This window comes from Rhodopseudomonas palustris (assembly GCF_034479375.1).
Taxonomy (GTDB): domain Bacteria; phylum Pseudomonadota; class Alphaproteobacteria; order Rhizobiales; family Xanthobacteraceae; genus Rhodopseudomonas; species Rhodopseudomonas palustris_M.
Genome location: NZ_CP140155.1, coordinates 2,348,584 through 2,460,378, shown reverse-complemented (window position 1 = coordinate 2,460,378; position 111,795 = coordinate 2,348,584). Strand labels below are relative to the sequence as shown.

Genomic DNA, 111,795 nt, shown 5'->3' with positions numbered 1-111,795 from the left:
AAGTCGTCATGCGCGACGTGCTTCGTCGCCTTGCGGGACGCCAGATGCCAGGACGGGCCGAACTCGCCGCCACCGCGTATATTGGCGAGCGCATAGACATGACCTCGCTCGAGCCACAGCTTGCCGACGATGCTCATGTAAGACGGCGTCAGCGACACCTCGAAGCCGCCGTAGCCGTAGAGAATCGTCGGCCGCGGCGGGCCGCCGACGGACAAGTCCCTGCCGATCAGGAAATACGGAATCCGGGTCCCGTCGGCCGCGAGAGCGTGGCGCTGTTCGACCTCGATCCGGGTTGCGTCGAACGAGTCCGGCGCGCGCTTCAGCAATTCCGGGGCGCCTTCGCCGGTCCACAGCGCCGTCGTGGTCGGCTGGTCGAAGCCGGTTGCCGTCAGCACCAGTTCGCGGCCCAGTTCGGGCTCGTCCTCGCCGCCGAAATTCTCCGCATAGATCGAGGCGTTGTCCGGCAAGTCGGGCAGGGCGCGGCTGCTCCAGCCGCTTTCTCCGCGGCTGGCGAGCTCGATGCGGCCGCGGACGTCGTCGAGGATCTGCAACATCACGCCGTGGCGTGTTTCCAGCCAGGACTGCAGCGACCGGGTCGGGGTCGGCGCGAATATGATCTCGAAATCGCGCGCGCCCGCAAGGAAACGATCGAGCCCGATCACCGCCAACGCTCCAGCGGCGATGGTCTGGTCGCCGACGCGCCAGTCCTCTTTCGGACTGAACAACAGGTCGTCGGCATTGAGCGAGATCGATACCTGCTCCGGCAGGTCGAGCCGAAGCCGCTGGCCGGCGAAAGCGCCGTGTTGCGGCTCGACGAAGATCTGCGCGCGGGTGAAATCCACCGCCCGCCAATAGGCCACCGCCTCGTGGGTCGGCCGGCGATTGACGCTGAACCAGGCAGCGACGTCCTCCTTCTCGACCTCGAACACGATCTCGGCGGCGTCGAGCGGGGTGCCGCGGCGCCATTTGCGCACCAGCCGGCCGTAGCCGGCCGCCGTGCTGTCTTCGGCTCCGAGCGCACTGCCGAACAGGATGGTGTCCTGATCGAGCCAGTCGGCGCGGGTCTTGGCCTGCGGGATTGCAAATCCGCAATCGACGAAGCGCTTCGTTGCGAGATCGAATTCGCGGAGTTCGACTGCGTCGGTGCCGTTGAACGAAAGGCTGACCAGCGCCCGCGTTTTGTCCGGCGAGCGCACCGCGCCGGCGAACGCCCAGGACACGCCCTCGGCGGCATTCAGCGCATCGATGTCGAGCAGCAGTTCCCAATCCGGCGTGACGCTGCGATAGCTCGCGAGGGTGGTGCGGCGCCAGAGCCCGCGCGGATGCGCCTTGTCCTTCCAGAAATTATAGAGGTGGTCGCCGGATTTGTGCACGAACGGGATGCGGTCATCGGCATTCAGGATGTCGAGCACGGCGTCGAAATCGGCGATGTAAGCGGCATCGCAGAATTGCGCTCTGGTAAGCGCATTCTGCGCCTCGACCCAGCCCACGGCCCGGTCGCCTTCGATTTCCTCCAGCCACAGCAGATCGTCGTCGGCACCGTCGGCCGGATTGCCCGATGAGGTCATTGCACACCTGTCCCAAACAAAAGCCCGGGCGCGGGTCCCGGGCTTTCAGATCATGGAGTTCGATCGCCCGCGCCTGTCGCGCGAGCCCGCGCTCAGGCCGCCTTGGTCTCGCTCATCGCCTTGTGCAGGTTCTGCGCGACCTTGTCGAGGAAGCCCTCGGTCGACAGCCAGCGCTGGTCGGCGCCGACCAGCAGCGCGAGGTCCTTGGTCATGGCGCCGGCTTCGACGGTCTCGACGCAGACCTTCTCCAGCGTGTCGGCGAACTTCGCCAGCTCTTCGTTGCTGTCGAGCTTGGCGCGATGGGCCAGGCCGCGGGTCCAGGCGAAGATCGAGGCGATCGAATTGGTCGAGGTCGCCTTGCCCTTCTGGTGCTCGCGATAGTGCCGGGTGACGGTGCCGTGGGCGGCTTCGGCCTCGACCGTCTTGCCGTCCGGGGTCATCAGCACCGAGGTCATCAGGCCGAGCGAGCCGTAGCCCTGCGCCACGGTGTCGGACTGCACGTCGCCGTCGTAGTTCTTACAGGCCCAGACGTAGCCGCCGGACCATTTCAGCGCCGAGGCGACCATGTCGTCGATCAGCCGGTGCTCGTAGGTCAGACCCTTGGCGTCGTATTCTTTCTTGAACTCGGCCTGGAATATCTCTTCGAAGATGTCCTTGAAGCGCCCATCATAGACTTTCATGATGGTGTTCTTGGTCGACAGATACACCGGATAGTTGCGGATCAGGCCGTAGTTCAGCGAGGCGCGGGCGAAGTCCTTGATCGACTCGTCGAGGTTGTACATCGACATCGCGACGCCGGCGCCGGGCGCCTTGAACACTTCGCGCTCGATCACCTGGCCGTCGTCGCCGACGAACTTCATCGTCAGCGTGCCGGGACCGGGGAACTTGATGTCGGTCGCGCGGTACTGGTCGCCATAGGCGTGGCGGCCGATCACGATCGGCTTGGTCCAGCCCGGCACCAGCCGCGGCACGTTCTTGCAGATGATCGGCTCGCGGAAGATCACGCCGCCGAGGATGTTGCGGATCGTGCCGTTCGGCGACTTCCACATGCTCTTGAGGCCGAATTCCTTCACCCGCGCTTCGTCCGGGGTGATGGTGGCGCATTTGACGCCGACGCCGACCTGCTTGATGGCGTTCGCCGCATCGATGGTGACCTGGTCGTCGGTCGCGTCGCGGTGCTCCATCCCGAGGTCGAAATACATCAGCTCGACATCGAGGAACGGGGTGATGAGCTTGTCCTTGATCATCTGCCAGATGATGCGGGTCATTTCATCACCGTCGAGTTCGACGACGGGGTTCTTCACCTTGATTTTCGCCATGCGGGATCGGGCCTTCTTTGCGACAGCTTGGGGCGGGATTGGGCGTGAGCCGCGCCCGCTATAGCACCGGCCTGCGCCAGCCGAAAGGTGAATGGACGGGCAAAACGGCAGGTTTTGCAGCGTTCCAGAGCGCGGCACGGCGGCGCGCGGCGGGCGTTGCGCGGCCGGCCCCGGCAGACCGCAGCTCATGTGACAGGCGAAGCCCGGCTTCAGGTTCTTAACGAATCGTCAAAGTTCACGGTAAACGCATTATTTCGCTTGAGAAATCGCGCCAGACTTGGCACCCAAAGCGCGCGGAAGAGGCCGCTCGCGGTGGCCCGGCTCAAGCTCCGCTATAATCTCAACACGCATACGCTGCGCGCCCTCGGTCGACCCCGAGGCGGATCTTTGAAAGCTCGTTTGATGGCCGGTTCCGGCACCGATAAATCCAGGCCCGAGTCCGACTTGGCAGGCCCCGTTGTGATTCTGGTAGAACCTCAACTGGGCGAAAATATCGGGATGTGCGCCCGCGCCATGGGTAATTTCGGCCTGAAACGTTTACGTCTGGTGAAGCCGCGCGACGGCTGGCCCAATGTCCATGCCCGCCGCTCGGCTTCCGGCGCCGATCACATCCTGGACGCGGTCGAGCTGTTCGAGACGGTGGGCGAGGCGGTGGCCGACTGCACGCTGCTGTTCGCCACCACCGCGCGCGCCCACGACCAGGCCAAGCCGGTGCGCGGGCCGGAGGCGGCGGCGCAGGAGATGATCACCGCGGCCGCGAGCGGCGGCACCGCCGGCATCCTGTTCGGCCGCGAGCGCTACGGCCTGCAGAACGAGGAGGTCGCGCTCGCCAACCGCATCGTCACCTTCCCGGTCAATCCCGCCTTCGCCTCGCTGAACCTCGCCCAGGCCGTGCTGCTGATGGGCTACGAATGGTTCAAGCACGCCACCGGCGGCGCGCTGCCCTATGCGATGCCGGAGCGCTCCGAGCCGGCCTCGCAGCACCAGATGACGGCGTTCTTCGATAACCTCGTCGCCGAGCTCGACCGCGTCGAGTTTCTGCGCCCGCCGGAGAAGCGCGACACCATGCTGGTCAATCTGCGCAACATCTTCACCCGGATGGACCCGACCAGGCAGGACATCCACACGCTGCACGGCGCGGTGATGGCGATCGCCGAGGGCCGCAAGGGCCCGGCCAAAGGCGGCGTGCTCGACGGCACCCAGGCGACCAAGCTGCGCGCGCTCTTGGCCGAGCGCGCCGCCGCCGGCCACGGCGACGACGCCGGCTCGATGCGCGGGCTGGCGCGAATGCTCCGCCGCAACCCGACCGACGCCGAGCGGCTCTTGTGGGAGCACCTGCGCAAGGACCGCCGCTTCGCAGGCCAATTCAAGCGCCAGACCCCGGTCGGCCGCCACATCCCGGATTTCGTCTCGTTCCCGAACCGCATCGCGATCGAACTGGTCAACCCGGACGAGAGCGACGCGATCGCGACCGACCGCGCTGCCCGCAAGGACTGGCTGGAGGCGCGCGACTATCGCGTGGTGCTGATCGAGGCGGCGATGGTCGAGAGGGGTATCGCCGAGGTGCTGGGGCGGCTGGAGGCGGTGGTGAAGGGGTAGGGCGTCATCCGGGCGGTCTTGTGAGGGCCGGCGCGATGGCATATGTTATTGGCATATGCCATGGAGGTCAGCATGCCGGTCCACCGACACGTCCGGTTGTTTCGCAACGGCAGGAACCAGGCGGTCCGCATTCCGGTGGAATTCGAATTGCCCGGAGATGAAGCCATCATGCATCGGGACGGTGACCGTCTGGTGATCGAGCCGGTGCGTAAACGCGGTCTGATCGCCTTGTTGGCATCGATGACCCCGCTCGACGAGGCGTTTCCGGAGATTGACGATCCGGCGCCGGCGCCGGAGAAAATCCTGTGACGCGCTACCTGCTGGACACCAACATCCTTTCCGATCTGATCCGGAATCCGCAGGGCGCGGCCGCGCGCCGCATCGCCAAGGTCGGCGAAGCCGGCGTCTGCACCAGCATCATCGTTGCGTCCGAGCTGCGCTATGGCTGCGCCAAGAGTGGGTCGTCCAAGCTGAGCAAGGCCGTCGGCGATCTGCTCGGCGAGATCGACGTGATGCCGTTCGAGGCGCCGGCCGACGCCGAATATGGTGCGATCCGTTCGGCACTGGAGTCCGCCGGGACGCCAATCGGCGGCAACGATCTGCTGATCGCCGCCCACGCGAAATCGCTGGGCGCGATCATGGTCACGGCCAATACGCAGGAATTCAAGCGCGTCCGGGGATTGAAGGTCGAGAACTGGCTGGCCTGATACAGAACGGCCGACGACGGGATCCGTCGCGCTGTGCGTTCGGCTCCGATCAGCTTCGTAGCAGTACGGGTCGCGATCCGATTGACTTGCGCCCCGCCGCGCGATTGGCTGATCGCAAGCGGCGATGCGCCGCGTGAATGACGATCGGGAGGGGACATGCGAACGACATCAGCTCGCGTTGGTTCAGGGATGGTCGCCGGCCTGGCGCTGCTGGCAGTCGCCGCGATGACGGCCGCGACCGCCGGCGCGGCCCGCGCCGACGACGTCGCCGGCACCTGGCTGCGCGATACCGGCCTGTCCAAGGTGAAGTTCGCGCCCTGCGGCGGCGCCGTCTGCGGCACGCTGGTCTGGCTGAAGCCGGGCGTCGAGACCCCTGCCAAGGTCGGCCAGAAGGTGTTCTTCGACATGAAGCCGTCCGGGCCGAACGCCTGGGCCGGAAGCGCCTTCAATCCCGAAGACGGCAAGACCTACACCGGCAAGATGAGTCTCGCCGGCGGCACCCTGACCACCCAGGGCTGCGCGATGGGCGGCATGATCTGCAAATCCTCGACCTGGACTCGGGCGAACTGAGCGCAGAGCCGGGCGAAATAACCCGTCGGCAGCGGTCAAATCTGACCAGCGGGCCTTCCTCATCGGCGACACGCTTGGCGCGACGATGCACTTCATGGAAACCGGCCTTTGACGGGACGACCGCAATTCGCGTGCCCGCGATCATTGCCGAACTTCTCGCTGCCCGGGGAGTGAGGTGGTGATCAGGAGTCTCGGGCAGTCGCATGCCCGAGACTCCTGACACGGCGGTCGCGTTGGCCGCGATCCGGCGTGTCGTCTCGATCTCGGCAGCGTGAGGACGAGGAGTTCGATGAATCATCGCAGATGGCCGAGGTCTTCTCCGCGTGGTCCGATGTCGTCCTGGTCGACCGCCCCGGCCGCGAGCGAACCGCCCGCTCGCCCCGCGGCCGTCGCTTTCGTCGGCCGGGCGGGAACCTCGTCGGTCTCCGTCCATGATTGAGCGCCTGACCTATCTCCAGTCCGTCGCCGATCGCTGCCGGGCGGTTGCCGCCGCTGCGGCGCCGAATCCGGCCGAAAGACTGATCCTGCTGGCGATCAAGCTCGAAGCGATGAAGCGCGACCAGAGCGCGCCGCAGCCGCCGCACGGTAAATAATCCTACTTCCCACTGCTCCAGGCCGGAATCCGCGCGGGATCGTCGACCCGCCGCGGGCGTTCGAACCAACGCGCCAGCGCGGCGTTGCTCGAACTGGCCGAGCCGCGATAGGTTCGGCCATTCCCTCTTACGGAGAGTCCGATTGAGCGTCGCCTTCACCAAGGAAGAAAGTGCCGAAACCGCGTCGGAGACAATGCTGCCGGATCGGCCGATTTCGGAGCATCCCAATCTCGTCACCGCGGCGGGGCTGAAGGCGATGGAAGCGCAGCTCGCCGAGGCGCGCGCCGGCGTCGAGGCCGCAGCCGAGATCGAGGACGTCAACGAACGCCGCCGCGCCGAGGCGATCCCCGCGCGCGACCTGCGCTATTTCGACATCCGCGTCCGCAGCGCGCAACTGATGCCCGAGCCGGAGTCGAGCGACGTCGTCGAGTTCGGCTCCACCGTCACCTTCCGCCGCCCCGACGGCCGCGTCCAGACCTACCGCATCGTCGGCGAGGACGAAGCCGACCCGAAGCAGGGCACGATCTCGTTCGCGGCGCCGGTAGCAAGGCTGCTGATGGGCAAGGCGGTCGGCGACGTCGCGGGGAAGGGCGAGCAGGAGCTGGAGGTGGTGGGGATCGGGTAGGGGAGGGTGTTTCTCCCCGCCTCCTGATGAGGTTCGCTGAACTTCCTCATTGGTTGGGCGCGTGCCATCGTGGACGCTCTAAATCAGCCCCTGAGAACATCTTCTGAAGAACCTCGATCTGTTGGCCAACGAATTGTCTGATGGTCTCTTGATCTTCTTTGGTTGCTTTGCGGCCTTCGATTTCAGTTGCAATTGTCTCTAGAAATAGCCTCACACCGTTCAACGTCCAACTTGTTGCGGCGAGATATCGTGCCGTGGAGCGGCTGCCTTGGTCGTTGAGTTCAAAGATCGGAAATCGATTTATTTCATTTGCCACAGTGGTCATGCTCAATGCGGCTTGGCGAAGTGACAAAGGAAACGGCAGAAAATGGGCTGATGTACGATGATAGCTCTCTAGGACTTCATAGCCATGCGAAAGAAGCCTCACAGCCGCATTTTTCAGTTGCCGCTTCCGTCGCCAAGTTGGCGCAAAGGCCGTGAAGTACGTAATTGCAATGGCAATCATGGTGCCGAAAAATTGAGCCCAACCTGCGAGTTTGTCGTGGCGTTCGAGCCATGAAATTAAGTCGAAAGTCCAGCTGTTGATTTCGTTCATTGTCTTTCCATGCGGTGTTTTTCTGGCTTAGACTAGCGCGTATCGCGCAGTGCGCTGCCGATCGCTGCGGATGGTGGATTGTGTTTCGTGCCTGTCTAGCCAAGGCGCAGTGAAATTATCGAAGCTCATTGAGCTTCTTTACTATGTCAAAAACAAACAGGATTCTCGGAAGCTAATGCCATTGTGCGAACTCCGCCGCAACAACTCGATGCAGCAGCGTAGCCCGGGTAAGCGCAGCGACACCCGGGGTTGATCAATTTTCATCCTGCATGTCGCTTCGCTCATGCAGGCTACAGCTGAACTCAACGCATGTCGCGTCGGACATGTGGGTAACACGGCGCCTGGAGCGTAGGGCGCAATAGCGAAGCGTATTGCGCCGCCTAACCGCCGTAGATGACGGAATACGTTCCGCTAATCCGTCCTGCCGACTGTCAGGAGCTGCTTCGGTTCGTCTGTTGCTGCTTGTAGCGATTTTGCACGTTGGGGTCGGACATCTTGCCCAAGACGACGTTCGTGTCGTCGGCGTCACCGGCCAGGCCCGGTGTCTGCATGATCGAATCCCCCAAGCGTTCATAGGCGATCGGATCGCGGATGAGAGGCTGGAGATATCGATCGAGAATGCTCTTGCCGGGAGTTTCCAGTTCTTCGGTGAGAGCATCGAGATAGCTGGATTTGTCGGTCTTGGCCCAATCGATGCTGAATCCGGCCCGCTGCGCCAGAACCGAATGGACCACCATGATGGTTCGGCCGTTGCCGTCGAGGAAGGGATGGCCATAGGCCAGATAGCCCATGATTTCGCCGGGTTTCGAGGCCATGAAGGACGTATCCTGTCCATGCGTCAACGCGTACTCCACGGCCGCGCGGATATCGTTTGGATGGGCGAAGAGGACGCGGCCCTTGCTGACGGCAATGTCCGGGGCCGTCTCCGTTCGATCTTGCCCGGCCCACGGGTAGAGCGCTTCGAACAGGATGCGATGGACGTCGAGTACGTGCTCGTAGCAAATGGCTTCGTAGCGGGCGAGCGTGGCAAACGCCTCCGACAGTCCGGTCGCAAACGAGGCGTGTTCGAGCCTGCGGACGATCGCGAGATCCTTCTCCTTCTCGAAGTTGCGCAAGTAACCTTGCGTGTCCAGATCGCCGAAGGGATCGAATGTCACGGCTTGGCTTCGCGCAGATAGCGCGCTTGCAGGTGGACGAGGTCTCTGCGGCTCAAATGCCCGGCGCGCTGCAGAGCGAGAAGGGTCTGTTCGACCTCGTCGAAAACGACGTTGTCGCCGGCCAGCCGCGTGATGTGATGGGCCAAGTCGTCGGACGCCGTTCCGACGTACTGCACCTGATGTTGCCGCGCCATCTCGCTGATCAGGCCGGCAGTGGCACTTCGACGGCTGGACATGGTTCGCCTCCTCGCCCACGAAATTAGCCGTTAAGCGGCTGTCAATCCACTCGAATCGAACTTCAGACAAGCACGGTTGGAGGGGCGGCTCGACGGTGTTACGCGTTGTTCCGCCCGCAGGGCGCATGAGCAAAGCGTCGTGCGTCGCCTGTCGCTGCCGAAGCCATTTTGGTCATCCGCTGCCGGCGGCGTGGTGAACCCATCCTTCCATGACATCCCCGTCCTTCGCCAGGACGTTTCAACGTGCTGCAACCTCGCGATGATAGCTTTGCGCCATTCTTGTCGGAGGATGTGTCATGTTACCAATGAAGTATTGTTTGCTCGCCGCAGCCGCGTCCGTGTTGCTGGTCGGTCCCGTCGCCGCGCAGACGGCGCCGGCTGCGGCCGAGGGGCAGAGCACGCCGGTCCGGATCCAGACCAATCTCACCTTCTTCCTGCCCGGCGCCGTGTCCGGGGAGGAACTGCCTCAGAAGATCGATCAGGCGCGCAAGATCGTCTATCAACTGGCGATGCGGGAGTGCGAGGCGCTGCGCAGCACGATCGCCAGGGACTGCAAGCTGGAATCCGTCAACAGCAACATCCGGCAGTCCGAAGCCCGGCCGCAGCAGTTGCAGCAGTCCCCAGGCTATCACGTCAGCGGATCGATCCAGTCGGTGATCAATCTGAAGTCGCAGCCTTAGCCGCTCCGCGGGCCGGCGCTTCGAGCCGTCTGCGTTAACCTTTCGCCCGCCGCCGCGTCGGCTGGGCGCTGTCCGCGCCCAGAGCTTGTGGGCGTCGGCGCCTGCGCGCGCCAGATGCGGGCTGTCCCGCTTCGATCGTCGTGATTCGCGGTGATTCGTCGCCGCTTTGTTCCGCCGGCGTTCCGAACGTTAAGGCGAGCAGGGTGGGCTGTCGCAAGGTGGGACAGTTCGGCTCGCCGGGATCGCTCGACCGAGGCGGGCGTCGTGCTACCCTTGCGCAAAACCAACAGGGAGCCCGCCGATGCCCGTCCCCACCGCCGCCAAGCGCGCCGCGTTCCGCAAGCTGCATGATTCCGGCTGCTTCGTGCTGCCGAACCCGTGGGATGTCGGCTCGGCGCGGCTGCTGCAGCAGCTCGGCTTCCAGGCGCTGGCGTCGACCAGTTCGGGCTATGCGTGGTCGACCGGCCGCGCCGACAATCGCGTCACTTGCGACGACGTGCTGGCGCATCTGACGACGCTGAGCGCGGCGGTCGATCTGCCGGTCAACGCCGATTTCGAGGGCGGCTTCGCCGACGCGCCCGAAGGCGTCGCCGCCAATGTCACCCGCGCGGTGGCGACCGGGATCGCCGGGCTGTCGATCGAGAATTCCACCGGCGATGCGGCGCGGCCGCTGTACGATGACGCGCTCGGCGTCGACCGCATCAAGGCGGCGCGCGCGGCGATCGATGCAACGGGCGAGGACGTGCTGCTGGTCGCGCGCTGCGAGGGCTTTCTGTGCGGCGAGCGCGATCTCGGCAAGACCGCGGCGCGGCTGGTCGCGTTCGCCGAGGCCGGCGCGGACTGCCTGTATGCGCCGGGGGTGTCGACCGAAGCCGAGATCACCACGCTGGTGCAGGCGATCGCGCCGAAGCCTCTCAACGTGCTGATCGTGCAGCCGACCATGACGGTCGCCGCACTCGCCGACCTCGGCGTCCGCCGCATCAGCGTCGGCGGCGCCCTGGCGCGCACGGCCTGGGCGGGGTTTCTGAATGCGGCGCGCGAGATCGCCGAGGAGGGCACTTTCACGGCCTTCGCCGGGGCGGCGAAGGGGGCGGAGTTGAACGGGGTGTTCGGGGGGAGGTAGCGGCTGTCGTCTTGTTACGGAACAGTTGGTGCACCAGCGTAGCCGTCAGGATAGCTTCTTCTGTGGCTTGTTGCCCGCAGGGCCTGGCTTCGACAATCGCGCCTGTTGCTCGAGTTCGGTCAGTTCGCTGATCGCCTCCGCCTCGGCGGCGTCAGTCTCGGCGGCGCGACGGCGTTTGTCGAACGTCTCGAAGCGCTCGGCCACGACCTGCTCCATGCTCGCATGGGAGACGCGGCCGGCGCCCTGCAGCACGCCGCGTTCGTTGAAGGCGACGAAGCGATCGGTCTGCGCCATCCATTCGGCCATGGTGGTCGGCTGGCGGTTGCGGGCGCGCAATTCGGCGAAATCGAGGAAGGCAGTGGTCAGCAGGTTGAGATCGCTGATCTCGTCGGCGGTGAGATAGTTCTTCGAGATGGTGACGTCGCCCTTGCGGACGCGGTCGCCCTTCCAGCTGGTCAGCGCCATGTTCGGCCGCGCGGGATCGGCCCTCGCGACGATTAATTCGGCGGCGGTCTTGCCGGTTATGGCGAACACCAGCTTGTTCTGGATCGAGGCGAAGAAGGTTTTGGCCGTCTCGGCCTTAGGGTCGTAATCGGCGCTGGTTGCGGCGAACAGGTCGCGGACTTTCTGGTAGAACCGCTTCTCCGACGCCCGGATGTCGCGGATGCGTTCGAGCAGTTCGTCGAAATAGTCGAAGCCGGCGGGGTCCTTCAGGCGCTCGTCGTTCATGACGAAGCCCTTGACCAGATAGTCGTTCAAGACCTCGGTGGCCCAGCGCCGGAACTGGACGCCGCGGGCGCTGCGGACCCGGTAGCCGACCGCCAGAATGACATTGAGATTGTAGAGGTTCGTGCTCCGCCGGACCCGACGTTCGCCTTCCAGCCGAACTTGTAAGGATTGCTTACAAGTTGCCTCCGGCGTCAGTTCGCCCTGTTCGAAGATGGCGCGCAGATGCTGCGTGATATTCTGCGGCGTTGTCTCGAACAGCAGCGCGATCTCGGCCTGGGTCAGCCAGACCGTGCCGTCCACCAGCCGCAGCTGCACCGCGTCCCGGCCGTCCTCGGTGCGGTAGAGGATCAGCTCGCCTTCGCCCTTGCTGTCCTCGAGTGTCATGCCGCCCCACCGACGCTGTCCCGGCCTCGGAGATGCCGTAGCATCTTGAATCGTGTCGCGCGTGTTTGTGGCCAAAGGGCCGCGAACTTCAAGCTCCGATTTCGGATGCGCGGTTGGATGGGATCAGGTGGAGCGGTCGCCGCTGCGTCCGCCGTCCGGGCCGAAGCTTTGCGAAGTCGGGCAGGGGACAACGGTCGCTGCGACTCGCGGCATCCCCCACCCCGCCCGGCTTCGCTGCGCTTCGCCGGGCGACCCTCCCCGCAAGGGGGAGGGTGATCCTGCGGCGGCCGCAAACGTTCACAACGCGGACTACGCGAGACCTACCTCCTCCGTCTCGGCCCCCGCGGCGGTCCGCGTTCCGGCGGGGTATGCGCATCTTCCAGCAGCACCATCGCCGCTTCGGGGATGCGGTCGAGCTTGACGCCGCCGTAGCGTAGCTGGATCAGCGTCTTGCGCAGCGCGGCGTCGCGGTCGAGCCACTGCTGGCCGGTGCGCGCCGGGCCGGGGTCGCGGGGCGGGCCGCGGCGGCCTTTCAGCGTGAGCCGTGCCATGTTCAGCACCTGCATCGCCTCGATCAGCCGGTCGAGATCGACCGAGGGGGCCTGCCACAGCTCGTCGACGCAGCGCTCGGCGAGCTGATGCAGCTTCACCCCGAGCATTCGCAGCTTGAGCCTGCGGCCGGCGCGCGCGGTCGGCACCGTGTCGCTGGCCTTCGGCGCCAGCGGGTGACGCGTCCAGCCGCCGTCTCGGGCCCAGCGCCCGACGGTGCCCTGGCTGACGCCGGTCTTCGCCTCGATCTGCTTGTAGGTCAGCGAGGTGTCTTCGATCAGCCGGCGGACATGCGCGACCGTGGCATTGGTGTGCAATCGCTTGCAGCCCTTCGGGCGGCCGCCCGGGACCGGCGGCGGCCCGCCATCCAGCGCAGCCAGCGCCGGCCGTTCCGAGGAATCGATGACGCGAATCGGGGAGCGAAACAGAGGGACGAGCATGCCGGCACCCATACGCCGAGGAGGATCGGTGTAGGAATATATGCCGATATCGCGGTTTATGACAAGAGTCGGTCGGGCGGGCCAGCCCTTGCCGGCGGACCCGCCGATCCGCCCCCGCCAACAAAAATGCCCGGGACCAGCCCGGGCATTTTCAGCATTTGCAACCAAACAACGAGGTGCGCGCGGCCCTGCGGCCGCGGCTCGTCAGCCTACTTGCCGGCCTTGATCTCGATCGCCGCCTGGGCGAGGAATTCGCCCATCTTCAGCCGCAGTTCCTGCTCGGACACCGTGATGCCCTTGTCGGTCAGGTCCTTGGTGACCTTGCGGATCACGTCGGCGTCGCCGGCCTCTTCCAGGTCCGAGATCACCACCTCTTTGGCATAGGCCGCGGCGGCGTCGCCGGACAGGCCGAGCTTTTCGGCGACCCACAGGCCGAGCAGCTTGGAGCGGCGCGCCTCGGCCTTGAATTTCTGCTCTTCGTCGAGCGCGAACTTCCTCTCGAAGCCTTCTTCGCGCTTGTCGAAACTGGTCATGTGCGAATTCCGATCTCTCTGCGGGGGACGGGGCCCCGCCGGTTTGCGGTGGGCGGTTCGGATGCCTAGATATCCAGCAGGAACCACAATGACAACCGCCCACAACAGCGCAGGCGGCGGGTAAAACTTCGGTGCGACCGGCCTGATCGATTGTGCCGGGGCCCCCAATCAGCTAGGTTGCGGCAAGGCTAGGTTCTTGTTCTGTTTCCTGTTCCGGCCTTCACGGCAGCTCCGCCGTGGGTCCCCATCGTCAGACGGAGCCACCCATCCATGGATTTCAACAAAACACGGTACATCCCCATGAGCCGGCGACGTCGCATTTATGAAGGCAAGGCCAAGGTGCTGTATGAAGGTCCCGAACCGGGAACCCTGATTCAGCACTTCAAGGACGACGCTACCGCGTTCAACGCCAAGAAGCATCAGGTGATCGAGGGCAAGGGCGTCCTCAACAACCGGATCTCGGAGTACCTGTTTCAGCACCTCAACGACATCGGGGTGCCGACGCATTTCATCCGCCGGCTGAACATGCGCGAGCAACTGATCCGCGAAGTCGAGATCGTGCCGCTCGAAGTGGTGGTGCGCAACGTCGCCGCGGGCTCCTTGTCGCAGCGTCTCGGGATCGAGGAAGGCACCCAATTGCCGCGCTCGATCATCGAGTTCTACTACAAGAACGACCAGCTCAACGACCCGATGGTCTCGGAAGAGCACATCACCGCGTTCGGCTGGGCGACCCCGCAGGAGATCGACGACATCATGGCGCTGGCGATCCGCGTCAATGATTTCCTCACCGGGCTGTTCCTCGGCATCGGCATCCGCCTGGTCGACTTCAAGATGGAATGCGGCCGGCTGTTCGAGAACGACATGATGCGGATCATCGTCGCCGACGAGATCTCGCCGGATTCGTGCCGGCTGTGGGACATCAAGTCGAACGAGAAGCTCGACAAGGACCGCTTCCGCCGCGACCTCGGCGGCCTGCTCGAGGCCTATACCGAAGTCGCGAAAAGGCTCGGCATCCTGATGGAAAACGAGCGCCCGGCCGGCTCCGGCCCGGTGCTGGTGAAGGGCTGAGCGCGCTGCGCGCGTTCACAAGCGAGGTCATTCCGGGGCGCCGCGCAGCGGCGAACCCGGAATCCAGAGGTTATTGAACGATCGAGATTCCGGGTTCGCTCGCTGCGCGAGCGCCCCGGAATGACGGATAGGGCAGAGGCTCTATCCGACACGACGAGGGGACCATGAAAGCGCGAGTGACGGTGACGTTGAAGAACGGGATCCTCGATCCCCAGGGCAAGGCGATCGAGGGTGCGCTGAAATCGCTCGGCGTCGGCGGCATCGCCAGCGTGCGGCAGGGCAAGGTGTTCGACATCGAACTCGCTGGCGCCACCGACAAGGCCGCGGCCGAAGCCGCGCTGAAAGACGCCGCCGACAAGCTGCTCGCCAACACCGTGATCGAGAATTATCGCGTCGAGGTGCTGTAGCTAGCGGCGAGGGTGCGATGGCCGAGGTGACCAACGAGCAGATCTACGAACTGGCGTTGAGCATTGTGGGCGATCTCGGCAAGCTCGAAGCTAAACTCGACGATATGTCGCGCGACTGTCGAGAGCTTAATCGCGAATTGTCCGAACCATTCCTCGACGTGCTTCCGTTCGTCGAAGACGGCGGCCGAATGCAATGAGCGATCTTTCCCTCTCCCCTTGTGGGAGAGGGTGGCGAGCGAAGCGAGCCGGGTGAGGGGCCGGCGCTTCGCAGGACGCAAACCCCTCACCCGGTCCTCATGTCGCAGGCGACATTCGGACCACCCTCTCCCGCAAGGGGAGAGGGAAGAAGCAGGACCTTGGCACGATGAAATCCGCCGTTCTCGTCTTCCCCGGTATCAATCGCGAGCGCGACATGGCGCGCGCGCTCAAGCTCGTCTCCGGCCATGATGCCGCGATGGTCTGGCACGCCGATACCGAACTGCCGAACGGCACCGACCTCGTGGTGGTGCCGGGCGGCTTCTCCTATGGCGACTATCTGCGCTGCGGCGCGATCGCGGCGCGGGCGCCGGTGATGGACGCGGTACGCAAATTCGCCGCCGACGGCGGCCTGGTACTCGGCGTCTGCAACGGCTTCCAGATCCTGTGCGAGTCCGGCCTCTTGCCCGGCGTTTTGATGCGCAACGCGCGGCTGAAATTCATCTGCCGCGACGTGCATCTGCGGGTCGAGCGCAACGACAGTCCGTTCACCCGCGGCTATCAGGCCGGGCAGGTGATCAAGGTTCCGGTCGCGCACGGCGAGGGCAATTACGAAGCCGACGAGGAGACCGTGAAGCGCCTCGAAGGCGACGGCCGCGTGCTGTATCGCTACTGCTCGCCCGAGGGCGAAATCGGCGAGAGCTACAACATCAACGGCGCCGCCGCCTCGATCGCCGGAATCGTCAACGAGCGCGGCAACGTGCTCGGCATGATGCCGCATCCCGAGAACCACGTCGAAGACATCATGGGCTGCACCGACGGCCGCGGCCTGTTCGCGGGGCTGGTGGAGCATCTGAAGAAGGCGGCGTAGTTAGTCGTCGTCATTGCCGGGCTCGACCCGGCAATCCATCCTCTTCGTGATCAACTTTGTAGCGCGCTCCGCGCGATGGATGCGCGGGCCTTCGCCGCGACGAAGGGGCTTCGGCCCCGCAGGCGGGTCAAGCCCGCGCATGACAAACCTCTCGTTCGTCATTCCGGGGCGCTCACGCAGTGAGCGAGCCCGGAATCCATACCCCCCGCGCTTGCGTTCGGGACCGCGGGTAGCAGCGCGGTGCGCTGATCGCAGAGTCCAGGGGCTATGGATTCCGGACTTGCGCGCGATGCGCGCAATCCGGAATGACGAACGAAAGGGTTGTTGTTCGTCACTTCGAGATTCCGGGTTCGCCGCTGCGCGGCGCCCCGGAATGACTCGCTAATGACTATCCGCAACCTCGGTGGCCGGCACCTTCCGCCGCACCCGCTTGATCGTGCCGGAGAACGTGAACAGCGGCCGCTCGCCGCTTTTCAGCATGCCGCGGACGAAGATCAGCGACTTGCCGGCGCGGGTGACTTCGCCGAAAGCTTCGATCAGTTCGCCTTCGAAGGCCGCGTCGAGGAATTCGGCGCCGAACGCCACCGTCACGCCCGGTCCGTCCAGCTCCTTGGTGGCGATCGCGAACAGGCAGTAGTCGGCGAAGGTCATGAAGCAGCCGCCGTGCACCGCCTTCATGCCGTTGAGGTGCTTCTTCTCGACCCGGAAGGCGCAGCGCACGCGGCCGTCGTCGTCGAGGCGGTGCCAGAACGGGCCGTTGTGGGATTCGAAGGTGTCGCGCGTCCAGGTGCGCCAGCCGGCGAATTCGCCCTCGGTGGCGATCGTGAGGTCGGGGCGGTGGGAGTGGGTGGTGTCGGCTGTCTGCTGCACGGCGGAATTATCCTTTGGTCGAGTCCCTTCCATAAAACCGATGATGCGCTGCAATGCAAATCGCAGCCTTGTGCGGCCGGCGTGATTCAATTGACACGGCGCAATTGGCAGGCCGCCGCGCGCTGTAATACCCTTGCGGCCGCACCTGGAGCATGATCCCGAAAAGTGGATACCGGTTTTCGGAGAAGACCATGCTCAAACAAGAATCTGGAGCAGGATGACGAGTCATCCTGCTCCAGGGGCCGCCTGAGGGAGAACAGAATGAGCGACCAGATCAAGTACGTCCTGGACGAGGAGAACATCCCGAAGTCCTGGTACAATCTCAATGCCGATTTTCCGACGCCGGTGCCCGACGTGCTGCATCCGGGCACGCATCAGCCGGTCGGCCCGTCCGATCTGGAGCCGCTGTTTCCGATGGAGCTGATCCTCCAGGAGGTCGCCACCGATCGCTACATCGACATTCCCGCGCCGGTGCGCGACGTGTTCCGGATGTGGCGGCCGTCGCCGCTGGTGCGTGCGCGCCGCCTCGAGCAGGCGCTCGGCACGCCGGCGAAGATCTACTACAAATACGAAGGCGTCTCGCCGGCCGGCTCGCACAAGCCGAACACCGCGGTGCCGCAGGCCTGGTACAACAAACAGGCCGGCATCAAGAAGCTGTCGACCGAGACCGGCGCCGGGCAGTGGGGCTCGTCGCTGGCCTTCGCGGGCTCGCTGTTCGGGCTCGACGTGTTGGTGTTCCAGGTCCGCGTCTCGTTCGATCAGAAGCCGTATCGCCGCGCGCTGATGGAGACCTACGGCGCGCGCTGCATCGCTTCGCCGTCGACGGAGACCGAGTCCGGCCGCGCCATCCTGGCGCAGAATCCCGACAGCCCCGGCTCGCTCGGCATCGCGATCTCCGAAGCGGTCGAAGTCGCTGCGAAGAATCCGGACATCAAATACGCGCTCGGCTCGGTGCTCAATCACGTCATGCTGCACCAGACCATCATCGGCCAGGAAGCGATCAAGCAGTGCGAAATGGCGGGCGACGATCCCGACGTGATCATCGGCTGCGCCGGCGGCGGCTCGAACTTCGCCGGCCTCGCGTTCCCGTTCCTCGGCCTGCAGCTGCGCGGCGGCCGTTCGCGGCGGATCATCGCGGTCGAGCCGGCGGCGTGCCCGACGCTGACGCGCGGCACCTACGCCTATGATTTCGGCGACACCGCGCATCTGACGCCCTTGGTGAAGATGCACACGCTCGGCTCCACCTTCATCCCGCCGGGCTTCCACGCCGGCGGCCTGCGCTATCACGGCATGAGCGGGATGGTGTCGCACGCCTATGAGCTCGGCCTGATCGAGGCGCGCGCCTACAAGCAGGTCGGCTGTTTCGAGGCCGGCGTGCTGTTCGCCCGCAACGAGGGCATCGTGCCTGCGCCGGAATCGACCCACGCGGTGCGCTGCGCGATCGACGAGGCGCTGCGCTGCAAGGAGGAGGGCAAGTCGGAAACGATCCTGTTCAACCTCTCCGGCCACGGCCATTTCGACATGCAGGCCTACATCAATTACTACGAAGGCAAGCTGGTCGACGTCGACTACAACGAAGCCGACCTCGCGACCGCGCTGGCGGGTCTGCCGGCGGTGGCGGCCTGAGGCGCTCTTAACCTCTCCCCGCCCTTTTGCGGGGAGAGGTCGGCACGCATCGCAGATGCGTGACGGGCCGGGCACTGCCGTCAATCCGAACTCGGCCTCTCAGGCCGGCATGGCGCCGGCCGCTCGCGGCATCCCTGCCAGCCCCGCTAGTGTGGCCGACCTCAATGCCACGCCCCTCGTCCCATCCTTCTCCCCGCGCAGAGCGGGGAGAAGGAGCAGGTCGCGGCTTGGGCGGCTCGGTGCCCCCATCGTCGCCACCATCGTCATGGCCGGGCTCGTCCCGGCCATCCACGTTTTCAGGCATGGAGCTCGTGGCCGTGGATGGCCGGGTCAAGCCCGGCCATGACGGTGAGAGGCAAAATCGCTGCCGGATCAGACGTTTCGTCTGGCGAACAGGCCTGTTGTCCACCCACAGCCGCGCAGAAAACCCTTTCCCCCTTGGGCCGATCTTTCTACATAACAGCCAGCCGCGCCGGCCCCTCCGGCGCGCCGAGGAATGCTGCCCTATGTCCGCTCCCGAGCCGAAGATCACCCCGGAACTGATTGCCAGCCATGGCCTCAAGCCGGACGAATATCAGCGGATTCTCGACCTGATCGGGCGCGAGCCGAGTTTCACCGAGCTCGGCATCTTCTCGGCGATGTGGAACGAGCATTGCTCGTACAAATCCTCCCGAATCCATCTCAAGGGGCTGCCCACCAAGGCGCCGTGGGTGCTGCAGGGGCCGGGCGAGAACGCCGGCGTGATCGACATCGGCGACAACCAGGCCGTGGTCTTCAAGATGGAGAGCCACAACCACCCGAGCTATATCGAGCCGTATCAGGGCGCCACCACCGGCGTCGGCGGCATCCTGCGCGACGTCTTCACCATGGGGGCGCGGCCGATCGCCTGCCTTAATGCTCTGTCGTTCGGCGCGCCGGAACACCCCAAGACGCGGCACCTCGTCGGCGGCGTCGTCGCCGGCGTCGGCGGCTACGGCAATTCGTTCGGCGTGCCCACGGTCGGCGGCCAGACCCGGTTCCACACCCGCTATGACGGCAACATCCTGGTCAACGCGATGGCGGTCGGCCTTGCGGATTCCGACAAGATCTTCCTCGCGGCCGCCTCGGGCGTCGGCATGCCGATCGTCTATCTCGGCTCGAAAACGGGCCGCGACGGCATGGGCGGCGCCACCATGGCGTCGGCCGAGTTCGACGAGGGCTCCGAGGAAAAGCGCCCGACCGTGCAGGTCGGCGACCCCTTCGCCGAGAAGCTGCTGCTCGAAGCCTGTCTGGAGATCATGGCCAAGGATTGCGTGATCGCGATCCAGGACATGGGCGCTGCCGGGCTGACCTGTTCGGCGGTGGAGATGGGCGCCAAGGGCGACCTCGGCGTCGATCTCGATCTCGACGCGGTGCCGACCCGCGAGACCGGCATGACCGCCTACGAGATGATGCTCTCGGAAAGCCAGGAGCGCATGCTCATGGTGCTGAAGCCGGAGAAGGAAAAGGAAGCCGAAGAGATCTTCAGGAAGTGGGGCCTCGACTTCGCGATCGTCGGCTATACCACGCCGACCAAGCGTTTCGTCGTCAAGCACGGCGGCGAAGTGAAAGCCGATCTGCCGATCAAGGAGCTCGGCGACGAGGCGCCGCTGTACGACCGGCCGCACGTGCCGTCGCCGAAACTGCCGGTGATCCACGCTCGCGAGGTCAACGCGCCGATGCCGGTGCCCGACGCGCTGGAAAAGCTGCTGGCGACGCCGGATCTGTGCAGCAAGCGCTGGGTCTGGGAGCAGTACGATCACGTCATCGGCGGCAACACGCTGCAACGCCCGGGCGGCGACGCCGCGGTGGTGCGCGTCGAGGACGGCCCGAAGGGCCTCGCACTCACCGTCGACGTCACGCCGCGTTATTGCGAGGCCGATCCTTACGAGGGCGGCAAGCAGGCGGTGGCCGAAGCCTATCGGAATATCACCGCGGTCGGCGGCAAGCCGCTGGCGATCACCGACAACCTCAATTTCGGCAATCCGGAGCGGCCCGAGATCATGGGCCAGCTGGTTGGCTGCCTGAAGGGCATCGCCGAGGCCTGCATCGCGCTGGATTCGCCGATCGTGTCCGGCAACGTCTCGCTCTACAACGAAACCTCCGGCCGCGGCATCCTGCCGACGCCATCGATCGGCGGCGTCGGCCTGCTCGACGATTTCACCAAATCGGCGACGCTCGCCTTCAAGGCCGAAGGCGAGGCGATCCTGCTGATCGGCGAGACCCATGGCTGGCTCGGCCAATCCGTGTACTTGCGCGACGTCTGCGGCCGCGAAGAGGGCGCGCCGCCGCCGGTCGATCTCGCCTGCGAGAAGCGCCACGGCGACGTCGTCCGCGGCATGATCCACGCCGGCACCGCGACCGCGGTGCACGACCTGTCCGACGGCGGGTTGCTGGTCGCGCTCGCCGAAATGGCGATCAGCGGCGGCATCGGCGCTTCGCTCGACGCGCCGCCGGACGCCACCGTCGCGCATGCCTGGTGGTTTGGTGAGGACCAGGCCCGCTATCTCGTCACCGTGAAGGAAGACGATCTGCTGACGGTGCTGTCGAAGCTGAAGAGCGTCGGCGTCCCCTGCACTCAGATCGGCACCACTGGCGGGCACACGCTGAAGATCGAAGGCGAACGCGCCGTCGACCTCAAGGCGCTGCGCCATGCGCACGAGCACTGGCTGCCGGACTACATGGCGGGGAAGGCGTAAGTCAGTTCAGGTCTCCACTTCGTCATTGCGAGGAGCGCAGCGACGAAGCAATCCAGAAGCCGACTGCTCGGCGCTTCTGGATTGCTTCGCTGCGCTCGCAATGACGAGATTCTTCAGGGACGCCATTTCGGGGCGCTCGCGCAGCGAGCCTCGCAGCCTGCTCCAACGTCGTCATCCTGAGGCGCGAGCGCAGCGAGCCTCGAAGGATGCGCAGACGCGTCGCAGCGCCGGCGATCGCGGCCCATCCTTCGAGGCGCGCAACAGCGCGCACCTCAGGATGACGCAGAGTGCGTCGGTCGCTCCGCCCGCACCACCTCTCGTTCGTCATTCCGGGGCGCGAGCGTAGCTCGCGAACCCGGAATCTCGGCCACGCATCCCAACCTCTCCATCGTCATTCCGGGATGCGCGCTGTTGCGCGCAGGCCCGGAATCCATAGTCCCTGGCCTTGCGGCAAGGCACGACGTGGCCGATGCCGCGCGCAAGTAACAAGCCTCGGGGGGTATGGATTCCGGGTTCGCGCCCCAAGAGGGGCGCGCCCCGGAATGACGAACGAGAGTGTGCGCGCGGCTGAGCGCGCGCACGTTGTTACTTCCCGCCTGCGCCTTCACGTTTCCCGCCCGTCCCCGCGCGCTTCCAGCTCGTCAGCACCGCGTCGATGACCATGCCGATCATCGGTTCGGTCTTGGTCCAGTCCATCGTTCGCGTCGCGTGGGGAAACCAGATCATGCCGTGGACCGCGGCCAGCAGGCAGTCCACCGCGGCTTTGCAACCGATGTCGGGCGTCGCGTGCTCCTGCAGAAACGCACCGACGGCGCGCTCGAACACCGCATAAGCGCGCTCGACGACCGCCGAACGGCCGAACGCGACGCCGTCGCCGCTGCGCACGATCTGCATCGACGGCGCCAGCGCGAACAGCGTCTCGAAATGGTCGAAGTGATCGAGCCAATAGCGCATCGCGCCGAGCAGCAGCTTTCGCACGCGCGTCTCGGTGTCGGGCTCGGCCTCGGCGATCCGCTCCAGCTCGATCGTCGCTTCGAGCATGTCCTGCTCGCGGATCGCGAACAGCAGATCGCGTTGATCCGAGAAGTACTGATAGATCGTGCCCGGCGAGTAGCCGGCCGCCGCCGCGACGGCGCGCAGCGAGTAACCTTCGGAATTCTTGGTCGCGAGCAGCCTTCGGCCGGCCGCGACGAACGCCGCGCGGACCTGGGCCTTGGCCTCGGGGGACATGGCGCGGCTGCGGACTGATCTGCGGCCGGCGGGCGGGGGCGTCTTTCTGAGCATGCGCGATCCTAGCGTTTCGGCCCGACGAAATCTCGCCTTCAAGTGAAACGCACTTGCATAATTGAACGCGTTTAATTATCGTTTGCCCAAGTCCGAAAACGGACAGATGCGCTCAGCATCGACATCAGGGAGGCTCGTTCGATGGTGCTCACCTTCGATTTTGCCCGGCGACATGGCTGTCGTCGGGACGCGCGCTCGCGCGCTCGATCAATCGCGGCCTCTGCTCACGCGAGCGTGTTCATGGGAGGGCCCCAGCGATGAGCCGCAAGCCGACACGCCGCGAATTCAGCGTCACCGCGCTCGCCACCGCACTGACCGCGACCCTGCCGGCGCCGTTCGTATGGGCCGCCAACAAGACCTACGATCCGGGGGCGAGCGACACCGAAATCAAGCTCGGCCAGACCGTGCCGCATTCCGGGCCCGGCTCGCTCTACGGCGTGCTCGGCCGCGTCGGCGAGGCGTATTTCCAGATGCTCAACGAGAAGGGCGGCATCAACGGACGCAAGATCAAGTTCCTGAGCGTCGACGATTCCTACAGCGCGCCGAAATGCGTCGAGGCGACGCGGCGGCTGGTGGAGCAGGAGGAGGTGCTGGCGCTGTTCGGTTCGCTCGGCACCGCGCCGCAGACCGCCGTGCACAAGTATCTCAATTCCAAAGGCGTGCCGCAATTGCTGCTGAACAGTGGCGCGTCGAAATGGAACGACCCGAAGAAGTTCAAATGGACCATGGCGGGGCTGCCGCTGTACCCGACCGAGGCGCGGATTCTCGCCAGGCACGTCCTGAAGACCAGGCCGAATGCGAAGATCGGCATCCTCTATCAGAACGACGATTTCGGCCGCGATTTTCTCGGCCCGTTCAAGAAGGTGCTGCAGGAGGCGGGCGGCACCGCGCAGGTGATCATGGAGCAGAGCTACGACCTCACCGAGCCGACGGTGGATTCGCAGCTGATCAATCTGTCCAAATCAGGCGCCGACGTGTTCTTCAACGTCTCGACCGGCAAGGCGGCGTCGCAGTCGATCCGCAAGGTCGCCGAGCTCGGCTGGAAGCCACTGCACCTGCTGTTTTCGAGTTCGACCGGACGCTCGATCCTGAGCGCCGCGGGCCTCGCCAACGCGACCGGCATCGTCGCCGTGCGCTACGCCAAGGAGGTCGGCGGACCGCTGTGGGCGAACGACCCGGACGTGCTGGCGTTCGAGGATCTGCGCAAGACATATCTGCCCAACGTCGATCCCGGCAACACCATCGCCTTTGCCGGCTACGGCCAGGCCGTGACGATGGCGGAAGTGCTGCGCCGCTGCGGCGACGACCTCCGCCGCGCGAATGTGTTGAAGCAGGCGATCGGGCTCGCGGGCTTCCGGCCGCCGTATTTTCTCGAAGGCATCAGTCACAGCTTTTCGGCGGACGACTACACGCCGATGAAGACGCTGTTCATCTCGCAATTCAACGGCAAGGACTGGGACGTCTCCGACAAGCCGGTCGCCGAGTAACGGGCCGTCGCGTTCACGCGCGAGCACCGCGCTGCATTGGACGAACCTTGGAGCCTATCAGGAAATGCAATTCTGAAAATCAGGCACTTTCGTTTCCACGCGTCATGGCCGGCCTTGTGCCGGACATCCACGCCTTCTGACGGAAATGCAGGAAAGGCGTGGATGGCCGGGACAAGCCCGGCCATGACGAAGTTTGTGAGCAAACTAAGCGATATGCGAAATGGCTGCGAACTCGATTCAGATTTCAGTTAGGCATGGAAGGAGACGGCGATGAGCGCTGCGGCGATTGCGATGACCGAATTCCCGACGGCATCGGCCGGCATCCTGCCCGGCGACGGTCCGTTCTGGGAACGGCTGCCGCCGCGCGATGCGCGCGCGATGCGGCTGCCGGACGGCCTCTTGCTGCAGGATCAGGAGGATGTCCGCACTGCCTTCCGCGACAAGCGCCTCGTCAATCTCGCATTGGCGATGCTGCGATCCGACCCGACGGTCGATCCGGCCTTCATCGAGCGCCGCACCAAGCAGTTGCTCAGCATGGAGGGGCCCGATCATCTGCGGCTGCGCCAATTGACCATGACGGCGATGTCGCCCCGCGCCGTCGAAGGCTATCGCATGCGGATGCGCACGATCATGGAAAATCTCGTCACCCCGGTGCTGCAGCAGGGCCGATGCGAAGCGGTCGAGTCGCTGTTGCGGCCGTATCCGATCCCGGTGGTCTGTGCGCTGATGGGCATCCCCGATCAGGATATCGATTTCTTCTCGCGGGTCTCCGCCGACTGGGTCGCGTTCATGCATCTGGGCACGGGCGCCGCGGCCGTGTCCTATGCGGCGCATCTCGACATGGACGCTTATCTTCTTCCGGTGATCGAAAGACGCGAGACGCGGCTCGGCGACGATATGCTCAGCCATCTGCTGCGCGCCGAAGAGGACGGCGACCGGCTGTCGCGACACGAAATCGTCAACATGATCGGCGGCTTCCTCGCCGCCGGCACCGACACGACGCGCTATGTGCTGGGCAGCGGGCTGTATCTGTTCGCGCAAAACCCCGACCAGTGGCAGAAGCTGCGCGAGCGCCCGGAGCTGGTCGGCCGCGCGGTCGACGAGGTGCTGCGTTGTGCGCCGGCGGGGGGCTTCATTTCGCGCTACGCGTCGACGGATGTCGACATCAACGGTCTCGCCATCCCGAAGGGAACGTCGCTCGCTCTGTCGCTGCTGGCGCTGAACTACGATCCGAACATCTTCGAAGAGCCACAGCGCTTCGACATCGAACGCCCAATGGTGCGGGCGCCGCATCTGACCTTCGGCTTCGGTCCGCACACCTGCCTCGGCCTGCATCTGGCGAAGGCCGAACTCGAGGAGGCGCTGCTGGTGCTGTCGCGCGCCTTCGTCACGCTCGAACTCGACGGGCCCTGCGAATGGCGGCCGCCGCACGGCCTACAGGGCCCGACCTCGCTGCCGATCGCGTTTACGGCTGCGGCCAATGTCGCCGGGGCGCGTGAAGTCGCCTGAGAGGGAAATTCGTCCTTGCGAGGAGCACCCGGGCGCTTCGCGACGTCCGAGTACAGGCTCCGCGACGAAGCAATCCAGCGGCTCAGTGCCCGGCGCCTCTGGATTGTTTCGCTTCGCTCGCAATGACGTGGATTGGACGCTTCCGCCGTCATTCCGGGATGCGCGCTGTTGCGCGCAGGCCCGGAATCCATAGTCCCTGGACTGGCGGTGGCGCACGGCGTGGGGCTGTCCTGCTTGAGTAACAACTCCCAGGGATTATGGATTCCGGGTTCGCGCTGCGCGCGCCCCGGAATGACGTTGAGAGGTGGTGCTTTCGCGAATAATCACAGCACCCGATACGCCCCCGGTATCTTCCGCAGCCCCGCGGTCGTCGCCCAGCTCAGCAGCAGCCCCAGCGTGAACACGATCGCGGCCTTGGCGATCGCCGGGAGGTCGACGTTGAACAGCGCGTATTGCAGCCACAGCATCCAGGCGTAGTGCACCAGGAAGATGCCGTAGGCGTCGTGCTGCAGCGGGTCGAGGATGCTCCAGCCGGCGCGCTTGAAGCGCAGGAAGTAGGCCAGGATCGCGAAGATCACGGTGACGCTGAAGGCCGTGAAGGCGAGGCCGTAGCCGGCCTCGTACCACGCCGGCAGATCCGGCGGATTGTCGAGAATGCCGCGCTTGATGCCGATGAAGCCCCACATCGCCGCATAGGGAACGAGCGCGAGCAGCGCCCAGATATGCCATTGCTGCGCCAGTCTGCCGCCGGCGCTGAGCACGCCGCGCTCCGGATGACATGCGCCGATTCCGGCGCCGATGAAGAAATACGCGGCATAGAGCAGCACGCGGCTGGCCTGCACCGAGAACGGCCCGAATTCGAACCACTGGTTCGGTCCGAAATACACTCGCGCCGGTACGTAGAGCACGGCGGTGATCGCGAACACTGCGACGATGTAGAGCCCCGGCCGCGCGAAGCCGAGCGCGGCGAGACGATTGAGCGGATCGAGCGTCCGCCGCGAAATTCGGTAGGCGGTGCCGCCGACCACGCTGAAGATCAGCAGCACCCACAGAAACCACAGCGGCCCGCTCGGCCACGGCCCGACCGTGATCATGTTCCACCAGAATTCGGTGAAGCGCGTGTCGGGGTTCTGCTGCAGCGCCAGCGCGTAGTAGGCGATCGGAATCACCGTGACGGCGGCGATCGCGAAAGGAATCCCGAGCCGGATCAGCCGGTCGCGCGCGAACGTCCCCATCTTCGGCCGGTGGTCGAGGCTCGGCCACAGGAACAGCCCCGACAGCATGAAGAACATCGCCATGAAGAAGCTGTCGGTGGCGAGCACGACGCAGTCGAATCCGATCCAGGACTTTTCGTCGGTGTGGCCGAAATGGGTGTAGGGGATCACCGAATGGTGAATCAGCACCAGGATGGTGAGGAAGGTCCGCGCACGATCCAGCGACAGGTCGCGCACATGCGCCGTACTCGCGGCTGCGGGCGCGGCGAGGGCACCGGCCGTCGGATAGGTTGTCGTCACATCGTCTCTCCGTCGATCCGCGGCGGGACAATGTCCGCGAAATGCCGGTCCGGCAAGTTTGAAGACTTACGAGGGGAAAGGCCCGCTTGTTACGCCGGTAATTCCTCGATCTTGACCTTGTCCGGATAGAACGCGAGGTAGCCGGCGATCTCCACCATCGCCGGAAACGGCGCCTCGTAGCTCCAGATCGCATTCGCCAGGGTCCGGCCGCCGGCTTCGATGCTGAAATAGCTGGCGTCGCCCTTGTAGGGGCAATGGGTGCTGCGGTCGGTCGCGGCGAGCAGCGTCATCTCGGCGTCGGCGCGCGGAATATAGTGCACCGGCGGATAGTTCGATTCCTGCAGGGTCAGCGCGCGCGTGGTGTCGGCGATCACCGTGTCGCCGGCGGTGACGCGCACCCGCTTCGGATTCGGCGTGATCGTGATCGGATGGTCGGGGCCGGGGATCTTCATGGATGGTCCTCGCGATAGGCGGTCGGCCGCGGCCCTGGAACAGCCGCGGGAGCCGAGCGGCGCTGGGCTAGATGTGCCCAGACTGCGGGCTTTGAAAGGGGCGCGCGGCAATATAGTATTGCACAAATCGACGACGGTCTGCGGCCGCGACCGGCCGGACCGGATCAAATTCTGGAGGACACGGAATGCCGATGGATGCCCGCGACATCGAGGCCATGATCAAGGCCGCGATTCCCGACGCGGAGGTGACGATTCGCGACCTCGCCGGCGACGGCGACCATTACGCGGCGACGGTGGTGTCCGAATCGTTCCGCGGTAAGTCGCGGGTGCAGCAACACCAGATCGTCTACGCCTCGCTGCAGGGGCAGATGGGCGGCGTCCTGCACGCGCTCGCGCTGCAGACCGGGGTGCCGGAAGCCTGACGGTGCGGCGAGGCGCCGCGCGGTGACGACGGAGGCATCGAACGCCGCCAATCTGCTCCGCGTGCGAAGACCGCACGAACACAGCCGCGTCACCTATGTCGAATTGTTCTTCGACCTGGTGTTCGTGTTCGCCGTCACCCAGGTGTCGCATTTCCTGCTGGGGCATTTCACGCCGGTCGGCGCGCTGCAGGCGCTGATCCTGATGTCGGCGATCTGGTGGGTGTGGGTCTACACTTCCTGGATCACCAACTGGCTCGATCCCGAACTCACCCGCGTCCGATTGATGCTGTTCGCGCTGATGAGCGCCGGGTTGCTGCTGTCGACCTCGATCCCGCGCGCCTTCGAGAGCCGCGGCCTCGCTTTCGCGCTGGCCTTCGTGGCGATGCAGGTCGGACGCAGTGCTTTCGCCTTTCTCTCGACGCCGAAAGCCGAGCCGCTACGGATCAATTTCTTCCGGATCACGAGCTGGCTGTGCGTCAGCGGGCTGTTCTGGATCGCTGGCGGCCTGCTCGACGGATATGCGCGGATCGCGCTGTGGATGATCGCGCTGGCGATCGAATATGCCGGGCCCGTGGCGGGCTTCTACGTGCCGTGGATCGGCGCCTCGACGACGCGGGACTGGAGCGTCGAGGGCGGCCACATGGCCGAGCGTTGCGCGCTGTTCATAATCATCGCGCTCGGCGAATCGATCGTGGTGACGGGCGCCACCTTCGCCGGCCTCGAATGGACCGCGACGACCTTCACCGCCTTCGCCTCGACGCTGATCGGGGCGATCGCGATGTGGTGGATCTATTTCCACATCGGCGTGCATCTCGGCGCGGACCGGATCTCGCACTCGAACGATCCCGGCCGGCTGGCGCGGCTGGCCTACACCTACATCCATCTGCCGATCGTCGCCGGCATCGTCGTCACCGCGGTCAGCGACGAGCAGGTGCTGGCGCATCCCAGCGGCCACGCCGACATCAAGGTGACGATCACCACGGTCGGCGGCCCAATGCTGTTCCTGATCGGGGTGCTGCTGTTCAAGCGCGCGGTGCGCGGCCATCTGCAGCCGTCGCACATGGCCGGCATCGCCGCGCTACTGGCGCTGATCCCGTTCGCGCCGCTGGTCCCGCCGCTGGCGCTGTCGATGGCGACCACCGCCATCCTGCTCGCGGTCGGCTATTGGGAAGCCGTCTCGCTCGGCGCCGCCGCGCGCTCGCCGGTGGAATAGGCCATCGTGCAGCCCTCCTGCGCGGGCCTTCAGCCTTAACCGAAGCTTTACGACGGCGCGGCACCGTTCGGGCTGGACCGGGGGCGACGAATTTGTCGAAGTGGCGGGAGGAAAAGGCGAAGGCTAACGCGCAGGCGCTTGCGCGGCTGACCAAGCGTTTGCCGCTCGCCTTTCCGCAGGCCGTGCTGGTGCGCGCGAAAAGCTGCGCCTACGCGCCGGCAACTCTGCGCGTCGCGATCGACGGCTATTGGCGCGCGCATCCGCTGCGCGCCGATAGGCTGGCGCGGACTCTTGCGGCTCGCAGCGGTGCGCCCGAGGGATGGCGATGGCAGGTCGGTGATCCGGAGGCCGGGCTGCCGGCGACGTTCCGCACGCCGCCTGCGCCGTATCGCGAAACGGCGTTCGCGAAGGGACCGGGCTTCTGCTGCGTCTGCGGCCAGCCGGTCTATCGCTTCGGCTGGCACGCCGATCTGTGGAACGCCGGCGCGAACAGGAATGCGACGTGGCACAGCGCCTGCGTCACGGCGTGGCAATTCTGGAACGCGCCGAGCGGCCAGACCAAGCTCCTGCGCCGGCTGCAGGGCCGGCGCTGCCGCGAAACCAACCGGCGGCTGCTGAAGACCGCCGAGGTCGATCACCGCGTGCCGCTGTTTCAGGTCTGGCGCCAGCACCGCGATGCGCCATGGCCGGCGCTGCTCGGCTATTGGGGACTACCGAACCTTCAGGTGATCAACCGCGAGGTCCACGTCGAGAAATGCGCGGTGGAAGCGAAGGGCCGACGCGTGGTGCGGGTCGTGGCGGCCGAGCTCGAGACGACGAGCTAACGTCTTCGTGAGATACCCGTCGCGCCCGTTGGCCGATGATAGTCACAAACTATCAACGTCGTCATGGCCGGGCTTGTCCCGGCCATCCACGTCTTGGTGCTGCAGGTGCCGTAATATGTGATGCCCGGCACAAGGCCGGGCATCACGGAGTCAAGGGTTGGCGGTTGATTGAAAGGCTGAAATCAGCCCTCCGCCTCCAGCGCGTGCACCGAGAACAATCCGTCCGCGTCGGTCCAGCTTTGCTTCAGCGTCCAACCCGAGTCCTGCGCCAGCGCGCGGAAACGCGCGAGGCTGTATTTGTAGCTGTTCTCGGTGTGGATGGTTTCGCCGGCGCGGAACGCGATCGGCTCGCCGAGAATGCGCACGGTCTGGTCGCGCAGGCTGACCAGATGCATCTCGATCCGGTGCAGATCGCGGTTGTAGATCGCGCGATGCGCGAACGCCGGCAGTTCGACGTCGCCGTCGAGCTCGCGGTTGATCCGCTCCAGCACGTTGAGATTGAACTTCGCGGTGACGCCGGCGGCATCGTCATAGGCCGGCACCAAGAGCCGCTCGTCCTTCTCCAGATCGACGCCGATGATCAGCCGCGCCCCGTCGCCGAGAATGTCGCGGGCGCTGTTCAGAAAGTGCGCGGCGTCCTGCGGTTCGAAATTGCCGAGCGTCGAGCCCGGGAAGAAACCGACCTTGGGCAGATCGCGCACCGCCTCGGGCAGCGCGAACGGCTCGGTGAAGTCGGCCGCGACCGGATACACCGCGAGGTCGGGGAAGTCGCGGCGCAGCTCCGCGGCCTGCGCGGTGATGAAGTCGCCGGAAATATCGACCGGCACGTAGGCGGCGACCTCGTGGGCCGCGAGCAGCAGGCGGATCTTGGTGGTGGCGCCGGCACCGAATTCGACGATCGCGGCGTTCGGCGGAATCAGCGCGGCGATCTCGCCGGCGCGGTCGCGCAGGATGCCGAGCTCGGTGCGGGTCGGGTAGTATTCCGGCAGCTTGGTGATTTCGACGAACAGCTCGGAGCCGGCGTCGTCGTAGAAGTATTTCGGCGACAGCGATTTCTGCGGCTGCGACAGGCCGTCCAGCACGTCGGCCGCGAAAGTCTGCGTCTGCGGATCGAGCTGGTGCGCTCGCGCGTGCACGGCGACGTGCATATTCATGGGCGGTCTCCCGGATGCGCGCGCGGCGCAGTTATTTGGATAGTCAGACGTCGTAGTCGGCGAGCCGGAGTCCGGTGAACTGCCAGCGGTGGTACGGATAGAAGAAGTTGCGATAAGTGATACGGCTGTGACCGGCCGGCGTTACGCAGGACGAGCCGCGCAGCACCAGTTGATTGACCATGAACTTGCCGTTGTATTCGCCGAGCGCGCCTTCGATGGCGCGATAGCCCGGGTAGGGCGCGTAGGCGCTGCGGGTCCACTGCCAGACCAGCCCGAAGGCGTCGTTGAGCTGGCCGGCGCGGGCCGCGACTTCCCATTCCATCTCGGTCGGCAGATGCTTGCCGGCCCAGCGCGCATAGGCGTCGGCCTCGTAATAGCTGATGTGGCAGACCGGCGCGTCGGGATCGATCGGCTGCAGGCCGCCGAGCGTCATGATGGTCCACTCGCCGTCGATCTGGCGCCAGTGGCCCGGCGCTTCCCAGCCCTCGCGTTCGGCCGCGGCGAAGCCGTCCATCAGCCACAGCGTCGCGCTGCGATAGCCGCCGTCGGCCATGAACTGCAGCCATTCGCCATTGGTGACGAGATGGCGCGACAGCTTCACCGGCCCGACCAGCGCGCGATGGACCGGCTTCTCGTTGTCGAAATGGAAGCTGTCGCCGGCGTGGCCGATCGCATGGATGCCTTCGGGCAGATCGACCCAGCCGTCGCCGCTGCGGTCGGCGGCGGAGAGCTTCCAGGCCGGATCGTACGCCGGCGGAATCGGATTCTGCGCGAAGGCGTGCAGAATGTCTGTCAGCAGCAATTCCTGATGCTGCTGTTCGTGGTTCAGCCCGACCTCGACCAGCGGCGCCAGCGTCGCCGCGTCGGCCTCGGCGAACAGCGCCAGCATCGCTTCGTCGACAGCGCGCCGATAGGCGGTGACGTCGTCGGCGCCCGGCCTCGTCAGCAGCCCGCGCGCCGCCCGGGTGTGCCGCGGGCCGGCGGAGACGTAATAGGAATTGAACAGATAAGCGTAGTCGGGGTGGAAGACCTGGTAGCCGGGCTTGTGTGGTCCGAGCAGGAACTGCTCGAAAAACCATGTCGTATGCGCGCGGTGCCATTTCGCCGGGCTGGCGTCCGGCATCGACTGCACCACCTGATCTTCAGGGCCGAGCGGAGCCGCGCGGCGCTCGGTCTCGTCGCGGACGGCGCGGTAGGCCTCGGCGAGGCCGCCGGCCGGAGCGGGGGCCGTCAAGTCGGAAGAAGGGGAAGAAACGACCACAGAAGCTGCGGCAGAGGACATGTTCGGCACGAGCGACTCCGGTTTGAAGCAAAACGCCGCTGTCCGGCAGCGGTTCCATGCTCCCGGACATAGGCGTTCGTTTCATGGATGTAAGGCCGCGACCGTACAATCCGCGCCGCGGCGCCGGCGCGGCAGCCGGGCGAAATGCCGCGCCAAAGAACGCCGATTCTTGAGCCAAATCAGAACCTCAGCCGGCATGTCGGGCATTTTACTTGGGCTGCAACGCGTTTTCGGGATACATATATCCCCACTCGACCCGGCCGCTGGTGGTCAGCCGGCCGCGCCGCAAAAGGATCCGTCATGAGCATCGAGCAATTCATCGACAATGAAGTGAAGGCCAACGACGTCGTGCTGTTCATGAAGGGCACGCCGCAGTTTCCGCAGTGCGGCTTCTCGGGTCAGGTGGTGCAGATCCTCGATCACATCGGCGTCGCCTATAAGGGCCACAACGTGCTGGAATCGGCCGAGCTGCGCGACGGCATCAAGCAGTTCTCGAACTGGCCGACGATTCCGCAGCTCTACGTGAAGGGCGAGTTCGTCGGCGGTTGCGATATCATCCGCGAGATGTTCCAGGCCGGCGAACTGCAGAAGCTGTTCACCGACAAGGGCATCAAGGCCGCCGCCTGAGCACCTTCGCACGCCGGATCGGCGCGGCGACCCTGGAGGTCGTCGTCGCCGACATCACCACGCTTTCGCTCGATGCGATCGTCAACGCCGCCAATGGCTCGCTGCTCGGCGGCGGCGGAGTGGACGGCGCGATTCACCGCGCAGCGGGGCCGCAATTGCTGGCCGCATGCCGCAAGCTCGACGGCTGTTCCACCGGCGATGCCAAGATCACGCGCGGCTACGACCTTCCCGCACGGCATGTGATCCATGCCGTCGGCCCGATCTGGCGCGATGGCGATTCCGGCGAGGACGAAGCGCTCGCCTCCTGCTATCGCCGCGCGCTCGAGCTGTGCCAGCAACACGGCCTCGCCTCGGTTGCGTTTTCGGCGATCTCCACCGGCATTTACGGCTTTCCCCCTGAGCGCGCCGCGCCGATCGCGGTCGCCGCCTGCATCGACGCGCTGCCCGGCGCGCCGTCGGTGACCAAGGTGCTGTTCTGCTGCTTCTCCGCGCCGAGCGCCGCCTTGCACCGCGCGGCGCTGACTGGGGCCCTTGATTAGCTGCGCGCGAACGTTACCATCCGTCCCGGTAGCAACCGGGAGGAACCGATGATCTTGCATCGTGCCGCGCGAACGCTGTTTGCTGGAGCGCTGGTCGCGTTCGCCGCCGGACAGGCGTCGGGCCCGGCGGCCGCGGAAGGAACCTTCGACCCGCCGCCCGGCGCGCAATTCTCGCAGGCCAAGCTCGCGCACATCGACGCGTTCTTCGACAAGATCATCGCCGAGGGCAAGATCCCCGGCGCGGTGGTGTATATCGAGCAGCGCGGCAAGCCGGTGTATCAGAAGTATTTTGGCGTGCACGACGTCGCGACGAAAGCGCCGATGACCGACGACACCATCTTCCGGCTGGCCTCGCTGACCAAGCCGTTCACCGCCTTCGCGGTGATGATGCTGGTCGACGACGGCAAGCTGAAGCTCGACGACCCGGTGTCGAAGTACATTCCGGCCTTCGCCGAGACCAAGGTCGGCGTCGAGAAGACGCGCGACAACGGCGAGAAGTATCTCGATTTCGAGACGCTGAAGCGGCCGATCAAAATCAGCGACCTGCTGCTGCACACGTCGGGCATCACCTACGGCTTCTACGGCGACAATCTGGTGCGCAAGGCGATCGCCGCCGCCAAGATCTACGACGGCGACCCCAGCAACGCCGAATTCGCCGACCGCATCGCCAAAGTGCCGCTGCAGGAGCAGCCCGGCACGCTGTGGGACTACGGCAATTCCTACGAGGTGCTCGGCCGCGTCATCGAAGTGGCGTCGGGCAAGCCGTTCTACGAGTATCAGAAAGAGAAGCTGTTCGATCCGCTCGGGATGAAGGACACGCGTTACTATCTGGCGGAGGACGGGCAGAAAGCGCGGATGGCGCAGCCGATGCCCAACGACGCCGATTTCCGCGTCGGCCGCCCGAGCCGGCCGGACATCGTCAAGAAATGGGAATCCGGCGGTGGCGGTCTGACCTCGACGCCGAACGACGTGATCCGGTTCGTGCGGATGCTGCTGCACAAGGGCGAACTCGACGGCAAGCGCTATCTCAGCGAAGCGGCCTTCAAGGAGATGACCACCGATCATATCGGTCCGAATTCCGGCATCGCGCGCGATCACTTCTATTTCCCCGGCGACGGCTTCGGTTACGGCTACGGCCTTGCCGTCCGCACCGACCCCGGCAACGCCAAGCCGCCGCCGCCCGGCTCCATTGGCGAACTGAAATGGGACGGCGCCTCGGGCTGTTATTTCGTGGTCGACCCGAAGCAGGAGATGTTCTTCGTGCTGATGGAGCAGACCCCGTCGCAGCGCCAGCCGGTCCAGCGCGAACTCAAGAAGCTGGTTTACGAGGCGCTGGTCGACTGAGCGCGCCTTCGGCGGCTGATCGAGCCTCGCTGCGGTCCACGCAGCGACGTCGAGAGTGCACTGCACGCGCCACGGCAGTTTGCGTTTCGGCCGATCGCGATGAACCGAATGTCCGGTTGGGAATTGACCCTGCGACAATTTGGGCCCACCGTCCCGGCCCCAATGGAAAGGATTCTCATGAGCTACACCCAACCCGGTCGCAAGAGCCTGGTGTCGCGCGTTCTCGCGGCAGCGATTCTCACCAGCATTTATTGCTTCAGCCTGGTCGGCGCCACGGCGCTGATCACGGGTGCATCCACGACGGAGGCATCCGCGCAGCGCGGCGATCGTGGCGATCGCGGTCGGGGCCGTGGTCGCGGTCGCGGTTATGACCGTGGCCGTGGTCGCGGGCGTGGCGATCGTGGTCGCGTTCGCGGCGGCGGCCGTCCGGGCGCCTGTGTCGTCAACGCTGCCGGCGTTCGCATCTGCCTGTGACGTTGCTCACACGCCGCTCTCGGGGCGCGTGTGAAAAACGAAGTATCAACGCGCGCCGCTCACCGAGCGGCGCGCGTTGCGTTTTAGGCCCCGCGCAGAATCTCCCGCACCAGCGCGACCGTCTCGTCGATCATCGCGCGGCCGACATCGAGATGCGTGCAGGCGCGGATCCGGCCGTCCATCATCGCCAGCAGCACGCCGCGCTGCCGCAGCTTGGCCACCATCGCGTTGCCGGCCACACCGGCGCCGTCGGGGCGGAAAAACACCAGATTGGTCTGCGGCTCCTGCACCTCGACGCCGGCGATCTGCGCCAGCGCCGCGGCCAGCGCCCGCGCATTGGCGTGATCCTCCGCCAGGCGCTCGACGTGATGATCGAGTGCGTAGCTGCAGGCGGCCGCGATGATTCCGGACTGCCGCATCGAGCCGCCGAGCCGCTGCTTCCAGCGCCACACTTCGTCGATGAAGGCGCGTGAGCCGGCGAGCGAAGCGCCGACCGGCGCGCCGAGGCCCTTGCTGAAATCGATCCACACCGAGTCCCAGCCGGCGGTCATGTCCTTCGCCGCGATGCCGGTTGCGACCACCGCGTTCATCAGCCGCGCGCCGTCCATATGGGTGGCGAGGCCGGCCGCCTTGCCAGCCGCGGCGACGGCGTCGAGCGTGGCCTGGGGCCAGATCGTGCCGCCGCCGATATTGGCGGTCTGCTCGACGCTGACCATGGTCTGCGGCGGCTCGTAGCGCGAGCGCGGATGCAATGCCGCGCGGAACGCGGCCAGCGAGAACTGCCCGCCGTCGCCGTCGAGCGGCGTGATCTGGAAGCCGCCGAGCGCCGCATGGGCGCCGCCCTCACGCGACAGGATATGCGCGGTGCGATGCGCGACGATCTCGTCGCCGGGCCGGCAGGTCGCCAGCGTTGCGGTGACGTTGCACATCGTGCCGGACGGCAGGAACACCGCGGCTTCCTTGCCGAGCAGGGCGGCGACGCGCTCGTTCAGCGCATTGACGGTCGGGTCGTCGCCGGTCTGTTCGTCGCCGACCGCGGCGCGCGCCATCGCCTCCCGCATCGCCGGCGTCGGCCGGGTCTGGGTGTCGGACAGCAGATTGATGTGCACCGGAGGTGCCTGCGGATCGGGGCGGGGAGGGATGTAGGACATGGCTGGAGGCTAACACGGCGGCGGCGAAGCGGGGAATGGCCGGGATCTCGCAGATGATAATCGATCACGTGCCCCGGACGCTGCACAGCGCGCCGCGCTCACCTCTCCCCGCGCGCGGCCGGGCTACAGCAGGAACTCGACGGTTTCACCGGAGCTCTCTTCACCCTCCCCTGGAGGGGGAGGGTCGGCGGGTAGCGCGCGTAGCGCGGTGCCCGTCGGGGTGGGGTGAGCCGCGGGCACGGCGGATGAACTCTTCGCCACCCCACCCCGCTCGCTGCGCGAGCGACCCTCCCCCTCCAGGGGAGGGTGATCCTCGCAGCGGCCGCGAACAAGAATCCGCCAAACAAAAAGGCCCCGGCGAACCGGGGCCTCGATGCATCGGACTGAGCAGCAATCAGTACGAAGAAAGCAGTCTCGCGCAGCGATCAGCGCGAATAGAATTCGACGATCAGATGCGGCTCCATCTGAACCGCGAAGGGCACGTCGGACAAAGCCGGGATGCGCCCGAACTTGGCGGTCATCTTGCCGTGGTCGACCTCGATGTAGTCCGGCACGTCGCGCTCGGCGAGCTGGCTGGCTTCGAGCACGAAGGCGAGCTGCTTCGAGGCTTCCTTGACCTCGATCAGGTCGCCGACCCGAACCTTGTAGCTCGAGATGTTGACGCGCTTGCCGTTGACCTTGACGTGGCCGTGATTGATGAACTGGCGCGCCGCGAACATCGTCGAGACGAATTTGGCGCGGTACACCACGGTGTCGAGCCGGCGCTCCAAGAGGCCGATCAGGTTCTCGCCCGAATCGCCCTTGAGGCGGGTCGCCTCGACATAGATCGAATGGAACTGGCGCTCGGAAATATTGGCGTAATAGCCCTTGAGCTTCTGCTTGGCGCGGAGCTGCACGCCGAAGTCGGAGAGCTTGCCCTTGCGGCGCTGGCCGTGCTGGCCGGGGCCGTATTCGCGGCGGTTGACCGGGCTCTTCGGGCGGCCCCAGATGTTCTGGCCCATCCGGCGGTCGATTTTATACTTGGCTTCACTGCGCTTTGTCATCGCGTCCTCGGTTGATCATGGATGAGGAGACGCGCCCTCCTGTGCGGCCGGAAAATTCCCGCCGCCGACAGGCCCGGCCCCAAAGCTCGAGAGGGGTGGACCACGGGTCGCGAAACACAACGCGGGCCGAAAGGCCCGCGCTGTTGGCCGCTTTCTAGGGAGAAACCGGGGGGATGTCAATTCGGCCGGGGGCTGGAAAGGCCGCCTTCGGCGCCTATCCCCGCACCACCCGGACCGGCGGCTTGGCCGCCTGGGTGCCGTGCATCGCCTGCAATTCGCCGGCGATGGCGGTGTTCAGCACCTGTTCGAGCCGGGTCATGAACCGGGCGATCGGGGCGGCGTCGATCAGGCGGTGGTCGAATCGGATCACCATGTCGAGGCCGCCGTCGTCGTCGAGCCGGCCGAAGCTCAGCATGTAGGGGCCGGGGCTGATCGGGTAGAGGTCGCCGGCGGCGATCGCCGACACCGAGGACAGCCCGAAGCTGCCGAAATAATTGGCCCGCTGCCGGGCCAGCGACAGCCCGCCCCACCAGATGAACCGCCGCAGCGGCAACGGCAGCGCGCAGATCCGCATCAGCTTGCGGAACATCGGCACCTGGTCGACCGGCGCGGATTGCGCCTCGCGGATCAGGCCATCGACGCAGGCCAGCGACAATTCGTCGGGCGCGACCAGTTTTTGCGCCAGAACGCTGTCCTCGCCGTTGATCTGCCGCGCGATCGCGATCACCGCGACGCTGCGCGGCAGCTCGTAGAAATGCGGCCACGGGAAATCCATCACCAGCGTGCGCAGCACCGGCTGCTCCCGCGCCACCAGCGCGAACGCCTTGGCGATGATCGCGGCGAAGCCCGGCGGCGAGGTCAGCCGCGCGCGCGCCTGGGCCATCGGCCGCAGATCCAGCCGGCGCTGATAGGTGATCAGCGGCACGCCTTGGGAGGCCCACATCAGGTCGGCGACCAGCCGCCGACCCAGCGGTATGCGTCGAATGGTTCCGCGCACGGGCTATGGCGCCGGCGTCGCGAGCGGCTTGGTCTTGTCGACCACCCAGACCGCCATCACCTTGGCGCCCTTGTCGCCGTGGACCCTGGCATCGTGCACGACGCCCGCGGGGATCGCATAGGAATCGCCGGCCTTGAGGTGTTTGTCGGCCTGGCCGTCGATGCTCATCACAGCTTCACCTTCCAGCAGATACCCGGTCTCGATCCCGGGGTGGGTGTGGCGGCCAATGCTGCCGCCCGGCGGAAGTTCCGCAAGACCGCTGATCGTGACGAAACCGTCGGGGAACTCGACCTTTTGCAGCGGCGTCCGCTTGATTCCGCCCGGCTGCTGGGCGAAAGCGGCGCCGGCGAGCGCGACGAAAGCAAGAGCGATCACGGTTCTTGTAGTCATTGCGGCTCCTCCCTGCCTGCGAAACTAGCAGCATGGGCGCACGGCGGAAAGCATTCAGGCTGAAATGTGGCCGCCAAAATACGGCGAAATGGTCGCGGCGATGCGGTGCGGCCGTCCGGACGTGAATACCATCTGGACCCGGGGATCGTCGCCATGGCCGGAACCCGGGCCGAGCAGCGTGGCCACCCGCCGGGCGATCGCCGGCGCCGGGTCGATCCAGTCCACCGGCCACGGCGCCAGCCGCACCAGCCGGTCGAGCAGCAGCGGATAATGCGTGCAGGCGAGCACGATGCTGTCGGTGCGGCCGCCGTCGCCGGCGACGAAGCAGGGCGCGATCTCGGCCCGGATCGCCTCGTCCGGCACGTCCGCGCCGCCGAGCGCGGCTTCGGCCAGCGCGGCCAGATGCACCGAGCCGACCAGATTGACGTCGCAGCCGCCGGCGAAATCGCGGATCAGCGCGCGGGTATATTCCAGCCGCACCGTGCCGCTGGTGCCGAGCACCGACACCCGCTTGGTCTTCGACGCCGCGCAGGCCGGCTTGATCGCCGGCACGGTGCCGACGAACGGCACCCCATAGCGCGCCCGCAGCGGCGCCAGCGTCATGGTCGAGGCGGTGTTGCAGGCGATCACCACGAGGTCCGGCGCGTGCGCGGCGATCAATTCGCCGATCAGCGGCACGACGCGGCCGATCACCGCCTCCTCGCTGCGCTGGCCGTAAGGAAAGAACGCGTCGTCGCCGACATAGACGTAGCGCGCATCCGGCCGCACCTTCACGACCTCGCGCAGCACCGTCAGCCCGCCGAGGCCGGAATCGAAAACCAGAATGTTCGGATGCATGCCCACGACGCGAGCCTAGTCCAGCTTGGTTAGTTTTCGGTAGCTGCGCAACGGGATGGCTGCGCCCCGCAGTTCTCGCCCTTTGCTCGTCATTCCGGGGCGCTCGCGCTAGCGAGCGAACCCGGAAAATCCCGAGGTTGTTGGGACGGGGCGATGAACAGCTCGGGATTCCGGGTTCGCGCTGCGCGCGCCCCGGAATGACGAGCAGAGATACTCAGCTCTCCCCGAACACCCGCCGGAAGATCGTGTCGACGTGCTTGAGGTGATAGCCGAGGTCGAACTGCTCTTCGATCTCGGCATCCGACATGTACTTCTTCATGTCCGGGTCGGCTTTCAGCAGCGTCAGGAAGTCGCCTTCGCCGCGCCACACCGGCATCGCGTTGCGCTGCACCAGCTTGTAGCTCTCCTCGCGCGAGCAGCCCTTCTGGGTCAGCGCGGTCAGCAGCCGCTGCGAATGGATCAGCCCGCCGAGGCGGTCGAGATTCTTCGCCATGTTGTCGGGATACACCACCAGCTTCTCGATCACGCCGGCCAGGCGATTGAGCGCGAAGTCGAGCGTCACGGTGGAGTCCGGCGCGATCATGCGCTCGGCGGAGGAGTGCGAGATGTCGCGCTCGTGCCACAGCACGACGTTCTCCATCGCCGGCATCGCATAGGCGCGCACCATCCGGGCGAGGCCGGTCAGGTTCTCGGTCAGCACCGGGTTGCGCTTGTGCGGCATCGAGGACGAGCCCTTCTGGCCCTCGGAGAAGTACTCCTCGGCCTCGAGCACCTCGGTGCGCTGCAGATGCCGCAGCTCGGTGGCGAGCCGCTCCACCGACGACGCGATCACGCCGAGCGTGGCGAAGTACATCGCGTGGCGGTCGCGCGGAATCACCTGGGTCGACACCGGCTCGACCGCAAGGCCCATGGCTTTGGCGACGTGTTCTTCGACCCGCGGATCGATATGCGCGAAGGTGCCGACCGAGCCCGAGATCGCGCAGGTCGCGACTTCTTTTCGCGCGGCGACGAGGCGGTCGCGGGCGCGGGAGAATTCAGCGTAGGCATAGGCCATCTTCAGGCCGAACGTCACCGGCTCGGCATGGATGCCGTGCGAGCGGCCGATCGACGGCGTCATCTTGTGTTCGAACGCGCGCGCCTTCAGCGCCGCCAGCACGCGGTCGAGATCGGCCAGCAGGATGTCGGAGGCGCGCACCAGTTGCACGTTGAAGCAGGTGTCGAGCACGTCCGACGAGGTCATGCCCTGATGCACGAAGCGCGACAAGGGACCGACGAATTCGGCCAGATGCGTCAGGAACGCGATGACGTCGTGCTTGACCTCGCGCTCGATCTCGTCGATCCGCGCCACGTCGAACGCCGCGTCCTTGCCCTTGGCCCAGATCGTCTCCGCGGCTTCCTTCGGGATCACGCCGAGCGCGGCCTGCGCGTCGGAGGCGTGCGCCTCGATCTCGAACCAGATCTTGAAGCGGGTGAGCGGCTCCCAGATGGCAGCCATTTCCGGACGGGTGTAGCGCGGGATCATCACAGACTCTTCGTGTTGGGGGATTACGCCGCGCTTTAGCAGACGGGGGGCGGGGAGGCCACCGAATTGCCGCGCGTTCAGCGGCGCCCGTGCGCGCCGGCGGCGCCGCGGGCCGCCTCCAGGGCGCCGCGCGCCGCCGCGACGTCGGGCAGGAAGCGGAAGCCGTAGCGCCCGGTGAAGTCGGTGTCGGGCGATGCCGTGGAGGCGCGGGAGGCGAAGCTGAGATGGCCGCCGCGGCCGCGGATGTCGAGCACTTCGAGCTGGTTCATCGCGCCGAAATCGGTGGCCACCGCGCGGTCCCGGCCGAGCCCGGCGCGCAGGATCAGCGCGCGGCGGTCGGTGACGACATAGAGCGTATGCAGGTGGTGCAGCAGGACGACGAACGGCCCCAGCACCAGCGCGACTCCGAGCAGCAGCGGCAAGCCGATCCAGTCGCCGAGCCAGCCGCGCGACAGCCCGAGCAGCGCCAGCGCCAGCCACGGCACGCCGATCCACCACAGCGCCCGCACCATCATCATCGCCGCATAGGCATCGGGCTGCGCCTGCCACAGCACGCGCTCGCCGGGCTGCAGCGCGGCATCGAGCGCGCGCCGCAACGGCGCTTCGAACAGCGTGGAGCGGAACGCGTCGGGGATCGTCGTTTCAGAAGCCATGCCGGTAAGTCATGCGGGCGCGACGGCCGGTTCACCACGTCGCCATTGGCCGCAGCCGCGCCCCGGACCTTTTCGGCCGGCTGCGGGTTGGTCATCTCAACCGACGCAAAGGAGATCGTCATGCCGGCAGGTCAACGCAGTGGAACGGGCGCCATGTCCGAACTCGAAGACGAGAAGGTGCGCAAGAACGATATCCTCAGCAATCGCGACAAGGCCCAGCGCCCACCCGGCCGCGGCCTCGACGGCAAGGGCACCGAGATCGACGAATACAAGGACATCCCGAGCAATCAGCGGGAGAAGTAAATCCGCGGTTGCACGACTCCAGACGAAACGTGTCCCGCACGCGGTGCAGCGCGCAGCGCTGCCCCGCAGATGCGGGACCGCGGTGTCCGGCGTCGCCCGAGGACCGCAGCGATCGGATATGGGTTCCCGCCCGATGTCGATCAGCGGTTTGGCTCTGCCTATCCCCTGTCGTCCCCGCGCAGGCGGGGACCCATACGCCGCAGCATCTCGATTGAATCGCTGCGGCAGAGGTACTTCCTCAACTTGAAAAGCCAGGGATTATGGGTCCCCGCCTGCGCGGGGACGACTCGTGCGACGGCCCTGCATGTCGCGGCGCGGCCGGGGCACGAGACTCTTGACAATAATCCTATTATGATTATAGTCCGCTTCGTCCTGTCCGTGAGGGGCGCTTCGCGAGGCGTCGTACGGGCGGGACAGATCGCGAAGGCCGGGCAACCGGTCCGGACGATAACCCGGCGTGACCAGCCTGGCTGGGAACGTCGGCTGGACGCGGCGTCCTGCGCGCTGTGCCTCGCAAGCACACGTCCGGGAGGCTTCGGGTATCCGTCCGGGCCTACTACGAGGCTCTGCGACTTGTTAGTTCGCTGCACGGGGGCAGGCGAAGGCGGCGTAATCCGCCGGACCGTGGGGTTTCATTACCCTTGCCTGTCAACGGAAGCACGGGCCCGAAGACAGAAAGCGCCGCGGTGGGCGCGCCGACGAGGCGTTGCGCGATCCTTCGCAAGAAGTGATCGCGAGAACCACCACAACCCGCGCCGACCGGCGCGCCCCCACCCCTCGCTGTGACAGCGACGGGTGCACAACTCGGGCTCGGCTGAGCCGCGAGAAGGAATTGCCGTGGCTGTTTGATAATCGAATCCGGACCGTTACCACCCGTGTCCCGGGCGCGATGCGGCATTCTTATGCCGCTTCGCGGAACCGGGACCCCGGTTTGTCTTCGACAGGGCGGCACAGCCGATGATCAGTGGCGAGCAAAAACCGGGACCCCGGATCAGCAGCGCACCACGCCGCCAAGAGCGGCGCGCTGCCCAGCATCCGGCGCACCGCGTTGTTGCAGAGCGCTCGTCTCATTTTCAGCGTCATCGACCGGACGACCCAGTATCCCAGAGCGTCGGTTACTTCGCTGTGCATAGCCACAGGCGCTCTGGAATACTGGATACTCCGCTTTCGCGGAGGATGACGGCAAACTGTGTGGCACCGCGCATCACCGCTCATGCCCGTCATGCGCGGGCTCGACCCGCGCATCCATCGCGCGCGAAGCGCGCCATGAGGAGTCTTTGCGAAGAGGATGGATTGCCGGGTCGAGCCCGGCAATGACGGCGGAGAGCTAAACCACGTCCCCTCTTGCCATCGCCGCCGCATTCCTGATGCCGTCGATATTCGCCTTGTAGCTCTCGACCGTCCCGCCCTTGAACACCGCACTGCCCGCGACGAACGCATTCGCGCCGGCCGCTGCCAATTGCCCCGACACTTTGTCGCTCACCCCGCCGTCGACTTCGATGTCGATCGGCCGGCCTGCGGTCATGGCGCGGATGTCCTGGATCTTGTTGATCGCGGAGGGGATGAAGGCCTGGCCGCCGAAGCCGGGGTTGACGGACATCACCAGCACCAGGTCGATCATGTCGATGACGTATTCCAGCGCGCTCGCCGGCGTTGACGGATTGAGCGAGACGCCGGCCTTCTTGCCGAGCGCGCGGATCGCCTGCAGCGAGCGATGCAGGTGGGGACCGGCTTCGGCGTGGATTGTGATGTGGTCGCAGCCGGCTTTGGCGAAGGCTTCGAGATAGGGATCGCACGGCGCGATCATCAGATGGGCGTCGAAGATCTTGGTGGTGTGCGGGCGCATCGCCTTGATGACGTCGGGGCCGTAGGAAATGTTCGGCACGAAATGCCCGTCCATCACGTCGAGATGGATCCAGTCGGCGCCGGCCTGGTCGACCGCGCGGACCTCTTCGCCGAGCCTGGAGAAATCCGACGCCAGGATCGACGGCGCGATGACGAGGGGGCGGGGCGCGAACTGGGACATGGGCGTTTCCGGCGTGAGAGGGATCAGCCTCGCTATCACGCGGGCCGGCGCCTCGCAATGCGGCCGGGCAAGCCGCCGCAGCGCACGCGGCGCGGTCGGCAGGTTCTGCCGGAGCGGCAGTAATTTCCGCCCGCTTCACGCCGCGTCGCGGCGAAAACCCCAGCAATCCCAAGCCTCCGCGGACTGGCACGGCGATTGCTGAACGAGGGAACAGGATGCGTATGCGTAGTTGCGGCCGCGGTTCGCGGCGTTGAACGGAGTCTCGTCATGTTGCCAGCCCTCGGCGCTCTCGGTGCGCTGTCCGGATTGCTCAATGCGCTGAGCTCGACATCGTCGTCGTCGTCGAGCTCGTCGTCGAAGACCACCAGTTTCAGCAACCCGTTCGAATCCTCGAACTCGAAAAGCAGCAGCTCGTCGCCGTTCGACTCGTCGAGCAGCAGCAGCAGTTCGTTGCCGTCGAGCAGCCTGTCGCCGGAGATGATGCAGGCGCTGCTCGCGGCGCAGCAGCAGGGTCAGACGTCGACCACCGACGCATCGACCACGGCGACCAAGAGCCGCGACGCCGCGCTGAAGGATCTGTTCTCGCAGCTCGACAGCGACGGCGACGGCGCGATCAGCCAGGGCGAATTCCAGGACAAGCTCGGCGCCGGCGGAACCAATGCCGGGAACGCCAGCAAGGTGTTCGCCAAGCTCGACGCCGACAATGACGGCTCGGTGAGCGTCGACGAATTGTCCGCCGCGCTGAAGCGCAAGGGCCAGCAGGCTCAGGCGGGCGGCGGCGGTGGCGGGTCGCAGGAGAGCTCGGGCGCGTCGACCACCAGCGTCACCAATGCGGACGGCTCGGTGACGACCTCGATCACCTATGCGGACGGCTCCAAGGTGTCGACGACCTCGGCCGCGAACGCTAGCAGCGCGCGGGCGTCGTCGTCCTACAATTTCATCGAGCAGATGGTCCAGCGCCAGGCAGCGCAGTTGCAGACCTCGGCGACCTCGTCGGTGTCGCTCAGCGCCTGAACCGGTCGCGCCATGCCGGCTGCGCGTCCTTGAACGGCAGCGCGGTCGCCTCATAGACGCCGCGCGCGATCGCCCGCGCCACCGTGTTGGCGGCGATCGCGCCGAGTTCGGTCAGCCCCGCGAGCGGATCGACCGGCTTCTTGCCGGTCGCGGCCGCGAACACCACGTCGCCGTCGAGCGGCGCATGCACCGGATAGATCGCCCGCGCAAAGCCGGTCTGCGCCATCATCGCCAGCCGCTTCACCTGCGTCTTGGTCAACAACGCGTCGGTGACGATGGTCACCAGCGTGGTGTTCTCCGCGGTCGCGGCGGCGGCGCCCTTGATCTTCACCGCCAGCATCTGTTCGGTGAAATGCTGCGGCATCCCGCAGCCGCCGAACTCGTCGCCGACTTCGTAAGGCGCCGACCAGAACCACGGGCCGTCGCCGATCGTCACGCTGCCGATCGCATTCACCGCCGCGATCGCGCCGACCATGATTCCGGCGGGCGTCTGCGCCGAGGCCGAGCCGAGCCCGCCTTTGTTGTTCGCCGTGGTGGCGCCGAGTCCCGCGCCGACGCTGCCGAGCGCGAAGGCGTCGCTCGCGGCGGCCGCCGCCTGATAGCCGAGGTCGCGATACGGCGAGAAGCGGCCCCACGCCTTGTCGCCGCCATTGAGCATGTCGAAGATCACGCCGCCCGGCACGATCGGGATCGTCGCGGTGCCGATCGGAAAGCCGCGGCCCTGTTCGGCGAGCCAGGCCTGCACGCCGCCGCCGGAATCCAGCCCGAACGCCGAGCCGCCCGACAGCGTGAAGCCGTCGACCTGCTCGACGGTGTTGACCGGCTCCAGCAGCACGCCGTCGCGGATTCCCGGGCCGCCGCCGCGCACGTCGATCGAGGCGGTCGCCGGCGTATCGAACAGAATCGCCGTGACGCCGGAGGCCAGGCGTTCGTCATGGGCGTGGCCGACGCGGACGCCGGCGATGTCGGTGATGAGGTTCTTCAAGGCAGTTCCAGGGGCGAAAATCACGAGGGGAGGGATATTGTCGGCCTAAACACTTCGTCGAAGCAACCCCTCACGCGGCGATCACAAGCTGCGGAAGCTCGCCGCGGCGGGCCTTGCGCGGCTGCGCGGCGCAGGTGCATGTAGCCGCATGATCCACGACGTCTCGATCCCCGCGGCGCTGATCGCCGGCCTGGTCAGCTTCCTGTCGCCCTGCGTGCTGCCGCTGGTGCCGCCATACCTGATCTATCTCACCGGCGCGACCATCGAACACGTCGCGGCAGACGAGTCGGAGCGCACCTCGAAGCGCGCGGTGATGATCTCGGCGCTGGTCTTCGTGCTCGGCTTTTCGACCGTGTTCGTGGCGCTCGGCGCCAGCGCCAGCCTGGTCGGCGGCCTGATCCGCGCCTGGTCGGCGGAACTCGCGATCGTCGCCGGCATCGTCATCATTCTGATGGGGCTGCATTTCCTCGGCCTGACGCGGCTCAACATCCTGATGCGCGAGGGCCGGCTGCCGATTCCAAAACCGGTGGGCCTGTGGGGCGCCTATGTGATGGGGCTGGCTTTCGCGTTCGGCTGGACGCCCTGCATCGGCCCGATCCTCGCCGCGATCCTCTCGGTGGCGGCGGCGGAAGCCACGGTGGCGAAGGGCGCGGGCCTGCTCGCGATCTACTCGCTCGGCCTCGGCGTGCCGTTCCTGCTCGCGGCGCTGATGGTCGAGCAGTTCTCCGGCCTGTTCGCACGAATGAAGAAACATCTGGCGACCGTCGAGCGCGTGATGGGCGCGCTGATGGTGCTGACCGGCATCGCCTTCCTCACCGGCGCCATCACCGACGTCAGCATCTGGCTGCTGAACACGTTCCCGGTGCTGGGGACGATCGGGTGAGGGCCTCCTACGGCCACAACTCGCCGTCTCCATCCCATCCACATGCGTCATTGCCGGGCTTGACCCGGCAATCCATCAGCTTGAATGATGAGGCAGTCCAGCACGGCTCTTAGTGCAAGTCAGCATGTCGTATTGGGTCTACATTCTCGCCAACGCCCCAGGTGGCACGCTGTATGTCGGCGTGACCAACGACCTTGTCCGCCGCACCTACGAACATCGGGAAGGTCAGGTCGAAGGCTTCACCCGCAAATACGGTATCAAGCGGCTCGTGTACTTCGAAGCGCACGACACTGCACTTGCGGCGATCCAACGCGAGAAGAACATCAAGCACTGGCCGCGCGAGTGGAAGATCGACCTGATTGTGCGCAATAATCCCAATTGGGACGATCTTTACGATCAAATCGTTTGTTAGAAGATGGATGCGCGGGTCAAGCCCGCGCATGACGCTGTTGTTGGTGCGAAACCTCAGGGCCTCACATCGCCTTGCCGATTTCGGCGTAGTTGCCCTTGGCGTCCCATTTGTAGACGACGTAGTCGATCGCCTTGATGTCGCCCTTGGCGTCGAACGCCATCTTGCCGAGCACGGTGTCCCATTCGCCGGCCTTGATGGTGTCGATCACCTTCTTCGGATCGGTGGTCTTGGCCTTGGCGACGGCCTGCGACCAGACCTGGAACGCGGCGTAGGTGTAGAGCGTGTAGCCTTCCGGATCGATGCCCTTGGCCTTGAACTTCTCGACGATCGCCTTGGCGGTCGGCTTGTTGCGCGGGTCGGGGCCGAAGGTGAACAGCGTGCCCTCGGCGAGCGGGCCGGTGATCGAGGCGAATTCCTTGTCGTTCATCGCGTCGCCGGCCATCATTGCCGTCTTCAGGCCCTGGTCGCGCATCTGGCGCAGGATCAGACCGGCTTCCTGATGATAGCCGCCGATATAGACCAGATCGATCGAGTCGCGCTTCAGCCGCGAGACGATCGAATTGAAGTCCTTGTCGCCCTTGTTGTAGGACTCGAACATCTTCTCCTGGAAACCGGCCTTGTTCAGCGCCTTCTTGGTCTCGTCGGCGAGGCCCTTGCCGTAGGTGGTCTTGTCGTTGAGGATCGCGACGTTCTTGCCCTTGAAGTTCTGGGTGATGTATTCGGCGGCGATCAGGCCCTGCTGATCGTCACGGCCGCAGACGCGCAGCACGTTCCACAGCTTGCGCTCGGTGAACAGCGGGTTGGTCGAGGCCGGGGTGATCTGCAGCACGTTGCCGTCGGCATAGGCTTCCGATGCCGGGATCGACGACGACGAGCAGAAATGCCCGGCGACGAACGGAATGCCGTCACCCGCGAGTTTCTCGGCGATCGAGCGGGCCTGCTTGGGATCGCAGGCGTCGTCGCCGATTTCCAGCGCGAGCTTCTTGCCGAGCACGCCGCCGCCGGCGTTGAGATCGGCGACCGCCTGGTCGGCGCCGTTCTTCAACTGCCGTCCGAACGCGGATTCGCTCCCGGTCATCGGCCCCGAGACCGCGACCTTGATGTCCTGCGCCAGCGCCGTGGTCGACAGCGCCAGCGACGCGCCGAATGCCAAACCGAGAAGCTTGAGTTTCATGGATCGATCCCTGCGGTAGTGTGCGAACGAACAGTGCGCCCGGGCCAGCCGACGCGCGAAGCCTGGCGGCATTGTTGGCTGATTTTCCGGCCAAGTCATCGACAAAATGCGCGGTTTGCCGCAGCGCTCTGGCACATTCTGCCGCAGCCTGCGGGCGGTGACGTCACACCTTGCGGCCGCCTTCGAGATACGCGGCGCGGACTTCCGGGCGCGCCAGCAGGTCGGCGCCGCTGCCGCTCATGGTGATCAGGCCGTTGACCAGCACGTAGCCGCGATGCGCCAGCCGCAGCGCGTGGTTGGCGTTCTGCTCGACGATCAGCACGGTCAGGCCGTCCTGCCGGTTGAGGGTGCGGATGGCGTCGAAGATCTGCCGGGTGATCAGCGGCGCGAGGCCGAGCGAGGGCTCGTCGAGCAGCAGCAGCCGCGGCCGGCTCATCAGCGCGCGGCCGATCGCCAGCATCTGCTGCTCGCCGCCCGACAGCGTGCCGCCGCGCTGGCCATAGCGTTCGCGCAGCCGCGGGAACAGCGTCAGCACGCGCTCCAGCACCTCGGCGCGCTCGGCCTCGTTGCTGTCGCCGGCATCGGCGCCCATCTGCAGATTCTCGGCGACGCTCATCCGTGGAAAAATCCGCCGGCCCTCCGGCGATTGCGCGATGCTCATCCGCGCGATCTGGTGGGTCGGCGTCTGCGTGATGTCGACGCCGTCGAACACGATGCGCCCGGTCTTGGCGCGCGGCTTTCCGAAGATCGACATCATCAGCGTCGATTTGCCGGCGCCGTTGGCGCCGATCAGCGCCACGATCTCGCCGGGCTTGATATCGAGATCGACGCCCTTCAGCGCCTCGATCTTGCCGTAGGCCGCACGCAGGTTTTCGATACTCAGGAGAGGAGTTGTTGCGGTGGCGGAGGTCATCGCGACGGCGCTCCACCAACACCGTCATGCCCGGGCTTGACCCGGGCATCCACGGACACACGCACCGCCTTGCCCGCGGGCGTGGATGGCCGGGTCAAGCCCGGCCATGACGGAGTGAGTGGGGGGAGGCCAGTCACAGCCCGAGCTCCTGCTCGACGGCTTCGACCTCTTCGTCTTCGACGCCGAGATAGGCGGCGATCACGCGCTGGTCGTCGCGGATCTGCTGCGGCGTGCCCTCGGCGATCTTGACGCCGTAGTCGAGCACGACGACGGCGTCCGAGATCTCCATCACCACGCTCATGTCGTGCTCGATCAACAGGATCGAGGTGCCGTGATCGTCGCGGATCGAGAGCAGCAATTCGCTGAGCGCCGCGCTCTCGCGCGCGTTGAGGCCGGCGGCCGGCTCGTCGAGGCACAGCAGCACGGGTTCGGTGCACATCGCGCGCGCGATCTCCAGCCGCCGCTGGTCGCCGTAGGGCAGATTGCCGGCGGCCTCGTCGGCGCGGTCCAAGAGGCCGATCTGCTTCAGCCAGAAGGTGGCGCGCTCGATCGCCTGCTTTTCCGCCGCGCGCCAGGACGGCGCGCCGAACAGGCCGAGAAAGGTCAGGCCGGATGCGAGCATCAGCTTGTTGTGCTGCGCCACCATCAGGTTTTCCAGCGCGGTCATGCCGGCGAACAGCCGGATGTTCTGGAAGGTGCGGGCGACCTTGGCGATCTTGGTGATGCGGAAGTCGTTGAGCTTGTCGAGCCGGTAGCTGTCGCCGCCGGGATGCTGCAGGCTGATTGCGCCGGCGCTCGGCTTGTAGAAGCCGGTGATGCAGTTGAACACCGTGGTCTTGCCGGCGCCGTTCGGGCCGATCAGCGCGGTGATCTTGCCGCGCTGCGCCGCGAACGACAGATCATTGACCGCGACGATGCCGCCGAACCGCATGGTCAGGCCGTCGACGCGCAGAATCGGGCCGTCGCTCATCCGTGGCCCTCCTTGACGAGGTCGGACGAGATCGCCTGATTGTGCTGCAGATACACGGTCGGCGCGCGATGGCCGATCAGGCCGCGCGGCCGCCACACCATCAGCAGCACCATCGACAGGCCGAACACCAGCATCCGGAACTGATCCAGCCCGCGGAACAGCTCGAAGCCGCCGATCAGCGCCAGCGCCGCCAGCGCGACGCCGAGCTGCGATCCCATGCCGCCGAGCACGACGATCGCCAGCACCAGCGCGGATTCCTGGAAGGTGAACGACTCCGGCGAGATGAAGCCCTGCCGGGTGGCGAAGAACGCGCCGGCGAAGCCGCCGAACATCGCGCCGGTGGCGAACGCCGTCAGCTTGGTCGTGGTGGTGTTGATGCCGAGCGCGCGGCAGGCGACTTCGTCTTCGCGCAGCGCTTCCCAGGCGCGGCCGATCGGCAGGCGCCGCAGCCGGATCGTGGCCCAGTTGGTCAACAGCGCCAGCGCCAGGATGATGTAGAACAGGAAGACGAGCCGATGCGACGGCGAGAACGGAATCCCGAGAAATGCTGCGAGGCCGTTCTCGCCCGGCACCAGCGGGATGCCGAACAGAGTCGGCCGCGGGATGCCGCTGACGCCGTTCGGGCCGCCGGTGAGGCTCTGCCAGTTGATGATGACGAGCCGGATGATTTCGCCGAACGCCAGCGTGACGATGGCGAGATAGTCGCCGCGCAGCCGCAGTACCGGAAAGCCGAGCAGCACGCCCCAGAATCCGGCGAGGATGCCGGCGAGCGGCAGGCAGATCCAGAACGACAGCCCGAAATTGGTCGCGAGCAGCGCGTAGGAATAGGCGCCGACGGCGTAGAACGCGACGTAGCCGAGGTCGAGCAGGCCGGCGAGGCCGACCACGATGTTCAGCCCCCAGCCCAGCATCACATAGGTCAGTACGAGAATGCCGAGGTCGAGGATGTAGCGCTGGTCGTAGAAGATCACCGGCACCAGAATCGTGAAGATCAGCAGCACCGGGGCGACGGCGCGGCCGGCGACACTGAGCGTCTTGCGCGCGCCTTCGGGCATCAGCCTCGGCGTATCGACCGGGCCCCACCAGCGACGCAGCAGCTCGACCACGATCGAGCCGACGAACACCGCCGCGACCATGCCGGCGAGTTCCGGGAAACGGGTCCAGTAGATCAGTTGCCCTTCCGGCCCGGCTTCGGTTCGCACGCCGATCATCAGCGAAAACAGAACCAGCGCCACGAGGGCGCTGATCAGGGCTTTTTTGAAGATGAAGGCGGCGCCGACGCCGGGTTTGGCGGCGGTCGCAGCGGCGGCGGGGGCATGAATGGCCACGCGCGCCGCTCAGACTTTTTCGACTTCCGGCCGGCCCAGCAGGCCGGTCGGCATGAAGATCAGCACGACGATCAGGATCGAGAACGCCGCGACGTCCTTGTACTCGACCGAGAAATAGGCCGACCAGAAGGTCTCGATCAGGCCGATCAGCAGGCCGCCCAGCATCGCGCCCGGCAGCGAGCCGATGCCGCCGAGCACGGCCGCGGTGAACGCCTTGATGCCGGCGACGAAGCCCATGAAGAAGTCGACCAGGCCGTAATACAGCAAATACATCATGCCCGCGACCGAGGCGAGTGCGGCGCCGATCACGAATGTCATCGAGATGGTGCGGTCGACGTCGACCCCGAGCAGCGACGCCATGGTCCGGTCCTGCTCGCAGGCGCGCATGTCGCGGCCGAGCCTGGTCTTCGCCACCAGCCAGGTGAAGATCGCGAGCAGCACGATGGTGGTGATCACCACCACGATCTGGACATTGGAAAGCTGCACGTTGAAGCCGTCGGCGCTCTCGTGCAGCGTGTAGCCGCCGGTGATGATCGGCGGCACCGGCTTGACGCGGGCCCCCTGTGCGACCTGCGCGAAATTCATCAGCACGAACGACATGCCGATCGCCGACAGCATCGGCGCGAGGCGGAACGAATTCCGCAGCGGGCGATAGGCGATGCGCTCGACCGTCCAGCCGTACAGCGCGGTGATCGCCATCGACACCAGCAGCACCACCAGAAGAATCAGCGGCACGAAGGTGAGGCCGAACGACACCAGGATCAGGAAGCTGATCAGGGCGATGAAGCCGCCGATCATGAAGATGTCGCCATGGGCGAAATTGATCATGCCGACGATGCCGTAGACCATCGTGTAGCCGATCGCGATCAGGCCGTAGATCGAGCCGAGGACGAGGCCATTGATGAGCTGCTGGGCGAAATAGTCCATGCGCTGCCGTGGTCTGAGGTCCGAACGGAACGGAGAATCGTGAGCGCAGCGTGCCCGTCTGGTGCACCCGCTCGCGCTGGAGACACGATGCGGCGAGGGCCCCGGCAGCCGGAACGTCGCTTCGCTTTAAGGATTTTGTAACAGTTGGAACCGGTTACGGCAACAGCCGTGCCGATACGACCTTCTTCCCTGTGGACGACGCGGGTTCCGGGACAGCGGATCGGCCGCTTCCGATCGCCCCAAAGTTCTGGCTGCGACGCCGAAACGAGACGCAAGTTTCGTGCCCGCCCGAAGCTCTTTCGGCAGCAGGTCCCCATCATCCACAGGGTTAACGGGCGTTAAGGTTAACAAAGCCTTTCCGTTGTCGCTCGTCGTTAACCGGGTTTAGCTCGGCGGACTCGCCTTCCATGATCGGGGAGGCCGGCAGCGGGAAGCCCACATGAACACGAACTGGCGGATCAGCTCTGTGAACGGCGTGCTGCTCGCGGCCTATTTCGTGCCGACCTGGCTGATGGTCGCGTTCAAGATCGTGGTGTCGCCGATCCACGCCCTGTACGACCGGCCGAACATCTCCGTCGCGATTTTCCTGAGCGATCACTTCCATCTGGCTGCGACCGCCACGGTGCGGACCGCCTGGATGCTCGCACTCGCCAAGTTGACGGTGGCTGCGTTCTTGACGGTATTCGTCGCATTGCTGATGCGGCCATCGATCCGCAAGGCCGGCGGCGGCGACGAGGCGCTGGCGATCGCGCTGACGCTCGGCAGCGTGATCAGTTTCGCCAGCATGATCATGGCGTCTCAGGTCGGCGAATTGGAAGCGATGCGGCTGCACGCCACCGAGCTGCTGCTGCTGCTCGGCACCGCGATCGTGATGCTGGTTGAGCGGCCGAGGGAAGCAGTGACCACGGTTGCGGAGCGGCCTGCGATGATGCCGAACTATCCGCACGCGCCGCAGAATTCGTGATCACTATCCGACGAACACCTCCCGGACGCACCATATCGCAATGCGCAATGCGCAAAGCGCCTATGCGTGGCCCGTCGCGTGTTACGGTGCCGTGCTACTTTTTCTTTTGCGAACGGCGTGCTTAAGTAGCCCGGCAACGCCGCCGACCAAGGCGGCCGTCGATTGCGGGAGGAGAATCCATGGCCATGACGATGAACGGCGAAGTCCAGCTGGGCGCGCCGAAAGATCTGGTGTGGAGCAAGCTGAACGACCCTGAAGTGCTGAAGCAGTGCATCCCCGGCTGCGAAGAGCTGGAGAAGACCGAGGACGACAGCGGCTTCCGCGCGGTGGCCAAGTTGAAGGTCGGCCCGGTGTCGGCGCGCTTCAAGGGCCGCGTGACGCTCAGCGATCTCGATCCGCCGAACGGCTACAAGATCACCGGCGAGGGCGAAGGCGGCGTCGCCGGCTTCGCCAAGGGCGGCGCCGTGGTCGGCCTGTCCGACAAGGACGGCGGCACGCTGCTTTCCTACGACGTCGAGGCGCATATCGGCGGCAAGCTGGCGCAGCTCGGGCAGCGGTTGATCAACGGCTCGGCCAAGAAGCTCGCCGACGAATTCTTCGCCAATTTCTCCAAGGCCGTCGAGGGCAACGGCGGCGCCTGAGTGCGCTGCGGCGGATTCGATCACGCTCCCGTTATCAGGCTCGGGCGCTGTGTCTCGCGCGCTTTCGATATTCGGATCGAGGTTGCCGATCCGGGTGTTGCCCCCTAAGATATCTTCAAGAAACACAACTAAGACGCGAGCTGACTACCGTGCAACGCGGTGGTGTGAAAAGAATGAGAGGGCCGATGGCCAAGATTTCCCTGATCGTGAATGGCAATCCCGTGACCGCGAATGTCGATCCGCGCACGCTGCTGGTGCAGTTTCTGCGCGAACATCTGCGGCTCACCGGCACCCATGTCGGTTGCGACACGTCGCAGTGCGGCGCCTGCGTCGTGCACCTCGACGGCAAGGCGGTGAAGTCCTGCACCACGCTCGCGGTGATGGCGGACGGCCACGAAGTGACGACGATCGAAGGGCTCGCGGCCGATGGCGCGCCGCTGCATCCGATGCAGGAAGCCTTCCGCGAACATCACGGCCTGCAATGCGGCTTCTGCACGCCCGGCATGATCATGACCGCGGTCGATCTGGTGCACCGCAAGGGTCATGAGCTGTCGGACGCCACGATTCGCGAGGAGCTCGAAGGCAATCTGTGCCGCTGCACCGGCTATCAGAACATCGTGCTGTCGATCGCGGCCGGCGCCAAGGCGATGTCGAATTCCGACCTCGCGTAATTCGATTCGGACAACGATCAAAGCGCAGGCCGAGCGGCCCAGGGAAGCTCAATGTACGAATTCAAATACCACCGCCCCGCGACCGTCCGTCAGGCGGCGAATCTGCTGATCAAGAACGAGGACGCCAAGCTGATCGCCGGCGGCCACACGCTGCTGCCGGTGATGAAGCAGCGGCTCGCCGCGCCGCCGCATCTGGTCGACCTGTCGCATATCGAAGGGCTGAGCGGCATCGAGATGAAAGGCCGTTCGCTGGTGATCGGCGCCACCGCCAAACACGCCGAAGTGGCGGCTTCGCCGATCGTCGGCGAGGCGATCCCGGCGCTGGCGGAGCTGGCGTCGCTGATCGGCGATCCGGCGGTGCGCCACAAGGGCACGATCGGCGGCTCGCTCGCCAACAACGATCCGACCGCGGACTATCCGGCCGCGGTGATGGCGCTCGGCGCCACCATCGTCACCAACAAGCGCAAGCTGAAGCCGGAGGAGTTCTTCCAGGGCCTGTTCACCACGGCGCTGGAGCCGGACGAGATCATCACCAAGGTGCAGTTTCCGCTGCCGAAGAAGGCAGCCTACATTAAATTCCGCAACCAGGCCTCGCGCTACGCGCTGGTCGGCGTGTTCGTGGCGCGACGGCCGTCCGACGTCGCTGTCGCGGTGACCGGCGCCGGCTCCGACGGCGTGTTCCGCGTCACCGCTTTCGAGGAGGCGCTGAAGGCGCGGTTCAATTCGAAGTCGCTCGACGGCATCCACGTCCCGCACGACGGCTTGAACAGCGATCTGCACGGCAGTGCGGAATATCGCGCGCATCTGATCGGCGTGCTGGCCAAGCGCGCGGTCGATGCCGCCAACGGCAAGGCGTGACCTTGCGATCGGCCCGCCCATGAGCGTCACCCCATGAGGGTCAATCGATGAGCGTCACGGCGCCCCCCGCTTCGGTCGACGCGACGCTCGACATGCTGACGAGCCGCGGCTATCTCGCCGAGCGGGCGCTGGCGACGGTGGTGTTCCTCGCGCTGCGGATGAACCGGCCGCTGTTCCTCGAAGGCGAGGCCGGCGTCGGCAAGACCGAGATCGCCAAGGTGCTGTCGGCCGCGCTCGGCCGCCGTCTGATCCGGCTGCAGTGCTACGAGGGGCTGGACGTCGCCTCCGCGGTCTACGAGTGGAATTCATCGGCGCAGATGATCGCGATCCGGCTGGCGGAGGCCGCCGGCGACACCGATCGCGCGCAGCTCTCCAGCGACATCTTTTCCGAGCAGTATCTGATCAAGCGGCCGCTGCTGCAGGCGCTGGAGCCGGACATGGCGGGTGCCCCGGTGCTGCTGATCGACGAGCTCGACCGCGCCGACGAAGCGTTCGAGGCGTATCTGCTCGAGGTGCTGAGCGACTATCAGGTGACGATCCCGGAATTCGGCACCATCAAGGCGCCGCAGCCGCCGATCGTCATCGTCACCTCGAACCGCACCCGCGAGATCCACGACGCGCTGAAGCGGCGCTGCCTGTATCACTGGGTCGACTATCCGAACGCGCAGCGCGAGCTGGCGATCGTCAAGTCGCGCGTGCCGGGGATTTCGGCCAAGCTGTCGCAGCAGGTGGTCAACTTCGTGCAGGCGCTGCGCGAGCAGGACTTCTACAAATCGCCCGGCGTCGCCGAAACGCTGGACTGGGCGACGGCACTCACCGAGCTCGACGCCCGCGCGCTGACCGCCGAAGTCGTCGGCGACACGCTCGGCGCGCTGCTGAAGTACCAGGACGACATCACAAGGATGCAGGGCGACGCGCTGCAGAAGCTGGTGAAGGACGCGACCGAAGAGACGTCGTAGTCGGACTCTTTGCATTCGTTGTGTGGCTCCGCCTCCGCCGCATCGGCAGCGCGCCCCCTCTCCCGCTCTTGCGGGGGAGGGTTGGGGTGGGGGAGCAACGGGCACCGTGCTCGCGTCGCCCTCACCCCAGCCCTCTCCCGCAAGCGGGAGAGGGAGCAGACCGTGCGAGCGGCGAGGCAGTGGCACTGACTAAGAGTTCGTCATTCCGGGGCGCGAGCGCAGCTCGCGAACCCGGAATCTGAAACGGGCACGAATGTCGAGATTCCGGGTTCGCGCTGCGCGCGCCCCGGAATGACTGGTTGAAAGGGGAAGCTCGAACGATGCAGCGAAACCCGATGACCGCGATGGATCACCTCAATCCGCCGACCGGCAAGATGGCCGACAATGTCGTCGGCTTTGCGCGGGCGCTGCGCGCCGCCGGTCTGCCGGTCGGGCCGGGCGCGGTGATCGATGCGCTGGAGGCGCTGCAACTGATCGAGATCGGCAACCGCGACGACCTCTACGCCACGCTGGAGGCGATCTTCGTCAAGCGGCACGAGCATCAGTTGATCTTCGCGCAGGCGTTCGCGCTGTTCTTCCGCGCTGCCGAGGAATGGCAGCACATGCTGGATTCGATCCCGCTGCCGGATCACGCCAAGAAGAAGCCGCCGCCGGCCTCGCGCCGGGTGCAGGAAGCGATGGCGCCATCCACGACGCGCGATTTCCCCGCCGCCGAGGAGCAGGAGGTGCGGCTCGCGGTGTCCGACAAGGAAATCCTGCAGAAGAAGGATTTCGCCCAGATGAGCGCGGCGGAGATCGCCGAGGTCACCCGCGCGATCGCGCGGATGCGGCTGCCGCAGGCGGAGCTGCGCACGCGCCGGGTCCGCCCCGACAAGCGCGGCCTCAAGCTCGATCTGCGCCGCACGCTGCGCGCGTCGCTCCGCACCGGCGGCGACATCGTCGACATTCGCAAGCTCGGGCTGATCGACAAGCCGGCGCCGATCGTGGCGCTGCTCGATATCTCCGGCTCGATGAGCGAGTACACGCGACTGTTTCTGCATTTCCTCCACGCCATCACCGACGATCGCAAGCGCGTCTCCACCTTCCTGTTCGGCACCAGGCTGACCAACGTCACGCGGGCGCTGCGGGCACGCGATCCCGACGAGGCGCTGGCGAGCTGCACTTCGTCGGTCGAGGACTGGGCCGGCGGGACGCGGATCGCGACCTCGTTGCACGGCTTCAACAAGCTGTGGGCGCGCCGTGTGCTCGGGCAGGGCGCGATCGTGCTGCTGATCTCCGACGGGCTGGAGCGCGAAGCGGACAGCAAGCTGGCGTTCGAAATGGACCGGCTGCATCGCTCCTGCCGGCGGCTGATCTGGCTCAATCCGCTGCTGCGCTTCGGCGGCTTCGAGCCGCGCGCGCAGGGCATCAAAATGATGCTCCCGCACGTTGACGAATTCCGCCCGGTGCATAACTTGACCTCGATGCAGGGGCTGATCGAGGCGCTGTCGTCGGCGCCGCCGCCGCATCATTTCAGCGCGATCCGCTCGGCCGCGTAACCAAGTCATCGCAGAGGAGACGTCCGATGCTCGATCGCGACGAAGACATTCTCAAAGCGGCGGAAGACTGGAAGAAGGCCGGCCACGGCGTCGCGCTCGCCACCGTGGTCGAGACCTGGGGCTCCGCCCCGCGCCCCGCCGGCTCCAGCCTCGTCATCAACAACGACGGCACCTTCCTGGGCTCGGTCTCCGGCGGCTGCGTCGAGGGCGCGGTGGTCACCGAGGCGCTCGACGTGATCGAGAGCGGCGCGCCGAAGCTGCTGGAATTCGGCGTGGCCGACGAGACCGCCTGGAAGGTCGGGCTGTCCTGCGGCGGCACCATCCGGGTGTTCGTCGAGAAGGTCGGTTAGTCTCAGGGGGCGAGAACGTGACTGAGGAAGTGAGAGTTCCTCCGTCATTGCGAGCGAAGCGAAGCAATCCAGAAGCTCAGTGCACCTAGCTGGATTGCTTCGTCGCGGAGCCTGTCCTCGGACGGCGCTGAGCGCCGATCCGGGGGCTCCTCGCAATGACGGAGTTTCGCTTCCAAGGCCGTTGTCTTCGGCTGGGTTCTGAGGTGCGAGTTAGGCAAGCGGGGCGGTTACTGTGAAACTTGAAACGTTGCAACAACTCAACGCCGAGCGCGCCGCGCGGCGGCCGGTGATCGTCGTCACCGACACCGCGACCGGCGAGCAGCGCCTCATCAAGGCGGCCGAGATAGCCGCCGACCCGCTCGCGGCCGAACTGTCGAAGCAATTGCGGATGGGCAAGAGCGCGACGATCGAGGTCGACGGCCGCAAGCTGTTTCTCAACGTCTATGCGCCGACAGCGAAGCTGGTGATCGTCGGCGCGGTGCATATCAGTCAGGCGCTGGCGCCGTTGGCGCGGTCGCTCGGCTACGACGTCACCGTGGTCGACCCGCGCACCGCGTTTGCGAGCCCGGAGCGGTTTCCGGACGTGCCGCTGATCGCGGAATGGCCCGACGTCGCGCTGCCGCCGCTGAATATCGATCACTACACCGCCTTCGTCGCGCTGACCCACGATCCGAAGATCGACGATCCGGCTCTGCTGCACGCCTTCGCGCGCGACTGCTTCTACATCGGTGCGCTGGGCTCGAAGAAGACCCATGCACGGCGGATCGACCGCCTGAAAGAGCAGGGCGCCTCCGACGCCGACGTCGCGCGCATCCACGCGCCGATCGGGCTCGCCATCGGCGCGGTGTCGCCGTCGGAGATCGCGGTGTCGATCATGGCCGAGATCACCGCGACTCTGCGTCAACCAAAGCCGAGCGCGCCATGAAGTTCGGCCCGCGCCGTCCGGCCGATGCGATCGGCGGCGTCACCGTGCATGCGCTGCGCCGGAATGGCTTGCTGCTGAAGAAGGGCACCGCGATCGGCCCGGCCGAGGTCGAGGCGCTCGAACGTGCCGGCGTAACCGAGATCGTGGTGGTCCAGCTCGAGCCGGGCGACGTCTCGGAAGACGTCGCCGCCGCCGATGTCGCGAAGGCCGTCGCCGGCGATGGCGTCCATGTCGAGCGCGCCTTCACCGGCCGCGCCAATCTGTTCGCGCAACGGCCCGGCGTGCTGGTGATCGATCGCGCCGCGGTCGATCGCGTCAATGCGATCGACGAGGCGATCACCTTCGCGACGCTGCCGGCGTTCAAGCCGGTGGTCGAAGGCGAGATGATCGCGACCGTCAAGCTGATCCCGTTCGGCGTCGAAGGCAAACTGCGTGACGCGGCGGTGGCGGCCGCGCAGGGCTCGGCGCTGCGGGTCGCGCCCTATGTGATCAAGCGTGTCGGCGTGGTCTCGACGCAACTGCCGGGCCTGGCGAGCAAGGTGATCGACAAGACCCTGCGCGTCACCGCCGAGCGGCTGGCGCCGGCGGGGGCCGAGATCATCGCCGAGCGCCGCATCGCTCATGACGAGTCTGCGCTCGCAGCGGCGCTGCAGGAATTGCTCGGCCTCGGCGCGGAGCTGGTGATCGTGTTCGGCGCCTCGGCGATCGCCGATCGCCGCGATGTGATCCCGGCGGCGATCGGCGCCGTTGGCGGCGCGATCGAACATTTCGGAATGCCGGTCGATCCCGGCAATCTGCTGCTGATCGGCCGCGTTTCCGGCGTGCCGGTGCTGGGCGCGCCGGGCTGCGCGCGCTCGCCGGTCGAGAACGGATTCGACTGGGTGCTGATGCGGCTGCTCGCGGGTCTGAACGTGACGCGCGCCGATATCACCGGCATGGGCGTCGGGGGCTTGCTGATGGAGATCGTGACCCGGCCGCAGCCGCGCGTGCCGGTCGCCGAAGGCGGCCGCAACGTCGCGGCGATCGTACTCGCCGCCGGCCGCTCGACCCGGATGGGCGGGCCCAACAAGCTGCTCGCCGAGCTGAACGGCACGCCGCTGGTGCGGATCGTGACAGAGCAGGTGCTGGCGTCGAAAGCGTCGCGCGCGATCGTGGTCACCGGGCATCAGGCCGACAAGGTCGAGGCCGCGCTGTCCGGTCTCGACGTTTCCTTCGTCCACAATCCCGCCTTCGCCGAAGGCCTCGCGTCGTCGGTGAAAGCCGGTGTCGGTGCGGTGCCGGACGATGCCGACGGGGCGGTGGTCTGTCTCGGCGACATGCCGCTGATCGACTCTCACCTGATCGACCGGCTGATCGACGCCTTCGATCCGGATCGCGGCGGGCTGATCGTGGTGCCGGTCGCGGACGGCCGCCGCGGCAATCCGGTGTTGTGGTCGCGGCGCTTCTTCCCCGAGCTGATGACGCTCGACGGCGATATCGGTGCGCGGCATCTGATCGCGAAGCACGGCGAGGCGGTGACCGAAGTGCCGGTCGACGGCCACGCCGCGTTTCTCGACATCGACACGCCTCAGGCGCTCGAGGATGCCCGCCGCGGCTGAGCGTGGCGCGCGACGGATTATTCACCAAGTTGAAAGTCCTCTCGCCCTAGAGTTCCACCGGGTTACTTGGGGAGGGGATGTTGGGGTTGTCTGCTGCTCCGCGCCGTTGCGGCGCGCTTCTTGCTGCCTTGTTGGTGGTCTTGTCGGCCGCGTCCGCGCCGGCTCTCGCCGCCGGTGCTCTCGCCGTCGGCAAATGCGGGGCTTACGGCAAGGCCTTCGACTATGCGGCCGATGCCGCCGCGGTCGCCGCCGCGCGCAAGCAATGCAACGGCGATTGCACCACCATCACGATGCGGCGCGCCTGCGCGGCGCTGGCGATCGATCTGCTGAATCCCTGCGGCGCGCACGGCTATGCGGTCGAGCCGAAGATTTCATCATCGCTGAACGCCGCGACTCGCAAATGCTACGAATATGGCGGCAAGGAATGCGTGATCCGGGCCTGGGCCTGCGACGCCAAGGGCTGACTCTCCGGCCGTCTTCGGCTACGGATTTCGCATGCAGTTCGATACCAAGATCGCGTTGGTGATCCGCTCCGACCTGGAAGCCTGGCAGAAGCTCAACGTCGCCGCCTTTCTGACCTCGGGGATCGCCGCGGCGTTTCCGGAATGCATCGGCGAACCGTATCAGGACGGCAGCGGCACGCCGTATCACGCCTTGATCGGCCAGCCGATCCTGATCTACGGCACCGACCGGGCGGCGCTGTCCCGCGCGCTGGAGCGGGCACTCGCGCGCAACGTGACTGCGGCCGTCTACACCGAGGACATGTTCACGACCACGCACGACGCCGCGAACCGCGAGGCGGTGAGGGCGGTGGCGCGCGCCGATCTCAATCTGGTCGGGCTCGCAGTGCGCGCCGACCGCAAGGTGGTGGACAAGATCCTCGACGGCCTAAAATTTCACGCCTGATCGCGCCGCCGATCCGGCTGGACTATGGCAGCGGGCGCGGCGCGCGCTCTTCGGGCTGCAGCTTGCCGTCTTCCTTACGCTGCGCGGCGCGATAGACGTCCTCGGTCCCGGCTTCGGTCTGCCGCTTCTCCGATGCGGTGCGGCTGCGATTGCGCATCAGCGCGAACGCCATCGCGAGGCCGAGAATGATGATGCCGATGCCCCACATCCATTCGGTCGATGCCATGTCTCTCTCCCTTTGTGATCTCGTGGGACAATCCCGGTTGAGAGCCGTCGTTCCGCAACTTGTCCGGAAGGACCCCGACCCGGTCGAGGCGCCTCCGTCAAGATCCGGTCTTGAATATGACTGACCGGTCAGTCATAAGTTTGGGATGAAGGATTCCACTTCCCGACCGACCAGGCGATCGACCTCCGTCACTCCCGGCCCGGCACCGGCCCCGCGCGGCCGGGCCAAGCCCGCCGATGCGACGAGCGAACCGTCCCGCAACGCCGCCGCCTCGACACGCGCGTTGCGCGCGGCGGAGCGCCGCGCCGCGATCGTCGACGCCGCGCTCGATGAGTTCATTGCCCGCGGGTTCGCGGCGACGCGACTCGAAGACGTGGCGAAGCGCGCCGGCGTCGCCAAGGGCACGATCTATCTGTACTTCGCCGACAAGGAGGCGTTGTTCCAGGAGTTGCTGCGCTCGGCGATGCTGCCGCTGATCGAGAAGCTCGATGCGCCGCCATTGCCGGGGGTATCGGCGCGGGCGACGTTCGAGATGTTCGCGGAGGTCTTCGTTCGGGAAGTGACGCAGACCCGGCGCGCCGATCTGCTGCGGCTGATGATCACCGAGGGGCCGCGGTTTCCGTCACTCGCCGAATTCCACTATCGCGAAGTCGTCGTGCGCGGCCTCGCGGCGATGCGCCGCGTCATTGCCTACGGCATCGAGCGCGGCGAAATCCGCAATGACGCGCTGCTGCAATTTCCGCAACTGATCATGGCGCCGGCGATGCTGACGGTGATCTGGCAGGGACTTTTCGATCGCTATTCGCCGCTGGATTCGCTCGGCCTGCTGCGGAGTCACATCGCCATGATTTTCAACGAAGGGAAAGCGACATGATCGCGCGCCCGATCCACGCCGCTGTTGCCGTCGCCGCGCTGTTGGCGATCGCGGGCTGCACCAACAAAGCTGATCCCGGCTATCAGGGCTGGGTCGAGGCCGACCTGATCTTCGTCAGCCCCGACGAATCCGGCCGCATCACCAGGCTGACGGTCCGCGAGGGCGACGAGGCCCGCAAGGGCGAGCTGATCTATACGCTGGACGACGATCTGCAGCAGGCCGACCTCAACCAGAACAACGCCACGCTCGCCAACGCCAAGCAGAGCTTCGACCGCGCGCAGTCGCTGTCCAAGACCGGCTCCGGCACGCAGGCCAATCTCGATTCCGCGATCTCGGCGCTGCGCGTGGCCGAAGCCCGCGTCGAGACCTCGAAGACCCGGCTGATGCGTCGCCAAATCTACGCGCCGGTCACCGGCAATGTGCAGCAGATCTATTTCCGCGAGGGCGAGATGGTGGCGGCGCAGAAGCCGGTGCTGTCGATCCTGCCGCCCGGCAACATGAAGCTGCGATTCTTCGTGCCCGAGGCGGCGCTGCCGACGCTCGCGATCGGCGACACCATCCGCGTGACCTGCGACAACTGCGCGCCGGATCTCACCGCCAAGATCTACTTCATCGCGACCACGGCGGAATACACGCCGCCGGTGATCTACAGCCAGGACGAGCGCAACAAGCTGGTCTATCTGATCCAGGCGCGGCCGGAGCGGCCGGCCAGCCTGCGCGTCGGCCAGCCGGTCAGCGTTTATTTGACGCCGAAGACGCCGGCACAGACGCCGGCCGCAGCGGGCGGCAAGTCATGACCGCCGCATCGGCCGCTGCCGACATCGCCATCGACGTCAGGGGGCTGAGCAAGTCCTTCAACGGCCGCGAGGTGGTGCACGATCTGTCGATGCAGGTGAAGCGCGGTTCGATCTACGGCTTCCTCGGCCCCAACGGTTCCGGCAAGACCACGACGATCCGGATGCTGTGCGGCCTGCTGACGCCGGACAGCGGCGAGGGCACCTGCCTCGGCTACGACATCAAGCGCGACGCCGACAAGATCAAGCGTCAGGTCGGCTACATGACGCAGCGCTTCAGCCTGTATCAGGACCTCTCCGTTCGCGAAAACCTCGAATTCGTCGCGCGGCTCTACGGCGTGCGCGACGCCCGCGCGGCGGCGCGCGAGATGATCCGGCGGCTCGGCCTGTCGGGCCGCGAGAACCAGCTCGCCGGCGAACTCAGCGGCGGCTGGAAACAGCGGCTCGCGCTCGGCGCCTGCACGCTGCCCAATCCGCAATTGCTGCTGCTCGACGAGCCGACCGCCGGTGTCGACCCGAAGGCACGGCGCGATTTCTGGAACGAGATCCACGGCCTCGCCGCGGAAGGGCTCACCGTGCTGGTGTCGACGCACTACATGGACGAGGCCGAGCGCTGTCACGAGATCGCCTACATCGCCTACGGCAATCTGCTGGCGCACGGCACCGTCGACGAGGTGATCGCGCAGTCCGCGCTGGCGACCTGGGTCGTGACCGGCGAAGGGCTCGGCGCGCTGGCACACGAGCTCGCCGGCAAGCCCGGCGTCGACATGGTCGCGCCGTTCGGCACCAGCCTGCACGCTTCCGGCCGCGATCACGCCGCGCTGGAGGCGACGATTGCGCCCTATCGCAAGTCGGGTCAGCACTGGCAGCACGGCGCGCCGTCGCTCGAGGACGTGTTCATCGAACTGATGAGCCGTACCAAGGACAATTTCCAATGAGCGCCGCCGACGACAGCGCCACCGGCCGCATCCAGCCGATCAAGCCTCCGCGTTTCGGCTTCCTGCGGCGCACCTATGCGATGCTGGTGAAGGAACTGATCCAGCTCCGCCGCGACCGTCTCACCTTCGCGATGATCGTGGTGATTCCGGTGATGCAGCTTCTGCTGTTCGGCTATGCCATCAACACCACGCCGCGGCATCTTCCGACCGCGGTGCTGCTGCAGGAGGATAGTGATCTCGGCCGCTCGATCCTGAAGGCGCTGGAGAACACCGCTTATTTCAACTTCGTTCAGGAGGTGCAGAGCGTCGAGCAGTTCGACAATCTGCTGTTGTCCGGCAAGGTGCTGTTCGGCGTCGAAATCCCGCGCGGCTTCGAACGCGCGGTGCGGCGCGGCGAGAAGCCGGCGCTGCTGGTCGCCGCCGACGCCACCGATCCGGTCGCCGCCGGCTCGGCGCTGTCGGCGCTCGGCCGGATCGTGCAGACCGCGCTGGAGCACGACCGCGTCGCCGGCGAGCCCGGCAACCCGCCGTTCGAGATCCGCGCACACGCCCGCTACAACCCCGCGGCGTCGTCGCGGCTCAATATCGTGCCCGGCCTGGTCGGCACCATCCTGACGATGACGATGCTGATCTTCACCGCGCTGTCGGTGACGCGCGAAATCGAACGCGGCACCATGGAGAACCTGCTGTCGATGCCGATCACGCCGGTCGAGGTGATGCTCGGCAAGATCCTGCCTTATGTCGGCGTCGGCTTCATCCAGGCGTCGCTGATCCTCGGCATCGGCGTGTTCTTGTTCGGGGTGCCGCTGCGCGGCAGCCTGCTGCTGCTGGCGTTGCTGTCGACGCTGTTCATCACCACCAATCTGGCGATCGGCTACACCTTTTCGACGCTGGTGCAGAATCAGTTGCAGGCGATGCAGGCCTCGATGATGTTCTTCCTGCCGTCGATCCTGCTGTCCGGATTCATGTTTCCGTTCGCAGGCATGCCGGCCTGGGCGCGATATCTCGGCGAATGCCTGCCGCTGACGCATTATGTGCGGATCGTCCGGTCGATCATGCTGAAGGGATCGACGCTGGAGAATTTGCGCTACGATACGCTGGCGCTGGCGGCCCTGATGCTGATAGCGATGACCATCGCGGTCACCCGGTTCCGGCGGACGCTGGATTGAGCCGATATCAGGGCTGAAGGAGCGTCCGATGAAAATGCCGTGGCGACGGGCGTCTCAGTTCTCATCGCAGCGCCCGACGCTGACGGATGAGTTTCGCAGCGCGTTGGCGCGCGAGATGCTGCGCACCGAACTGCTGCGGGCGAAGGTGCTCCTGATCACCGTCTCACTGCTGATGGCGATTTTCACGACGTCCTACTGGATCTTCCCGTCGGCCATCGAAAAAATCTGGCGCGGCCAGTTCTCGCTGGCCCCGTTGCTGTTGTCCTATGCTCCCTTGCTGGTATTCGAAGTCAGCATCATCGCGATGCTGCGCCGACGACTGGCCCAGGGGCGCGACGTGCCGCATGCCGGGCGTTACCTCGGTGTGCTGATCGAGACCAGCCTGCCGACGGTCGGACTGTATCTGCAGATGAACAGCATGGGGCCGAACCAGGCGCTCGCCTTCGCCGTGCCGTTCGCCTATTTCATCTTCATCATCCTGTCGACGCTGTGGCTCGACTTCCGGCTGTCGCTGTTCACCGGCTTCGTCGCCGCCGCCGAGCTCTTCGCCATCGCGATGTTGTACCATCCGCCCGGCTTCGACCACGAGCCGCCGCCCGATCTCGCCTTTCACCTGATCCGCAGCCTGGTGCTGCTGACCAGCGGCGTTCTCGCGGGTGGCGTCGGCATGCAACTCCGCCGGCAGTTCGAAACCTCGATCTCGGCCGCGGGCGCGCGCGACCGCATCACCAGCCTGTTCGGCCAGCACGTCTCGCCGCAAGTGGTGGAGCAGCTACTCGCGGCGGGCACGCAGGTGACGGGCGAGACCCGGACGGTGGTGGTGATGTTCGTCGATTTCCGCAATTTCACCGGCGCCGCTCGGTTGCGATCGCCGGAGGAGGTGGTCGCGCGGCTCGACGATGCCTTCGCGGTTCTGGTCGATATCCTCGAGCGCCACGGCGGTATCGTGAACAAGTTTCTCGGCGACGGATTTCTTGCGCTGTTCGGCGCGCCGATCGCGGACCCGCGCGCGGCGTTGTGTGCGGTGGCCGCGGCGCGCGAGATGCTGGCAGCGATGCAGGACAACAATGCCGGGCAGGACTGGCCGCTGCGGATCGGTATCGGCATCCATATCGGCGATGCGGTGGTCGGCACCGTCGGTTCGCCGCGGCGCAAGGAGTACACAGTGATCGGCGACACCGTTAATTTCGCGTCGCGTCTCGAATCGCTCAACAAGGATTTCGACACTCAGTTATTGATCTCGTCGGCGATTCGCGACGAGGTCGGCGCCGACGCCGGCGACGCTCGATTGCTCGGAAGCGTGACGATGCGCGGCTATGCGGAGCCGATGGCGGTGTGGAAGTTGGGCTGAAAAGTCCCTGCGCGAGGCCCGTTTCTCCAAAAAGGGCATCGTCGCAGATCGCGGGGCCGTCGTCGTGAACCAGAAGTATTAGCAAGTATAAAATTCAATAAACTAGAAAATTTGAATGAATTGTTATCCTTAACCAAATATTAATGGGATCGTTTACACAGTGAATACTTTGTTTACCGTCATCCCCGACGAAGGGGAGACGGAAATGTTCTTGATCAATCGGTGCGTCATCGGGGCAATCGTGGCCTTGCTGGCCGGCAGCGCGGTGGCGCAGGCGCAATCCGCATTGCCGGGCGTCAGGCCCGAGGCGGAATTGCTGCAGCCCGGCCCGGCGCAGGCCTGTCCGCCGAGCGAGCCGACCGATCCGGCGATCACCTCGTCGCTGGGGGATCGTTTCATCGCCGGGCAGCATTTCCGCGAGACGAATGCGGTGCGCGGCGACGTGGCGATCGCCTGGCTCGGCACCACGTTCCGGCAGCGCTTCGTGTCCAAGACCGAGAGCAGCGTCGCGCGTACCACGCTGCAGCCGTTCCGCCTGCGCCGTGCGGCACGCGCCAGCGAGATCGTCGCCTGGCTCGGCGATCGCGGCGAGACGACCCTCGGCGAATTGTGGTGTCTGCTGACGCTGCAGCCGAACGGCGAGGCGGGCGCGCTGCTGACCAGCGCGGTGCCGAACCTGTTCTTCGTGCGTGACCGCGACGGCAGGCTGTGGACGGTCGACGTGCTGTGGGGCGGGCCGGGCTGGGAGATCGGCGCCAGCGCGATCGACGGCGATCGCCCATGGGACGCCGGCGCGCAGGCGTTCTCGCGTTGATCCCGCGGTGTGAACTCAGGGGCGTAGTTGCGTCGCCAGCCGCCCGTAGCCGCCGTTCCGTCCGAAACTGTCGCTGACGAGTCCGATCGCCGCCGACCATTCGAAGGCACCGGATTGCAGCCCGGTGAGGTGGATACCGAGACGGGTCTGCCGGCTGAAATCGTCGCGCGATCCGGAGAGTTCGGGGCCGATCCAGAAGGCGTCGATCAACCGCCAGCCGGCGGCGGCGCGGAAGCCGTAGCCGCCGGCGATGGTGGTGGCATAGAACGCGGTCGCGAGCATCATCTCCGGCGTCGGCTGCGCCCATGTCTCCGCGGCGATGCGCAAGCCGGCATGGGGACCGCGCCATCTGGCCCCGAGTTTGTCGGGGGTGAAATTGTGGTTCTCGAAGTCGGGACCGGCGAACAGCCGCAGTTCGAATTCGCCGCGCTTGAAGCGCCAGCCGGGCATCAGCGCCGCGCGAAAGATGGCCGTGGTGTAGGTCCGGCTGGGAGTCCGAAAGCGCTCCAGCGCGTTCGACATCGACAGCCGCAGAATGAAGCCGTCGTCGTCCAGCCCGTTGGCGGCCCAGTGCAGCCCGGCATAGGTGGACGAGCCGTTGCTCCACACATCGTAGCCGCCGAACATGAGGACCTGATCGGCCCTCGAACCGCCGCTGAGCGGATCGGCTGTCGCCAGCTCCGTTATGGTCGGGTCCGTCGTCGGCGATTCAATCGGTGGCATGCGTGCCGTCGCAGACAGGCCCGGCGACGACAGCAGCGCTGCGAGCAGAGCATCGCCGCCGTCCGATGGACCGAGCGGCCCTTGCTCGGCTTGCGACTGGAAATCGTCCTGTTCGAACTCATCCTGTTCGAACTCGTCAGGCTCGAAAGAGTGGGCGTCGAGAACCCGACTGGTGTGGTTCTGAAACGCGTGGTTCTGAATGGTATCGTTCTGACTGTTGTCGTTCGGGCTGAAATCGATCTGCGCAACCGCGCCGAGCGGCCCGGCCATCAGGACCACGGCCACGCCCAACGCGCGCACCCAGCCAACGCAACGCACCGCTACTCATCCCGAACGCAATGACGTGGTCAAATAATCGGGGATTTAAGCAGCGGCCTGACTGGTTGTTCAGTGATCGATATGCAACCAATCGCAGGTTTCAGCGCTCGCCGCCGGCGATGGCGTGTTCCAGGGCGATCGCGATCTTCTTGTCGATATCGGCCATGCCGTCGACATAGGCCTCAGACAGCGACAGGCCTTCAGGCGAGGTCGGGTCGGCGCGGGCGATGGTCTCGAAATGATGGCGCAGCTTGTCCGGCGCGGGATGAGCCTTGATGACGGCATTGGCAAAATTGAGCAGCGCCTTGATCTGGCCGTTCATGAAATCGAGTTTTTCCATCTGCCACCGCCTGTTGTGTTCGTTGGCGTGAATCCTATCAGCCGGCTGCCGCCGGGCGATTGATCCGGCGCAAGCGGGAGGCGAAGGCGACAGCTTGCCGCGGCATCTGGCGCTCGCTCGATCGACGCTGCGTGGCATCGTCGCGTTCGGCGATGATCGCGACGCCGGCGCGAACGCTAGAGCCGTTCTGTCTCCGATGGAATCAGCACTGGCGTTCAGGGATACTCACCACAGGCACAGCCTCATGGTGAGGAGGCGCGAAGCGCCGTCTCGAACCATGCGCCGCCGGCACTGCGTCGCCCCATCCTTCGAGACGCCCGGCTTCGCCGGGCTGCTCAGGATGAGGTTCAGTGCAACTGGCAAGAGCCATATTGCTTCAATCGGTCGATGAAACGCTCTAGCCGAGCAGTTTGATCAACTCCATCGCCGCAGCCGGCGCCCGCACCTTGCCTTCGTGGATGACGTAGGCGAACACGTCGCGCTTTTCCTTTTTCGCCTTGCCGTCGCCGACCTTCGGCAGATCGTCCGGCTCGCCGCCCGCGGCCCAGGTCTCGAACCGCTTCGCCCAGGCCTGCAACGCCTTCGGCGGATAGCCCGTCTCGACGTCGTCCTTGCCCTTCTGCAACCGCGCATAGACGAAGTCGCCGACGACGTCGGCGATCTCCGGATAGGTCGCGTGCTCTGAATACACGACCGGAATGTTGTGCTTTCGTAACAGCGCGATGAAGGCCGGGATGCAGAAGCTGTCGTGGCGGACCTCGACGGCGTGGCGCAGCGTGCGGCCGTCGATCGCGCGCGGCAGCAGTTCCAGGAACGCGCCGAAATCGGCTTCGTCGAACTTCTTGGTGGGCGCGAATTGCCACAGCACCGGGCCGAGCTTGTCGCCGAGTTCGAGCACGCCGGAATCGTAGAACCGCCGGATGCTGTCGCCGGCCTCGGCCAGCACCTTGCGATTGGTCGCGTAGCGCGGCCCCTTCAGCGAGAAGACGAAGTCGTCCGGCACCTCGCTGGCCCATTTGCGGAAACTCTCCGGCTTCTGCGAGCCGTAGAAGGTGCCGTTGATCTCGATCGAAGTGAGCCTGGAGGCCGCGTATTCCAGTTCCCGCCGCTGCGGCAGCTTGTCCGGGTAGAACACCCCGCGCCACGGCTCATAGGTCCAGCCGCCGATACCGATGCGAATGCGGCCCGTCTTGGTTTTCATGCCGGTCTCCTCTTGCGCGACGACATCGGCGCACCTATCTGGGTTACAACGGCGACGCCGATGCTGTTGGCTCATCAGCCACGCACAGGCAGCCGAACGACCACAGAATAGTAGGGAGCGCCGGATGTACGCGCACCTGTTGTTCGTGGTCGTTGACGTTTGGGGGGTGACCTTTGGGTGTGTGGCGTTTGGGTGTGTCCTGTGCGCCTCTCCGCGCTCCCTTTCCCACCCGTTTCCCGCCCTCTGCTACATATTTTGTAACGGAACGCGCCTTGGCAGCGTCCCTGGGCCTCGATATACGCTGGCGCCATGAACCAAGCCAGTCCAGTGGTCGCCGAGACCCGCGCGGAGCCATCGACCGCGCTGCAATTGTCGGTGGTGGTCCCCACCTTCAATGAACGCGACAATGTCGAGTTGCTGTTCCACAAGCTGGAAGCGGCACTCGCCGGCGTGGCCTGGGAAGTCATCTTCGTCGACGACAACTCGCCGGACGGCACCTGGAATGTGGTGCGCGAACTGGCGCTGCGCGAGCCGCGGGTGCGGTGTATCCGGCGGATCGGGCGGCGCGGGCTCTCCGGCGCCTGCATCGAGGGGATTCTCGCCGCCAGCGCGCCGTTCGCCGCGGTGATGGATGCCGACCTGCAGCACGACGAAACCCAGCTCGCCAAGATGCTCGGCCTGCTCGAAAGCGGCTCCGCCGATCTCGTCGTCGGCAGCCGCTACGTTGCGGGCGGCAGCGCCGACAGCTTCGACCGGCAGCGCGCCGGCTTCAGCGCCCTGGCGACCGCGGTGGCGCGCAAGGTCCTGAAGGTCGAGATCGCCGACCCGATGAGCGGCTTCTTCATGATCCGCCGCGATCGCTTCGAAGAGCTGGCGCCGCGGCTCTCGACCCAGGGCTTCAAGATCCTGCTCGACGTCGTCGCCACCGGGCAGGGCAATCTCCGCACCATCGAGGTGCCTTACAGCTTCGGGTCGCGATTGCACGGCGAGAGCAAGCTCGACTCGATGGTGGCGCTGGATTTCCTCGGCCTGGTGCTGGCGAAGTACAGCAACGACATCCTGTCGCTGCGCTTCATCCTGTTCGCGCTGGTCGGCTCGACCGGCGTCGTGGTGCACTTCCTCACGCTGTACCTGGTGCTGATGGTGTTCGATCAGCCGTTCGCCGAAGCGCAGGCGGCGGGAGCCGTGGTGGCGATGACCAGCAACTTCATCCTCAACAACTTCCTGACCTATCGCGATCAGCGGCTGAAGGGTTTTGCGATCCTGCGCGGGCTGCTGTTGTTCTACCTGGTGTGCGGCGTCGGTCTGATCGCCAATGTCGGCGTCGCCTTCGCGGTGTACAATGAGCACATCACCTGGTGGCTGGCGGGCGCCGCCGGCGCGGTGATGGGCGTGGTCTGGAACTACGCGATGTCGGGCCTGTTCGTCTGGCGCAAGCGTTGACGCGGCCATGACGACGGCGCGACGCTACGTCGGCGGCACCGCTCTGGCGATCGCCGCCATGGTGGCGCTGCGTCTGGTCGCCGCGGCGGTCACGCCGCTGACCTTCGACGAAGCCTATTACTGGACCTGGTCGCAGCATCTCGCCGCCTCCTATTTCGATCACCCGCCGATGGTGGCTTGGGTGATCAGGCTCGGCACCCTGATCGCCGGCGACACCGAATTCGGCGTGCGGCTGATCTCGGTGCTGCTGGCGCTGCCGATGAGCTGGGCGACCTGGCGCTCGGCGGAGCTGCTGTTCGGCGGCCAGCGGCTCGCCGCCGGCGCGACGCTGCTGCTCAACGCCACGATGATGGTCTCGGTCGGCACCGTGATCGTGACGCCGGACGCGCCCTTGCTCGTGGCGTCGAGCTTCGTGCTCTATACGCTCGCGCAGGTGCTGTCGTCGGGCAGGGGCGTCTGGTGGCTCGCGGTCGGCGTTGCGGTCGGCGCCGGGCTGCTGTCGAAATACACCGCTCTGTTCTTCGGCCCGGCGATCCTGATCTGGCTGCTGTGGGTGCCGAAGCAGCGGCGCTGGCTGCTGACGCCATGGCCCTATCTCGGCGGGCTGATCGCGTTCGCGATGTTCACGCCGGTGGTGCTGTGGAACGCCGAACACCAGTGGATCTCGTTCGTCAAGCAGCTCGGCCGCGCCAGGGTCGACGGCTTCAATCCGTCCTATCTGCTCGAGCTGGTCCCGACGCAGTTCGTCCTGTCGACGCCGCTGGTCTACATTCTCGGCCTGATGGGGCTTTATAGATTGGCGCGCGGCGCCGGCGCGTCGGGCGCGCGCGTCCTGATCAGCGCGATCGTCTGGACCATCGCGCTGTATTTCGCCTGGCAGGCGACCCACGACCGTGTCGAAGGCAATTGGCTCGGCGCGCTGTACCCCGCATTCGCGGTCGCCGCCGCGGTCGCCGCGACCTTCGTGCAATGGGGGCCGCGGGCGCAGCGCGTCGTCGATGTCTGCAGGCGATGGGCCACGCCGGTCGGCGTACTGATGTTCGTGCTGGTGGTGGTCCAGGCCAACACCGGCGTGCTGACCGGCTATCGCCGCGACGCCAGCGTGCGCGCGGTCGGCGTCGGCTATCCCGCAATCGCCGCCGAGATCGCGGCGGTGCGGGAGCGCACCGGCGCGACCTGCGTGCTCGCCGACGATTACGGCAATACGGCGTGGCTGGCGTTCTATCTGCCCAGGGGCACCTGCGTCGCGCAGCGCAACGAGCGCTATCGCTGGCTCGCGGCGCCGTCGCCGAGCCCGGAGCAGCTCGCGGGCCCGTTGCTGCTGGTCGGCGAGACCAACGCCGCCGCCCATCCGGCGCTGCGGGCGACCTTCGGCCGGATCGAGAAGGTCGGCGCGGTCGAGCGCAAGCGCGGGCCGCTGTTGATCGATACGCTCGAACTGGACATTCTCGGCGACGCGAAGGCCCCGGCGCTCGACAATTCGCCGCCCGTCTATTGAAGCTGGCCGGACGCGGGTACTTTAGTCTAAACAGTTGATCCGGCAAGCTGACCGGCCCGACGTCTTTGTGCTAGAGGCTGCCGCACCCTTCGCCCGCCAGGCGCGCGCCGCGCCGTTTCCAACGCACGAGTGACATGATGAACGACACGGTCTTGATTGTGGGAGCCGGGCACGCCGGATTTCAGGTCGCCGTCTCGCTGCGCCAGGCCAAGTACACCGGTCGCATCGCGCTGATCAACGACGAGAAGCATCTGCCGTATCAGCGGCCGCCGCTGTCGAAGGCCTATCTCAAGAGCGGTGGCGATCCGAACTCGTTGATGTTCCGGCCCGAGAAATTCTTCCAGGATCAGACCATCGAGCTGATCTCCGATCGCGCGGTGTCGATCGATCGCGCCGCGCGCAAGCTGCTGCTGGCCTCCGGCGAAACGATCGAATACGGCCATCTGGTGCTCGCCACCGGCGCGCGCAACCGCCAGCTCGACGTGCCGAACGCCACGCTGCCCGACGTGCTGTATCTGCGCACGCTCGACGAAAGCGAAGTGGTGCGGCAGCGGATGCCGGAGAAGAAGCACGTCGTGGTAATCGGCGCCGGATTTATCGGACTGGAATTCGCCGCCACCGCGCGCGGCAAGGGTCTGGAAGTCGACGTCGTCGAGCTGGCGCCGCGGGTGATGGCGCGCGCGGTGACGCCGGAAATCTCCAGCTACTTCCACGACCGCCACACCGCTTCGGGCATCCGCATCCACTACGGCGTCCGCGCCACCGAGATCGAAAGCGAGAACGGCCGCGTCACCGGGGTTGCGCTCAGCGACGGCCGGACCTTGCCGTGCGATCTGGTCGTGGTCGGCGTCGGCGTGATCCCGAATGTCGAGCTGGCGTCGGCGGCGGGCCTGCCGACCGCGTCCGGCATCATCGTCAACGAACAGCTCCTCACCGAAGACCCGAACATCTCCGTGATCGGCGATTGTTCGCTGTTCAACAGCGTGCGGTTCGGCGAGGTGATGCGTGTCGAGTCGGTGCAGAACGCCACCGATCAGGCGCGCTGCGTCGCGGCGCGGCTCACCGGCTCGCCCGCGACCTATGACGGCTATCCGTGGTTCTGGTCCGACCAGGCCGACGACAAGCTGCAGATCGCCGGCCTCACCGCCGGCTTCGATCAGGTGGTGATCCGCGGCAGCGTCGCCGAGCGCTCGTTCTCGGCGTTCTGCTACAAAGACGGCCAACTGATCGGCGTCGAATCCGTCAACCGCGCCGCCGACCACGTGTTCGGCCGCAAGATCCTGCCGCTCGGCAAGTCGATCACGCCGGAACAGGCGGCGGATGTGTCGTTCGACCTGAAGAAGGCGACGGCGTAGTCCGCCCGGCTACGCCGTCGCCCCGAATTCCCGCTGCACCGCTTGGATGTCGGCGATGGTCGGCAGGCCGGCCTCGTTGCCGAGGCGCTGGATCTTGTAGGTGGAGGCGGCGCGGGCGAATTCGAAATGCTGCTGCCAGCTCTTCTCCGGGCTGGCGAGATACGAGAACACATAGGCGCCGTGAAACACGTCGCCAGCGCCGTTGGTGTCCAGCACGCGTTCGCGCGGGATCGATAGCGCCGGCAGGGTGCGCACGGTGCCGGTCTCGTCGTACCAGATCAGGCCGCGCTCGCCTTGCGTGACGCCGCCGACCCGGCAGCCGCGCGACTTGAGGTAGTCGAGCATCTTCTCCGGCGTCATGTCCATCTGTTCGCACAGCCGCTCGGCGACGATCGCGACGTCGATGAATTCCAGCAGCTCATGGGTGTTGGTGCGCAGGCCGCCGCCGTCGAGCGAGGTCAGGATGCCGCTCTCGCGGCACAGCCTGGCATAGTGGATCGCGGCGTCGGGCTGATGGCCGTCGACATGCAGCGCGCGGCAATTACCGAGGTTGAGCAGCGGGAACGGATGGATGTGTTCGTCGTCGCGGCATCGCACGATCGCCCGCTTGCCGTCCTTCGGCATGATGAAGGACAGCGACGACGAGGCGACCTTGCGGGGATGGATCTCGATCCCGTATTTCGCGCTCATGTCCTGAAACATCCGCCCGAGCCAGTCGTTGGCGATGGTGGCGATCAGGTCGGGCACGATCCCGAGCTTGGCGCAGCAGAACGCCGCGGTCACCGCGTTGCCGCCGAACGACACCGCGTAGTCGGACGCCACGTGTTTCTCGTCGCCTGTCGGCATGTGGTCGGTGATGAAAGTGACGTCGATATAGGTCTGTCCGATAAAAAGTGCGTGCATGAGCGTCCCGTACTGCGAGCCTGACCCGGCATGGCCACAATAGCACTGCTTATCGCAGGGCATTCGCTAAAATAATCCGCAACATCGGAGGGGTTTGAACAGGGCTTTCGCCGAAAATCCGGTCACAACGAGGGACGCCCTGCCTTGTTCCGGTCAGGGCGCCGCAGGGAGGCAAGCGTGGGTTCCGGCCGGTGTTCGACATCGCAGGGTGGCTGTGCGGCGAGAATCTGCTGCGCGCTTTCGGGGAACAAGGCGCGTACACCCAGCGGGATTACCAGGTTCTCGATCGGGTTTTTGAACATAAGATCGTTCCGGCGCGTCGTGATCGAATCGCCCGCGGCGGGGCAGCGATGGCGATCGGTATGGAGAAGCCACGTTCGGCCAAAAGCACCCGAGGGTTGTTTCCATGAACGTCAAAGAGCGTAATCCCGAGGACATGCCGATCGTGCCGGCTGCAGCGCCGGAGGAGCGTTCGGCGATCACCGCGATCGATCACCTCGTCGTTCTGGTCGGTGACCTGCCCGCGGCGGTCGCGACATATCAGACCCTGCTGGCGCGCGCACCCGCCTGGCACGCGACCGGCGACGGCTCGGAAAACGTTCTGTTCACGCTCGACAACATGTCGCTCGAGCTGATGGCTCCGGCCGGCTCCGGCGGCACTGCCGATCGCATCCGCGCCGTCATCAATCTGCAGGGTGAAGGGCTGGCGAGCCTCTGCTTTCGCGTCTCGGATATCGGCCGGATGCACCGCCGGCTCGGTCGTCTCGCGATGCAGCCGGATCCGGTCGCCTCGGTCGAGGGGCGCGATACGCGGACCGGCGCGACCCTGAGCTGGAAGCGCACCCGCGCCGCCACCAGCGTCACCCGCGGCGTGCGGTTGTTCTTTCTCGAGCTCGATGCCGAGCGCCCGCGCTCCGACATTTCGGGGACGGCCCCCGTCACCGGCCTCGATCATATCGTCGTCTCGACCTCCGATCCCGAGCGCGCGGCGGCGCTGTACGGGTCGAGGCTCGGGCTGGACATGGCGCTCGACCGGGCCCAGCAGGAGTTGCGCCGGCTGATGTTCTTCCGCTGCGGGGACGTGAATATCGAGGTTGTGCACCGGCCCGTCGCCGGTTCCGATGCCGAGCACGACAAATTGTGGGGCGTTAGCTGGCGTGTCGAGGATCTCGACGCCGCGCGCGCACGCCTGATCGACGCTGGTCTCACGGTGACGGAGCCGCGCGCCGGCCGCCGCCCCGGCACGCGTGTCGTCACCGTGCGCAGCGGGACCTGCCGGATTCCCACGCTGCTGGTCCAGCCGGAGGCGAAGTAGTCAGCCGCCGAGCCGGCACGGCACGCGCAGATAGCCGCGAAACCGCACCCGTCCGCCGCGCGACGGGATGCCGTCGAGCGCGTAGTTGGGGAAGCGCGCCAGAAATCGCGTCAGCGCGATCACGCCTTCGAGCCGCGCCAGCGCCATGCCGGCGCATTGATGCGGCCCCGTGGCAAAAGCGAGGTGCCGGTTCGGCGTTCGTCCGACATCGAACCGGTCGGGATCGGGAAATTGCGCCGGGTCGCGATTGGCGGCGCCGATGCACAGCGTCAGCGAGGTGTTGGCCGGCATCGCCACGCCGCCGATCTCGACGTCCGCGGTGGTGATGCGGTTGCCGAGCTGGTTCGAGCTCTCGTAGCGCAGGATCTCCTCGACCGCGGTGCGGGCGAGGCCGGGCTGGCCGATCAGCCGCTGCTTCTCCGCAGGATTGTCTGCGAGCGCCACGAGTCCGTTGCCGATCAGATTGGTGGTGGTCTCGTGTCCGGCGTTGAGCAGGAAGATGCAGTTGTGCAGCAGCTCCTTGGCCGACAGTTTCTCGCCGGTGCCGTCGTCGCCCTGGATCAGCCGGGTCAGGACGTCATGCTCCGGATCGCCGGGTTCGGCGCGGCGCCGCGCGATCAGGGTTTCGAGATAAGCGAGGAAGTCGCGAACCGCATCATTGCCGCGCGCAAACGTCTCGGGCCCGATCACCGGCTCCAGCGCGCCGAGAATCGCCAGCGACCAGTCGCGCAACGGGCCGCGTTCGTCGTGCGGCACGCCGAGCAGATTGCCGATCACCTCGATCGGGATCGCGGCGGCGAAATCCTCGATCAGATCGACGCCGTCTTTGACTGCCATCGCGTCGAGCAGGCGGTCGACCAGCGCGATCAGATCCGGCTGCATGCCGGCGATCGCGCGCGGCGACAGCGCGCCCGTGATCAGCCGCCGCACTCGCGTATGCGCCGGCGGGTCGTTGAACACCAGGCTCGTGGTGTGGTGCTCGAACAGCAGCGAGTCGCCGTATTTCGGCGCGAATTCGCGCTTCTTGTCGGAGCTGAACAGCGTGGTGTTCTTGTAGACCGTCACCAGATCGTCATAGCGCGTCAGGATGTACCCGCCGTTGCGCAGCCGCTTGACCGGCTGATGCGTCTGCAGGGCGCGATAGGTGGGGTAGGGATTGTCGTAGAACTCCGGCGTCAGCCGTTCGAGCTCGAACTCCGCCGCCAGTTCGCGTGAGGGCATTTCCATGTCATTCCCGTTTTTCTTGTTTATAGAGCGTTTCCCGGCGAAGCGCATATCGGCTGGCCGGAGGCGGCGGGCACGAGGCTTCGAGGGATACCGCGGGGCGGAATGGCCGACCCGGGCAAATCCCGACCGGGCCTGAAAGACGGGCATCTTAGGCGATTTCCACGCTCACGATTCTGTGCATTGCAGCGAACCCAATTGACAATCCGGCAGGTGAGTGCCTACTCACGAAAATGAACTCATTGCGAATGACGCGTGATTTGCGGCGAGAATTGATTCTTGGCGCCGCAAAGCGATGCTTTGCGCGAAACGGCTTTGCGGGGACCACGACCAAGAGCGTCGCCACGGCGGCGTCGATCTCGGAAGGGTTGCTGTTCAAGCATTTTCCGAGCAAATCAGTGCTGTATGCCGAGATTCTGGCGGAAGAGTGCGAGGCCGACCCCGCGCTGGTCCACCTGCTCGACCTGCCGCCGTCGACCGAAGCGCTGGTCGTCGTCGTTCGCAATATGGTCGCGCATTTCTTGCATGTTTCGGATCAGCCGGACGGCGAGGAGGCGCAGCGTCTACGGCTTCTGGTCACGAGCCAGCTCGACGACGGCGAGTTCGCCAGGCTGGTGTTCGAGAAGATCTCCGGGCTGATCGGACCGAAATTCGCCGCTTCGCTCGATCGCGCGGTAGCGGCCGGAGAGGCGACGCGGATCGGGCAGGAGCCGATGAACCTGTTCTGGTTCGCGTATCATACGCTGGTGACGATGGCGCTCGGACGACTGCCGGCGGTGCCATGCCTCGCTTACGGCGAGGCGGCCGCTCTCGAACGGCAGACCTGTGAATACATTTTGCGTGGGATTGGACTGAACGACGACGTAATTGCCGCCCATCTGGATCGCGAGCTATCGCCCGAGCAGACGAGCGCGGAAACGACAGAGAGTGCATAAATGACGCTTGCGACAGAAACCCCGCCCGCTGCGCGGTCGGCCCCTGAAAAGCCGCGCCCCCGTCCGGTGCGGATGACCCGATGGTTCATCATCATCGGGTTGCTGCTGGCTATTCTGGTGGGCGGGCTGGTCGGCTTCAATGCCTTCCGCAGCCACATGATCGCGCAGTTCTTCGCCAACAACAAACCGCCGCCGATCAACGTCTCGATCGCCGAGGCGAAGTCCGAGGTGGTGCCGAACCTGCTGACCGCGGTCGGCGATCTCGCCGCCGTGCATCAGGTCAACGTCACCTCCGACGTCAACGGACGCATCACCGACATTCTGTTCACGCCAGGTGCCGAGGTCAAAGCGGGCGCAAAACTGCTGCAGCTCTACGACGCGCCGGAGCAGGCCGACCTCGCCAATTACCGGGCGCAGGTCAAGGTCGCCGAGCTCTCGCTCGACCGCGCCAAGCAGCTCGCCGCACGGCAGTTCGGACCGCAGGCGACGGTCGATCAGGCCCAGGCGTCGTTCGACCAGGCCAATGCCGGCATCGCGCGAACCGAAGCGGTGATCTCGCAGAAGCTGGTGCGCGCGCCGTTCGACGGCGTGCTCGGCGTCCGTCGCGTCGAGGTCGGTCAATATCTCACGGCCGGCACCCAGATCGTGACGCTGACCGACCTGTCGCGGGTCTACACCAACTTCACCGTGACCGAGAAGGACAGCGGCACCTTGAAGGTCGGGCAAGCGGTGCGCGTCACGGTCGACGCCTATCCGGGCCGCGTGTTCGAAGGCAAGATCACCACGATCGAGCCGCAGATCAGCGCCGAAACCCGCAACATCCGGGTGCAGGGCACGCTGGACAATCCCGAGCACATCCTGAAGCCGGGCATGTTCGCGACCACCACGGTGGTGCTGCCGGACAAGCCGGCGGTGATCACCGTGCCGGAAACCGCCGTCGACTACACGCTGTACGGCGACTCCGTGTTCCTGATCAAGGAAGAGAAGGCCGACGATGGCAAGACCAGCCTCAGCGCGGTGCGGACCTTCGTGCGCACCGGGGAGCGGATCCACGGCCGCGCCGTGATCCAGAGCGGTCTGAAGGCCGGCGACCGCGTCGTCGCGGTCGGCCAGCTCAAGCTGCAATCCGGCGCCGCGGTGGCGATTTCCAAGGACCCGCCGCCGCCGATTCCGGCAACGCCGCCGCGCTACTGAGCGAGGCGCGGGACGGCGCATCGGCGCGTCCCGCCGACATCGAATCTGTCCGGCCGGCGATCGTCGCCGTCCGGTAGCAACTGAACAATTCGCCGCCTCGCGCCGCTGGATGCGCGAGACGCGGGCGTCACGGAGCGACCGCACTATGGGTGCCCTCACCGATATCTTCATCAAGCGGCCGGTGCTGTCGCTGGTGGTCAGCCTGCTGATCCTGCTGATCGGCTTCAGGGCCGCGACCACGCTGCCGATCCGCCAGTATCCCAAGCTGTCGAACACCGTGATCACCGTCACCACGGTGTATCCCGGCGCCTCGCCGGACCTGATGCAGGGCTTCATCACCACCCCGCTCGAGCAGGCCGTCGCCTCGGCCGAGGGCATCGACTACATCACCTCGTCCTCGACCCAGGGCCAGAGCCTGATCACGGTCTACGTCAAGCTCAATTTCGATCCGAACCAGGCGCTCACCGAGGTTCTGGCGAAGGTCAATTCGGTCAAATATCTGATCCCGCGCGAAGCCAACGATCCGGTCATCGTCAAATCCACCGGCGAGACCACGGCGGTGATGTATATCGGCTTCTCCAGCAACGAGCTGTCCGGCTCGGCGATCTCGGACTATCTGACGCGCGTGGTGCAGCCGGTGCTGTCCACCGTCGAAGGCGTGGCCTCCGCCGACATTCTCGGCGGCCAGACCTTCGCGATGCGGATCTGGCTGGATCCGATACGGATGGCCGGGCGCGGGGTGTCTCCCGACGACGTCGCAGCAGCGATCCGCGCCAACAACTTCCAGGCGGCCGCGGGTCAGACCAAGGGCTATCTCACGGTCTCCAACGTCAGTACCAACGCCGATCTGCAGAACGTCGACCAGTTCAAGCAGATGACGGTGAAGGCCAAGGACGGCGGCTTCATCAGGTTGCAGGACGTCGCCACGGTGGAGCTCGCCGCGCAGAGTACCGATTCCAGCGTGGCGTTCTCCGGCGAGCGCGCGATCTTCATCGGCGTGCAGGCGACGCCGCAGGGCAACCCGCTCAACATCGTCTCGGGTGTGCGCGCGCTGTTCCCGGATATCGAGCGCAATCTGCCGCCGTCGCTGAAGATGAAGGTCGCCTACGATTCGACCAAATTCATCCGCTCGTCTATCGACGAGGTCGAGATGACGCTGATCGAGGCGGTGGGGATCGTCATCGTGGTGATCTTCCTGTTCCTCGCCTCGTTCCGGTCGGTGATCATCCCGGTGGTGACGATTCCGCTGTCGCTGATCGGCGTCTGCACGGCGATGCTGGCGATGGGCTTCAGTATCAATCTGCTGACGCTGCTGGCGATGGTGCTGGCGATCGGCCTCGTGGTCGACGACGCCATCGTCGTGGTCGAGAACATCCATCGACATCTCGAGGAGGGCAAGAGTCCCGTCCAGGCCTCGCTGATCGGGGCCCGCGAGATCGTCGGGCCGGTGATCTCGATGACCATCACGCTGGCCGCGGTGTACGCGCCGATCGGCTTCCTCGGCGGCCTCACCGGCGCGCTGTTCCGCGAATTCGCCTTCACGCTCGCGGGCGCGGTGATCGTATCAGGCATCATCGCGCTGACGCTGTCGCCGATGATGTGCTCGGTGCTGCTGAAGCATCAGGAGAGCCAGGGCTGGTTCGCCCGCAAGGTCGACAACGTGTTCGGCGCCACCACGCGCTGGTATGGACGCCAGCTCGATCGTTCGCTGGACTACCGGCCGATCACCGGGATGTTCGCGCTGGTGATCCTCGGCCTGGTCGGCTTCATGTACATGAATACGGCCAAGGAGCTCGCGCCCGAGGAAGACCAGGGCATCGTGTTCGCGGTGACCAAGGGGCCGAAATACGCCAATATCGACTACTCCAACTACTACGGAGAGAAGCTCGACAAGGCGTTCGCGGGCTTCCCGGAGACCGACCTGCGCTTCATCCTGAACGGCACGTCGGGCCCGAACAACGGCATCGCCGGCATGTTGCTGAAGCCGTGGGACGAGCGCGAGCGGTCGTCGATCAAGCTCAAGCCGCTGGTGCAGAACGAGCTCAGCAAGATCGAGGGCGTCAACGCCTTCGCCTTCAACCTGCCGCCGCTGCCCGGCGGTCCGGGCGGCCTGCCGATCCAGATGGTGATCAACTCCACCACCGGCTTCCGCGCGGTCTACGAGGAGATGGTCAAGCTCAAGGACGCGGCGCGCAAGAGCGGTCTGTTCATCGTCGCCGACAGCGATCTCGATTTCAACCAGCCGGTGGTGCGGGTGAAGATCGACCGCAACAAGGCCAACGATCTCGGCATCACCATGTCGCAGATCGGCGGCACGCTGGCGACGCTGCTCGGCGGCAACTACACCAACCGCTTCAACCTGGAAGGCCGGTCGTATCAGGTCATCCCGCAGGTGCCGCGCGCGGATCGGCTGTCGCCGAATTCGCTCGACGGCTACTATGTGCCGAGCGCCACCGGGCAGCAGGTGCCGCTGTCGACGCTGGTGTCGATCGAGACCGCGACCGACCCGAACGCGCTGACGCATTTCAACCAGCTCAACTCCGCCACCTTCCAGGCGGTGCCGATGCCGGGCGTCACGGTGGGGCAGGCGGTGGACTTCCTCGAGCAGCAGGCGAAAAACCTGCCCTCCGGCTTCAACCACGATTATCTCGCCGACGCGCGGCAATACGTGAAGGAGGGCAATCAGCTCGCCATCACCTTCGGCTTCGCGCTGATCATCATCTTCCTGGTGCTGGCCGCGCAGTTCGAAAGCCTGCGCGATCCGCTGGTGATCATGATCTCGGTGCCGATGGCGATCTCGGGCGCGTTGATCCCGCTGTTCTTCGGCGTGGCGACGATCAACATCTACACCCAGGTCGGGCTGCTGACGCTGGTCGGCCTGATCAGCAAGCACGGCATTCTGATGGTCGAGTTCGCCCGCGAGCTGCAGCTCAAGGAAGGGCTCGACAAGCGTTCCGCGATGGAGATGGCGGCGCGGGTCCGGCTGCGGCCGATCCTGATGACCACCGCCGCGATGGTCACCGGCCTGCTGCCGCTGCTGAGCGCGTCGGGCGCCGGCGCCGCGAGCCGGTTCTCGATCGGCCTCGTGGTGGTGTCCGGCATGTTGATCGGCACGCTGTTCACGCTGTTCGTGCTGCCGGCCGTCTATGTCGCGATCGGCACCGATCACCGTGCGGCGTCGGAGTCCGAGCGCGCCAAGCAGATCGAGGATTACGAGATGGAGCAGGCCTCGCCGTCGCTGAAGCCGACCTGAACCTGCTGCGTCTCGACGCGCGTCGAAACATGGCGGACCGGCAACGGTCCGCCATTTTTCATGGCGGGCGCCGCGCCGATCGCCGTGGCCGTTTGCGGAATCGTCGCGCGGCCCTTACCTGATGATCCATGAAGCAGGACGAGACGGATGTTCTGGTGCTCGGCGCCGGGATCGTGGGCGTCGGCGCCGCGCTGCATCTGCAGCGACGCGGCCGCGACGTCGTGCTGGTCGATCGCAACGCCGCGGCGGGTGACGAGACCAGCTACGGCAATGCCGGGCTGATCGAGGTCGCCTCGGTGCTCCCCTATATGTTCCCGCGGGATCTGGCGCATCTGCTGCGCTACGCCTTCAACGGCTCGGCGGACGTGCACTACCAGTTGTCCGGCCTGCCTGAATTCCTGCCCTGGCTGCTGCGCTATTTTCAGGCCTCGTCGCCGGAAGGCGCGGCGCGCACCGCGCGCGCCGCGCTGCCGCTGATCCGGCAGAGCCTCGCCGAGCATGAACTCCTGATCGCCGAGGCCGGCGTGCCCGAACTGTTGCGCAAGACCGGCTGGATCAAGCTGTTTCGCTCCGAATCCTCCCTGAGCAAAAACGTCGCCGAGCTCGACCGCGTGAAGCAGTTCGGCGTCACCGCCGACGTGCTCGACGACGCCTCGATCGCGGCGCGCGAACCGAACCTGATGGGCAGATTTGCCGGCGCGATCCATTGGCTGGAGCCCGGCTTCGTGCCCGATCCCGGCGCGCTGGTGAAGGCCTATGCGGCGCTGTTCACGCGCAAGGGCGGCCGGTTCGCCCGCGGCGACGCGCGCACGCTGCAGCAGCACGGCGGCGGCTGGCGGATCACCACCGACGATGGCGTGGTCACCGCACGCGAGGTGGTGGTGGCGCTGGGGCCGTGGTCGGATCTGGTGTTCAGGCCGCTCGGCTATCGCATTCCGCTCGGCGTCAAGCGCGGCTATCACCAGCATTTCGCGGCGCGCGGCAACGCGGTGCTGCAGCATCCGATTCTCGATGCCGATCGCGGTTATTTGCTGGCGCCGATGAATCGCGGCATCCGGCTCACCACCGGCGCGGAGTTCGCCCGCCGCGATGCGCCGCCGTCGCATGTGCAGATCGATCGCACCCGCGCAATGGCGCGCGATCTGTTTCCGCTCGGCGATGTGATCGAGCAGCAGCCCTGGATGGGCGCGCGGCCATGCCTGCCGGACATGCTGCCGGTGATCGGCCGGGCGCCGCGTCACCCCGGGCTGTGGTTCGATTTCGGGCATCAGCATCACGGGCTGACGCTCGGTCCGGTCACCGGGCGGCTGTTGGCCGAGATGATGACCGGCGAGGAGCCGTTCGCCGATCCGGCGCCGTTCGCCGCCGAACGTTTCGGTTGAGGCGCACGTGCCACACCTCGGATCGCTTGCATCGCGCTGCGTCTCGCGGCGATACTGGCGGCAGTGTTCAGGATGCTCCGCCGGGCGTTGCTGAGCCGCCCCTTCGCGTGGTGATGTGAATTGGAGACCGGTTCGCATCGACACGACGCACCACTGCAGGAATCCGGAGCCGCCATGAAAGTCAACGTCGAGATCGATTGCACCCCCGAGGAAGCGCGCGCGTTCTTCGGCCTGCCCAACGTGCAGCCGATGCAGACCGCGGTGATGGACAGGCTGCAGCAGCAGATGCTGTCGAACATCGACAAGGTGTCGCCGGAGGCGTTGATGCAGAGCTGGTTCACCTTCGATCCGAAGATCGCCGAGCGCTTCCAGGATATGTTCGTGACCATGGCGGGCCTGGGCGGAAACAAGAAGTAAACCGACAGGAGGTTGGATGGCGGCCGTCGACCGCGCGACCCCTCAGCATCGTCTGCGTCCGCCGAGCCTCGCGCTGCTGCTGGCGGAGGCGCGCAGCCTGCTCGAATTCAACGCCAGCATCCTGCTGTCGCCGCTGCTGCTGCAGGCGCCGAAGGGCGACGGCCATCCGGTGCTGGTGCTGCCGGGGCTGCTCGCCAGCGATCTGTCGACCGCGCCGCTGCGGCGCTATCTGCGCGCGCTCGGCTATCAGCCGTTCGCCTGGGAGCTCGGTCGCAATTTCGGCGGCGTCTACCGGATGCGCGACCGGCTGCGCCGGCGCCTGACCTCGATCCACGAAGCGTCCGGCCGCAAGGTCAGCGTGGTCGGGTGGAGCCTCGGCGGCGTCTATGCCCGCGACCTGGCGCTGCATGCGCCGGAGACGATCCGCGGCATCGTCACGCTCGGCAGCCCGTTCTCCGGCGACATCACCGCCACCAATGCGCGGCGGGTCTACGAGCGGCTGTCGGGCGAGGACCTCGACGAGATCAGGCTCGACGACCTGAAGACGCTCGCGGGCGACATGCCGGTGCCGACGACGTCGATCTATTCGCGCACCGACGGCATCGTGAACTGGCGCACCTCGCTGCTGCGGCCGTCGCCGACCGCCGAGAACATCGAGGTGCTGCTCGCGAGCCATATCGGGCTCACCGTCAATGCCGCGGTGTTGTGGGCGATCGCCGACCGGCTGGCGCAGCCGGAGGGCGCATTCGTGCCGTTCGATCGCTCGGGGCCATTCGCGCTGGCCTATGCGGCGCGATCGCCCGAGGCATGAGGGGGCAAACGTTCGGATGTCCGGATTGATCGGACAGCGCGCGATCGCTATCTGCTCGACGTCCGGGCGAGCGTGGCAGCCCAACGAGGAGAAGACAATGGCCGACAAGGACAACGACCCGGCCGCGGCATGGCAGGCGATGTTCGGCGAGATGAGCAAGGGGTTCACGACGCTCGCCAGTCAGGCGATGGCGTCGCCGGAAATCGCCAAGGCGGTCGGTCAGGTCGGCGGCGCCACGGCGGAGGCGCAGAAACAATTCGGCGAGATGGTGGAAAAATATCTCGCCGGTCTCAACCTGCCGACGCGGGCGCAGATGGACGACTTCGGCGCGCGCTTGTCCGCGATCGAAGCGCGGCTCGATCAGCTCACCACGGCGATCAATCAGGGCCGCAACACCGCTGCCACGCCGAAGCCGCCGCACGCGAAATAGTGCCGATCGGTGTCGGATCGGTCTGCAACTCCAGATCGACGTGGCCTGGAACCGCACGCGTTAATCACGATCAAGGCGAAATTTTCACTAGTAGTTTCAATTACTTAATCGATGTCAGGCTTGTTGCAGTGCAACATTTTGTTGCAACGCAACATAGGTTGTGCCATATTGCGGCTGCCCGGGCCGCAACCGGACGGGCAGGACCATAGCTCAACCACCGAGGATGGAGACACCCGATGACCGACCAGAATTATACCGAGACTCACCAGGCCGCGTTCGACAACGTCAAGCAGGCGTTCGCGCCGGTCGGCGACGCGTTCAAGAATTTCCAGAATCTGGAAGTTCCGGAAGCGACCCGCGACTTCGTCAAGCGCGCGGCCGGCACCGCGAAGGAAAAGGCCGCCGACTTCCAGGCGGGCTCGGAGAAGGTCACCTCCGCGATCGAAGAGGCCGTCAGCCATTCGGTCAGCGAAGCCGCCAAGATCAGCCGCAACATCCAGCAGGCGATCTATGCCGACACCCAGGCGTTCTTCTCCGGCATCGACAAGATGGCGTCGGCGAAGTCGCTGAACGAAGCGGTGCAGATCCAGTCCGATCTCGTCCGCTCGCACGGCGAAGTCCTGATGTCGCGCGCCAAGTCGACCACCGAATATCTCGGCAAGCTCGTGGCCGACAGCACCAAATCGGCGCAGGACAACCTGACCAAGACCTTCAGCAAGCCGCTCTGATCGGGCGATCGATCGAGAGCGCGTTACGACTGCTGACCAATGAATTCTCGGCCCGCGCAAGCGGGCCTTTCTTTTTGGGCGGGACACATCCCGTCGTTCCGGGGCGCGCGCAGCGCGCGCGAACCCGGAACCCCGAGCTGTTCTGCATTCCGGACGTCGAAAATGTGGCGCAGTGACTCGGATGTCGAGGGGGCCTGAACTGCGGGATTCCGGGTTCGCCGCTGCGCGGCGCCCCGGAATGACGGTTGCTAAGCCCGCCGCGCCACTGCCGGGCGCTCGTTCTTCTTGCGCGACGCTGTGCGCTCGGGCTTGGCGCCGTCGTCCGTGATCGCGTCCATCGCCTGTTCGGCGCCGGCGACCATCAGCGTCGTCACCATCTTCGCATAGGTCTCGCGGCTCAGTCCCTTGCCTTCGCGGAACCACAGATAGTGCCAGTTCAGCATCCCGAACAGCGACATCGTCAGCGGCTTCAGCAGATGCGGCGTGGCGGCGACCGCCGGGATCGCCGCGCTGATCGCGTCCGACATCAGGCTGACCAGCTTGCGCTCCAGCGTCTTCAATTGCTCCTGCTGTTCGGGCGGCAGCAACTTCAAACTCGAGATCTGCACCTGATGCTCGGCGTCGGCGCCGCGATAGGCTTCCAGCAGCGCCGCCGAAATCGCAAACAGCCGCTCGCCGGCGTCGCCCTCGGACTGCGCCGCGGCTTCGACCACGCCGACGAGATGCTGCAGATGATCCGCGAGCAGGTCGAACAGAACCGCGTCCTTGGAGCGGTAGTAGTGATACATCAGCGCCTTGGAGACGCCGCAAGCCTCCGCGATCATGGTGATCGAGGTTCCGGTGTAGCCGTGCTCGGCGAACAGTTTTGCGGAACGGCCGAGGATGCCGCGGCGTTTCTGGTCGTAGTCGTTCGCTCGCGTGCGAGCCATGCGATGCAACATCCTGCTTGGCGCGGCACGCCCGACACGAACCGCGGATGACTGGTTCCGACACTTGCATTGACCGTCCAATTGGTCAATTATATTTCCAACAAGGCCGGGCCGCGCGCCCGAGCCTGCGAGGAAACGCCGAGGCCACGCCATGTACACCCAGGCCCTCAACACCACCGAAGCCGACGATCGCAATCTCGAGGACGCCGGCCGCGCCGCGCGGTTCCAGGCGCGGATCGACGCCGAAGAACGGATCGAGCCCAACGACTGGATGCCGGCCGCCTATCGCAAGACGCTGACGCGGCAGATCTCCCAACACGCCCATTCCGAGATCGTCGGCATGCTGCCGGAAGGCAACTGGATCACCCGCGCGCCGACGCTGCGCCGCAAGGCGGCGTTGCTCGCCAAGGTGCAGGACGAATGCGGCCACGGGCTGTATCTCTACGCCGCCGCCGAGACGCTCGGCGCCTCGCGCGAGGAACTGGTCGACCAGATGCTGAGCGGCAAGGCGAAGTACTCGTCGATCTTCAACTACCCGACGCTGACCTGGGCGGATATCGGCGCGATCGGCTGGCTGGTCGACGGCGCCGCGATCATGAACCAGATTCCGCTGTGCCGCTGCTCCTACGGCCCCTATGCGCGCGCGATGATCCGCGTCTGCAAGGAGGAGTCGTTCCACCAGCGCCAGGGCTACGAGATCATGCTGACGCTGGCGAAGGGCTCGGCCGAGCAGAAGGCGATGGCGCAGGACGCACTCGACCGCTGGTGGTGGCCGTGTCTGATGATGTTCGGCCCGCCCGATCAGGCGAGCCAGCACAGCGACACCTCGACCAAGTGGAAAATCAAGCGCTTCTCCAACGACGAGCTGCGCCAGAAATTCGTCGATGCCACCGTGCCGCAGGCGCACTATCTGGGCCTGACGATTCCCGATGCCGATCTGAAGAAGAACGACGAAACCGGTCACTGGGACTACGGCACGATCGACTGGGACGAATTCAAGCAGGTGCTGGCCGGCAACGGCCCGTGCAACCGCGATCGGCTGGCGGCGCGCCGCAAGGCGCATGACGACGGCGCCTGGGTGCGTGAAGCGGCCGTCGCCTTCGCCGAGAAGCGCAAGAAGAAACTGGCGGCGTAGAACGCCGGACTGAGTTGAAACCTCTCCCCGCGCGCGGGGAGAGGTCGGATTGCGCAGCAATCCGGGTGAGGGGGCGTATCGACGCAGCCGAGAAGTCGAGACTCGCGGAGACGCCCCCTCGCACCGACCTCTTCCCGCAGGCGGGGAGAGGGACACGAGGAGGGAACGACATATGACCACGCCGAATACGGCGCTGTGGGAAGTCTTCATCCGCAGCCGCAATGGCCTCGCGCACAAGCATGTCGGTTCGCTGCACGCCGCCGACGCCACGCTGGCGCTGCAAGCCGCCCGCGACGTCTACACCCGCCGCGGCGAGGGCCTGTCGATCTGGGTAGTGCCGTCGAGCGCGATCACGGCGAGCGATCCCGCCGAAGCCGGGATGATGTTCGAGCCGGCCGAGAGCAAGATCTATCGTCATCCGACGTTCTACGAGGTGCCGGACGAAGTCGGGCATATGTAGTTCGCCGCCGTGGCTTTCTGAGACATCGGCGCCGAGCACGAACTAACCTTTCCCCGCGCGCGGGGAGAGGTCGGATTGCGCAGCAATCCGGGTGAGGGGGCGTCTCCCAGCGGCCGAGCCGCTGCGACTCGCGGAGACGCCCCCTCACCCCGACCCTCTCCCCGCACGCGGGGAGAGGGAGACCGCCCGCCGCGCGGCGATGCATCGTTGCGCCAAAAGGACGTTGATCAGACATGCCCGCCGCTTCGATCACCATCACCGACACCCCGCTGTTCACCTACGCGCTGCGCCGCGCCGACGACGCGCTGATCCTCGGGCATCGGCTGTCGGAATGGTGCGGGCACGCGCCGATGCTGGAAGAGGACATGGCGCTGTCGAACGTCGCGCTCGACCTGATCGGCCAGGCGCGCGAACTCTACAGCTATGCCGGAGCCGTCGAGGGCGAGGGCCGCGACGAGGACCAGCTCGCTTATCTGCGCGAGGAACGGCAGTATCAGAACCTGCTGCTGGTCGAGCAGCCGAACGGCGATTTCGCCCGCACCATCGCGCGGCAATTGTTCTATTCGGCGTTTGCCGATCCGTATTGGCGGGCGATGATGGGCTCGCGCGATGCGACGCTCGCGGCGATCGCCGCCAAGTCCGAGAAGGAAAGCGCCTATCACCTCCGCCACGCCGCCGAATGGATGATCCGGATCGGCGACGGCACCGACGAAAGCCATCGCCGCGCGCAGGACGCGATCGACGCGCTGTTGCCGTTCACCGGCGAACTGTTCGACGCCGACGACAGCGAGCGGCGGTTGATCGAGGCCGGCGTCGCGATCGATCCCGCGAGCCTGCGCGACACCTGGCAGGGCACGATCGCCGCCGTGCTGGGCGAAGCGACCTTGACGCTGCCGAGCGGCACGTGGGTGCAGCGCGGCGGTCGCAGCGGCCGGCACAGCGAGCATCTCGGCCATCTGCTCGCCGAACTGCAACACATGCAGCGGACCTATCCGGGCCAGACATGGTGACGCGCGCCACCAGCGATTCCGAGCTGCGCGCCCGCGCCTGGGATGCGGCCGCCACCGTGGTCGACCCGGAGATTCCCGTCCTCACCATCGCCGATCTCGGCGTGCTGCGCGACATCAGCGTCAACGACGGCCGCGTCGAGGTCGCGATCACCCCGACCTATTCGGGCTGCCCGGCGATGAACATGATCACGCTGGAGATCGAACTGGCGCTGGCCCGCGCCGGCATCAGCGATGCCCGCGTCAAGACCGTGCTGGCGCCGGCCTGGACCACCGAGTGGATGAGCGCGGAAGGCCGCGCCAAGCTGAAAGACTACGGCATCGCGCCGCCGCAGGCCGCGACCGGCCGCCGCGCGTTGTTCGGCGCGCCGTCGGAAATCGCCTGTCCGCAATGCGGTTCGATCGACACCGAGCAACTGTCCGAATTCGGCTCGACCTCCTGCAAGGCGCTGTGGCGCTGCAAGAGCTGCCGCGAGCCGTTCGATTACTTCAAGTGCCATTGAGCGCCGCCATGAACATCTCCGCCACCATTCCGCGCTTCCATCCGCTGGTGATCCGCGATCTGCGCCGCGAGGGCCGCGACGCGATCTCGCTGAGCTTCACCGTCCCGCCGGATCTGGCCGACGCGTATCGCTTCGCGCCCGGGCAGTATCTGACGCTGCGCACCACGATGGACGGCGAGGAGGTGCGGCGCTCCTATTCGATCTGTTCCGGCCCCGACGACGGCGAACTCAGGATCGCGGTGAAGAAGATCGACGGCGGCGCGTTCTCGGTGTGGGCGACCGAGGAACTGAAGGCCGGCGACACGCTCGATGTGATGACGCCGACCGGCCGCTTCGGGGTCGCGCATGCGGTCGATGAGGTGCGGACCTATGTCGGCTTCGCCGCAGGCTCCGGCATCACGCCGATCCTGTCGCTCATCAAGGCCGTGCTGGCGCGCGAGCCCGACAGCCGGTTCTTCCTGTTCTACGGCAACCGCAGCACCGATCAGATCCTGTTTCGCGATACGCTGGAGACGCTGAAGGATCGTTACCTGCAGCGCTTCGCGGTGTTCCACGTGCTGTCTCAGGAGGAGCAGGACGTGCCGGTGATGCAGGGCCGGCTCGATCGCGACAAGGTGCGGCTGCTGCTGACCGCGATGCTGCCGGCGGCGTCGGTCGATCACGTCTTCGTCTGCGGTCCGACCGGGATGAGCGACGACGTCGAGGCGGCCTGCCGCGAACTCGGCATCGCCGAGGCGCGCATCCATGTCGAGCGTTTCGTTTCCGGATTGGGCGGCAAGCCGCGACCCAAGGCGGTGGTCGCGCCGGGCGCCCCGCCCAAGGCGATCGCGGCGCTGATCATCGACGGCAAGCGCCGCGAAGTGCCGGTGGCCGAGGGCGAAGCGATCCTCGACGCGGCGCTGCGCGCCGGCGTCGATCTTCCCTTCGCCTGCAAGGGCGGCATGTGCTCCACCTGCCGGGCCAAGCTGGTCGAAGGCGAGGCCCCGATGGAGCTGAACTACTCGCTGGAGCCGTGGGAGCTGCAGGCCGGGTTCATCCTGACGTGCCAGGCCAAGCCGACGTCAGCGCGCGTGGTGGTGGATTACGACCATTTGTAGCGTGGCGTCGCGAGACCGCTCCGTTTCCGCCGTCATTGCGAGCCGAAGGCGACGCGATCCAGAGCACCGCATGCTGCGACCCTGGATTGCTTTGTCGCTTCGCTCCTCGCAACGACGTTGAGAGTTCGTCATTCCGGGGCGCCGCGCAGCGGCGAACCCGGAATCTGAAACCCGCACTGCGGGATTCCGGGTTCGCTCGCTGTGCGAGCGCCCCGGAATGACTGCTCTTTCTTGGCTATGACTTCGGCCGCTTGTCGAACACCCGCCTGGCCTTGCCGAGCGAACGCTCCAGCGTGTCGGGCGGCACGACTTTGATGGTGGTCGAGATCCCGATGGTGTTCTTGATCAGGTGCGCGACGCGTTCGGCGTGCGGCACGAGGCCGGCGCCGTCCCAGCTTTCCGGGCGGGCTTCGGCCAGCACCGTCATCTCGTCCATCCGGCCGTCGCGGGTCAGCTCGATGATGAAGTGGCCGCCGCACCAGTCGGTGCCGAGCAGCACTTCCTCGATCTGGGTCGGAAACACGTTGACGCCGCGCAGGATGATCATGTCGTCGGAGCGGCCGGTGATCTTCTCCATCCGCCGCATCCCGGGCCGCGCGGTGCCCGGCAGCAGCCGCGTCAGATCGCGGGTGCGATAGCGGATCACCGGGAAGGCTTCCTTGGTCAGCGAGGTGAACACCAGCTCGCCCTGTTGGCCGTCGGGCAGCACCGCGCCGGTCGCGGGATCGATCACTTCGGGATAGAAGTGATCCTCCCAGATGTGCAGCCCGTCCTTGGTCTCGACGCATTCCTGCGCGACGCCGGGGCCGATCACTTCGGACAGCCCATAGATGTCGGTCGCGTCCATATCGAACGCCTGCTCGATCTCGGCGCGCATCGCGTTGGTCCAGGGCTCGGCGCCGAACACGCCGTATCTCAGCGACGATCCGCGCGGGTCGAGCCCCTGCCGCTTGAACTCGTCGAGGATCGCCAGCATGTAGCTCGGCGTCACGGTGATGATGTCGGGCTTGAAATCGTTGATCAGTTGCACCTGGCGCTCGGTCATGCCGCCGGAGACCGGGACCACGGTGCAGCCCAGCTTCTCGCCGCCATAATGCGCGCCGAGCCCGCCGGTGAACAGGCCGTAGCCATAGGCATTGTGCAGGATCATGCCGCGCCGCGCGCCGGCGGCGCGCAGCGAGCGCGCCATCACGGTGGCCCAGCTGTCGATGTCCTTCAGCGTGTAGCCGACCACGATCGGCTTGCCGGTGGTGCCCGACGAGGCGTGGACGCGGGCCAATTGTTCACGCGGCACCGCGAACATGCTGAACGGGTAGTTGTCACGCAAATCGGTCTTCGACGTCAGCGGAAATTTCGACAGATCGCCGAGGTCGCGGAAGTCGGACGGGTGCACGCCGGCGCGGTCGAACGCAGTCTTGTAATGCGCGACGTTGTCGTATGCGTGCTTGAGCGTCCAGGCCAGCCGCCTGGTCTGCAATGCCGTGATCTCGTCCCGCGAGGCGCGTTCGGCCTCGTCGAGTTCGGCGCTGTAGCCGGAAGACGCTCTCAACTGATGGATGCTCGCGGCCATCGCTCTATCCTCTCTCAGCGTTGATCGGGGGATTGCGGCGGCACCAGCGTTCCGCCGATGGCGCGCGAATGGCCGCGGAATTCGGCGATCACGGTGCCGGCCGAACTGACGCGCACGTCGTAGATGCCGGAGCGTCCGGCGCGGGTGATTTCGCGCGCGCTCGCGGTCAGCTTCGCGCCGAGCTTGCTCGGCCGGATGAAGCTGATCTGGCCTTGCGCCGCCACGGTGTTCTCGTTGCGCGAGTTGCACGCATAGGCGAAGGCGGAGTCGGCCAGCGTGAAGATGAAGCCGCCATGGGCGATGCCGTGGCCGTTGACCATCTCGGTGGTGATCGTCATCGCCAGCGTCGCGAAGCCCGGGCCGATCTCGACGATCTCCATGCCGAGCGCCTTGCTGGCATGATCGTTGGCCCACATCGCGTCCGCGCAGGCGCGCGCGAGGTCGTCGGGGGACAATTCGGCCGGGGCGGGAGAGGGCGCTGCGGTCACCGCGCGACTCCGCAGCAACCAGCCGGCGCCGCGATGCGCCGCGGCCCGCGACCGCCGATCAGGTCGTCCTTCACGTTTCTCTCCCCAATCTTCTCTCACCGTTCACGGGCTTCGAAAGCCTCTTGAATTGAACGATCGGTCAGTCAATTATTAGCCCAAGCAATCATCGTGTCAACGGCCGCCCTGCGCGTCAAACCGCTCGATCGCGCCGAGGGCCGAACAACAAATCGGGAGGGATCATGACCATCACGCTGCAAAGCCTCGCGCAGGATCGCTGGGTCACGCCGGCCGAAGGCCTGGTCGAGATCGCGAGCGCGATCGACGGCCGCGTGGTGGCGCGCGCCTCCAGCGCCGGGCTCGACTTTGCCGCGATCGTGCGACATGCGCGCGAAGTCGGCGGGCCGGCGCTGCGCAAGCTGAGCTTTCATCGGCGCGCCGACATGTTGAAGGCGCTGGGCGCGTATCTCGGCGAGCGCAAGGAGACGCTGTACGCGCTCGCCGCCGACACCGGCGCCAACCGCCGCGACAATGCGGTCGATATCGACGGCGGGCTGGTCACGCTCGCCGCCTACGCCTCGCGCGGCCGTCGCGAATTGCCGGATACCAGCTTCATCGTCGAGGGCGAGGTCGAGCAGCTCGGCAAGCGCGGCAGCTTCGTCGGCCAGCATCTGCTCTCGCCGCTGCACGGCGTCGCCGTGCATATCAACGCCTTCAACTTCCCGTGCTGGGGCCTGCTGGAAAAGCTCGCGCCGGCGATGCTCGCCGGCGTGCCGGTGATCGCCAAGCCGGCGACGGCGACGGCCTATGTGGCCGAGGCGCTGGTGAAACTGATCCACGAATCCGGCCTGCTGCCGGCCGGCGCGCTGCAACTGATCTGCGGCGGCACCGGCGATCTGCTCGATCATCTGACCGGTCAGGACGTCATCGCCTTCACCGGCTCGATCGAGACCTCGGAGAAGCTGCACGCGCATCCCAATGTCGCGCGTCATGCGATCCGCTTCGTCGCCGAGCGCGACTCGCTCAACGCCGCGCTCCTCGGGTCGGATGCCACCCCGGCCGATCCGGAATTCGATCTGTTCGTTCGCGAGGTGGTGCGCGAGATGACAGCGAAGGCCGGGCAGAAATGCACCGCGATCCGCCGCGTGCTGGTGCCGCGCGCGCAGCAGACCGCGGTGATCGCGGCGTTGAAGGACAAGCTCGCCGAGGTCAGGCTCGGCGATCCGCGCAAGGACGACAAGGCGATGGGGCCGCTGGTCAGCCGCGACCAGCGCGAAGCGGTCCGCGCTGCGATCGCGACGCTGCAGACCGAGGCCGAGATCGTGTCGGGCGATCCGGAGCGCTGCGAGGGCGACGGCATCGACACGACCAAAGGCGCCTACATGGCGCCGATCCTGCTGCGCGCCCGCGATCCGATGTCGGCGCGAAGAGTCCACGACACCGAAGCGTTCGGGCCGGTCGCGACCGTGCTGGCCTATGACGACATCGATCAGGCGATCGAGCTGGTTCGCCGCGGCGAGGGCAGTCTGGTCGCGTCGCTGTTCACTTACGACAATGTCGTGGCGGAGCAGATCGCGCTCGGCATTGCGCCTTGGCACGGGCGGCTGCTGATCGTCGATCGCGATTGCGCCGCGGAGTCGACCGGACACGGCACGCCGTTGCCGGCGCTGCTGCACGGCGGGCCGGGACGGGCCGGCGGCGGCGAGGAACTCGGCGGGATGCGCAGCGTGCATCACTACATGCAGCGCACCGCGATTCAGGCGTCGCCGCGGCGGCTGGCGGCGTTGACCGGCACGTGGAGCCGCGGCGCGCCGTCGCCGGCCGCCACCGTGCATCCGTTCAAGCGGAATTACGACGAGCTGGCGATCGGCGACAGCATCGAGACCGCGAGCCGTCCGATCACGCTCGACGATATCGAGCACTTCGCGCATTTCACCGGCGACACTTTCTACGCCCATATGGACGAGGCCGCGGCCAAGGCCAATCCGTTCTTCCCGGGCCGCGTCGCCCACGGCTATCTGATCCTGGCCTTCGCGGCCGGCCTGTTCGTCGATCCGGCGCCGGGTCCGCTGCTCGCCAATTACGGCCTCGACAATCTGCGCTTCCTCAAGCCGGTGTCCCCCGACGACACCATCAAGGTGAAGCTCACGGTGAAGCAGAAATCCTCGGCGCGCCGTCCGGAATACGGCGAAGTGCGCTGGGACGTCGAGGTGGTCAACCAGTACGACGAGCCGGTCGCCCGCTACGATCTGCTGACGATGAGCGCCCGCCCGCCCGCTTAGCCCGCCCATCCGCTGCGCGCCGCGCTTCACTTCTCGTTCGTCATTCCGGGGCGCGAGCGCACTCGCGAACCCGGAATGACGGAGGCGAGAGACTTTGCGGGGGATCTTCAGTTTCGTGTCCCGCACGCGGTGCAGCGCGCAGCGCTGCTCCGCAGATGCGGGACCCCGGTTTCTTCTCGATAACCAGCAGGTGTTGTGAGCCCGCGAACCGGGGTCCCGGCTCTGCGCAGCGGCACTCCGTGCCGCAGCGCGTCCGAGACACGAGACGGATCGTGCCTTGACAACATTCCTATTATGATTATAGTCCGCACTGTCCTGTCCGTGAGGGGCGCTTCGCGAGGCGTCGTACAAGCGGGACAGATCGACGGGCCGGGCAACCGGTCCGGAACGATGGTTCGATGACGCCGGCGCTGTGCCGGTGGAATCGAACGGACGCGGCGTCCTGCGCGATGCGCCTCGCAAGCGTGTCGTCCGGGAGGCTTCGGGGACCCGTCCGGGCCTACTACGAGGCTCTGCGACTTGTTAGTTCGCTGCACGGGGGCAGGTGAAGGCGGCGTAATCCGCCGGATCCGTGGGGCTTCATTACCCTTGCCTGTCAACGGAAGCACGGGCCCGAAGACAGAAAGCGCCGCAGGTGGGCGCGCCGACGAGGCGTCGCGCGATGACTTCGAAAGAAGCCATCGCGAACTCACCACCTTCGCGCCCCGCGGCGCGCCCCCACCCCTCGCTGCGAAGCGACGGGTGCAAATCTCGGACGCTCCGGCGCCGCGAGACCAAATCGCCGTGGCTGTTTGACAATTGAATCGGAGACCATGGAGAGGCAACGAAGCCGCTCGAGTGCCAACCGTCATCCGCGGGCTTGACCCGCGGATCCATCGCGCGCGCAGCGCGCTGTCGTACAGTTCTTGCGAAGAGGATGGATTGCCGGGTCGAGCCCGGCAATGACAATGCGTTATTGGCGGACCGCGCCTCACTCTCATCGCCCGACTTGATCGGGCGACCCAGTATTCCAGAGTGTTCGTATTGGATCCGCAGCATCCTGACACAAGCGCGTCGCTGCGCAACATGGTCTCCGCTCACTCCGCCGTCCGCGTCACGATCTTCACTTCCGACGTCAGCGTGCGGTGCACCGGGCATTTATCGGCGATCTCGATCAGCCTGGCGCGCTGCTCGGCGTCGAGGTCGCCGTCGATCGCGATCACGCGCTCGATCCTGTCGAGCAGGCCGACCTTGGTCTGGCACTCGGCGCAATCCTCGGCGTGGATCTTGGCATGGTTCAGCGTCACGGTGACGCGATCGAGCGGCAGTTTCTTGCGTTCGGCATAGAGCCGCATCGTCATCGAGGTGCAGGCGCCGAGCGCCGACAGCAGCAGATCGTAGGGACCGAGTCCGGAATCCGCGCCGCCGACCGCGACCGGTTCGTCGGCGAGCAATTGATGCGGGCCGACGCTGATCCGCTGCTGGAATTTGCCTTCGCCGGTTTCCTGCACGATCACGGTGCGCGGCACTTCCGGCGCGCCCGTGGTGGCGGCGGGAGGCGGGGCGTCGAGATAGCGCTCCGCCCAGGCGGCGATCACGTCGGCCGCGTAGTTCGCATCGCGGCGGTTGCTCAGGAGATGATCGGCATGGTCGAGCGAGACGAAGCTCTTGGGATGCCGCGCAGCCAGAAATATCCTCGTGGCGTTGTCGATATTGACGGTGGCGTCCGTCGGCGCGTGCATCACCAGCAGCGCCTTGCGCAGCTTGGTCACCTGCGCCATCAGATTGTGTTCGCCGGCGTCGTCGAGGAATTCGCGCCTGATGGTGAACGGCCGGCCGGCGAGCGAGACCTCGACGCTGCCCTGTTCGCGGATCGCGTCGACATGCTCGGCGAACAGGCCGGCGACATGCGACGGATCCGACGGCGCGGCGATGGTCGCGATCGCCTTCGCTTCGGGGATCTGCGCCGCGGCCGCCAGCACGGCTGCGCCGCCGAGACTGTGGCCGATCAGCAGCGACGGCGCCCGATGAACCTCGCGCAGATGATCGGCGGCGAGAACCAGATCGGCGACGTTGGAGGAGAACGTCGCATTGGCGAAGTCGCCCTCGCTGGCGCCGAGCCCGGTGAAGTCGAACCGCAGCACCGCGATGCCGCGCGCCGCCAGCCCGGCCGCGATCCGCCGCGCGGCGAGATTGTCCTTGCCGCAGGTGAAGCAATGCGCAAACAGCGCGAAGGCGAGCGGCGTCGAGCCCGGCAGTTCGAGCGCCGCCGCGAGCCGATGTCCGCCGCTGCCGGGGAATTCAAAGCGTTCGATCGGCATGGCGTGCTCCCGCTTCGATCGCCGGCGCAACTTGCGCCGACGCCACGGTGTTCTATATCACGCCGATCGGTCCGGTCGACCGAACAGCAGCGGGAGTTGCCGGGGCCCCCGCACCGTCCCCTCCGACCACCGCACCGGCTCGGTCGGATCGAGCGTGAATTCCGGAATCCGCTTCAGCCATTGCTCGATCGCAACCGTCATCTCCATTCGCGCCAGGTTGGAGCCGACGCAGCGATGGATGCCGAGCCCGAACGCGACATGCGGGTTTTCCTTGCGGTCGATCTTGACCCGATCGGCCTCGGGGAAGACGTCGGGATCACGGTTGGCGGCGGGGAACGACAGCAACACCATGTTGCCGGGCTTGACCGGGCAGCCGGCGATCGTGGTCTCCTTCATCACCTCGCGCGCCATCGTCACCGGCGCATAGGCGCGGAGGAATTCCTCGATCGCGGTCGGCATCAGTTCCGGCTCGGCGATCAGCCGCGCGCGATCCTCCGGATGCGCCGCCAGATGCCACAGCGCTGCGCCGATCGCGCTCCAAGTCGTGTCGATGCCGGCGATCAGCAGCAGCCGCAGCGAACCGAGCACATGGATGTCGGACAGCGGCCGACCGTCGGCGTCGCGCGCATTCATCAGCGTGGTGATCAGGTCGTCGCTCGGCTTGTTCTTGCGCGCCGCGATGTGTCCGGCGAAGTACACGCTCATTTCCTGCAGCGCCTTCATCAGCGTCGCGTCGTCGTGGATGCCGAGTTCGAGGATTTCGTGAATCCACTGGATGAACTGGTCGCTGTCGGTCTCCGGAATGCCGAGCATATGGCAGATCGTCTTGACCGGGATGTGCTTGTTGTAGGCCTTCGCGGCGTCGCAGCGGCCATCCGCGATGAAGCCGTCGATCAGTTCGTTGCAGATCGAGCGAACCCGCGGCTCGAGCCTGGCGACCGCGTCGGGCGTGAACGGCGGCAGCAGCAGGCGCTTGGCCGGCTTGTGTTCCGGCGGGTCGGACGTGATCGGCGGTGACGACTGCACCGGCTCGGGCCGGCTGTTGCGGACGATGATGCGGCGCGACGAGAAATGATCGGTGTCGTAGGAGATCTCCTTCACCGCCGCGAAGGTGGTCGGCATATAGACGCCCAGGAAGCGGTCGGTGTGAACGACCGGGCTCGCCGCACGTAGTTCGTCCCAGATCGGATAGGGGTTCTCGGTCCAGCGCGGGTCGGTGTGGTCGAAGTCGCTGGCCCAATCGGTCACAGGCGCTCGCTCGGTCATTGCGCGTTCTCCCTCCGGCTATCGTTGGCGTCACGGTCTGCGCCGCGACTTGAATGAACGAGGTCAGTCTTCTGTGATGTCGATCGCGTTTTCCGGGCAGTTGGACTTGGCGAGCCACGCCTTGTCGATCAGGTCGGCGGGCACGACGCCGTCGCCTTTCTCGTGAGCGTTGCCGTAGTCGTCGAGATCGAACAATTCGGGCGCCAGCGCCTTGCAGCGCGCATGGCCCTGGCACTTGTCCTGATCGACATGGATGGTGAGTATTTCGGACATGCGGCGTTTCCTCGTCGTCCGCCTTGGCGGCGGATCTATGGGTGACGTGACGCGCGAAGACTAGCACAGCGCGTCACGTCCGCCAGTGTCCTGTGGACGGCTCAGAGGCTCGCGGGAGCCGGCCGCGGATCGATCGGCGTGCTGCCGCGCAGGCCGAGAACGTCTTCGAGCACCGCGGCGCCGGCGAGCAAGCCGGCCTCGTTGCGCGGCCGCGCGATCATCTGCAGTCCGACCGGCAGGCCGGTCGACGTGAAGCCGCAGGGCAGCGACAGCGCCGGGCAGCACACCAGCGTGATCGCATAGACGATGCCGAGCCATTCGACGTAGTTGTCGAATTTGTGGCCGTTGCATTCGGCGAGGTAGCGCTGCTCGACCGGGAACGGCGCGGTGATCGTCGCCGGGCACAGCAGCAGATCGTAGGTCTCGAAGAACGCGACGGTGCGCGCCGCCATCGCCACGCGTTGGGCTTCGGCCTTGGCCAGATCGTCGACGCCGAGTGCGAGGCCCTGCTCGATGTTCCAGATTACCTCGGGCTTCAGCAGATCGCGTTTGGTGCGTAGCAACTCGGCCTTGCTGATCGCGAAGTCGAAGGCGCGCAGCACGTGGAAGCACTCGTGCGCCTCGGAGAGATCGGGCTGGGCCTGTTCGACGATCACGCCGGCCTCGGCGAAGCGTTCGGCCGCCTTGCGGGTGATCGCGGCGACTTCCGGATCGACCGGCGTGATGCCGAGATCGGGCGAGAAGGCCACGCGCAGCGGCTTGGCGCGCGACCGCGCCGCGGCGAGGAACGACGAGGCCGGCGCGGGCAGCGACAGCGGATCGGCGGCGTGTTCGCCGCTCATCGCGTCGAGCAGCAGCGCGACGTCCTCGACATTGCGCGCCATCGGGCCCTGTACGCCGAGATTGCGGTCGATCTTCGCCGCCGGCGTATGTGCGACTCGGCCGAAGCTCGGCCGCAGGCCGACCACGCCGCAGAAGCTCGCCGGGTTGCGCAGCGAGCCGCCCATGTCCGAGCCGTGCGCGAGCCACGCGGTGCCGCTCGCGAGCGCAGCGGCTGCGCCGCCGGACGAGCCGGCGGCCGAGCGCGACAGATCCCACGGATTGCGCGTCGCCCCGAACACCTCGTTGAAGGTATTGGCGCCGGCGCCGAATTCCGGCGTGTTGGATTTGGCGTAGACCACGCCGCCACTGGCTTCGAGGTGCTCGACCATCAGGTCGGAGCGGGTCGGAACGTGGTCCTTGAAGATCGGCGACCCCTGGGTCGTCAGCACGCCTTCGACCGCGGTGAGGTCCTTGATCGGCACCGGCAGGCCGGCGAGCACGCCGCGCTCGGATTGCGGCTTCTTCATCAGCTCGGCGGCACGGGCGCGGGCGCGATCGAAGCACAGCGTCGGCAGCGCGTTGACGGCGCCGTCGACCTCGGAGATCCGCTGCTCCAGCGCGTCGAGCAGATCGAGCGGCGTGACCTCGCCGCTTCGGAGCTGGTCGACGATCCTGCAGGCCGTCGCCTGAATCAACTCGTGGTGTGCCGCCATCCTGTTGTCTCTCCTGACTTGATCGGCCGGCCATGCGGGTGCAAGGCAGGGCGGGCGCGTGGCGCCATCCGACTACGACGCATTGGGTAGCCCGGCCTGCTTTTCAAGTCACCGGTTCGGGCCTTATATCGCGCCATGGGTCTCTTCTCACATAACGACTCGAACGGCCACAACCTGTCCGGGTTCTGGCAATTGTCGCACCGGTTCTGGCTCAGCGGCACGCCCCGGGTGACCGGCCTGATCGCCTTGCTGATCACCGTCGTCCTGGCGCAACTGACCATGCAATTCTATCTCAACCTGTGGAATCGGCACTTCTTCGACGCGCTGGAGCGGCGCGACGGGGCCGAGCTCTGGACTCAAACTTTCGTGTTTCTGGCCTTGGCCTGTACCAGCATTTGCCTGGCCGCGACCTCGGTGTGGGCGCGGATGACCGGGCAGCGCCATTGGCGCGAATCCATGACCCGTTCCATCCTGGCAAAATGGTCGCTCAAGCGCCACGACGAGCCGATGAACGGCCATGATCATGGCGCCGAGAATCCCGAATATCGCCTAGCGGAGGACGTCCGCGTCGCCACCGATGCGCCGGTCGACCTGATCCTCGCCTTCCTGTCCTCGGTGCTGACGGCGCTGACGTTCTTCAGCGTGTTGTGGAGCGTCGGCGGCAGCATCGTCGTCAGTCCGTTCGGCTCCCGTCTGGAAATCCCCGGCTATCTGGTGCTCGGCGTGATCGCCTATTCGACACTGATGACCGCGCTGATGCTGTGGTTCGGACGCCGGATGACCAGCATCAGCGAGCAGCGCAACCAGAACGAGGCCGAATTTCGCGCCGCCGCCGAGGTGCTGCGCGGCTGCCAGCCGGCGACCGAGGCGGACGAAGCGGGTTGGATGGAAAGGCTCGAGCGACGCCTCCAGGCGGTGCTGCGGTCGTGGCGCGATCTATGCTGGCAACTGGTCGACATGACGCTGGTGTCGCACGGCAACTTCCTGTTCGCGCCTGTGGTGGCGTATTTCCTGTGCTTTCCGAAGTATCTCAGCGGCGCGATGTCGCTCGGCGAGGTGACGCAGAGCGCGGCCGCTTTCGTCACCGTGCAGGGCGCGGTGAACTGGCTGGTCGACAACTATCAGCGGCTGGCGGACTGGCGCTCGTCGGCCAACCGCGTCGCGGCGCTGCTGGCCGCGATCGACAGAATGCCGGATGATAGCCCCGCGTCGGTGGAAGCAGCCGAGCCGTTGCCGCGCTGACGGCGGCGCTTAAGTTGTCGTTCCGCCGCGGGCCTGGCGAATGACGTCGGCGTACCAGCGGAACGATGATTTCGGAATTCGCCGCTGCGTCGCGTAGTCGATGAAGATCAGGCCGAAGCGAACGCCGTAGCCCGACTCCCATTCGAAATTGTCGAGCAGCGACCAGACGAAATAGCCGCGCACATCGGCGCCCGCTGCGATCGCCGCGTCGAGGCCGGAGATGTAGTCGCGCAGAAAGGCGATGCGGCCGGGATCGATCACCGCGCCTTTATCGTCGGGCTTTTCGATGTTGCTGCCATAGCCGTTCTCGGTGACGTAGACCGGCTTGCCGTAGCGGCGGCTGACTTCGATCAAGGTGTCGCGGAAGGCGTCGGGCTCGATCGTCCAGTCGATCGGCGTGCGCGGGATGTCATCGGGCTTGGCGCCCCAGCCGAGACCGATGATCGCATTGGGATCGGAGTTGATGTAGACCGGGCTGTAATGGTTCAGCCCGAACCAGTCGAGCGGGCGGTGAATCCGCTCCATGTCGCCGGGCCGGACGTGCGGTGCGATGGCGTCGCGGATCAGCGAGGGATATTCGCCGAGATATTGCGGATCGGCGAAGGCCCGGTTCCAGTAATCGCCGATCAGCGCGGCTTCCGCGATGTCCTCGGGCTTGTCGGTCGACGGATAGATCGGCTGATAGTTGGTGACCAGCCCGATCTCGGCGTTCGCGACGGTCTGGCGCAGCACGTCGACTGCCGCACCGTGGGCGAGATTGACGTGGTGGATCCAGCGATGCAGCTTGTCGTCGGCGCTGCGGTCGCGGGCGCCGAAGGAGCGGGCGAACAGGCTGAAGATGCCGGGCTCGTTGAAGGTCACGAACCGCTTGACGCGCCGGCCGTAGCGTTGGCCGATCAGTCGGGCGTAGTCGGCGAACCAGTCGACGATGTCGCGATTGAGCCAGCCGCCGCGATCTTCGAGCGCCTGCGGCAGATCCCAGTGATAGAGGCACAGCCACGGCTCGATTCCGGCGGCCTCGAGTTCGTCGATCAGCCGGTCGTAGAAGGCGAGGCCGGCTTCGTTCACCGCGCCGGTGCCTTGCGGCAGCACGCGTGGCCACGCCACCGAGAAGCGATAGGCCTGCAGGCCGAGCGCCTTCATCAGTGCGACGTCTTCCTTGTAGCGATGATAGTGGTCGCAGGCGACGTCGCCGGTGTCGTTGTTGGCGACCTGTCCGGTGCGGCAATAGGTGTCCCAGACGCTTTGACCGCGTCCATCCTCATTGGCCGCGCCCTCGATCTGAAAGCTCGCCGTCGACGCGCCCCAGATGAAATCGGGGCGGACATGCGATAGCGATGGAAGACCCAGCATCGGCTCGTTGGCGGGCGGTGCGAGCTTGTCCATGGCCTTCGTCTCCAGATTGGCGGCTTTTGTGTTCTGATACGCCGCGCCGTCGGGCGATGCGCTTGCGCTGGATCAAAACGCGACCTTGTGCCGCCGCGGCGATGGCGCTCGCGGCGAGCCGGGGCCCGTTGCAGCAGCACGTTACGACGTGGCCATCGATGGCGTCATGGCTGATCTGCGCAAGCGCCGGGTCAGCGCTCGCAGGGGTGGATGTGTGCGGTGCAGCGTTGATCGCCGGCGGCGTTTGGTCCACATGCTTGTGCTCTGCTCGGCTTTCGAGATCGGCGCACTCACGCGATGGACCAGAACATGAAGAAGAAGGACGAATACCGGATCGCGGTCATCCCCGGCGACGGAATCGGCAAGGAGGTGATGCCGGAAGGGCTGCGTGCGCTCGAAGCCGCCGCGAAGAAGCATCGCGTCAAGCTGAGATTCGATCATTTCGACTTCGCCAGCTACGACTACTACGCCAAGCACGGCCAGATGATGCCGGACGACTGGAAGGACAAGATCGGCAGCCACGATGCGATCTTCTTCGGGGCGGTGGGCTGGCCACAGAAGATCCCGGATCACATCTCGCTGTGGGGATCGCTGATCAAATTCCGCCGCGAGTTCGATCAATACGTCAATCTGCGCCCGGTCCGGCTGATGCCGGGCGTGCCGTCGCCGCTCGCCGGACGCAAGCCGGGCGACATCGATTTCTGGGTGGTGCGCGAGAACACCGAGGGCGAATATTCATCGGTCGGCGGCCGGATGTTTCCGGACACCGAGCGCGAATTCGTCACCCAGCAGACGGTGATGACCCGGACCGGCGTCGACCGCATCCTGAAATTCGCCTTCGAGCTGGCGCAGTCACGGCCGAAGCGGCATTTGACCTCGGCGACCAAGTCGAACGGCATTTCGATCACCATGCCGTATTGGGACGAGCGCGTCGAGGCGATGGCGAAGGCCTATCCCGAGGTGAAGTGGGACAAGTATCACATCGACATCCTCACCGCTCATTTCGTGCTGCATCCGGACTGGTTCGACGTCGTGGTCGGCTCTAATCTGTTCGGCGACATCCTGTCGGACCTCGGCCCGGCCTGCACGGGCACGATCGGCATCGCGCCGTCGGGCAACATCAATCCGGATGGCGATTTTCCCAGCGTGTTCGAGCCGGTGCACGGTTCGGCGCCGGACATTGCGGGGCAGGGCATCGCCAATCCGATCGGGATGATCTGGTCCGGCGCGATGATGCTCGAGCACCTCGGCGAGAAGAACGCGGCCGATGCGATCGTCAAGGCGATCGAGCGCACGCTGGCGGAGGGCACGCTGCGCACCCGCGATCTCGGTGGTCAGGCCGACACGACGGCTTGCGGCAAAGCTGTGGCGGAAATGGTGGAGTAGGGACGTGCGCTGCTAACGCCGGGTGGCGATGACCGGTCTCTGGCTACGTCGGCCGACCGGGGTGGACGGCTTGCAGATCGTCCGGCGACGGAGCAGCGGCCTTGGCCGCTGCGGTTTGCGACGGCGGATCGCGATCGGATGGTCCGGCTTGCGGCTCGGCAGTTGCGGCTGTGGTTGCTTGGACCTGTCGCGCGCAGGACGCTTCGTCCGCTTCGCGTCGGGGCGCCGGCCGATGGGACGCTGCTTCAGCACCACCGGCTTGCGTAGTTCGCGCGGGCGAACGACGAGTACGCGGCTGGTCGCGGCGGGGATGATCGGCGGCGCAACGATCGCGGAAAGGACCGTGGTCGCCGGCGCGGCGAGCGCCGACGTCGGCGGCGCATTGGCTGGGGCGGTCTCGATCAGCGCGCCATGTGCGCCGGCATCGGGAATTCGCACCCCACGGGGTGGTGGTGCCCGGGTTCCGCGCAGGATTTCGGAGACGTAGAACGCGGCGATCAGCAGGGCGGCGCCGTAGACGATGTCCGCCCTGAACATCAATCCCGCGCCGGTCACTGCGAGTGCGACCGTCGCCGCCTTCAGCAGCTTGTCGCCGTCTCCGAACAATGTGTCGAGCCACATCCAGTTGCCGCGTCGCCAAATCGGCGGCAGGAGCTTGATGTCCAGCGCGTTGCGAGCTGCCGCGAAGCCGATGTCGCGTGCCGCGAGGAGATACCAGGCGATCCCGAATGCCAGCAGGAAAGCCAGCGTGCCGCCAAGTCCGGCAGCGGAGCCGACGATGATCACGAGCCCGACGGCGCAAGCGGCAAACCAGTCCTTCATGTGCAAACTCCCTGCTGCTGCAGAAGTGTCGCACGCGGATCGGCGACCCGGCCTTGATCCGGATCACGGCTTTCAATCAGTCGCCCTCCGAGTCCTGGTAACTAATTGCCGTTTGCGCTGGTTAGACGTGGTAGCTAATCCGCTTTCGCGATCCGGCGGCAATGCGCGAGCGACGCGGCGATCAGGTTTTCGCTCGCCTCCGGCGTGCGGAATGCGGAGTGCGCCGACAGCGTCACGTTGGGCAGCGTCGTCAGCGGATGATCGGCGGGTAGCGGTTCGATCTCGAATACGTCGAGCGCGGCGTGGCGCAGATGGCCCGATTGCAGCGCCTCGATCATCGCCGCCTCGTCGGTGAGGCCGGCGCGGGCGGTGTTGACCAGGATCGCACCGGGCCGCATCGCACCGATCCGCTCGCGCGACAGGAACCCGCGAGTCTCGTCGTTGAGCAGCAGGTGTAGCGAGACGACGTGGCTGTCGCGCAGCAGCGTGTCGATGTCGACGAACGTGACGTCGGGCGCTGGCTTGGGCGTGCGATTCCAGGCGATCACATTCATGCCGGAGCCATGTGCGATCCGTGCGACTTCCGCGGCGATGCCGCCGAATCCGACCAGTCCGAGCGTCTTGCCGGTGAGTTGCATGCCGTCCTCGCGCAGCCATTGGCCGGCGCGCATCTCGCGGTCCATCAGGGCGAGGTTGCGCGCCGCCGCCCACATCAGCGCGATCGTGGCTTCGGCGACTGCGGTGTCGCCGTAGCCGCGGATCAGGTGGACCTCGATGCCGAGCTCGGCGAGCTCCTCGATGTTCATGTAGCTGCGTGCGCCCGTGCCGAGAAACACCACGTGTTTCAGGCCGACGCATTGCCGCGCGATCGCGGTCGGCAGATAGGTGTGATCGATGATCGCGATGGCTGCGCCGGCGAGTACGCCTGGCAGTTCCTCCGGCGTCACGTCGGGATCGCGATGGATCACCATCGGCTGATCGTCCGGCAGGGCCTGCGCTTCCATGATCATCGCCAGCGTTTCGCTGGCGTCGACGAACACCGCGTGCATGTGTCTCTCCGATCCGGTCGTCGTGTTACTTCGCGACGCCCGCGAGCGACAGCACCGTGTGCAGCAGCACGTTGGCGCCGGAGGCGCAGTCGGTCTGCGTGGCGTCTTCGAGCTCGTTGTGGCTGACGCCGTCCTTGCAGGGCACGAAGATCATCGCCGTGGGCACCTTGGTGTTGAGGTTGCAGGCATCGTGGCCGGCGCCGGAGGTGATCCGGCGGCTGGCATAGCCGAGCGCGTTCGCCGCGCTCTCGACGGCGCCGACCAGCGTTTTGTCGAAATGCGTCGGCTCCTTGCGCCAGACCAGATCGAGCGTGACCTCGACGTTGCGTTTCGCCGCGATCCCGGCCGCGGCGGCGCGAATGCGTTCGTCGAGTTGCGCGAGGATCGCCGCGTCGGCGCTGCGCGCATCGATCGTGAAGGCGATTTCACCGGGGATGACGTTGCGGGAGGGCGAAGCGATCGCGGCTTCGCCGACGGTGCCGACGGCATTGCCGAGCTCGATCGCCATGGATTCGATCGCCAGCACGATCTCCGACAGCGTCGCCAGCGCGTCGCGGCGGAGATTCATCGGCGTCGATCCGGCATGGCTCTCGAAGCCGGTGATCTTGCCGTCGTACCACAAGGTTCCCTGGCCGTGCTCCACCACGCCGATGGTCTTGCCTTCGGCTTCGAGGATCGGCCCCTGTTCGATGTGCAATTCGAGGAAGCCACTGAACGGCTGCGCGCCGACTGGCCTGTCGCCGCGATAGCCGATGCTGTCGAGCGCTTCCGCAACGCTGATTCCGGCGGCATCCTTGCGGCCGAGGATATCGTCCACGGTGAAGTCGCCGACGAAGGCGGCCGATCCCATCATCGCCGGGGCGTAGCGCGAGCCCTCCTCGTTGGTCCAGTTCGTCACGCAGAGCGGTATCTCGGTTTCGATGCCGGCGTCGTTCAGGGTGCGGATCACTTCGAGCGCGGCGAGCGTGCCGAGGACGCCGTCGAACTTGCCGCCGGTCGGCTGGGTGTCGAGATGCGAGCCGAATCCGAGCGGCGGTTTCGACATGTCGCGTCCCTTGCGCAGCGCGAACATATTGCCGAGCCCGTCGACCTGCACGTCGAGGCCGGCATTTTCGCATGCGGTTCGAAACCAGTCGCGGACCTGCTTGTCCTCCGGCCCGAGCGTCAGCCGTCGCACGCCGCCCTTCGGCGTGGCGCCGAATTGCGCGGTGGTGTGGATGGTCTCCCACAGTCGTGAGGAATCGATCTGTAGGTTCGAGACAGGCTTGGTCATGCGATCTCCGGACAACGTCGCCGAACGGCGCGAGAAAGGACGGAGAGTTCAACGCCGCGCGGCGCGCGTCAACCTGCCACTGGCTCTGCCGCCGGCAGAATGTCTGGGGCCAGATTTGAGACCTCCGGCATGAAGCCGCCGGAGTGGGCGATCTCGGCCGCGAGCTCGGCGACGCGTTCGACCGCCATGGTGTCGGGCGAGGAGAGCCAACTCGCCGAGAACCGCAGCGGCGCGATCCGGAGGTCGGTCTGCAGCAATCGTAACCGGCCGTCGGCGAGTTCGTTCTCGACGATAGCGGTCGGGATCACGGCGACGCCGAGGCCTTCGATCGCCATATGGATGACGGTGCCGAGCGACGCCGAGGCGTGCAGGCGGATCGGCGGCAATTCCGGCTTGTTGAACAGCGAGCGCACGATCTCGTAGGGCTGGGTCTTGCGCGGGAAGGTGATGATCGGAAATCTCGCAAGGTCTTGCACCGTGAGCGGACCGGTGCCGAGCCCGAGCGCGGGGCTCGCCAGGAAGCCGATCGGATAGTCGCACAGCACGCGGCTGCGCACCGTCGATGCCGTCATCGGGCCGAGCAGAAAGGCCAGCTCGATCTCCTGCGCCAGCAGTCGCGCGCGCAGGTTGGGGGTGATATCGACCTCGATCTCCAGCGACAGGTCGGGATAGAGCCGGTTCACCCGTTCGATCAGCCGCGGCAACCACGTGTGCACGATGGTCTCGGCGACGCCGAGCCGCAGCACGCCGCGCATGCTCGATTGATCGCCGATCGCGGCTAGCATCTCGGTGCGCAGCCCGATCAGCTTTTCCGCATACAGCATCAGTTGCCGCCCGCTCGGAGTCGGCGACGCCATGCGGTGGTCGCGCTGCAACAGCCGCACGCCGAGCTCGCGCTCGAGCTGGGCGATCCGCTGCGAGATCGCCGGCTGGGTGGTGTTGAGCTTTTGCGCTGCGCCGCGAAAGCTGCCGAGCGTGACGACCCAGAGGAAGGTTTCGAGCGCCTTGAAGTCCACCATCCGACGGCCCGCCTTAGGATAATTGAGATTTATCGTTTCTGATCAGAAACAAAGATTAGACATTATACTAGGCTTGCGCTCCACTGCTGTCGAGATAGTGGGCAGGGCGAAAGAATGACTGTTTCTATAGCAGATCAGCAGTTCCAGGCCGATGGCCAGACGCTTCCTTCCTATCAGGCCAGACTCGCCTATCGGGCTGGACAGTCCGCCAGCACCGCCGGCATCGCGCCCGGCTTCGTGCAGGGCAATCTGGCCATCCTGCCCGAGAAATTCGCCGCCGCTTTCCATCGGTTCTGCCAGCTCAACCCGAAGCCGTGCCCGATCATCGGCATGTCCGATGTCGGCAATCCGATGATCGCCGCGCTCGGGCTCGACCTTGATATCCGCACCGATCTGCCGCGCTACCGGGTGTGGCGCGATGGCGAAGTGATCGAGGAGCCGACCGACGTGATGGCGCATTGGCGCGACGATCTGGTCGCGTTCGTGATCGGCTGCTCGTTCTCCTTCGAGGAAGCGCTGCTGGCGGACGACATCGCGATCCGGCACATCGATTGCAAGGTGCGTGTTCCGATGTATCGCACCAACATCCCATGCGCGCCGGCCGGTCCGTTCGCCGGGCCGATGGTGGTGTCGATGCGCCCGCTGAAGCCCAAGGACGCCATCCGCGCCGTGCAGATTACTTCGCGTTTTCCCTCGGTCCACGGCGCGCCGGTGCATATCGGCCTGCCGCAGTCGATCGGCATCGCCGACATCGGCAAGCCCGACTACGGCGATCCGGTGCCGATCGCGAACGACGAATTGCCGGTGTTCTGGGCTTGCGGCGTCACTCCGCAGGCCGTGATCGCGGCCGCCAAGGTGCCGTTCGCAATCACCCATGCGCCCGGATTGATGCTTGTCACCGACCTGAAGAACAAGC

111 protein-coding genes and 1 pseudogene (2 of these 112 cut by a window edge) are annotated in these 111,795 nt (G+C 66.1%); 66 read left to right on the top strand and 46 right to left on the bottom strand.

The genetic code is table 11. The features are described 5' to 3' along the window. Both SR870_RS11160 and SR870_RS11155 read right to left on the bottom strand, forming a co-directional pair. Positions 1-1,568, bottom strand: partial view of a prolyl oligopeptidase family serine peptidase gene (locus SR870_RS11160; RefSeq protein ID WP_322518024.1) — the 5' portion only. It extends 502 nt beyond the left edge of the window; 1,568 of the gene's 2,070 nt are visible here — the first part of the coding sequence; its start codon is at positions 1,566-1,568; its stop codon lies beyond the left edge, outside the window. Between the two features lie 92 nt (positions 1,569-1,660). Beyond that, complete coding sequence (locus SR870_RS11155; RefSeq protein WP_322518023.1) at positions 1,661-2,887, bottom strand: NADP-dependent isocitrate dehydrogenase; 1,227 nt, start codon at positions 2,885-2,887, stop codon at positions 1,661-1,663. A 402-nt stretch (positions 2,888-3,289) separates the two neighbouring features. On the opposite strand from SR870_RS11155, the gene SR870_RS11150 reads away from it, so the two are divergent. The 6 genes from SR870_RS11150 to greA all read left to right on the top strand — a co-directional run bounded on the left by SR870_RS11150 (position 3,290) and on the right by greA (position 6,981). Continuing rightward, positions 3,290-4,486: a TrmJ/YjtD family RNA methyltransferase gene (locus tag SR870_RS11150; protein WP_322518022.1), complete on the top strand. Its 1,197-nt coding sequence runs from the start codon at positions 3,290-3,292 to the stop codon at positions 4,484-4,486. Positions 4,487-4,558: 72 nt separating this feature from the next. Continuing rightward, the gene (locus SR870_RS11145; RefSeq protein ID WP_322518251.1) at positions 4,559-4,795 is read left to right on the top strand and encodes an antitoxin; all 237 of its coding nucleotides are present in this window, start codon (positions 4,559-4,561) and stop codon (positions 4,793-4,795) included. Beyond that, positions 4,792-5,193, top strand: coding sequence for a type II toxin-antitoxin system VapC family toxin (locus tag SR870_RS11140; RefSeq protein ID WP_322518021.1), 402 nt, complete (start codon positions 4,792-4,794; stop codon positions 5,191-5,193). Before SR870_RS11145 ends, SR870_RS11140 begins: the two co-directional genes overlap by 4 nt. A gap of 189 nt (positions 5,194-5,382) precedes the next feature. Continuing rightward, complete coding sequence (locus SR870_RS11135; RefSeq protein WP_322518020.1) at positions 5,383-5,763, top strand: DUF2147 domain-containing protein; 381 nt, start codon at positions 5,383-5,385, stop codon at positions 5,761-5,763. A gap of 431 nt (positions 5,764-6,194) precedes the next feature. Then, positions 6,195-6,356, top strand: coding sequence for a hypothetical protein (locus tag SR870_RS11130; RefSeq protein ID WP_322518019.1), 162 nt, complete (start codon positions 6,195-6,197; stop codon positions 6,354-6,356). Between the two features lie 142 nt (positions 6,357-6,498). Further along, complete coding sequence (gene greA / locus SR870_RS11125; RefSeq protein WP_322518018.1) at positions 6,499-6,981, top strand: transcription elongation factor GreA; 483 nt, start codon at positions 6,499-6,501, stop codon at positions 6,979-6,981. A gap of 46 nt (positions 6,982-7,027) precedes the next feature. Here greA and SR870_RS11120 read toward each other — a convergent pair whose 3' ends face one another. The 3 genes from SR870_RS11120 to SR870_RS11110 form a co-directional block, all read right to left on the bottom strand. Further along, a complete protein-coding gene (locus SR870_RS11120) occupies positions 7,028-7,576 on the bottom strand; it encodes a hypothetical protein (RefSeq protein WP_322518017.1) in 549 nt (182 codons plus the stop codon). Positions 7,577-8,007: 431 nt separating this feature from the next. Continuing rightward, positions 8,008-8,733 (bottom strand): Fic/DOC family protein, encoded by a 726-nt coding sequence (locus SR870_RS11115; protein ID WP_322518016.1) that lies wholly within the window; start codon positions 8,731-8,733, stop codon positions 8,008-8,010. After that, positions 8,730-8,969, bottom strand: a complete 240-nt coding sequence (locus SR870_RS11110; protein WP_322518015.1) for a hypothetical protein — start codon at positions 8,967-8,969, stop codon at positions 8,730-8,732. The genes SR870_RS11115 and SR870_RS11110 overlap by 4 nt, the downstream gene beginning before the upstream one ends. A gap of 296 nt (positions 8,970-9,265) precedes the next feature. Between SR870_RS11110 and SR870_RS11105 the strand changes: the two genes are divergently transcribed. Both SR870_RS11105 and SR870_RS11100 read left to right on the top strand, forming a co-directional pair. Next, entirely contained in the window at positions 9,266-9,649 is a 384-nt protein-coding gene (locus SR870_RS11105; RefSeq protein ID WP_322518014.1) for a hypothetical protein, read from the top strand. 301 nt (positions 9,650-9,950) lie between these two features. Beyond that, positions 9,951-10,772 carry an isocitrate lyase/phosphoenolpyruvate mutase family protein gene (locus SR870_RS11100; RefSeq protein ID WP_322518013.1) on the top strand — a complete coding sequence of 274 codons (822 nt, stop codon included), beginning with the start codon at positions 9,951-9,953 and terminating at the stop codon, positions 10,770-10,772. Positions 10,773-10,817: 45 nt separating this feature from the next. On the opposite strand, the gene SR870_RS11095 is transcribed toward SR870_RS11100, so the two are convergent. The 3 genes from SR870_RS11095 to SR870_RS11085 form a co-directional block, all read right to left on the bottom strand. Further along, on the bottom strand, positions 10,818-11,885 hold the full coding sequence (locus SR870_RS11095; RefSeq protein WP_322518012.1) for a virulence RhuM family protein: 1,068 nt from the start codon (positions 11,883-11,885) through the stop codon (positions 10,818-10,820). 320 nt (positions 11,886-12,205) lie between these two features. Next, positions 12,206-12,874, bottom strand: a complete 669-nt coding sequence (locus SR870_RS11090; protein WP_322518011.1) for a hypothetical protein — start codon at positions 12,872-12,874, stop codon at positions 12,206-12,208. A gap of 209 nt (positions 12,875-13,083) precedes the next feature. Next, the gene (locus tag SR870_RS11085; protein ID WP_011442599.1) at positions 13,084-13,407 is read right to left on the bottom strand and encodes a DUF1476 domain-containing protein; all 324 of its coding nucleotides are present in this window, start codon (positions 13,405-13,407) and stop codon (positions 13,084-13,086) included. Positions 13,408-13,707: 300 nt separating this feature from the next. Between SR870_RS11085 and purC the strand changes: the two genes are divergently transcribed. From purC to purQ, 4 genes are all read left to right on the top strand, one after another. After that, positions 13,708-14,475: a phosphoribosylaminoimidazolesuccinocarboxamide synthase gene (gene purC / locus SR870_RS11080; protein ID WP_011442598.1), complete on the top strand. Its 768-nt coding sequence runs from the start codon at positions 13,708-13,710 to the stop codon at positions 14,473-14,475. Positions 14,476-14,639: 164 nt separating this feature from the next. Then, on the top strand, positions 14,640-14,882 hold the full coding sequence (gene purS / locus SR870_RS11075; protein WP_322518010.1) for a phosphoribosylformylglycinamidine synthase subunit PurS: 243 nt from the start codon (positions 14,640-14,642) through the stop codon (positions 14,880-14,882). A gap of 17 nt (positions 14,883-14,899) precedes the next feature. Further along, positions 14,900-15,079 carry a hypothetical protein gene (locus SR870_RS11070; protein ID WP_322518009.1) on the top strand — a complete coding sequence of 60 codons (180 nt, stop codon included), beginning with the start codon at positions 14,900-14,902 and terminating at the stop codon, positions 15,077-15,079. Between the two features lie 167 nt (positions 15,080-15,246). Beyond that, a complete protein-coding gene (gene purQ, locus SR870_RS11065; RefSeq protein ID WP_322518008.1) occupies positions 15,247-15,948 on the top strand; it encodes a phosphoribosylformylglycinamidine synthase subunit PurQ in 702 nt (233 codons plus the stop codon). Positions 15,949-16,329: 381 nt separating this feature from the next. Here purQ and SR870_RS11060 read toward each other — a convergent pair whose 3' ends face one another. Beyond that, positions 16,330-16,851 (bottom strand): PaaI family thioesterase, encoded by a 522-nt coding sequence (locus SR870_RS11060; RefSeq protein ID WP_322518007.1) that lies wholly within the window; start codon positions 16,849-16,851, stop codon positions 16,330-16,332. A 228-nt stretch (positions 16,852-17,079) separates the two neighbouring features. On the opposite strand from SR870_RS11060, the gene SR870_RS11055 reads away from it, so the two are divergent. Further along, the gene (locus SR870_RS11055) at positions 17,080-18,444 is read left to right on the top strand and encodes a TrpB-like pyridoxal phosphate-dependent enzyme (protein WP_322518006.1); all 1,365 of its coding nucleotides are present in this window, start codon (positions 17,080-17,082) and stop codon (positions 18,442-18,444) included. Positions 18,445-18,950: 506 nt separating this feature from the next. Then, entirely contained in the window at positions 18,951-21,161 is a 2,211-nt protein-coding gene (purL, locus tag SR870_RS11050) for a phosphoribosylformylglycinamidine synthase subunit PurL (RefSeq protein WP_322518005.1), read from the top strand. A gap of 585 nt (positions 21,162-21,746) precedes the next feature. Here purL and SR870_RS11045 read toward each other — a convergent pair. Then, entirely contained in the window at positions 21,747-22,391 is a 645-nt protein-coding gene (locus tag SR870_RS11045; RefSeq protein WP_322518004.1) for a TetR/AcrR family transcriptional regulator, read from the bottom strand. A gap of 311 nt (positions 22,392-22,702) precedes the next feature. On the opposite strand from SR870_RS11045, the gene SR870_RS11040 reads away from it, so the two are divergent. Together SR870_RS11040 and SR870_RS11035 are read left to right on the top strand one after the other, a co-directional pair. Beyond that, positions 22,703-23,932, top strand: coding sequence for an ABC transporter substrate-binding protein (locus SR870_RS11040; RefSeq protein ID WP_322518003.1), 1,230 nt, complete (start codon positions 22,703-22,705; stop codon positions 23,930-23,932). A 270-nt stretch (positions 23,933-24,202) separates the two neighbouring features. Beyond that, complete coding sequence (locus SR870_RS11035) at positions 24,203-25,441, top strand: cytochrome P450 (protein WP_322518002.1); 1,239 nt, start codon at positions 24,203-24,205, stop codon at positions 25,439-25,441. A gap of 323 nt (positions 25,442-25,764) precedes the next feature. Here the strand turns inward: SR870_RS11035 and SR870_RS11030 are convergent, their stop codons facing one another. Then, positions 25,765-26,955 (bottom strand): acyltransferase, encoded by a 1,191-nt coding sequence (locus tag SR870_RS11030; protein WP_322518001.1) that lies wholly within the window; start codon positions 26,953-26,955, stop codon positions 25,765-25,767. 89 nt (positions 26,956-27,044) lie between these two features. After that, complete coding sequence (locus tag SR870_RS11025) at positions 27,045-27,407, bottom strand: DUF427 domain-containing protein (RefSeq protein WP_322518000.1); 363 nt, start codon at positions 27,405-27,407, stop codon at positions 27,045-27,047. 185 nt (positions 27,408-27,592) lie between these two features. Between SR870_RS11025 and SR870_RS11020 the strand changes: the two genes are divergently transcribed. The 3 genes from SR870_RS11020 to SR870_RS11010 all read left to right on the top strand — a co-directional run bounded on the left by SR870_RS11020 (position 27,593) and on the right by SR870_RS11010 (position 29,866). Further along, complete coding sequence (locus tag SR870_RS11020; RefSeq protein ID WP_322517999.1) at positions 27,593-27,829, top strand: BolA family transcriptional regulator; 237 nt, start codon at positions 27,593-27,595, stop codon at positions 27,827-27,829. 22 nt (positions 27,830-27,851) lie between these two features. Then, complete coding sequence (locus SR870_RS11015) at positions 27,852-29,042, top strand: low temperature requirement protein A (protein WP_322517998.1); 1,191 nt, start codon at positions 27,852-27,854, stop codon at positions 29,040-29,042. Between the two features lie 92 nt (positions 29,043-29,134). Then, the gene (locus tag SR870_RS11010) at positions 29,135-29,866 is read left to right on the top strand and encodes a hypothetical protein (RefSeq protein ID WP_322517997.1); all 732 of its coding nucleotides are present in this window, start codon (positions 29,135-29,137) and stop codon (positions 29,864-29,866) included. A 182-nt stretch (positions 29,867-30,048) separates the two neighbouring features. Here the strand turns inward: SR870_RS11010 and egtD are convergent, their stop codons facing one another. Beyond that, complete coding sequence (gene egtD / locus SR870_RS11005; RefSeq protein WP_322517996.1) at positions 30,049-31,020, bottom strand: L-histidine N(alpha)-methyltransferase; 972 nt, start codon at positions 31,018-31,020, stop codon at positions 30,049-30,051. Positions 31,021-31,063: 43 nt separating this feature from the next. Next, positions 31,064-32,302, bottom strand: a complete 1,239-nt coding sequence (gene egtB / locus SR870_RS11000; protein ID WP_322517995.1) for an ergothioneine biosynthesis protein EgtB — start codon at positions 32,300-32,302, stop codon at positions 31,064-31,066. A gap of 300 nt (positions 32,303-32,602) precedes the next feature. Between egtB and grxD the strand changes: the two genes are divergently transcribed. From grxD to SR870_RS10980, 4 genes are all read left to right on the top strand, one after another. After that, positions 32,603-32,929 carry a Grx4 family monothiol glutaredoxin gene (gene grxD / locus SR870_RS10995; RefSeq protein ID WP_322517994.1) on the top strand — a complete coding sequence of 109 codons (327 nt, stop codon included), beginning with the start codon at positions 32,603-32,605 and terminating at the stop codon, positions 32,927-32,929. After that, positions 32,926-33,468 (top strand): O-acetyl-ADP-ribose deacetylase, encoded by a 543-nt coding sequence (locus tag SR870_RS10990; protein WP_322518250.1) that lies wholly within the window; start codon positions 32,926-32,928, stop codon positions 33,466-33,468. The genes grxD and SR870_RS10990 overlap by 4 nt, the downstream gene beginning before the upstream one ends. 48 nt (positions 33,469-33,516) lie before the next feature. Further along, the gene (locus SR870_RS10985) at positions 33,517-34,812 is read left to right on the top strand and encodes a serine hydrolase domain-containing protein (protein WP_322517993.1); all 1,296 of its coding nucleotides are present in this window, start codon (positions 33,517-33,519) and stop codon (positions 34,810-34,812) included. A 177-nt stretch (positions 34,813-34,989) separates the two neighbouring features. After that, positions 34,990-35,286 carry a hypothetical protein gene (locus SR870_RS10980; RefSeq protein ID WP_322517992.1) on the top strand — a complete coding sequence of 99 codons (297 nt, stop codon included), beginning with the start codon at positions 34,990-34,992 and terminating at the stop codon, positions 35,284-35,286. Between the two features lie 83 nt (positions 35,287-35,369). On the opposite strand, the gene SR870_RS10975 is transcribed toward SR870_RS10980, so the two are convergent. The 7 genes from SR870_RS10975 to SR870_RS10945 form a co-directional block, all read right to left on the bottom strand. Continuing rightward, complete coding sequence (locus SR870_RS10975; protein WP_322517991.1) at positions 35,370-36,437, bottom strand: threonine aldolase family protein; 1,068 nt, start codon at positions 36,435-36,437, stop codon at positions 35,370-35,372. A gap of 425 nt (positions 36,438-36,862) precedes the next feature. Further along, positions 36,863-37,480: a 30S ribosomal protein S4 gene (rpsD, locus tag SR870_RS10970; RefSeq protein WP_322517990.1), complete on the bottom strand. Its 618-nt coding sequence runs from the start codon at positions 37,478-37,480 to the stop codon at positions 36,863-36,865. A gap of 214 nt (positions 37,481-37,694) precedes the next feature. Then, entirely contained in the window at positions 37,695-38,477 is a 783-nt protein-coding gene (locus SR870_RS10965; RefSeq protein WP_322517989.1) for an acyltransferase, read from the bottom strand. A 3-nt stretch (positions 38,478-38,480) separates the two neighbouring features. Beyond that, the gene (locus SR870_RS10960) at positions 38,481-38,867 is read right to left on the bottom strand and encodes a cupin domain-containing protein (RefSeq protein ID WP_322517988.1); all 387 of its coding nucleotides are present in this window, start codon (positions 38,865-38,867) and stop codon (positions 38,481-38,483) included. Between the two features lie 54 nt (positions 38,868-38,921). Beyond that, positions 38,922-39,704, bottom strand: a complete 783-nt coding sequence (gene murI, locus SR870_RS10955) for a glutamate racemase (RefSeq protein WP_416221161.1) — start codon at positions 39,702-39,704, stop codon at positions 38,922-38,924. Between the two features lie 214 nt (positions 39,705-39,918). Continuing rightward, positions 39,919-41,226: an adenylosuccinate lyase gene (purB, locus tag SR870_RS10950; protein ID WP_322517986.1), complete on the bottom strand. Its 1,308-nt coding sequence runs from the start codon at positions 41,224-41,226 to the stop codon at positions 39,919-39,921. Between the two features lie 77 nt (positions 41,227-41,303). Continuing rightward, on the bottom strand, positions 41,304-41,879 hold the full coding sequence (locus SR870_RS10945; RefSeq protein WP_322517985.1) for a hypothetical protein: 576 nt from the start codon (positions 41,877-41,879) through the stop codon (positions 41,304-41,306). Positions 41,880-42,032: 153 nt separating this feature from the next. Here SR870_RS10945 and SR870_RS10940 point away from each other — a divergent pair, with 153 nt between their 5' ends. Continuing rightward, positions 42,033-42,182, top strand: coding sequence for a hypothetical protein (locus SR870_RS10940; protein ID WP_322517984.1), 150 nt, complete (start codon positions 42,033-42,035; stop codon positions 42,180-42,182). A 1,327-nt stretch (positions 42,183-43,509) separates the two neighbouring features. On the opposite strand, the gene rpe is transcribed toward SR870_RS10940, so the two are convergent. Further along, a complete protein-coding gene (gene rpe, locus SR870_RS10935; RefSeq protein WP_322517983.1) occupies positions 43,510-44,208 on the bottom strand; it encodes a ribulose-phosphate 3-epimerase in 699 nt (232 codons plus the stop codon). Positions 44,209-44,475: 267 nt separating this feature from the next. Between rpe and SR870_RS10930 the strand changes: the two genes are divergently transcribed. Next, a complete protein-coding gene (locus SR870_RS10930; RefSeq protein WP_322517982.1) occupies positions 44,476-45,222 on the top strand; it encodes an EF-hand domain-containing protein in 747 nt (248 codons plus the stop codon). On the opposite strand, the gene SR870_RS10925 is transcribed toward SR870_RS10930, so the two are convergent. After that, a complete protein-coding gene (locus SR870_RS10925) occupies positions 45,212-46,207 on the bottom strand; it encodes a P1 family peptidase (RefSeq protein WP_322517981.1) in 996 nt (331 codons plus the stop codon). The two genes, SR870_RS10930 and SR870_RS10925, sit on opposite strands and share 11 nt — an antisense overlap. 148 nt (positions 46,208-46,355) lie before the next feature. On the opposite strand from SR870_RS10925, the gene SR870_RS10920 reads away from it, so the two are divergent. Both SR870_RS10920 and SR870_RS10915 read left to right on the top strand, forming a co-directional pair. Beyond that, positions 46,356-47,090: a cytochrome c biogenesis CcdA family protein gene (locus tag SR870_RS10920; protein WP_322517980.1), complete on the top strand. Its 735-nt coding sequence runs from the start codon at positions 46,356-46,358 to the stop codon at positions 47,088-47,090. A gap of 124 nt (positions 47,091-47,214) precedes the next feature. Beyond that, positions 47,215-47,502 (top strand): GIY-YIG nuclease family protein, encoded by a 288-nt coding sequence (locus SR870_RS10915; RefSeq protein WP_322517979.1) that lies wholly within the window; start codon positions 47,215-47,217, stop codon positions 47,500-47,502. A gap of 61 nt (positions 47,503-47,563) precedes the next feature. Here the strand turns inward: SR870_RS10915 and SR870_RS10910 are convergent, their stop codons facing one another. The 5 genes from SR870_RS10910 to SR870_RS10890 all read right to left on the bottom strand — a co-directional run bounded on the left by SR870_RS10910 (position 47,564) and on the right by SR870_RS10890 (position 52,814). Beyond that, positions 47,564-48,676 (bottom strand): branched-chain amino acid ABC transporter substrate-binding protein, encoded by a 1,113-nt coding sequence (locus SR870_RS10910; protein WP_322517978.1) that lies wholly within the window; start codon positions 48,674-48,676, stop codon positions 47,564-47,566. 163 nt (positions 48,677-48,839) lie between these two features. Next, positions 48,840-49,589 carry an ABC transporter ATP-binding protein gene (locus SR870_RS10905; protein WP_322517977.1) on the bottom strand — a complete coding sequence of 250 codons (750 nt, stop codon included), beginning with the start codon at positions 49,587-49,589 and terminating at the stop codon, positions 48,840-48,842. A 133-nt stretch (positions 49,590-49,722) separates the two neighbouring features. Further along, the gene (locus tag SR870_RS10900; protein WP_322517976.1) at positions 49,723-50,559 is read right to left on the bottom strand and encodes an ABC transporter ATP-binding protein; all 837 of its coding nucleotides are present in this window, start codon (positions 50,557-50,559) and stop codon (positions 49,723-49,725) included. Continuing rightward, on the bottom strand, positions 50,556-51,887 hold the full coding sequence (gene livM / locus SR870_RS10895) for a high-affinity branched-chain amino acid ABC transporter permease LivM (RefSeq protein WP_322517975.1): 1,332 nt from the start codon (positions 51,885-51,887) through the stop codon (positions 50,556-50,558). Before livM ends, SR870_RS10900 begins: the two co-directional genes overlap by 4 nt. Before the next feature lie 9 nt (positions 51,888-51,896). Then, positions 51,897-52,814 carry an ABC transporter permease subunit gene (locus SR870_RS10890; protein ID WP_011442560.1) on the bottom strand — a complete coding sequence of 306 codons (918 nt, stop codon included), beginning with the start codon at positions 52,812-52,814 and terminating at the stop codon, positions 51,897-51,899. Positions 52,815-53,253: 439 nt separating this feature from the next. On the opposite strand from SR870_RS10890, the gene SR870_RS10885 reads away from it, so the two are divergent. From SR870_RS10885 to SR870_RS10835, 11 genes are all read left to right on the top strand, one after another. Further along, positions 53,254-53,778, top strand: a complete 525-nt coding sequence (locus SR870_RS10885) for a hypothetical protein (protein WP_322517974.1) — start codon at positions 53,254-53,256, stop codon at positions 53,776-53,778. A 179-nt stretch (positions 53,779-53,957) separates the two neighbouring features. Next, the gene (locus SR870_RS10880; RefSeq protein ID WP_322517973.1) at positions 53,958-54,419 is read left to right on the top strand and encodes a carbon monoxide dehydrogenase subunit G; all 462 of its coding nucleotides are present in this window, start codon (positions 53,958-53,960) and stop codon (positions 54,417-54,419) included. Positions 54,420-54,604: 185 nt separating this feature from the next. Then, positions 54,605-55,090, top strand: a complete 486-nt coding sequence (locus tag SR870_RS10875; RefSeq protein ID WP_322517972.1) for a (2Fe-2S)-binding protein — start codon at positions 54,605-54,607, stop codon at positions 55,088-55,090. Positions 55,091-55,141: 51 nt separating this feature from the next. Further along, a complete protein-coding gene (locus SR870_RS10870; RefSeq protein ID WP_322517971.1) occupies positions 55,142-55,948 on the top strand; it encodes a xanthine dehydrogenase family protein subunit M in 807 nt (268 codons plus the stop codon). Between the two features lie 47 nt (positions 55,949-55,995). Beyond that, complete coding sequence (locus SR870_RS10865; RefSeq protein ID WP_322517970.1) at positions 55,996-56,907, top strand: MoxR family ATPase; 912 nt, start codon at positions 55,996-55,998, stop codon at positions 56,905-56,907. A gap of 320 nt (positions 56,908-57,227) precedes the next feature. Beyond that, entirely contained in the window at positions 57,228-58,445 is a 1,218-nt protein-coding gene (locus SR870_RS10860) for a VWA domain-containing protein (protein WP_322517969.1), read from the top strand. A 26-nt stretch (positions 58,446-58,471) separates the two neighbouring features. After that, entirely contained in the window at positions 58,472-58,795 is a 324-nt protein-coding gene (locus tag SR870_RS10855) for an XdhC family protein (protein WP_322517968.1), read from the top strand. Between the two features lie 232 nt (positions 58,796-59,027). After that, complete coding sequence (locus tag SR870_RS10850; protein ID WP_322517967.1) at positions 59,028-59,720, top strand: XdhC family protein; 693 nt, start codon at positions 59,028-59,030, stop codon at positions 59,718-59,720. Continuing rightward, positions 59,717-61,318 (top strand): molybdopterin-binding/glycosyltransferase family 2 protein, encoded by a 1,602-nt coding sequence (locus SR870_RS10845; protein ID WP_322517966.1) that lies wholly within the window; start codon positions 59,717-59,719, stop codon positions 61,316-61,318. Before SR870_RS10850 ends, SR870_RS10845 begins: the two co-directional genes overlap by 4 nt. A 77-nt stretch (positions 61,319-61,395) precedes the next feature. Then, positions 61,396-61,782: a DUF4189 domain-containing protein gene (locus SR870_RS10840; RefSeq protein WP_416221148.1), complete on the top strand. Its 387-nt coding sequence runs from the start codon at positions 61,396-61,398 to the stop codon at positions 61,780-61,782. Positions 61,783-61,813: 31 nt separating this feature from the next. Next, positions 61,814-62,224: a DUF2000 family protein gene (locus SR870_RS10835; RefSeq protein WP_322517965.1), complete on the top strand. Its 411-nt coding sequence runs from the start codon at positions 61,814-61,816 to the stop codon at positions 62,222-62,224. A gap of 22 nt (positions 62,225-62,246) precedes the next feature. Here SR870_RS10835 and SR870_RS10830 read toward each other — a convergent pair whose 3' ends face one another. Continuing rightward, positions 62,247-62,450: a hypothetical protein gene (locus tag SR870_RS10830; RefSeq protein ID WP_322517964.1), complete on the bottom strand. Its 204-nt coding sequence runs from the start codon at positions 62,448-62,450 to the stop codon at positions 62,247-62,249. Positions 62,451-62,595: 145 nt separating this feature from the next. Between SR870_RS10830 and SR870_RS10825 the strand changes: the two genes are divergently transcribed. From SR870_RS10825 to SR870_RS10800, 6 genes are all read left to right on the top strand, one after another. Beyond that, complete coding sequence (locus tag SR870_RS10825; RefSeq protein ID WP_322517963.1) at positions 62,596-63,324, top strand: TetR/AcrR family transcriptional regulator; 729 nt, start codon at positions 62,596-62,598, stop codon at positions 63,322-63,324. Continuing rightward, the gene (locus tag SR870_RS10820; RefSeq protein ID WP_322517962.1) at positions 63,321-64,121 is read left to right on the top strand and encodes an efflux RND transporter periplasmic adaptor subunit; all 801 of its coding nucleotides are present in this window, start codon (positions 63,321-63,323) and stop codon (positions 64,119-64,121) included. Before SR870_RS10825 ends, SR870_RS10820 begins: the two co-directional genes overlap by 4 nt. Further along, on the top strand, positions 64,118-65,056 hold the full coding sequence (locus SR870_RS10815) for an ABC transporter ATP-binding protein (RefSeq protein ID WP_322517961.1): 939 nt from the start codon (positions 64,118-64,120) through the stop codon (positions 65,054-65,056). Before SR870_RS10820 ends, SR870_RS10815 begins: the two co-directional genes overlap by 4 nt. Further along, positions 65,053-66,225, top strand: coding sequence for an ABC transporter permease (locus tag SR870_RS10810; RefSeq protein ID WP_322517960.1), 1,173 nt, complete (start codon positions 65,053-65,055; stop codon positions 66,223-66,225). The genes SR870_RS10815 and SR870_RS10810 overlap by 4 nt, the downstream gene beginning before the upstream one ends. 28 nt (positions 66,226-66,253) lie before the next feature. After that, a complete protein-coding gene (locus tag SR870_RS10805; RefSeq protein WP_322517959.1) occupies positions 66,254-67,576 on the top strand; it encodes an adenylate/guanylate cyclase domain-containing protein in 1,323 nt (440 codons plus the stop codon). A gap of 205 nt (positions 67,577-67,781) precedes the next feature. Beyond that, a complete protein-coding gene (locus tag SR870_RS10800) occupies positions 67,782-68,390 on the top strand; it encodes a hypothetical protein (protein WP_322517958.1) in 609 nt (202 codons plus the stop codon). 15 nt (positions 68,391-68,405) lie between these two features. Here the strand turns inward: SR870_RS10800 and bcsS are convergent, their stop codons facing one another. From bcsS to SR870_RS10785, 3 genes are all read right to left on the bottom strand, one after another. Next, entirely contained in the window at positions 68,406-69,398 is a 993-nt protein-coding gene (bcsS, locus tag SR870_RS10795) for a cellulose biosynthesis protein BcsS (protein ID WP_322517957.1), read from the bottom strand. A gap of 133 nt (positions 69,399-69,531) precedes the next feature. Continuing rightward, on the bottom strand, positions 69,532-69,771 hold the full coding sequence (locus SR870_RS10790; RefSeq protein WP_322517956.1) for a hypothetical protein: 240 nt from the start codon (positions 69,769-69,771) through the stop codon (positions 69,532-69,534). Between the two features lie 397 nt (positions 69,772-70,168). Then, positions 70,169-70,972, bottom strand: a complete 804-nt coding sequence (locus SR870_RS10785; protein ID WP_322517955.1) for a DUF72 domain-containing protein — start codon at positions 70,970-70,972, stop codon at positions 70,169-70,171. A 309-nt stretch (positions 70,973-71,281) separates the two neighbouring features. On the opposite strand from SR870_RS10785, the gene SR870_RS10780 reads away from it, so the two are divergent. From SR870_RS10780 to SR870_RS10770, 3 genes are all read left to right on the top strand, one after another. Continuing rightward, complete coding sequence (locus SR870_RS10780; protein WP_322517954.1) at positions 71,282-72,415, top strand: glycosyltransferase family 2 protein; 1,134 nt, start codon at positions 71,282-71,284, stop codon at positions 72,413-72,415. A gap of 7 nt (positions 72,416-72,422) precedes the next feature. Continuing rightward, positions 72,423-73,913, top strand: coding sequence for a glycosyltransferase family 39 protein (locus tag SR870_RS10775; protein ID WP_322517953.1), 1,491 nt, complete (start codon positions 72,423-72,425; stop codon positions 73,911-73,913). A 137-nt stretch (positions 73,914-74,050) separates the two neighbouring features. Further along, positions 74,051-75,268: an NAD(P)/FAD-dependent oxidoreductase gene (locus SR870_RS10770; protein WP_322517952.1), complete on the top strand. Its 1,218-nt coding sequence runs from the start codon at positions 74,051-74,053 to the stop codon at positions 75,266-75,268. Between the two features lie 9 nt (positions 75,269-75,277). On the opposite strand, the gene SR870_RS10765 is transcribed toward SR870_RS10770, so the two are convergent. Beyond that, positions 75,278-76,171 (bottom strand): sugar kinase, encoded by an 894-nt coding sequence (locus SR870_RS10765; RefSeq protein ID WP_322517951.1) that lies wholly within the window; start codon positions 76,169-76,171, stop codon positions 75,278-75,280. 191 nt (positions 76,172-76,362) lie between these two features. Here SR870_RS10765 and SR870_RS10760 point away from each other — a divergent pair, with 191 nt between their 5' ends. Together SR870_RS10760 and SR870_RS10755 are read left to right on the top strand one after the other, a co-directional pair. After that, positions 76,363-76,581: a hypothetical protein gene (locus SR870_RS10760; protein ID WP_322517950.1), complete on the top strand. Its 219-nt coding sequence runs from the start codon at positions 76,363-76,365 to the stop codon at positions 76,579-76,581. 26 nt (positions 76,582-76,607) lie between these two features. Next, complete coding sequence (locus SR870_RS10755; protein WP_322518248.1) at positions 76,608-77,486, top strand: VOC family protein; 879 nt, start codon at positions 76,608-76,610, stop codon at positions 77,484-77,486. Here the strand turns inward: SR870_RS10755 and SR870_RS10750 are convergent, their stop codons facing one another. Further along, positions 77,487-78,713 carry a cytochrome P450 gene (locus SR870_RS10750; RefSeq protein ID WP_322517949.1) on the bottom strand — a complete coding sequence of 409 codons (1,227 nt, stop codon included), beginning with the start codon at positions 78,711-78,713 and terminating at the stop codon, positions 77,487-77,489. A gap of 230 nt (positions 78,714-78,943) precedes the next feature. On the opposite strand from SR870_RS10750, the gene SR870_RS10745 reads away from it, so the two are divergent. From SR870_RS10745 to SR870_RS10710, 8 genes are all read left to right on the top strand, one after another. Beyond that, positions 78,944-79,645, top strand: a complete 702-nt coding sequence (locus SR870_RS10745) for a TetR/AcrR family transcriptional regulator (RefSeq protein WP_322517948.1) — start codon at positions 78,944-78,946, stop codon at positions 79,643-79,645. Next, complete coding sequence (locus SR870_RS10740; protein WP_322517947.1) at positions 79,646-80,839, top strand: efflux RND transporter periplasmic adaptor subunit; 1,194 nt, start codon at positions 79,646-79,648, stop codon at positions 80,837-80,839. A 145-nt stretch (positions 80,840-80,984) separates the two neighbouring features. After that, a complete protein-coding gene (locus tag SR870_RS10735; RefSeq protein WP_322517946.1) occupies positions 80,985-84,092 on the top strand; it encodes a MexW/MexI family multidrug efflux RND transporter permease subunit in 3,108 nt (1,035 codons plus the stop codon). Positions 84,093-84,220: 128 nt separating this feature from the next. Continuing rightward, positions 84,221-85,474 (top strand): FAD-dependent oxidoreductase, encoded by a 1,254-nt coding sequence (locus tag SR870_RS10730; RefSeq protein WP_322517945.1) that lies wholly within the window; start codon positions 84,221-84,223, stop codon positions 85,472-85,474. Positions 85,475-85,648: 174 nt separating this feature from the next. Beyond that, positions 85,649-85,891, top strand: a complete 243-nt coding sequence (locus tag SR870_RS10725) for a DUF6489 family protein (protein ID WP_011442526.1) — start codon at positions 85,649-85,651, stop codon at positions 85,889-85,891. A 16-nt stretch (positions 85,892-85,907) separates the two neighbouring features. Further along, positions 85,908-86,702: an alpha/beta hydrolase gene (locus SR870_RS10720; RefSeq protein WP_322517944.1), complete on the top strand. Its 795-nt coding sequence runs from the start codon at positions 85,908-85,910 to the stop codon at positions 86,700-86,702. Between the two features lie 97 nt (positions 86,703-86,799). Further along, a complete protein-coding gene (locus SR870_RS10715; RefSeq protein WP_322517943.1) occupies positions 86,800-87,132 on the top strand; it encodes a poly(R)-hydroxyalkanoic acid synthase subunit PhaE in 333 nt (110 codons plus the stop codon). 236 nt (positions 87,133-87,368) lie between these two features. Next, entirely contained in the window at positions 87,369-87,860 is a 492-nt protein-coding gene (locus SR870_RS10710) for a phasin (protein WP_322517942.1), read from the top strand. Between the two features lie 248 nt (positions 87,861-88,108). Here SR870_RS10710 and SR870_RS10705 read toward each other — a convergent pair whose 3' ends face one another. Further along, positions 88,109-88,789 (bottom strand): TetR/AcrR family transcriptional regulator, encoded by a 681-nt coding sequence (locus tag SR870_RS10705; protein ID WP_322517941.1) that lies wholly within the window; start codon positions 88,787-88,789, stop codon positions 88,109-88,111. Positions 88,790-88,940: 151 nt separating this feature from the next. Here SR870_RS10705 and paaA point away from each other — a divergent pair, with 151 nt between their 5' ends. From paaA to paaE, 5 genes are all read left to right on the top strand, one after another. Beyond that, the gene (gene paaA / locus SR870_RS10700) at positions 88,941-89,924 is read left to right on the top strand and encodes a 1,2-phenylacetyl-CoA epoxidase subunit PaaA (protein WP_322517940.1); all 984 of its coding nucleotides are present in this window, start codon (positions 88,941-88,943) and stop codon (positions 89,922-89,924) included. Between the two features lie 172 nt (positions 89,925-90,096). Beyond that, entirely contained in the window at positions 90,097-90,384 is a 288-nt protein-coding gene (paaB, locus tag SR870_RS10695; RefSeq protein ID WP_322517939.1) for a 1,2-phenylacetyl-CoA epoxidase subunit PaaB, read from the top strand. Between the two features lie 233 nt (positions 90,385-90,617). Continuing rightward, complete coding sequence (paaC, locus tag SR870_RS10690; RefSeq protein ID WP_322517938.1) at positions 90,618-91,394, top strand: 1,2-phenylacetyl-CoA epoxidase subunit PaaC; 777 nt, start codon at positions 90,618-90,620, stop codon at positions 91,392-91,394. Next, positions 91,388-91,894, top strand: a complete 507-nt coding sequence (gene paaD / locus SR870_RS10685) for a 1,2-phenylacetyl-CoA epoxidase subunit PaaD (RefSeq protein ID WP_322517937.1) — start codon at positions 91,388-91,390, stop codon at positions 91,892-91,894. The genes paaC and paaD overlap by 7 nt, the downstream gene beginning before the upstream one ends. An 8-nt stretch (positions 91,895-91,902) precedes the next feature. Continuing rightward, positions 91,903-92,991: a 1,2-phenylacetyl-CoA epoxidase subunit PaaE gene (paaE, locus tag SR870_RS10680; protein ID WP_322517936.1), complete on the top strand. Its 1,089-nt coding sequence runs from the start codon at positions 91,903-91,905 to the stop codon at positions 92,989-92,991. Positions 92,992-93,226: 235 nt separating this feature from the next. On the opposite strand, the gene paaK is transcribed toward paaE, so the two are convergent. Together paaK and paaI are read right to left on the bottom strand one after the other, a co-directional pair. Then, positions 93,227-94,561, bottom strand: a complete 1,335-nt coding sequence (paaK, locus tag SR870_RS10675) for a phenylacetate--CoA ligase PaaK (protein ID WP_322517935.1) — start codon at positions 94,559-94,561, stop codon at positions 93,227-93,229. A 14-nt stretch (positions 94,562-94,575) separates the two neighbouring features. Further along, positions 94,576-94,977, bottom strand: a complete 402-nt coding sequence (paaI, locus tag SR870_RS10670) for a hydroxyphenylacetyl-CoA thioesterase PaaI (RefSeq protein ID WP_322518247.1) — start codon at positions 94,975-94,977, stop codon at positions 94,576-94,578. 311 nt (positions 94,978-95,288) lie between these two features. Between paaI and paaZ the strand changes: the two genes are divergently transcribed. Continuing rightward, positions 95,289-97,328: a phenylacetic acid degradation bifunctional protein PaaZ gene (paaZ, locus tag SR870_RS10665; protein ID WP_322517934.1), complete on the top strand. Its 2,040-nt coding sequence runs from the start codon at positions 95,289-95,291 to the stop codon at positions 97,326-97,328. A 1,076-nt stretch (positions 97,329-98,404) separates the two neighbouring features. Here paaZ and SR870_RS10660 read toward each other — a convergent pair. The 4 genes and pseudogenes from SR870_RS10660 to SR870_RS10645 form a co-directional block, all read right to left on the bottom strand. Then, positions 98,405-99,670, bottom strand: a pseudogene (locus SR870_RS10660) (alpha/beta fold hydrolase); the annotation flags it as partial. A gap of 15 nt (positions 99,671-99,685) precedes the next feature. Then, entirely contained in the window at positions 99,686-100,894 is a 1,209-nt protein-coding gene (locus SR870_RS10655) for a cytochrome P450 (protein WP_322517933.1), read from the bottom strand. Positions 100,895-100,957: 63 nt separating this feature from the next. Then, positions 100,958-101,167 (bottom strand): ferredoxin, encoded by a 210-nt coding sequence (locus SR870_RS10650; RefSeq protein ID WP_322517932.1) that lies wholly within the window; start codon positions 101,165-101,167, stop codon positions 100,958-100,960. 101 nt (positions 101,168-101,268) lie between these two features. Next, entirely contained in the window at positions 101,269-102,702 is a 1,434-nt protein-coding gene (locus SR870_RS10645) for an amidase (RefSeq protein ID WP_322517931.1), read from the bottom strand. 135 nt (positions 102,703-102,837) lie between these two features. Here SR870_RS10645 and SR870_RS10640 point away from each other — a divergent pair, with 135 nt between their 5' ends. Continuing rightward, on the top strand, positions 102,838-103,944 hold the full coding sequence (locus SR870_RS10640) for an SbmA/BacA-like family transporter (RefSeq protein ID WP_322517930.1): 1,107 nt from the start codon (positions 102,838-102,840) through the stop codon (positions 103,942-103,944). Positions 103,945-103,953: 9 nt separating this feature from the next. Here SR870_RS10640 and SR870_RS10635 read toward each other — a convergent pair whose 3' ends face one another. Beyond that, positions 103,954-105,330: a GH1 family beta-glucosidase gene (locus SR870_RS10635; protein WP_322517929.1), complete on the bottom strand. Its 1,377-nt coding sequence runs from the start codon at positions 105,328-105,330 to the stop codon at positions 103,954-103,956. Between the two features lie 297 nt (positions 105,331-105,627). On the opposite strand from SR870_RS10635, the gene SR870_RS10630 reads away from it, so the two are divergent. Next, entirely contained in the window at positions 105,628-106,716 is a 1,089-nt protein-coding gene (locus SR870_RS10630) for a tartrate dehydrogenase (protein ID WP_416221147.1), read from the top strand. 12 nt (positions 106,717-106,728) lie between these two features. Here the strand turns inward: SR870_RS10630 and SR870_RS10625 are convergent, their stop codons facing one another. The 4 genes from SR870_RS10625 to SR870_RS10610 all read right to left on the bottom strand — a co-directional run bounded on the left by SR870_RS10625 (position 106,729) and on the right by SR870_RS10610 (position 110,879). Then, positions 106,729-107,538, bottom strand: a complete 810-nt coding sequence (locus tag SR870_RS10625; protein ID WP_322517928.1) for a hypothetical protein — start codon at positions 107,536-107,538, stop codon at positions 106,729-106,731. A gap of 134 nt (positions 107,539-107,672) precedes the next feature. Continuing rightward, positions 107,673-108,587, bottom strand: coding sequence for an NAD(P)-dependent oxidoreductase (locus tag SR870_RS10620; protein WP_322517927.1), 915 nt, complete (start codon positions 108,585-108,587; stop codon positions 107,673-107,675). A gap of 25 nt (positions 108,588-108,612) precedes the next feature. Next, positions 108,613-109,860, bottom strand: coding sequence for a Zn-dependent hydrolase (locus tag SR870_RS10615; protein ID WP_322517926.1), 1,248 nt, complete (start codon positions 109,858-109,860; stop codon positions 108,613-108,615). A 68-nt stretch (positions 109,861-109,928) separates the two neighbouring features. Next, positions 109,929-110,879: a LysR family transcriptional regulator gene (locus tag SR870_RS10610; protein ID WP_322517925.1), complete on the bottom strand. Its 951-nt coding sequence runs from the start codon at positions 110,877-110,879 to the stop codon at positions 109,929-109,931. A gap of 114 nt (positions 110,880-110,993) precedes the next feature. Here SR870_RS10610 and SR870_RS10605 point away from each other — a divergent pair, with 114 nt between their 5' ends. Further along, positions 110,994-111,795: the 5' portion of a putative hydro-lyase gene (locus SR870_RS10605; RefSeq protein ID WP_322517924.1), read on the top strand. The gene runs 17 nt beyond the window's last position; 802 of the gene's 819 nt are visible here — the first part of the coding sequence; the start codon lies at positions 110,994-110,996; the stop codon falls past the right edge of the window.

What these genes read in the sequence shown, in the direction of transcription:
- SR870_RS11155 (WP_322518023.1), bottom strand. Translation starts at nt 2,887, where the DNA reads ATGGCGAAAATCAAGGTGAAGAACCCCGTCGTCGAACTCGACGGTGAT.
- SR870_RS11150 (WP_322518022.1), top strand. Translation starts at nt 3,290, where the DNA reads ATGGCCGGTTCCGGCACCGATAAATCCAGGCCCGAGTCCGACTTGGCA.
- SR870_RS11145 (WP_322518251.1), top strand. Translation starts at nt 4,559, where the DNA reads ATGCCGGTCCACCGACACGTCCGGTTGTTTCGCAACGGCAGGAACCAG.
- SR870_RS11135 (WP_322518020.1), top strand. Translation starts at nt 5,383, where the DNA reads ATGGTCGCCGGCCTGGCGCTGCTGGCAGTCGCCGCGATGACGGCCGCG.
- SR870_RS11130 (WP_322518019.1), top strand. Translation starts at nt 6,195, where the DNA reads ATGATTGAGCGCCTGACCTATCTCCAGTCCGTCGCCGATCGCTGCCGG.
- SR870_RS11120 (WP_322518017.1), bottom strand. Translation starts at nt 7,576, where the DNA reads ATGAACGAAATCAACAGCTGGACTTTCGACTTAATTTCATGGCTCGAA.
- SR870_RS11110 (WP_322518015.1), bottom strand. Translation starts at nt 8,969, where the DNA reads ATGTCCAGCCGTCGAAGTGCCACTGCCGGCCTGATCAGCGAGATGGCG.
- SR870_RS11105 (WP_322518014.1), top strand. Translation starts at nt 9,266, where the DNA reads ATGTTACCAATGAAGTATTGTTTGCTCGCCGCAGCCGCGTCCGTGTTG.
- SR870_RS11100 (WP_322518013.1), top strand. Translation starts at nt 9,951, where the DNA reads ATGCCCGTCCCCACCGCCGCCAAGCGCGCCGCGTTCCGCAAGCTGCAT.
- SR870_RS11095 (WP_322518012.1), bottom strand. Translation starts at nt 11,885, where the DNA reads ATGACACTCGAGGACAGCAAGGGCGAAGGCGAGCTGATCCTCTACCGC.
- SR870_RS11090 (WP_322518011.1), bottom strand. Translation starts at nt 12,874, where the DNA reads ATGCTCGTCCCTCTGTTTCGCTCCCCGATTCGCGTCATCGATTCCTCG.
- SR870_RS11085 (WP_011442599.1), bottom strand. Translation starts at nt 13,407, where the DNA reads ATGACCAGTTTCGACAAGCGCGAAGAAGGCTTCGAGAGGAAGTTCGCG.
- purC (WP_011442598.1), top strand. Translation starts at nt 13,708, where the DNA reads ATGAGCCGGCGACGTCGCATTTATGAAGGCAAGGCCAAGGTGCTGTAT.
- purS (WP_322518010.1), top strand. Translation starts at nt 14,640, where the DNA reads ATGAAAGCGCGAGTGACGGTGACGTTGAAGAACGGGATCCTCGATCCC.
- SR870_RS11070 (WP_322518009.1), top strand. Translation starts at nt 14,900, where the DNA reads ATGGCCGAGGTGACCAACGAGCAGATCTACGAACTGGCGTTGAGCATT.
- purQ (WP_322518008.1), top strand. Translation starts at nt 15,247, where the DNA reads ATGAAATCCGCCGTTCTCGTCTTCCCCGGTATCAATCGCGAGCGCGAC.
- SR870_RS11060 (WP_322518007.1), bottom strand. Translation starts at nt 16,851, where the DNA reads ATGGAAGGGACTCGACCAAAGGATAATTCCGCCGTGCAGCAGACAGCC.
- SR870_RS11055 (WP_322518006.1), top strand. Translation starts at nt 17,080, where the DNA reads ATGAGCGACCAGATCAAGTACGTCCTGGACGAGGAGAACATCCCGAAG.
- purL (WP_322518005.1), top strand. Translation starts at nt 18,951, where the DNA reads ATGTCCGCTCCCGAGCCGAAGATCACCCCGGAACTGATTGCCAGCCAT.
- SR870_RS11045 (WP_322518004.1), bottom strand. Translation starts at nt 22,391, where the DNA reads ATGTCCCCCGAGGCCAAGGCCCAGGTCCGCGCGGCGTTCGTCGCGGCC.
- SR870_RS11040 (WP_322518003.1), top strand. Translation starts at nt 22,703, where the DNA reads ATGAGCCGCAAGCCGACACGCCGCGAATTCAGCGTCACCGCGCTCGCC.
- SR870_RS11035 (WP_322518002.1), top strand. Translation starts at nt 24,203, where the DNA reads ATGAGCGCTGCGGCGATTGCGATGACCGAATTCCCGACGGCATCGGCC.
- SR870_RS11025 (WP_322518000.1), bottom strand. Translation starts at nt 27,407, where the DNA reads ATGAAGATCCCCGGCCCCGACCATCCGATCACGATCACGCCGAATCCG.
- SR870_RS11020 (WP_322517999.1), top strand. Translation starts at nt 27,593, where the DNA reads ATGCCGATGGATGCCCGCGACATCGAGGCCATGATCAAGGCCGCGATT.
- egtD (WP_322517996.1), bottom strand. Translation starts at nt 31,020, where the DNA reads ATGAATATGCACGTCGCCGTGCACGCGCGAGCGCACCAGCTCGATCCG.
- egtB (WP_322517995.1), bottom strand. Translation starts at nt 32,302, where the DNA reads ATGTCCTCTGCCGCAGCTTCTGTGGTCGTTTCTTCCCCTTCTTCCGAC.
- grxD (WP_322517994.1), top strand. Translation starts at nt 32,603, where the DNA reads ATGAGCATCGAGCAATTCATCGACAATGAAGTGAAGGCCAACGACGTC.
- SR870_RS10985 (WP_322517993.1), top strand. Translation starts at nt 33,517, where the DNA reads ATGATCTTGCATCGTGCCGCGCGAACGCTGTTTGCTGGAGCGCTGGTC.
- SR870_RS10980 (WP_322517992.1), top strand. Translation starts at nt 34,990, where the DNA reads ATGAGCTACACCCAACCCGGTCGCAAGAGCCTGGTGTCGCGCGTTCTC.
- SR870_RS10975 (WP_322517991.1), bottom strand. Translation starts at nt 36,437, where the DNA reads ATGTCCTACATCCCTCCCCGCCCCGATCCGCAGGCACCTCCGGTGCAC.
- rpsD (WP_322517990.1), bottom strand. Translation starts at nt 37,480, where the DNA reads ATGACAAAGCGCAGTGAAGCCAAGTATAAAATCGACCGCCGGATGGGC.
- SR870_RS10960 (WP_322517988.1), bottom strand. Translation starts at nt 38,867, where the DNA reads ATGACTACAAGAACCGTGATCGCTCTTGCTTTCGTCGCGCTCGCCGGC.
- murI (WP_416221161.1), bottom strand. Translation starts at nt 39,704, where the DNA reads ATGCATCCGAACATTCTGGTTTTCGATTCCGGCCTCGGCGGGCTGACG.
- purB (WP_322517986.1), bottom strand. Translation starts at nt 41,226, where the DNA reads ATGATCCCGCGCTACACCCGTCCGGAAATGGCTGCCATCTGGGAGCCG.
- SR870_RS10945 (WP_322517985.1), bottom strand. Translation starts at nt 41,879, where the DNA reads ATGGCTTCTGAAACGACGATCCCCGACGCGTTCCGCTCCACGCTGTTC.
- SR870_RS10940 (WP_322517984.1), top strand. Translation starts at nt 42,033, where the DNA reads ATGTCCGAACTCGAAGACGAGAAGGTGCGCAAGAACGATATCCTCAGC.
- rpe (WP_322517983.1), bottom strand. Translation starts at nt 44,208, where the DNA reads ATGTCCCAGTTCGCGCCCCGCCCCCTCGTCATCGCGCCGTCGATCCTG.
- SR870_RS10930 (WP_322517982.1), top strand. Translation starts at nt 44,476, where the DNA reads ATGTTGCCAGCCCTCGGCGCTCTCGGTGCGCTGTCCGGATTGCTCAAT.
- SR870_RS10920 (WP_322517980.1), top strand. Translation starts at nt 46,356, where the DNA reads ATGATCCACGACGTCTCGATCCCCGCGGCGCTGATCGCCGGCCTGGTC.
- SR870_RS10915 (WP_322517979.1), top strand. Translation starts at nt 47,215, where the DNA reads ATGTCGTATTGGGTCTACATTCTCGCCAACGCCCCAGGTGGCACGCTG.
- SR870_RS10910 (WP_322517978.1), bottom strand. Translation starts at nt 48,676, where the DNA reads ATGAAACTCAAGCTTCTCGGTTTGGCATTCGGCGCGTCGCTGGCGCTG.
- SR870_RS10905 (WP_322517977.1), bottom strand. Translation starts at nt 49,589, where the DNA reads ATGACCTCCGCCACCGCAACAACTCCTCTCCTGAGTATCGAAAACCTG.
- SR870_RS10900 (WP_322517976.1), bottom strand. Translation starts at nt 50,559, where the DNA reads ATGAGCGACGGCCCGATTCTGCGCGTCGACGGCCTGACCATGCGGTTC.
- SR870_RS10890 (WP_011442560.1), bottom strand. Translation starts at nt 52,814, where the DNA reads ATGGACTATTTCGCCCAGCAGCTCATCAATGGCCTCGTCCTCGGCTCG.
- SR870_RS10885 (WP_322517974.1), top strand. Translation starts at nt 53,254, where the DNA reads ATGAACACGAACTGGCGGATCAGCTCTGTGAACGGCGTGCTGCTCGCG.
- SR870_RS10880 (WP_322517973.1), top strand. Translation starts at nt 53,958, where the DNA reads ATGGCCATGACGATGAACGGCGAAGTCCAGCTGGGCGCGCCGAAAGAT.
- SR870_RS10875 (WP_322517972.1), top strand. Translation starts at nt 54,605, where the DNA reads ATGGCCAAGATTTCCCTGATCGTGAATGGCAATCCCGTGACCGCGAAT.
- SR870_RS10870 (WP_322517971.1), top strand. Translation starts at nt 55,142, where the DNA reads ATGTACGAATTCAAATACCACCGCCCCGCGACCGTCCGTCAGGCGGCG.
- SR870_RS10865 (WP_322517970.1), top strand. Translation starts at nt 55,996, where the DNA reads ATGAGCGTCACGGCGCCCCCCGCTTCGGTCGACGCGACGCTCGACATG.
- SR870_RS10860 (WP_322517969.1), top strand. Translation starts at nt 57,228, where the DNA reads ATGCAGCGAAACCCGATGACCGCGATGGATCACCTCAATCCGCCGACC.
- SR870_RS10855 (WP_322517968.1), top strand. Translation starts at nt 58,472, where the DNA reads ATGCTCGATCGCGACGAAGACATTCTCAAAGCGGCGGAAGACTGGAAG.
- SR870_RS10845 (WP_322517966.1), top strand. Translation starts at nt 59,717, where the DNA reads ATGAAGTTCGGCCCGCGCCGTCCGGCCGATGCGATCGGCGGCGTCACC.
- SR870_RS10840 (WP_416221148.1), top strand. Translation starts at nt 61,396, where the DNA reads ATGTTGGGGTTGTCTGCTGCTCCGCGCCGTTGCGGCGCGCTTCTTGCT.
- SR870_RS10835 (WP_322517965.1), top strand. Translation starts at nt 61,814, where the DNA reads ATGCAGTTCGATACCAAGATCGCGTTGGTGATCCGCTCCGACCTGGAA.
- SR870_RS10830 (WP_322517964.1), bottom strand. Translation starts at nt 62,450, where the DNA reads ATGGCATCGACCGAATGGATGTGGGGCATCGGCATCATCATTCTCGGC.
- SR870_RS10825 (WP_322517963.1), top strand. Translation starts at nt 62,596, where the DNA reads ATGAAGGATTCCACTTCCCGACCGACCAGGCGATCGACCTCCGTCACT.
- SR870_RS10820 (WP_322517962.1), top strand. Translation starts at nt 63,321, where the DNA reads ATGATCGCGCGCCCGATCCACGCCGCTGTTGCCGTCGCCGCGCTGTTG.
- SR870_RS10815 (WP_322517961.1), top strand. Translation starts at nt 64,118, where the DNA reads ATGACCGCCGCATCGGCCGCTGCCGACATCGCCATCGACGTCAGGGGG.
- SR870_RS10810 (WP_322517960.1), top strand. Translation starts at nt 65,053, where the DNA reads ATGAGCGCCGCCGACGACAGCGCCACCGGCCGCATCCAGCCGATCAAG.
- SR870_RS10805 (WP_322517959.1), top strand. Translation starts at nt 66,254, where the DNA reads ATGAAAATGCCGTGGCGACGGGCGTCTCAGTTCTCATCGCAGCGCCCG.
- SR870_RS10800 (WP_322517958.1), top strand. Translation starts at nt 67,782, where the DNA reads ATGTTCTTGATCAATCGGTGCGTCATCGGGGCAATCGTGGCCTTGCTG.
- SR870_RS10790 (WP_322517956.1), bottom strand. Translation starts at nt 69,771, where the DNA reads ATGGAAAAACTCGATTTCATGAACGGCCAGATCAAGGCGCTGCTCAAT.
- SR870_RS10785 (WP_322517955.1), bottom strand. Translation starts at nt 70,972, where the DNA reads ATGAAAACCAAGACGGGCCGCATTCGCATCGGTATCGGCGGCTGGACC.
- SR870_RS10780 (WP_322517954.1), top strand. Translation starts at nt 71,282, where the DNA reads ATGAACCAAGCCAGTCCAGTGGTCGCCGAGACCCGCGCGGAGCCATCG.
- SR870_RS10775 (WP_322517953.1), top strand. Translation starts at nt 72,423, where the DNA reads ATGACGACGGCGCGACGCTACGTCGGCGGCACCGCTCTGGCGATCGCC.
- SR870_RS10770 (WP_322517952.1), top strand. Translation starts at nt 74,051, where the DNA reads ATGAACGACACGGTCTTGATTGTGGGAGCCGGGCACGCCGGATTTCAG.
- SR870_RS10765 (WP_322517951.1), bottom strand. Translation starts at nt 76,171, where the DNA reads ATGCACGCACTTTTTATCGGACAGACCTATATCGACGTCACTTTCATC.
- SR870_RS10755 (WP_322518248.1), top strand. Translation starts at nt 76,608, where the DNA reads ATGCCGATCGTGCCGGCTGCAGCGCCGGAGGAGCGTTCGGCGATCACC.
- SR870_RS10750 (WP_322517949.1), bottom strand. Translation starts at nt 78,713, where the DNA reads ATGGAAATGCCCTCACGCGAACTGGCGGCGGAGTTCGAGCTCGAACGG.
- SR870_RS10745 (WP_322517948.1), top strand. Translation starts at nt 78,944, where the DNA reads ATGAACTCATTGCGAATGACGCGTGATTTGCGGCGAGAATTGATTCTT.
- SR870_RS10740 (WP_322517947.1), top strand. Translation starts at nt 79,646, where the DNA reads ATGACGCTTGCGACAGAAACCCCGCCCGCTGCGCGGTCGGCCCCTGAA.
- SR870_RS10735 (WP_322517946.1), top strand. Translation starts at nt 80,985, where the DNA reads ATGGGTGCCCTCACCGATATCTTCATCAAGCGGCCGGTGCTGTCGCTG.
- SR870_RS10730 (WP_322517945.1), top strand. Translation starts at nt 84,221, where the DNA reads ATGAAGCAGGACGAGACGGATGTTCTGGTGCTCGGCGCCGGGATCGTG.
- SR870_RS10725 (WP_011442526.1), top strand. Translation starts at nt 85,649, where the DNA reads ATGAAAGTCAACGTCGAGATCGATTGCACCCCCGAGGAAGCGCGCGCG.
- SR870_RS10720 (WP_322517944.1), top strand. Translation starts at nt 85,908, where the DNA reads ATGGCGGCCGTCGACCGCGCGACCCCTCAGCATCGTCTGCGTCCGCCG.
- SR870_RS10715 (WP_322517943.1), top strand. Translation starts at nt 86,800, where the DNA reads ATGGCCGACAAGGACAACGACCCGGCCGCGGCATGGCAGGCGATGTTC.
- SR870_RS10710 (WP_322517942.1), top strand. Translation starts at nt 87,369, where the DNA reads ATGACCGACCAGAATTATACCGAGACTCACCAGGCCGCGTTCGACAAC.
- SR870_RS10705 (WP_322517941.1), bottom strand. Translation starts at nt 88,789, where the DNA reads ATGGCTCGCACGCGAGCGAACGACTACGACCAGAAACGCCGCGGCATC.
- paaA (WP_322517940.1), top strand. Translation starts at nt 88,941, where the DNA reads ATGTACACCCAGGCCCTCAACACCACCGAAGCCGACGATCGCAATCTC.
- paaB (WP_322517939.1), top strand. Translation starts at nt 90,097, where the DNA reads ATGACCACGCCGAATACGGCGCTGTGGGAAGTCTTCATCCGCAGCCGC.
- paaC (WP_322517938.1), top strand. Translation starts at nt 90,618, where the DNA reads ATGCCCGCCGCTTCGATCACCATCACCGACACCCCGCTGTTCACCTAC.
- paaD (WP_322517937.1), top strand. Translation starts at nt 91,388, where the DNA reads ATGGTGACGCGCGCCACCAGCGATTCCGAGCTGCGCGCCCGCGCCTGG.
- paaE (WP_322517936.1), top strand. Translation starts at nt 91,903, where the DNA reads ATGAACATCTCCGCCACCATTCCGCGCTTCCATCCGCTGGTGATCCGC.
- paaK (WP_322517935.1), bottom strand. Translation starts at nt 94,561, where the DNA reads ATGGCCGCGAGCATCCATCAGTTGAGAGCGTCTTCCGGCTACAGCGCC.
- paaI (WP_322518247.1), bottom strand. Translation starts at nt 94,977, where the DNA reads ATGTGGGCCAACGATCATGCCAGCAAGGCGCTCGGCATGGAGATCGTC.
- paaZ (WP_322517934.1), top strand. Translation starts at nt 95,289, where the DNA reads ATGACCATCACGCTGCAAAGCCTCGCGCAGGATCGCTGGGTCACGCCG.
- SR870_RS10655 (WP_322517933.1), bottom strand. Translation starts at nt 100,894, where the DNA reads ATGACCGAGCGAGCGCCTGTGACCGATTGGGCCAGCGACTTCGACCAC.
- SR870_RS10650 (WP_322517932.1), bottom strand. Translation starts at nt 101,167, where the DNA reads ATGTCCGAAATACTCACCATCCATGTCGATCAGGACAAGTGCCAGGGC.
- SR870_RS10645 (WP_322517931.1), bottom strand. Translation starts at nt 102,702, where the DNA reads ATGGCGGCACACCACGAGTTGATTCAGGCGACGGCCTGCAGGATCGTC.
- SR870_RS10640 (WP_322517930.1), top strand. Translation starts at nt 102,838, where the DNA reads ATGGGTCTCTTCTCACATAACGACTCGAACGGCCACAACCTGTCCGGG.
- SR870_RS10635 (WP_322517929.1), bottom strand. Translation starts at nt 105,330, where the DNA reads ATGGACAAGCTCGCACCGCCCGCCAACGAGCCGATGCTGGGTCTTCCA.
- SR870_RS10630 (WP_416221147.1), top strand. Translation starts at nt 105,628, where the DNA reads ATGGACCAGAACATGAAGAAGAAGGACGAATACCGGATCGCGGTCATC.
- SR870_RS10625 (WP_322517928.1), bottom strand. Translation starts at nt 107,538, where the DNA reads ATGAAGGACTGGTTTGCCGCTTGCGCCGTCGGGCTCGTGATCATCGTC.
- SR870_RS10620 (WP_322517927.1), bottom strand. Translation starts at nt 108,587, where the DNA reads ATGCACGCGGTGTTCGTCGACGCCAGCGAAACGCTGGCGATGATCATG.
- SR870_RS10615 (WP_322517926.1), bottom strand. Translation starts at nt 109,860, where the DNA reads ATGACCAAGCCTGTCTCGAACCTACAGATCGATTCCTCACGACTGTGG.
- SR870_RS10610 (WP_322517925.1), bottom strand. Translation starts at nt 110,879, where the DNA reads ATGGTGGACTTCAAGGCGCTCGAAACCTTCCTCTGGGTCGTCACGCTC.